Raw genomic sequence first — 114,263 nt, 5'->3', positions numbered from 1 at the left:
GAGCTGGAGAAGATCGACAAGAAGTCGTACGGCCGGCTGATGCAGATCATGGAGACGCTGGAGAACCACTACAAGGACCTCTGCGACATCGAGTTCACCATCGAGCGCGGCCACCTGTGGATGCTCCAGACCCGCGTCGGCAAGCGCACCGCCGGTGCCGCCTTCCGGATCGCGACCCAGCTCGTCGACCAGGGCCTCATCGACGAGGCCGAGGCCCTCCAGCGGGTCACGGGCGCCCAGCTCGCCCAGCTGATGTTCCCGCGCTTCGACGACGAGGCGAAGGTCGAGCAGGTCGGCCGGGGCATCGCCGCCTCGCCCGGCGCGGCCGTCGGCAAGGCCGTCTTCGACTCCTACACCGCCGTGAAGTGGTCCCGTTCCGGCGAGAAGGTCATCCTGATCCGCCGCGAGACCAACCCCGACGACCTCGACGGCATGATCGCCGCCGAGGGCATCCTGACCTCCCGCGGCGGCAAGACCTCCCACGCGGCCGTCGTCGCGCGCGGCATGGGCAAGACCTGTGTCTGCGGCGCCGAGGAGCTGGAGGTCGACACCAAGCGCCGCCGGATGACCGTCCCGGGCGGACACGTCGTCGAGGAGGGCGACCTGATCTCCATCGACGGCTCCTCGGGCAAGGTGTACCTCGGCGAGGTACCCGTCGTCCCGTCGCCGGTCGTGGAGTACTTCGAGGGCCGGATGCACGCGGGCGCCGACGACGCCGACGAACTCGTCGAGGCCGTGCACCGCATCATGGCGTTCGCGGACCGCAAGCGCCGGCTGCGCGTACGGGCCAACGCGGACAACGCCGAGGACGCGCTGCGCGCCCGCCGCTTCGGCGCCCAGGGCATCGGCCTGTGCCGTACCGAGCACATGTTCCTCGGCGACCGGCGCGAGCTGGTCGAGCGGCTGATCCTCGCCGACACCGAGACCGAGCGCGAGGAGTCCCTGAAGGAGCTGCTCCCGCTCCAGAAGCAGGACTTCGTGGAGCTCTTCGAGGCGATGGACGGCCTGCCCGTCACCATCCGCCTCCTCGACCCGCCGCTGCACGAGTTCCTCCCCGACATCACCGAACTGTCGGTCCGTGTGGCGCTCGCCGAGTCCCGCCAGGAGCCGCACGAGAACGAACTGCGGCTGCTCCAGGCCGTCCACCGGCTGCACGAGCAGAACCCGATGCTCGGTCTGCGCGGGGTCCGCCTGGGCCTGGTCATCCCCGGCCTGTTCACCATGCAGGTACGGGCCATCGCCGAGGCCGCGGCGGCGCGCAAGGCCGCGAAGGGCGACCCGCGCGCGGAGATCATGATCCCGCTCGTCGGCACGGTCCAGGAGCTGGAGATCGTCCGCGACGAGGCCGACCAGGTCGTCGCCGAGGTCGAGGCGGCGACCGGCACCGAGCTGAAGCTGGCCATCGGCACGATGATCGAGCTGCCGCGCGCCGCGCTGACCGCCGGGCAGATCGCCGAGGCGGCCGAGTTCTTCTCCTTCGGCACGAACGACCTCACCCAAACCGTGTGGGGCTTCAGCCGGGACGACGTGGAGGCCTCGTTCTTCACCGCGTACCTGGAGAAGGGCATCTTCGGGGTGTCGCCCTTCGAGACGATCGACCGGGACGGCGTCGGCTCGCTGGTCGAGCTGGCGGCGAAGGCGGGGCGCGCGACTCGTCCCGACCTGAAGCTCGGGGTCTGTGGTGAGCACGGGGGTGATCCGGAGTCCGTGCACTTCTTCCACGAGGTGGGGCTGGATTACGTGTCCTGTTCGCCGTTCCGGATTCCGGTGGCTCGGTTGGAGGCGGGGCGGGCTGCGTCCAGCTCTGCGGGGAGTGATCATCGGTAGCGGTGCGTTGTCGGGTGCGGGGTGCGTTGTGGCTTGTCGCGCCCACGCGGCGTAGCCGTACATCGGATACAGCCCCGCGCCCCTTGACGGCGTTGCACTGAGCGGCGTGTCCGGCTGAGCGGCGTGTCCGCATGAGCGGCGTGTCCAGCTCGCCGGCATGGCCTGTTGACTCCGGGATCGCCGTGCCCTGACCCTCGCCGATGCGGTCGGTTCCGGAAACGAGGAGGGCGGCACCCTGTGCGGGGTGCCGCCCTCTTCCCTGTGGGGTGGGGGGAGCACCGGGGTACGGTGGCGGTACCGAGCGCACTTCGTACGCCGTCAGCCGTTTCGGCGTCGCCCTCGGGGAACGGCAATGCCGGAGGCCATCGCGTCCGGTCGGAAATGAGCCGCCCCACATGAGCCTGTTGAGTCTCGGAGTCCTCGCCTCCTCCCGCAAGGAGAACGAGTTCCGCCTGCCGCTGCACCCCGCCCACCTCGCCCGGATCGCCCCGGACATACGGGAGAGAATCTTCCTCGAACAGGGCTACGGCCGACGGTTCGGCGTCGCCGACGACGCGCTGCGACCACTCGTGGCCGGGCTGCGCTCCCGCGAGCAGCTGCTCGCCGAGAGCGACATCCTGGTGCTGCCCAAGCCGACGCACGACGACATCGCCGAGATGCGCGAGGGCCAGGTGCTGTGGGGCTGGCCGCACTGTGTGCAGGACGAGAAGGCGACGCAGCTCGGCATCGACCGACGGCTGACCTTCATCGCCTGGGAAGCCATGAACCACTGGACGTCCACGGGCGCCTTCAGTGTCCATGTGTTCCACAAGAACAACGAACTCGCCGGCTACTGCTCGGTGTTGCACGCCCTCCAGCTCGGCGGCCTGACCGGCAGTTACGGGCGGCGCCTGCGCGCGGCGGTGATCAGCTTCGGCGCCACCGCACGTGGAGCGGTCACCGGCCTGGGCGCCATGGGGGTCTCCGACGTCACCGTGCTCACCCAGCGCGCCGCGGCGGCGGTGGCGTCACCGATGCCGTCGGTCGTGATGGGCCACTTCGAGGGCGAGGAGGACGATCCGTCGCGTCTGCGGGCCGTCACCGCCGCCGGTTCCGAGCCGCTGGCGGAGTATCTGGCCGGGTTCGACGTCATCGTCAACTGCGTGCTCCAGGACACCGACGCCCCGCTCATGTTCGTCACCGGCGAGGAACTGTCCCTGTTCCGGCCGGGCACCTTCTTCGTCGACGTCTCCTGCGACGAGGCCATGGGCTTCGCCTGGGCCCGCCCGACCACCTTCGGCGAGCCGATGCACGAGGTGGGCGACGGCTGCCACTACTACGGGGTGGACCACAGCCCGTCCCATCTGTGGAACTCCGCCACCTGGGAGATCAGCGAGGCGCTCCTGCCGTACCTGCGCAAGGTGATGCGCGGCCCCGCGGCGTGGGACGCCGACGTCACGGTCCGCAAGGCCATCGAGATCCGCGACGGCGTCGTACAGAACCCCAAGATCCTCTCGTTCCAGCACAGGTCGGGTGTCTACCCGCACCCGGCCGCGGTCCCGGCGGCTCCGCTGAGCCCGGCCGTCTAGTACGCCGGGGCGGGGCACGGGCGGCCCCTCCACCAGTTCGTGGGGGACCGCCCCGTAGCCTCACCGCATGATTCGTACCGCCGCCCCGGCCGACATCCCCGTCATCCACACGCTGATCCGTGAGCTGGCCGAGTACGAGAAGGTGCCGCAGGAGGCGAAGGCGACCCGGGAACAGCTCCACGAGGCCCTCTTCGGGGACCGGCCGGCCGCCTTCGCCCACCTCGCCACGGACGACACCACCGGCGAGCCGGTCGGCCTCGCGCTGTGGTTCCTCAACTTCTCCACCTGGCGCGGGGTCCACGGCATCTACCTGGAGGACCTCTACGTCCGCCCCACCGCGCGGGGCGCCGGCCACGGCAAGGCGCTGCTCACCGAACTCGCCCGCATCTGCGTCGAGCGCGGCTACGAGCGCCTGGAGTGGGCGGTCCTCAACTGGAACAAGCCGTCGATCGCCTTCTACGAGTCCCTCGGCGCCCGCCCGCAGGACGAGTGGACGGTGTACCGGCTGACCGACGGCGCCCTCACGGACCTCGGCACACGCTAGGCCGTCTCCGCGAAGTCCCGCCTGCCGGTAACCCGCCGGCCCCGGTCAGTCACGGCATGTACATGACTTATCTACTCTCCTCCTCTAGGGTCCGACACCGCACGACCCCGTCGCCGACCGGTGGCGGGGCCGGTCACGGCACCTCTTGGAGTGAGAGTGGAACGTCGTAACCTCCTGCGTGCGGCCGTTCTCGGCGGCTCGGTGGCCGCCCTGGGCGGCAGCCTGTGGCGCGGCGCCGCCTACGCGGCGCCGGCCCAGCCCGGTGCGGGCCCCTACGGGGCGCTCGGCTCACCGAACGCCAACGGGATCCGGCTGCCCAGCGGCTTCACCAGCCGGATCATCGCCCGTTCCGGCCAGACGGTCCCCGGCACCTCGTACACCTGGCACAACGCCCCCGACGGCGGCGCGTGTTACGTCGACGACGGGGGCGGCTGGATCTACGTGTCCAACTCGGAGATCAACCCCTCCGGCGGAGCGAGCGCGGTGAAGTTCTCCGCCGCCGGCACGGTGACGGCGGCCTACCGCATCCTCTCCGGCACCCGGACCAACTGCGCCGGTGGCAGGACCCCGTGGAACACCTGGCTGTCCTGCGAGGAGGTGTCGCTCGGGTACGTCTACGAGACCGACCCGTGGGGCGTGAACGCGGCCGTCCGGCGCGACGCGATGGGCCGGTTCAAGCACGAGGCCGCCGCCGCCGACCCGGTGCGCCAGGTCGTCTACCTCACCGAGGACGAGACCAACGGCCGCTTCTACCGCTTTGTGCCCACGACATGGGGCGACCTGTCCTCCGGCACCCTCCAGGTGATGGTCGCGGGCACCGCCACCTCCGGCTCTTTCACCTGGGCCAACATCCCCGACCCGGACGGCTCGCCGACCACGACCCGCACCCAGGTGTCGGGCTCGAAGTCCTTCAACGGCGGCGAGGGCTGCCACTACGCCGACAACACGGTCTGGTTCACCACCAAGGGCGACAACCGCGTCTGGCAGCTCAACCTGACCAACAACACCTACGAGCTTGCCTACGACGACTCCCTCGTCACCTCCGGCACGGCGCCCCTCACCGGCGTCGACAACATCACCGGATCCGCCTCCGGCGATCTCTTCGTCGCGGAGGACGGCGGCAACATGGAGATCTGCGTGATCACCCCGAACGACGTGATCGCGCCGTTCCTGCGGATCGACGGCCAGTCCGGATCGGAGATCACCGGACCGGCGTTCTCGCCCGACGGCCGCCGGCTGTACTTCTCCAGCCAGCGCGGGACCAGCGGCAGTTCCTCCGGCGGGATCACCTACGAGGTGACGGGACCCTTCCGCTCTTAGAGGCGGAGCCGAGGGGCGGGGGGACCCGGCGGAGCCGCGCCGACTGTCGAATTCCTGTCGAGTTCGCACAGTCGGTCGAGTTCACGGAAGCCATCGAGTTATATCGGCTTCAACGAGTCCCACCGTCCTTCACACCCCCCTCCACGGAGGCTCGACCCATGACGCGGAACCTGCCCCACCCGTCCCGCCGCACCGTCCTGGCCGGCAGCGCGCTGGCCGCCCTCGCGGCAACCACCGCCGCCGGCACGGCAGAAGCCGGCACCCGGCCCGGCTGGCCCACGGAGTTCCCCCTCCCCGACGGCTGGCTCCCCGAGGGCATCGCCATCGGCAGCAAGCCCTACGCCTACCTGGGCTCCCGGGCCAACGGCGCCGTCTACCGCACCGACCTGCGCACCGGCGAGGGCGGCGTCCTCTTCCTCGGCGCGACCGGCACGGCCTCCATCGGCCTGAAGCTGGACGACGACGGCCTGCTCCATCTCGCCGGAGGCGGGGGCGGCACGGCGAGACTGGTCGACTCGCGCACCGGCCGCCTGGTGAAGACGTACCAACTCACCACCGCCACCACGACGTTCATCAACGACGTCGTCCTGACCGGCGGCGGGGCGTGGTTCACCGACTCCCGCAACGCCGTTCTGCACCACGTCCCGCGCGGCCGCCGGGGCGAGGCGCGCGCCCTGCCGCTCACCGGCGACTGGGTCCAGCTCCCCGACGTCAACAACGCGAACGGCATCGTCACGACCCCGGACGGCAAGGGTCTGATCGTCGTCAAGAGCACACCCGGCGAGCTGTACCACGTCTCCACGCGGACCGGCGTCGCCACCCGGATCACCCTCGACGGCGCGGACTCCGTCGTCAACGGTGACGGACTCCTCCGGATCGGCAGCACGCTCTACGTCGTCCAGAACCGGCTCAATCTGATCAGTGTCTGGGACCTCGACCTCAAGCGCGGACGCGCCACACTCCGCCGCACCATCACGGACCCCCGCTTCGACGTCCCCACCACCGCGGCCCGCTTCGGCAACCGCCTGTACCTGGTCAACGCCCGTTTCACGAGCCCGCAGCTCCCGGACACCACCTTCAACGGAGTGGCCGTCCCGCTCTGACGGCCGCGCAACACCGGTCACTTCGACCCCACCGGGCACACGGAGAGCTACCTTCCGGTCACGTCACGTTCGTATCACAGGTCCTTCATACCGCCGCCACATCTTGGGTGGCCCCCTAGTTTCGGACACCTCGAATCCGGAACCCGGAAGGACTCTCCGTGAACCTGCTCCACAAGCGCTGCGCCATCGGCGTCGCCGCGCTGGCCCTGGCCGCCCTGCCGTCGACCGCCCTCGCCCACGACGGCGACCACCCGTTCGCCAACTGCACCGACGCCTACGCCAACGGCTACGCGAACATCGAGAAGGGCGACGAGCACTACGGGCCCGCGCTGGACCGCGACAAGGACGGCGTCGGCTGCGACGCGCCACCGGCGGACTTCAAACCGGCGGACGACGAGGCGTCCGCAGCGCCGGGCACCGACCTCGCGGAGACCGGCGGCAACGACAACACGCCATACCTCGCAGCCGGCGGCGCCCTGATCGTCCTGGCCGGAGGCGCCGCGATGCTCCTCGCCAACCGCCGAAACCACCCCACCGACTGACCCCGGCAACGACGTCGGGTACGCCTCCGGCGGGGCGCTGCACAACCCGGCGCGACGGGGTGCCGCCGCGCCCACCCGTGCCGCCCCAGCGGCACAACTGCCCGCGGCTACGCGGGGAGGGCTTCTGCTTTTAGGGGCGCGGGGAACTGCGCGACCAGCCCCCACCGGCCCGCGGCCGAACAGCGACCTCTTCAGGGGCGCGGGGAACTGCGCGAAAGCTCCCCACCGGGCCGCGGCCGGGCAACGGGCTTTTCAGGGGCGCGGGGAACTGCGCGGACGCCCCCACCGGGCCGTGCGTCGGCCGGTTACGTGGTTCGTACGGTGTACACCCGTACCGCCACCCCGGGCTCGTCCAGGCAACTGCCCGTTTCCAGGTCGAAGCGTTGTTTCAGGAGGGGGGACGCGACGAAGGGGCGCCCCTCATACGTGCCGGTCAGCCCGCGTGACAGCACCGCCGCCCCACCGAACGGATCCCGGTTGTCGATCCCGTACAGCCGACCGGACCGGTCGAGGAACAGGGCGACCTGCCGGCCGCCGGGCAGCAGCGCGGCCACCCCCCGCCCGGGCAGCAGCACACCGAGGTCGCAGACCGTGACCCAGTCCTCGGCCAGGCGGACCTGCACCTTCAGGTCGGTCGTCTCGGGGGCGATGGTCATCGCTGGGCGCTTCCTTCCAGGACGTCTTCGGCGGGCCGCAGGCCGATGGTCAGCAGCGGCAGGTCGGGCTTGATCTGGTCGCGTTCGGCGACGAAGCCGACGACCGGGTCGGGAGTGTCGGGCGCGTTCACGAAGGACACGAAACGGGCCAGCTTCTCGGGGTCGTTGATGGTCTCCGCCCACTCGTCCCGGTAGTGGGACACGTGGTCGGCCATCAACCGCTCCAGCTCCTCGCAGATCCCCAGCGAGTCCTCCACCACCACGTCCCGCACATGGTCGAGCCCGCCGGGAATCCGCTCCCGCCACGTCGATGTCCGCTCCAGCCGGTCCGCCGTACGGATGTAGAACATCAGGAACCGGTCGATCAGACGCACCAGTTCGGCGTCGGACAGATCCTGCGCGAGCAGGTCCGCGTGGCGCGGCGTGGCACCCCCGTTCCCGCCGACATAAAGGTTCCAGCCGCCGGACGTGGCGATCACCCCGAAGTCCTTCGACTGCGCCTCCGCGCACTCGCGCGCGCACCCCGAGACCGCCGACTTGAGCTTGTGCGGCGACCGCAGCCCCCGGTAGCGCAGCTCCAGGTCGATCGCCATCCGGACCGAGTCCTGGACGCCGTACCGGCACCAGGTCTGCCCGACGCAGGACTTCACGGTCCGCAGCGCCTTCCCGTACGCGTGCCCCGACTCGAATCCCGCGTCCACCAAGCGGGTCCAGATCAGCGGGAGTTGCTCCACCCGCGCACCGAACAGGTCGATCCGCTGGCCGCCGGTGATCTTTGTGTAGAGGCCGAAGTCGCGGGCGATCTCCCCGATCACGATGAGCTTCTCCGGGCTGATCTCACCGCCGGGGATCCGGGGCACCACGGAGTACGAGCCGTTGCGCTGGAGGTTGGCGAGGAAGTGGTCGTTGCTGTCCTGGAGCGCCGCCTGCTCGCCCTCCAGGACATACCCGCTCGCGCCGATCGTGGGCGCGAGGGACGCGATGATCGACCCCACCGCCGGCTTGCAGACCTCGCAGCCCTCACCGCCCCGGGCGCCCTCACGGCCGTAGCGGTCGAGCAGATCCCGGTGGGTGGTGACGCGCAGGGCGAGGACGATCTCGTACAGCTCCTCGCGGGTCTGGGCGAAGCAGCCGCACAGGCCCTTGTCGACCTCGACGCCGGACGCCTCCAGCTCGGCCGTCACCAGCTGGCCGAGCACCTTGACGCAACTGCCGCACGTCGTACCGGCCTTGGTGCACTTCTTCACTTCGGGCACGGTGGTGCACCGGTGCTCCGTGACCGCCCCCCGGATGGTGCCCTTGCGGACGTTGTTGCACGAGCAGATGATCGCGTCGTCCGGAAGCGCGGCCGGCCCGAGCTGGACGGACTCCCCGGCGCCGGCCGGCAGCACCAGCGACTCGGGCGAGACCGGCGGCACCGAACCGGTGAACGCCTTCAGCGTGCCGTACGCCTCCGCGTCACCGACCAGGATGCCGCCGAGGAGTGTGCCGTCGCTGCCGATGACGAGCTTCTTGTAAAGCCCCGAGCGGGAGTCGGAGTAGACGACGTCCAGGCAGTCGGGCGCCGTGCCGTGCGCGTCACCGAAGGAGGCGACGTCGACCCCCAGCAGCTTGAGCTTGGTGCTCAGGTCGGCGCCCACGAACGACGCCTCGTCCGCGGCGATCGTCGCCGCCACCGTCTCCGCCTGCTCGTACCCCGGCGCCACCAGCCCGTACACCCGGCCGTCCGCCGCCAGCGCGCACTCGCCGATCGCGAACACGTGCGGGTCGGCGACCGTACGGCACTGTTCGTCGACGCTGACGCCGCCGCGCTCGCCGACCGTCAGACCGCAGTCGCGGGCCAGCTGGTCGCGGGGTCGGACTCCGGCGCTGAACACCACCATGTCGACGGCGAGCTCACTGCCGTCGGAGAGTTTCATCCCGCTCACCGCACCCGCCGCGTCCGTGACGATCTCCTGGGTGCCCGTGCCCGTGTGGACGGTCAGGCCCATTCCCCTGATGGTCCGCAGCAGGGCCGCGCCACCACCGTCGTCCACCTGCACCGGCATCAGCCGCGGCGCGAACTCCACGATGTGCGTGGCCAGTCCGAGCCCCTTCAGCGCGCCGGCCGCCTCAAGTCCGAGCAGCCCGCCGCCCACCACCGCGCCGACCTTCGCCCGCCCGTTCGCGTACGCCTCGATGGCGAGCAGGTCGTCGATCGTGCGGTAGACGAAACAGCCCTCGGCGTCCTTGTTCGGCACCGGCGGGACGAACGGGTAGGAGCCGGTGGCGAGGACCAGCGTGTCGTACGCGAACACCGCCCCGGAACGGGCCGTCACCGTCCGGGCCGCGCGGTCGACGGTCTCCGCCGGGTCGCCGAGGTACAGCTCGATACCGTGCTTCTCGATGAACTCCTCGTCCGTCAGGGAGAGTTCGGTGGCGGACCGGCCCGAGAAGTACGACGTCAGCTGCACCCGGTCGTACGCGGGACGCGTCTCCTCGCAGAGCACGACCACCCGGTGGGTGGCGGTCAGGCCCCGCTCGGCGAGCGCTTCGAGGAACCGCTGGCCGACCATCCCGTGCCCGACGAGCACGATCGTGGGGATGGCCTCCGTGGCCTCCGTGGCCTGCGGGGTGGCGGTCATCAGGAGCCTCCGTCGTTGGTGAGCAGGTGGAGCAGCGGGCCGTCGTCGGGGAGCGGCTCCGCTCCCTCCCAGGCGCGGGCGAGCGCGCCGACGGTGCCGAGTTCGCCGACGAGGACCCCGCCGACCAGCCGGTCCTCGCGGACGACGACCTTGCGGTAGGTGCCGCGGGTGGCGTCGGCGAGCTGCACGACGTCGTCCCCGGGCCGGGGGTCCGGCTCGCCGAACGCGGCCAGGTCGAAGGGCGCCCCGCCGGCCAGGGTGAGGCGGGTCAGGGAGCGGGTGCCGGTGTAGCGGGCCGTCCGGTCGCCGGCGAGCTGCTCGGCGAGGGCGTCGGCCTGGTCGAGCGCCGGGGCCGCGAGTCCGTACAGGGTGCCGTTGTGCTGGGCGCAGTCGCCGATCGCCCGGACGCGCGGATCGGACGTACGGAGTTCGTCGTCGACGATGACCCCCTTGTGCACGGCGAGCCCGGCCTCCTTGGCGAGACCCACACGCGGCTGGACCCCGCAGGCCAGGACCACCAGATCGGCTTCGAGGGCGTAGCCGTCGGCCATCTCGACCGCCCGCACGGCGCCGCCCTCGACGCGCACGTCCCGCACCCGGCACTCGGTGTGCACCTCCACACCCAGGTCGGTCAGATGGCGCCGGACGAGCCCGGAGGCCGCCGGGTCCAGCTGGCGTTCCATGAGCCGCTCGGACTGCTGGGCGAGCACCACCTGCGCACCGCGCACGGCGAGCGCGCGGGCGGCGGACACCCCGAGCAGCCCGCCGCCGATGACGACCGCGCGTGTGCCCGGCCGCAGTGCCTTCGACAGGCCCAGGCAGTCGTCCATCGTGCGGAACGCGTGGACACCCTCCGGCAGTTCGTGGGCGGCGGTGAACAGACCGCGCAGCGGCGGCAGCACCGGGTTGGAGCCGGTGGCCAGGACCAGCGTGTCGTATGCGATCACCGAACCGTCCGCGCAGCCGACGGTCCGCCCGGCGCGGTCGATGCCGGTGACCCGGGCGCGGGTCAGCTCCCCGGCCGCCGGCAGGGCGATCACGTCCGGGTCGTACCGGCCGGCCAGCACCTCGGCGAGCAGCACCCGGTTGTACGGGCGGTGCTCCTCCTCGCCGATGAGCAGCGCGGGTGTGCCGAGCTCACCGAGCCGCCGGGCGAGCCGGACACCCGCCAGGCCGGCGCCGATCACCACCACACGCGTTTTCGAGGTCATGTACCGCAGCGTGCGGGGTGGGTGTTACCCGACCGCATCACGTCTGTTTCCCGTGGGGAACGCTGCCCTCAGCGGGGGCGCGGGCCGGCTGTGAGGGCCCCGCGCTAGGGTCGCGATCATGCCCGACATATCGCTGACCACCCTCGCCGTACTCTGTGTCGCCGCGCTCGCGGCGGGCTGGATCGACGCCGTGGTCGGCGGTGGCGGGCTCCTGCTGCTGCCCGCGCTGCTGCTGGGCCTGCCCGGCTCGACCCCGGCCGCGCACGCGCTCGGCACCAACAAGGCGGTCGCGATCGTCGGCACCACCGGGGCCGCCGTCACCTATGTCCGCAGGGCGCCCGTGGACGTGGGCACCGCCGTACGCATCGGGCTCGCCGCCCTCGCCGGATCGTCGGGCGGGGCGTTCTTCGCGGCCGGGATGAGTACGGAGGTGCTCAAGCCGGTGATCATGGTGGTGCTGCTGGCCGTGGGTGCCTTTGTGATCCTCAAGCCCGACTTCGGCTCCGCGCCGGCGCCGGGGCCGGTCACCCGGCGCCGGCGCCTCGCCGCGATCGGCCTGGCCGGCCTGGGAATCGGGTTCTACGACGGTCTGGTCGGCCCCGGCACCGGCACGTTCCTGGTGCTCGCGCTGACCGCCGTACTCCACCTCGACCTCGTGACCGCCTCCGCCACGGCGAAGATCGTCAACTGCTGCACCAACGCCGGGGCCCTCGCCACCTTCGCCTGGCAGGGCGCGGTGCTGTGGCAACTGGCGGCGCTCATGGCCGTGTTCAATCTCGCCGGGGGGATGCTGGGGGCGCACACCGCGCTGAAGAAGGGGAGCGGGTTCGTACGGGTCGTCCTCCTGACGGTGGTGTTCGCGTTGGTGGCGAACCTGGCCTACGAGCAGTGGATCGCCTAGGCGGTGGCGGTGGCGGTGGTGTCGGTGTCGGTGACCAGCAGCTCGACGACACCCGTCGTGTCCTCGTCGCCGTAGCCCTGCGCCATCCGGCGCTCCATCAAGTCGGCCAGCGGGACGACGAGTTCGGTGCTGACACCCTGTTCCTCGGCGGTGCGCAGCAGGGTGCGGTTGGCGGCCACCTGCATGGCGAGACTGGAGACCACACCGGTGCGGTAGTCGCTGCTCTCCAGCTGTTCGGCCACCTGGTGGATCCACGGGGCCATGGCCGTCAGCCAGTCGCTCAGCAGGGGCGCGAACTCCTTCGGTGCGATGTCCTCGCGCCGCACCAGCGCGAAGGCGTGCAGGACCCCGCCGAACATGCCGTCCATCGCGCTCAGCAGCGCCACGTCGTGCAGTGCGGCGAATCCCGCGTCCGCGCCGACGTACCGGGTCTGCGCCGGCACGGCGAGCGTCCCGCGGTGCTCGTCGAAGGACGCCGCCGAACCGCTGTAGAAGACGTACGCCCCGGAGTCGGGCGCTCCGATCATCGGCGGTACGGCCATGATCCCGGCGTCCAGGAAACGCGCGCCGCGCGCCTGCGCCCAGGCGGCACGCTCGCGGCCCTCGCGCGGGGTCCCGGTGGTGAGGTTGACCAGGTCGCGGCCGGTCAGGTCGGCGTCTTCCAGGGTGGTCCCGACGGAGGCGTCGTCCAGGAGGCAGGCGATCACGAGCCGGTTGGCGGCCACCGCCTCCGCGGCGCTCGCGGCGACGGTCGCGCCCTCGGCGGCGAGGGCCTCGGCGCGGGCGGGGGTGCGGTTCCAGACGGTGACGGGGTGGCCGGCGGCGAGCCAGGCGCGGGCGAGGGCGGTGCCCATCGCGCCGGCGCCGAGCAGGGAGAGGGGGGTCGGGGAGGTCGTGTTGTCGGTCATGCCGTCTAGGCTCGTGGCAGGGAACGTGCCTGCTCAAGTACGTACTTGGGAGTGCGCACTTACCCGCGGGAAAGCGTCCTGCTGGGGGGCGTGGCGACGGAAGGGGCCGACATGGCGAACGGACGGCGGCCGGGTGGGTACGTCTGCGGGGTCGACGCGGCGATGGACGTGATCGGCGGTAAGTGGAAGGTGCTCATCCTCTGGGAGTTGAGTGAACGGGCCCACCGGTTCGGCGAACTGCGCCGCGGACTGCCGGGCGTCACGGAGAAGGTGCTCGCCGCGCACCTGCGGGAGATGGTGGCGGACGGGATCGTGCACCGCGAGGAGTTCGACGAGGTGCCGCCGCGGGTGGAGTACTCGCTGACCCCGCGCGGCACGGCCCTCAACGAGGCGCTCGGCCCGCTGGGCCTGTGGGGCAAGGTGAACGTGCTGGAGACGGAGGCACCGGAGCCCGTGCAGGCATGACCTCCCGTCCGCCCGGGGCGTGTTGCGGGAGTCCCGCCGGGCCCGCCCCACGGGCGCCGGCGCCATTGGCGAAACAGCCGCTAGCGGCTCCCCGTCAGATGGGCGAAGACGACCACGTTGCCCTGGTAGCCCGTGGACCGGGAGTAGCCGCCGCCGCAGGTGATCACCCGTAGTTCGGGGCGGTTCGCGGCGCCGTACACCTTCTGGTCGGGGAAGTCGTCGGTGTCGTAGACCTCGACCGCGTCCACCGTGAACTCGGCGACGCCCCCGTCGCGCCGGTCCACCTCGATGCGGCTGCCGCGCTTCAGGGCGCCGAGCCGGTAGAACACGGCCGGGCCCTCGGTGTTGTCGACATGCCCGGCGACGACGGCGGTGCCGGTCTCGCCGGGGGTGGTGCCGGACTCGTACCAGCCGGCGAGGTTCCTGCGCTCGGGGGGCGGCACGTCCAGGCTGCCGCTCGGGGTGAGCCCGAGGCCCGTCAGCGGGGCGTTCACGCCGATCGAGGGGATCCGGACCCGGTCCGGAGGGGACGGCGGCAGCGCGGGGGCGGCGGGGCGTCCGGCGGCCGGCGCGAGCTGCGCCTCGGCGGCCGAGGGCTGCGGCGGCGGATGCGAGGCGTACGCGTCGGCCAGCAGCCAGACGCCCGTGCACAGGGCGACGGCGGTGACGCCGGCTATCGCGGTGTTGCCCACTCTGCGCATGGCGACCCTCTCCTCGGGCTCCTCAGGTTCGGCCCCATGCCCCCTCCGGGCCGCGAGGGGCGTCGGACCCGGAGGGGAGGGGACATGCGGTACCGGTGGACGGACAGCGGAGGGTGTCCGTCACATCCCGTCGCCTCTCGCCCGGCGATGCAGGAGCCAGGTACCGCCCGCGGCCGCGACGGCCAGTGCCGCCACACCTGCCGCGGTCTGTACGGGATCGGGGCCCAGTGCGCCGCCGACCCCCGTCTTGACACTTCCTCGCGGGTACACCGCGCCCTGGACCGGGGCCAGCGCGACCACCAGGTCGCCCGTGGTCTGCCGCCCGTCCTCGGCGCACTTCGCGACGATCTCGTACGTCCCCGGCTGTGCGCTCGGCGGCACCTCGAACCGGCCGCTCGCCCCGCCCTCCCCGCCCGGCGCCAGCGTGAACTGCCCGGCGCCGACGGCACTGGCGTCGCCCTCGGCCGTGCCGTCCACCCCGCACGCGGCGGTCTTCACGGTGACGTGCTCGCCGGGCGCCACCGTGGCCGGTGACACCTCCAGCGCGCCCGCCGCCGCTTCGAGCCGGGCCGCGGTCAGTCGCACCTCGCGCGCGGCGACCACCCCCGCCCCGGCGGCCGCGACCAGGCCGGTGCGGGTGTCGGATCCACGCTCTGCCGGGGCCGCCTGTGTCCCGAACGCGGGCGCGGCGAGAGCGCCCCCGGCGGTGACGGCGAGCGCCGTGGCAGCCAGCAGCCGGGCGGTACGTCGCATCGGTGCTCCTTCGAGCTCATCGACGGGGCGACGGCCCGCGGCACCCCCTGTGCCGTCGTGTCGGTCGTGCCCCTGCCCTTCCGAGGTAAGGGCCGACGGGCCGGGCCCGCTTGTCGGGGAAGCGCCGCTTATGCGGTGAACGGGTGCCCCCGAACCCCCTCCGGCGCCGGTCGGCGGCGCGTTTCAGCAGGTCACCGGGGAGGGCGTGCGGGCCGTGGAGAAAGAACCACAAGAACGCGCGGCTCAGGTGTGAACGGGTGACCGGGACCCGCCGTCCGGTCTGCCGACCGGCACTTGACCTCAAGTGAGCTTGAGGTAACACGCTGTTCCGTATGACAACCCAGAGCACCGCCCCGGCCTCCCCGACCGTCACCACCCAGGCACCCCTGAACGTCACCGTCGTCGTCGGCAGCAACCGCCACGGCCGCTTCGGACCCGTCGTCGCCGAATGGCTGCTCGACCTGATCCGGGCCCGCGAGGACCTGACCGCCGACGTGGTGGACGTCGCCGACATCGACCTCCCCACCAGCATGAACCGGACCGCGGAGGCGACCGCCGCCCTCGCGGACGTCTCACCCCGGCTGGCGTCGGCGGACGCATTCGTCGTCCTCACCCCCGAGTACAACCACTCGTTCCCGGCGGGCCTGAAGAACCTGATCGACTGGCACTTCACCGAGTGGCAGGCCAAGCCCGTCGCGCTGGTCTCGTACGGCGGCCTCGCCGGCGGTCTGCGCGCCGTCGAGCAGCTGCGCCAGGTCTTCGCCGAACTGCACGCCGTCACGATCCGCGACACCGTCTCCTTCCACAACGCCGGCGCGTCCTTCGACGACGCGGGCCGTCTGAAGGACCCGGACCTGCCGCGCGCGGCGACCAAGGCGATGCTCGACCAGCTGGTGTGGTGGGGGACGGCCCTGCGCGACGCCAAGGAGCGACGGCCCTACGGCGCATAGGGCACCCGGCACATCGCCCCCCGTCCCCCGTCCCCCGTCCCCCGTACCCGTCAACCGTCACCGCCCGGCAGCACCACGACCGCCATGGCTCCCCCCTCCTCCCCGGCGTTGCGCAGCGCGACGTGCGCGCCGATCACCTGGGCCTGACCGAACGCGATGGTCAGGCCCAGTCCGGTGCCCCGGCCGCGTTCGGCGGTGCCGGTGCGGAAACGCTGCGGGCCGTCGCGCAGCAGCCGCCGCGGAAAGCCGGGTCCGTGGTCGCGTACGACCACCGCACGGCCCTCGACCCGCACCTCGACCGGCCCTTCGCCGTGCCGCCAGGCGTTGCGGACCAGGTTGGTCAGGATCCGCTCAAGGCGACGGGCGTCGGTCCGCACCGGTGTGGTGCTGTCCCCGCCGGTCAACTCGACGTCGAGCCCGGCGCGTCGGACGATCCCGGCGACCAGTTCGCCCAACGGCAGAACGGCCGACTGGGGTTGCTCGACCGCCGCGTCGAGCCGGGCCACCTCCAGCAGGTCCTCGGTGAGGGTGCTCAGCGCGCCGACCCGGTCCCGCACCAGCTCGGCGGGGCGGCCGGGCGGCAGCAGCTCGGCCGCGGTGCGCAGCCCCGTCAGCGGTGTCCGCAGCTCATGGGCCACGTCGGCCGTGAACCGCTGCTCCGCCTCCAGACGCCGTTGCAGCGAGGCGGCCATCGTGTCGACGGCGACCGCGAGTTCGGCGACCTCGTCCCGTCCGCCGGGCGCCCCGATCCGGGCGTCCAGCTCACCCCCGCTGATCCGGCGCGCGATCGCGGCGGCGCTGCGCAGCCTGCGGCTGAGCCGGCTCGCCAGCGCCGCCCCGCCGAGCGCGGCAAGACCCACCACGGCCGCCCCCGAACACAGCAGCTGCCGGTCGAACTCGGCCATCTCACGGGCCTGTTCGGTCAGCGGCTCCCGCACGGACAGCACATGCCCGCCGACCGGCCGGGCCGCCCAGACACTCGGCCGCTCGGAGGAGAGGTCCAGATACGTGGTGCGCTGCCCGGCGAGCGCGGCCCGCCGCAGCGGCTCCGGCAGGTCCGGGGCGTCGAGACGGGCGGTCACTCCGTCCCCGTCGACCTGCCCGGTCAGCTCGTACACCTGGCGCACCCGGACCAGTTGGGCCAGCGCCTCCGCGCGGGCGCCCGCGGACACCTGCTCCAGGCGCGCCTGATGGACCAGCGCACCGATGGCCACGGCGACCAGCGCGCACCCGCAGGCGAGCAGCGCGGCGATCTTCCACCGCAGACCGAGCCCGCCGAGCCGCGTCCGCAGCCCGCGCGGCGCGGTCCGGGCGCGCGCCCGCACCCGCGCGAGCCACGAGACCGGCGCACGCGGCCCGTCGAGCGCCCGTGTCACGCCCCGCCACCCGCACCGTGTCCCGGCGACGGCGTCGGCCCCGAGTTCCCGTACTTCTTCTCGTCGCTGACGGTCGACAGCCGGACGCCGTCCCAGTGGTAGCGCACGGCCTGTTCGGCGCCGTCCGCGCCACGGCTGCGGAGCAGCAGGTCGGTGCCGAGCGTCTCGACGGCGAGCTGCCTGCCGCCGGTGACCAGGACGTCGTAGACCCGGCCGTCGTGTGCGGTGTAGACGCCGAGCACGGTCCGTCCGCCCTCGGTGTCGACGGCGACGATCAGCTCGGGGCGGCCGTCGCCGGTCAGGTCGAGGTAACGCGCGGGGCGCAGGCCGGGCAGGCCGGGCCCGGTGATCTCCGGCCGGTCGGCCAGCTGCCGCATCCGTGGGTCGGCGCGAAGCACGGCCCGTACGTCCAGTGTCCCCAGCCGGCCGTCCCGCACCTCGGGCAACCCGGTCAGCGCCTCGGGCGGTGTCCGTGCGGCGGAGGTGCCGGCGCCCGGGGGAGCGGTGGCCGATCCGGCCCAGGCCCGCCACACCGCTTCGGGGGTCGGCTGCACCGACACGTCCGGCGCGCGCTCCCCGGGCCCCAGCCCGTCCGTGCCGGCACACCCGGCGACCGTCCCCGCGCCGACGAGGACGGCACCGAGGACGGCGAGGGACCGGCGGGAGCGCTTCATGCCCCGAAGGTAGGCCGGACTTTGTAACGGAAATAGGGAGGACGAGTAACAGTAGGGCCGAACGCTCCGGTAAGCGGCAAGTGGGGACTTATGCCGGGACTAAAGTCCCGTACCGGCCGTTCGGTACGGCGCGGCCGTAGGGGGTCCGGTGCGGCTCAGCCCACCCCCACCGCGCTCCACGCCGCCGCCACCGCCGCCCGTTCCCGGCTGTCCGCCCCGTACAGGTCCTTGGCCGCGTTCAGCGTGGCCGTACGCGCGCCGGCGTAGTCCGTCGACGACGTCATGTGGACGGTCAGTGCCCGGTACCAGATGGCGCCCAGCTTGTCGCGGCCGATGCCGGTGACGGAACCGCCGTCGCAGGTCGGGGAGTTGTGCGCGACACCGTTGATGGTCTTCGCGCCGCTGCCCTCGGCGAGGAGATACGCGAAGTGGTTGCCGACGCCGGAGGAGTAGTGGACGTCGAGGCCGCCGGTGGCCGCGGACCAGCAGTCCGGCGAGGCGCCGTCCTTCGACGGCTTGTCCATGAACCGCAGGGCGGTGCGTCCGAAGCCGGACCGGACGACCTTCTCGCCCAGCAGCCAGTCGCCGCGGTCCGAGGCGTTGCCCGCGTGGAACTCGACGAGTGTGCCGAAGATGTCGGACGTCGCCTCGTTCAGCCCGCCGGACTCGCCCGAGTACGTCAGCGCGGCCGTCTTCGACGTCACCCCGTGGGACATCTCGTGCCCCGCCACGTCCAGCGAGACCAGCGGCCCCATCTGCGAGCCGTCGCCGTCGCCGTACGTCATGCAGAAGCAACTGTCGTCCCAGAACGCGTTGTTGTACCGCGTCCCGTAGTGCACCCGGTTGAACGACCCCTTGCCGTCGCCCGCGATCCCGTTGCGCCGGTGCTTCGCCTTGAAGTAGTCCCACGTCACGTCGGTGCCGTACTGCGCGTCCACCGCCGCCGACGCCCGGTCCGTGGTCTTCCCGTCGCCCCAGTGGTTGTCCGCGTCGGTGAGGAGGGTCGCGGGCGCGCGGACCAGACACAGGGTGCCGAGCAGACACAGGTCGACCTGGTTCCCGGCGTCACCCGTGTAAGTGCCCCCGCGCGTAGGGTCCTTGAGCTGGTACGAGGATCCGCTCGCCGTCGTCGTCAGCGCCACCTTGCCGCCGTACAGCGAACGGCCGTCCCCCGACGCCGACTCCAGCACGTCCCAGGCGTCGATCCGGCCGCCGGTCCGCGCGTCCGTCAGTACCGTGCGCGCCACCGGGTTCCCGCTCCCGTCCAGCGCCACCGCGTCGGTGCGCCACGCCAGCCTCGGCGCCCCGTGCAGCGCGTCGACGACCAGCCGCGGCTTGGCGGTCAGCCGGCGCAGCACCTCGCCGGGATGGGTGGCGCGCAGCGCGTTCGTCGCCCGGTCGGCGGCCTTCGGGCCGGAGATCAGCGGGGTGACGGTCGGGAGGCCGATCGTCGCGCGGGTCGCGCGGGTGGCGTCGCGGTACGTGCCGTCCGGGGCCAGATGGACCACGAAGTCGCCGCCCAGGACGGGGAGTTCGCGGTACGTGCGGTCGTAGCGGACGTGCTGGGTGCCGTCCGTGTCGACGATCACGTCCCGCACCTTCGTGCCCTGCTCCGACGTGAGGCCCAGCGCGGCGGCCTCCTCGACCAGGGCGGACGCGGCGTTCTCGACGGCCCCCGCCCGGGTCGGCCGCCGGTCGGCCGCGCCCGCGGTGGGGGAGACGACGGCGGCGACGAGTGCGGCGGCGGTGACGGCCACGGCGGCGGTGGCGAGCCGGTGGGAACCCCGGGCATGGCGTATCCGGTTCAATCGCTCTCCTCGGAAAGGCGCCCCGCGACGAGCGGTCGGCGAGCGGTCGGCACGCGGGCGGCGCTGATCGTGAAGATCGATTTAAGGGGCCATGACAGGCCGCTGGCCAGGGTGGATCCGTGCAGATGTGTGAGGAGAGAGAATCCTTTCTGTGAGCCTCCCGTTCTTCGTCTACGGCACCCTCCGCCCCGGCGAGCCCAACCACGACGCCTTCCTGCGCGGCCGCACCCGCTCCGAGGAACCCGCCCGCCTGACCGGCGCGATCCTCTACGACGGCCCCGGCTACCCGTACGCCGTCGCGGACCCAGGGGGCGTGGTGGCCGGCGAACTCGTCACACCACTGCCCGACCAGTACGACCAACTGCTCCTGGAGCTGGACGAGTTGGAGGAGTGCGTGCCGGGCGACCCGCGCAGCCTCTACGACCGTGTCCGGCGCGAGGTCGTCCGCGACCGCGATGGGACGCCGGTCCCGGCGTGGGTGTATCTCGCGGGGCCCGCCGTGGCGGCGGGGCTGCGCACCCGGGGGAAGCTGATCGAGGGCGGGGACTGGCGGGGGAGGGGCTGAGCGTGCGGGGGCGTCTCAGCGGCCCTCAGTGGCCCGGTGACAACCGGGGCTGTCCCTTCACGATCTCCACCCGCACGGCACACGCCTTGAACTCCGGCATCCGGGACGTCGGGTCCAGCGCCGGGTTGGTGAGCGTGTTGGCGCGCCCCTCGCCCGGCCAGTGGAACGGCATGAACACCGTGTCGGGACGGATGGCGGTCGTGATCCGGGCCGGCGCCACCGCCCGTCCCCGGCGCGACACCACCGCCAGCGGGTCGCCCTCCGCCGCGCCCAGCCGGGCCGCCAGCCGGGGGTGCAGCTCCACGAACGGGCCCGGCGCCGCGGAGTTCAGCTCGTCGACCCGGCGGGTCTGCGCGCCGGACTGGTACTGCGCCACCACCCGCCCCGTCGTCAGCAGCACCGGGTACTCGGCGTCCGGCTCCTCGGCGATCGCGCGGTGCGACACCGGCACGAACCGGGCGCGGCCGTCCGGGGTGGCGAAACGGTCGAGGAAGAGGCGGGGGGTGCCGGGGTGGACGCCGGGCTCGCCGTCCCTCTGACGGCCGCCGGCCTCGTCACCGTCGCCTCCCCTCACGCCTCCCGCGCTCCCGGGCCCTCCTGCGCTCCCGGGCCTTCCTGCGCTCCCGGGCCTTCCTGCGCTCCCGGGCCTTCCTGCGCTCCCGGGCCTTCCTGCGCTCCCGGGCCTTCCTGCGCTCCCGGGCCTTCCCGCGCCCCCGGGACCGTCCGCGCCCCCGGTTTCCTTCGCGCCCCAGGTCTCCTCCACACCCTCCGCCGGGCAGGGCCAGAACACCCCGTTCTCCGCGATCAGCCGCCGGTAGGTGATCCCGGAGTAGTCCGCCGCCCCGCCCGCGCTGGCCCGGCGCAGCTCCTCGAAGACCTCCTCGGGGTCGGTCGGGAACCCCTTCTCCACCCCCAGCCGGTCGGCGAGTCCGTGCATGACCTCCAGATCGCTGCGGACGTCCGGCGGCGGGGTGATCGCCTGCCGCCGCAGCAGCACCCTGCCCTCCAGATTGGTCGTGGTGCCGGTCTCCTCCGCCCACTGGGTGACCGGAAGGACGACGTCCGCGAGCGCGGCCGTCTCCGACAGCACCACGTCGCACACGGCGAGGAAGTCCAGGGACCTGATCCGCTCCTCCACATGGGCGGCGTGCGGCGCCGACACCACCGGGTTCGAGCCCATCAGCAGCAGCGCGCGGATGTCGGTGCCGAGCGCGTCCAGCAACTCGTAGGCGCTGCGCCCCGGACCGGGCAGGGAGTCCGGGTCCACCCCCCACACCTCGGCGACGTGCCGGCGCGCCGCCGGGTCGTCGAGCTTGCGGTAGCCGGGCAACTGGTCCGCCTTCTGGCCGTGTTCACGCCCGCCCTGTCCGTTGCCCTGCCCGGTGAGACACCCGTACCCGGAGAACGGCCGCCCCGCCCGGCCGGTCGCCAGGCACAGATTGATCCACGCGCCGACCGTGTCCGTGCCCTTGGACTGCTGCTCGGGGCCGCGCGCGGTGAGCACCATCGCCGACTCCGGCGCGCAGAACAGCCCTACGGCCTCCCGCAGTTCGGGCACGGACACACCGGTGATCCGCTCCACGTACTCCGGCCAGTGCGCCATCGCGGCGGCCCGCGCGTCCTCCCAGCCGCCGGTCCGCTCCCGGATGAACTCCTCGTCCGTCCGCCCCTCGGCGACGACGAGATGCAGCAGCCCCAGGGCGAGCGCGAGATCCGTGCCGGGCCGGGGCGCGAGATGCAGGTCGGCGAGCTCGGCGGTACGGGTCCGGCGCGGGTCGACGACGATCAGCGTGCCGCCGTTCTCCTTCAGCTCCGTGAGATAGCGCACCGCGGGCGGCATGGTCTCGGCGGGGTTCGACCCGACGAGGATCACGCACCCGCTCCTCGGGATGTCCTCCAGCGGGAACGGCAGCCCCCGGTCCAGACCGAACGCCCTGATCCCGGCCGCCGCCGCCGACGACATGCAGAACCGCCCGTTGTAGTCGATCTGCGAGGTGCCGAGCACCACCCGCGCGAACTTCCCCAGCGTGTAAGCCTTCTCGTTGGTCAGCCCGCCCCCGCCGAACACCCCCACCGCGTCCGCGCCGTGCGCCTCCCGCACCCCGGACAGCGCCCCGGCGATCCGGCCCAGAGCCGTCTCCCAGGACGCCGGCACCAGCGTGCCGCCCTCCCGGACCAGCGGCGAGGTCAGCCGCACCGCCGACGACAGCACGGCCGGAGCCGTCCGCCCCTTGCCGCACAGCGCGCCGCGGTTCACCGGGAAGCCGGTCCGCTCGGTCACCTCGACGCCCCCCTGCGGCAAGGGCGACAGGTTCATCCCGCACTGCAACGCGCAGTACGGACAGTGGGTGGGCGTCACGGTGCTGTCCATACCGTTCAGAGTGGGTCGGCCGTGTTACGTCCGGCTCGGCTCCCTGTTACGCGGCCGGGACGGCGACCTCCCCGTGCCCGGACCACCCGCGTGAGGTCACTCCGCGCTTGCCAGCGCCCGCTCCACACCCGGCTCCCGCGGCCCGAGGAACGTCGGATCCGGCCGGAACACGGCGTCCAGCGCCGCCTTGCCGGACGCGAGGATCTCCCGGACCCCGCCGTAGTACCAGGTCGCGTCGTGGCGGTCGTCGACACCGACGCCGTACGAGGTCACCCCCGCCGCGTCGCACAGCGCGACCGCCCGGCGTATGTGGAAGCCCTGGCTGATCAGCACCGCCTCGTCCACCCCGAAGATCTCCTTCGCGCGCACGCAGGAGTCCCAGGTGTCGAACCCGGCGTAGTCACTGACGATCTGCGCGTCCGGGACCCCGCTGCGGGTGAGGTAGCCGCGCATGGCGTCCGGCTCGTCGTACTCCTCCCGGCTGTTGTCGCCCGTGACCAGGACGACCTTGATCCGGCCCGCCCGGTACAGCTCGGCCGCCGCGTCCAGCCGGTGCGCCAGATACCGGGACGGCTCGCCGTCCCACCGCAGACCCGCGCCGAAGACCACCGCCACGTCCGTGCGCGGCACGTCCGCCGTGGTGTGCAGCCGCCCGCCCGTCGCGAGCCGCATCCAGGTCGCCGGCAGCAGTGCCAGCACACACCCGGCCACCAGCACCTGCACCAGCAGCCGCCTGCCTGCCGTGGTCCGCGGCAGCCGCGGTCGACGAAACCTCACTGGCCCCTCCTCCACCCTCACAAGGAAGAACGTGATCTACGCCGACCAGGGTTCCCGTTTCCCTCACACCCACAGCCCGCCGACCGTGAACCGTCGGCAAACACCCGTGACGGCGGGGCAACGGCCACGCAACGTCCACACGTCACGATCCCTCGTATGAACGCCCCTCCCGCCCTGGTCCTCGTGGCCCACGGCAGCCGCGACCCGCGCGCACTCGCCACGGTCCGGGCCCTCGCCGCCCGCGTCCGCGCCCTGCGCCCCACGGTCCCGGTCCACCTGGGCCACATCGAGCTCAACGATCCGCTGCTCCCGGACACCCTGGTGGCCCTCGGCGACCGCGAGGCGATCCTCGTCCCGCTCCTGCTGAGCCGCGGCTACCACGTGAAGCGGGACATCCCCGAGATGGCGGCCGCGTCCCCGGCCCGCACCACCATCGCGGCCCCCCTGGGCCCCCACCCCCTCCTCGCGAGAGCCCTCCACACCCGTCTGACGGAAGCCGGCTGGCCGCCCCGCCCGACGGTCCGGGACCGCCGGACGGCGGCGGTCGTCCTGGCGGCGGCGGGCTCCCGGGACCCGGACGCGACCCTGGACACGGGCCACACGGCCCGTCTTCTCGCCGACCGCCTGGGCGTCCCGGTCATGCCCGCCTTCGCCTCGGCGGCCCAGCCGACGGTCCCGGAAGCCGTCAACACCCTGCGGGCGCTCGGCCGCCACCACATCGCCGTGGCGTCCTACTTCACGGCCCCGGGCCGCTTCGCCACGGAAACCGCAAGGTCTGCCCCGGCGATCGCCGCGGCCCCCCTGGGCACCCACAGCGCCATGGCCGAGCTCGTCCTGCACCGCTACAACGAGGCAATCCTCACAACCCGACCGGCACTGACACCCCTCTAGAACCACGCATTCCACGCACCCCCCACCCATCATGTGCACGGGGAACTGCGCAACCCCCCCAACACTCCCGCACCCGCCCACAACACGAACCCCCCGACCAGGGGCGCGGGGAACTGCGCAAAAACCCACAACAAACCCGCACCCACCCCACAACACGAACCACCCCGACCAGGGGCGCGGGGAACTGCGCAAAAACCCACAACGCTCCCGCACCCGCCCCACAACACGAACCACCCCGATCAGGGGCGCGGGGAACTGCGCAAAAACCCACAACAAACCCGCACCCACCCACAACCACCCCCACCCCCCGCCCAAAACCCACCCCACTCCACTTACTGTCAATGACATGGAAGGCACCGCATACCCCGCATCAGCAACCGACCGCTGGGCCCCCGAGCCCGACAAACGCCCAGGACGCACGGCCTTCCAACGCGACCGCGCCCGCATCCTGCACAGCGCGGCCCTCAGAAGGCTGGCCGGCAAGACCCAGGTGGTGACCCCCGGCGGGACGTCACAGGCCTGGGACCCAAGCCCCCGCACCCGCCTCACCCACTCCCTCGAATGCGCCCAGGTGGGCCGCGAACTGGGCGCCGCCCTCGGCTGTGACCCGGACCTCGTGGAAGCCGCCTGTCTCTCCCACGACCTCGGTCACCCCCCGTTCGGCCACAACGGCGAACAGGCGCTCAACGAGTTCGCCGAGGACTGCGGCGGCTTCGAGGGCAACGCCCAGTCACTGCGCCTGCTCACCCGTATCGAACCCAAGCGGTTCACCGCGGACGGCTCCGTCGGCCTCAACCTCACCCGCGCCGCCTTGGACGCCGCCACCAAGTACCCGTGGCCCCGGGGCGCCCACCCCACCAACCCGGCGTCGGTGAAGTTCGGTGTCTACGAGGACGACCGCCCGGTGTTCGACTGGGTCCGCAAGGAGGCCCCCGACCACCGGATCTGCTTCGAGGCGCAGGTCATGGACTGGTCGGACGACGTGGCCTACTCGACCCACGACGTCGAGGACGGCCTGCACGCGGGCCACATCGACCCCAACTGCCTGCACGCCGAACCCGAACGGCGGGCCGTCTTCGAGGTCGCCGTCGGCCGCTACGTGCCCGCGGACACCGACCCCGCCGAACTCGCCGCCGCGCTCGACCGGCTCCTCGCGGAGGAGTGGTGGCCGCACGGCTACGACGGCTCGGCCGTCGCGCAGGCCCGCCTGAAGGACGCCACCAGCCAGCTCATCGGCCGCTTCTGCCTGGGCGCCGAGGCCGCCACCAGGGAGGCGTACGGCACCGGACGGCTCACCCGGTACGCGGCCGAACTGGTCGTACCGCGCGAGATCCGGATGGAGTGCGCGGTGCTCAAGGCGGTCGCCGACCGGTATGTCATGCAGCGCGACGAGCAGGCCCGGATCCGCGCCGACCAGCGGATCGTGGTCGCCGAACTCGCCGCCGCGCTCACCGCCCGCGCCCCGGAGGGCCTCGACCCCCAGTTCCGCGCGCTGTTCGACGAGGCACCCGACGACCGTGCCCGCAAGCGGGTGATCGTCGACCAGATCGCCTCACTGACCGACGCCTCGGCCCGCACCCTGCACGAACGCCTGAAACCGGCGGGGCCGAGGGGCACTCGAAGGTGACCCTCCGTGGCCTGATCGGGTCACCCCCTCTTCCCCCATCACGCTCCGTGCGGGACGCTCGCATGTGGCGGCACGTCAACGAGGAGGCAATCAAGTGGTCGACGCGGATCAGACATTCGTCATCGTCGGAGGCGGTCTCGCCGGCGCGAAGGCGGCCGAGGCGCTCCGGGCGGAGGGCTTCAACGGGCGGGTGATACTGATCTGCGACGAACGCGACCACCCGTACGAGCGCCCGTCCCTGTCGAAGGGCTATCTGCTCGGCAAGGAGGAACGCGACAGCGTCTTCGTCCACGAACCGGCCTGGTACGCGCAGAACGACATCGAGCTGCACCTCGGCCAGACCGTCGACAAGATCGACCGCGCCGCGAAGACCGTCCGCTTCGGCGACGACGGCACCCTCGTCCGCTACGACAAGCTCCTCATCGCCACCGGCTCCGAGCCGCGCCGCCTGGACATCCCCGGCACCGACCTCGCCGGCGTCCACCACCTGCGCCGCCTCGCCCACGCCGAACGGCTCAAGGGCGTCCTCTCGTCCCTGGGCCGCGACAACGGGCACATCGTGATCGCCGGTGGCGGCTGGATCGGCCTGGAGGTCGCGGCGGCGGCCCGTGAGTACGGCGCCGAGGTCACCGTCGTCGAGCCCGAGCCGACCCCGCTGTACGGGGTGCTGGGCCCCGAGCTGGGCGCGCTCTTCGGCGAACTGCACTCCTCGCACGGCGTGCGGTTCCACTTCGGCGCCCGGCTCACCGAGATCGTCGGCCAGGACGGCATGGTCCTCGCCGCCCGCACCGACGACGGCGAGGAGCACCCGGCGCACGACGTCCTCGCCGCGATCGGCGCGGCCCCCCGCACCGGCCTCGCCGAGGCGGCGGGCCTGGAGGTCGCCGACCGCGAGCACGGCGGCGGCATCGTCGTCGACGGACAACTGCGCACGTCCGACCCGGACATCTACGCCGCCGGTGACGTGGCCGCGTTCCCGCACGGTCCGTACGGCACGCGCGTGCGGGTGGAGCACTGGGCCAACGCCCTCAACGGCGGCCCGGCCGCCGCGCGGGCGATGCTCGGCAAGGACGTCACCTACGACCGCGTCCCGTACTTCTTCTCCGACCAGTACGACCTCGGTATGGAGTACAGCGGCTGGGCGCCGGCCGGCTCCTACGACCAGGTGGTGCTGCGCGGTGACGCGGCGAAGCGGGAGTTCATCGCGTTCTGGCTGAAGGACGGCCGGGTGCTCGCCGGGATGAACGTCAACGTGTGGGACGTCACCGAGACCGTCCAGAACCTGATCCGCTCCCGCGCGAAGGTCGACACGGACGCCCTCGCGGACCCGCACACCCCCCTGGAAAACCTCGTCCCTTGACTGTCGGTCCGCCGCCGTAGACTCTCCTCGTGGCTGGACGGATCAATGACGAGGACGTGAAGGCGGTACGGGACGCGGTCCCGATCGACGCCGTGGTGTCCGAGTACCTCCAGCTGCGCAGCGCGGGTGGCGGCAACCTCAAGGGGCTGTGCCCGTTCCACGACGAGAAGTCGCCGTCCTTCCAGGTCAGCCCGAGCAAGGGACTCTTCCACTGCTTCGGGTGCCAGGAGGGCGGCGACACCATCACGTTCGTGATGAAGATCGACCACCTCACGTTCTCGGAGTCGGTCGAGCGCCTCGCCGGCCAGGCCGGCATCACCCTGCGCTACGAGGAGGGCGGCTACAACCCCTCCCACCAGCGCGGCGAGCGCATCCGCCTGGTCGAGGCCCACAAGGTCGCCGCCGACTGGTACTCCGAGCAGCTGGCCGGCAGCGCCGAGGCCGAGACCGGCCGGGTCTTCCTCGCCGGCCGCGGTTTCGACCAGGCCGCCGCAGTGCACTTCGGCGTCGGCTACAGCCCCCAGGGCTGGGACCACCTCACCCGCTATCTGCGCGGCAAGGGCTTCACCGACAAGGAGCTGCTGCTGTCGGGGCTCTCGCAGGAGGGCCGTCGCGGCCCCATCGACCGCTTCCGCGGCCGGCTGATGTGGCCGATCCGCGACATCGGCGGCGACGTCGTCGGCTTCGGCGCCCGCAAGCTCTACGAGGCGGACAACGGCCCGAAGTACCTCAACACGCCCGACACGGCGATCTACAAGAAGTCCCAGGTCCTCTACGGCATCGACCTCGCCAAGAAGGACATCGCCAAGAGCTCCCACGCGGTCGTCGTCGAGGGCTACACCGACGTGATGGCCTGCCACCTGGCCGGCGTGACGACCGCGATCGCCACCTGCGGCACGGCGTTCGGCGGTGACCACATCAAGATCCTTCGCCGGCTGCTGATGGACAACGGCTCGGCCCGCGTGATCTTCACCTTCGACGGCGACGCGGCCGGCCAGAAGGCCGCGCTCCGGGCCTTCGAGGACGACCAGAAGTTCGCCGCCGAGACCTACATCGCGATCGCCCCCGACGGCATGGACCCCTGCGACCTGCGGCTCGCCAAGGGTGACGACGCCGTCGCCGACCTCGTCGAACCCCGCACCCCGCTCTTCGAGTTCGCCCTCCGCCAGATCGTCGGCCGCTACGACCTGGAGACCCCGGCAGGCCGCGCCGCCGCCCTCGACGAGGCCGCCCCCGTCGTCGCCCGCATCAAGAACAGCGGCGCCCAGCACGAGGTCGCCGTCCAGCTCGCCGGCATGCTCGGCATCCTGGACACCCAGTTCGTCGTCAAGCGGGTCGGCCAACTGGCCCGCTGGGCCCGCGACCGCGGCGGCAAGGGCCCCGCCCCCGCCCCCCGCCCGCAACAGCAGCAGTCCTACGGGCCCGGCGGCGCGCCCGCGCACTCCGGCCCCGCGCTCAACCTCCGCAACCCCGTCTTCGCCACCGAGCGCGAACTGCTGAAGCTCGCCCTCCAGCGCCCCGAACTCGTCGCGCCCGCCTTCGACGCGTACGGCCTCGACGAGTTCACCGCCCCGCCCTACGCGGCCGTACGCCAGGCCGTGATGGACGCGGGCGGCGCCGAATGGGGCGTCCAGGACCCGCAGGAGTATCTGGTCCGGGTCCGCGAGGCGGCCCCCGACGACGCCGTGCGCGCCATGGTCACCGAGCTCGCCGTCGAGGCGATCATGCGCAGGACGGTCGACGAGGTGTACGCGGGCGAGCAACTCGTGATGGTCCGCCGCCGGGCCGTGGACCGCCGGATCCAGGACGTCCAGGGCTCCCTGACCCGGGCGGGCGCCGGCGGCGACCCCGCCCAACTCGCCGCCGTACAGAACGAGTTGTGGGTGTTGCAGCAGTACGGTCAGGCGCTGCGTGAGCGTGGAGCGGCCGCGCTCTAGAGGCCGCGGGGCCCGGCAGAGTAACCGAGCGGTCACGGACCGGACGCAAAAAGTCATCGCACGCCCCTCGTGGCAGCGATGTGTCGTACCCCACACTGGGTTGCGGTGCCTGAGTCCTCGGAGCGCGGCCGATCCGTTCGCGACGGGTCCCACACCCCCGCGATTCCGCTCATCGCGTACGGGACGGACAGCGGCGAGGCCGCCGACTCCGCCCCCCAAGCAGCGCTGCCGTACGCCTCAGCAGCGATCATCCTGGAGGTCGCCCCCGTGCAGACCCAGACCCTCGTACAGAACGACAGCACCACGGACGGCGCTCAGCCGGACGCGGAGACCGGCGTCCTCGTGGGGGTGCCGCCGCAGGGCCAGGGCCGGGTCGCGGTCGGTCCCGAGACCGCCGAACCGCAGGACGCGCCCGAGCCGGAGACCGACGGCCCGCCCGCCGAGGCGCTGGAGACCGAGCCCGTCGATCCGCCCGTCGTCCGGCCGGACACCGGCGCGCCCTCCTCGGACCTGTTCCGCCAGTACCTGCGCGAGATCGGCCGCATTCCGCTGCTCACCGCCGCCGAGGAGGTCGAGCTGGCCCGCCGCGTCGAGGCCGGTCTGTTCGCCGAGGAGAAGCTGGGCAGCACACCCGACCTCGACAGCGAACTCGCGCTCGACCTCGACAAGTTGGTCGTGATGGGCCGGATGGCCAAGCGCCGGCTGATAGAGGCCAACCTGCGGCTCGTGGTGTCCGTCGCCAAACGGTACGTCGGCCGCGGCCTGACCATGCTGGACCTGGTCCAGGAGGGCAACCTGGGCCTGATCCGGGCGGTGGAGAAGTTCGACTACGCGCGCGGCTACAAGTTCTCGACGTACGCCACGTGGTGGATCCGCCAGGCGATGTCGCGTGCGCTGGCCGACCAGGCCCGCACGATCCGGGTCCCCGTGCACGTCGTGGAGCTGATCAACCGGGTCGTCCGGGTCCAGCGCCGGATGCTCCAGGAGCGGGGCTACGAGCCCACGCCCGAAGAGGTCGCCGCGCAGCTCGATCTCGCGCCCGAGCGGGTCGGCGAGGTGCTCCGCCTCGCCCAGGAACCGGTGTCGCTGCACGCGCCGGTGGGCGAGGAGGACGATGTCGCGCTCGGCGACCTGATCGAGGACGGGGACGCGGCGAGCCCGGTGGAGTCGGCGGCGTTCCTGCTCCTGCGGGAGCACCTGGAGGCGGTGCTGTCCACGCTGGGCGAGCGCGAACGCAAGGTCGTCCAGCTCCGGTACGGGTTGGCGGACGGGCGGCCGCGCACGCTGGAGGAGATAGGCCGCATCTTCGGCGTGACCCGCGAACGCATCCGCCAGATCGAGTCCAAGACCCTCAACAAACTGAGGGACCATGCCTTCGCCGACCAACTACGGGGGTATCTGGACTAGCCATTCGTCCGCGGCCCGGTGGGGGCTGGTCGCGCAGTTCCCCGCGCCCCTAAAAGCCTCTTCGCGTAGCCGCGGGCAGGCGTGCCGCAGGGCGGCACGGGTGGGCGCGGCGGCACCCCGTCGCGCCGGGCTGCGCAACGCCCCCACCCGCGCCCCCCGAGGCCGGGGTCTCAGTCGACCTCGGCCACCGCCTGCGCGAACTGGGCCTGGTACAGGCGCGCGTACGCACCGCCCGCGTCCAGCAGCTCCGCATGCGCCCCCTGCTCCACGATCGCCCCGTTCTCCATCACCAGAATCGTGTCGGCATCCCGGATCGTCGACAGCCGGTGCGCGATCACGAACGACGTCCGCCCGTGCGCCAGCTTCGCCATCGCCTTCTGGATCAACACCTCGGTCCGCGTGTCGACCGACGACGTCGCCTCGTCCAGCACCAGGATCACCGGATCCGACAGAAACGCCCGGGCGATCGTGATCAGCTGCTTCTCACCCGCACTGACCCCCGTCCCCTCGTCGTCGATCACGGTGTCGTACCCGTCCGGCAGCGTCCGCACGAACCGGTCCGCGTGCGCCGCCCGCGCCGCCTCCTCGATCTCCCCGCGCGTCACCTCGCGAGCGGCGCCGTACGCGATGTTCTCCGCGATCGTGCCGCCGAACAACCAGGTGTCCTGGAGCACCATGCCGATCCCGGAGCGCAGTTCGTCGCGGGACATCGACGCGATGTCGACACCGTCGAGCGTGATCCGCCCGCCGGACACGTCGTAGAACCGCATCAGCAGATTGACCAGCGTGGTCTTGCCCGCGCCGGTCGGCCCGACGATGGCGACGGTGTGCCCGGGTTCCACGGTCAGGGAGAGGTCGTCGATGAGCGGCTTCTCCGGGTCGTACCGGAACGACACGTGCTCCAGGGCGACCCGCCCGTGCAGCTCCTCCGGCCGTGCACCCGGCATCGGGTCCGCCGACTGCTCCTCGGCGTCGAGGAGTTCGAAGATCCGCTCGGCCGAGGCGACCCCGGACTGCACCAGGTTCGCCATGGACGCGACCTGCGTCAGCGGCATCGAGAACTGCCGCGAGTACTGGATGAACGCCTGCACGTCACCGATGGACAGGGAACCCGAGGCGACCCGCAGTCCGCCGACCACGGCGACCAGCACGTAGTTCAGGTTGGACACGAACATCATCAGCGGCTGCATGATCCCGCTGTTGAACTGCGCCCGGAACCCGGCCTCGTACAGCTCGTCGTTCTGTTCGGCGAACTGCTTCGCCGACTCCTCCTGGCGGCCGAACACCTTGACCAGCGTGTGCCCGGTGTACATCTCCTCGATGTGCGCGTTGAGCTTGCCGGTGGTGCGCCACTGCTGCACGAAGTGCGGCTGCGACCGCTTGCCGACCCGCGTCGCCACCAGGAACGACAGCGGCACGGTCACCAGCGCGACCAGAGCGAGCAGCCAGGAGACGTAGAACATCATCACGAGGACGCCGATGATGGTCAGCACCGAGTTGATCAGCTGGCCCATCGACTGCTGGAGCGTCTGCCCGATGTTGTCGATGTCGTTGGTCGCCCGCGACAGCACCTCGCCGCGCTGCCGCTTGTCGAAGTACGACAGCGGCAGCCGCGACATCTTCGTCTGCACGTCCTCGCGCATCCGGTACATCGTCCGGTTGACGGCCCGGTTCACCATCCGCGTCGCCACCGCCATCAGCAGCCCGGCGACGACGAACACGGCCAGCGCCAGCAGCAGGACATGCCCTACGGCGGTGAAGTCGATGCCCTCGCCGGGGGTGAAGTCGGTGCCGCCGAGCATGTCGGCCATCCGGCCGTCCCCGCGCTCACGGAGCGCGTCGAGCGCCTGCTCCTTCGACGTGCCCGCCGGCATCTGCCGGCCGATGATCCCCGCGAAGACCAGGTCGGTCGCGTCGCCCAGGATCTTGGGCCCGAGCACCGAAAGCCCGACGCTGACCACCACGCACAGCAGCAGCAGGGAGATCGTCAGCCGCTCGGGGCGGAAGTGCCCGACGAGCCGCTTGCCGGAGTTCTTGAAGTCCATCGAGCGGTTGTCGGGTCCGGTGCCCGCCATCATCCTGCCCATGGGCCCGGCCATCAGGCGGCCTCCGCTTCCGTGAGCTGGGAGAGCACGATCTCCCGGTAGGTCTCGTTGTCCGCCATCAGCTCGTGGTGCCGGCCGGAGCCGACCACCAGCCCCTCGTCGAGGACCACGATCCGGTCGGCGTCCCGGATGGTCGACACCCGCTGCGCGACGATCACCACGGTCGCGTCGGCGGTCTCCAGCGAGAGCGCGGCCCGCAGCGCGGCGTCGGTGGCGTAGTCGAGCGCGGAGAACGAGTCGTCGAAGAGATAGATCTCCGGGCGCTGCACCAGCGTGCGCGCGATCGCCAGCCGCTGCCGCTGACCACCGGAGACATTCGTCCCGCCCTGCGAGATCGGCGCGTCAAGGCCGCCCTCCAGACGCTCCACGAACTCCCTGGCCTGCGCCACCTCCAGCGCGTGCCACAGCTCGTCGTCCGTCGCGTCCGGATTGCCGTAGCGCAGATTGGTGGAGACCGTGCCGGCGAACAGATACGGCCGCTGCGGTACGAGGCTGACGGTCTTGGCGAGCAGTCGCGGCTCCAGCGTCCGTACGTCCGTGCCGTCGACGAGTACCTCGCCCTCGGTGGCGTCGAACAGCCGTGGCACCAGGCCCAGCAGGGTGGACTTGCCGCTGCCGGTCGAACCGATCACCGCGGTCGTCTCACCGGGCCGCGCGACCAGGTCGATGTGCTTGAGCACCGGCTCCTCGGCACCCGGGTAGCGGAAGCCCGCCCCGCGGATCTCCAGATGGCCGTGCCGGCGCAGCTCCCGCACCGGCGCGGTCGGCGGCACCACGCTCGACTCGGTGTCCAGGACCTCCTGGACCCGCTCGGCGCACACCTCCGCGCGCGGCACCATCATGAACATGAAGGTGGCCATCATCACGGACATCACGATCTGCATCAGATAGGCGAGGAACGCGGTCAGATCGCCGATCTGCATCCCGCCGCTGTCGATCCGGTGGGCGCCGAACCAGACCACCGCGACCGACGACAGGTTCACCACCGTCATCACGATCGGGAACATCAGCGCGAGCAGATTGCCCGAGCGCAGCGACATCTCCGTCAGATCGGTGTTCGCCCCGCGGAAGCGCTGCTCCTCGTACCCGTCGCGCACAAACGCGCGGATGACCCGGTTGCCGGTGATCTGCTCGCGCAGCACCCGGTTCACCGTGTCGAGCCGCACCTGCATGGACCGGAACAGCGGCCGCAGCGCCCGCACGATCACCGTCACGCTGATGCCGAGCACCGGCACCACGGCCACCAGCACCCCGGACAGCGGCACGTCCAGGCCGAGCGCCAGCACGATGCCGCCCACACACATGATCGGCGCCGACACCAGCAGCGTGAACGTCATCAGCGTGAGCATCTGGATCTGCTGGACGTCGTTGGTCGTCCGGGTGATCAGGGTGGGCGCGCCGAACTGGCCCACCTCACGCGCGGAGAACGACTGCACCTGGTCGAACACGGCGGCCCGTACGTCCCGGCCGACCGCCGACGCCGTACGGGCGCCGTAGTACACGGCCCCCGTGTTGCAGACGACCTGGGCCAGCGAGATGCCGATCATCAGCGCGCCGAAGGACAGGATGTAGCCCGTGTCACCGTTCACGACACCGTTGTCGATGATGTCCGCGTTCAGTGTGGGCAGGTAGAGGGTGGCGCAGGTCTGTAGAAGCTGGAGCAGCACCAGCACCGCGATGGGTTTCTTGTAGGGCCTGAGATAGGTCCGCAGCAGTCGTATGAGCACGCTGGTCTCTCGGAGTCGGCGGGAGGAGCGGATTCGTTGCCCCTGGCCCCTATCGTCGGGCACCACGGTGGTGTTACCTCAACCGATTAAGCCGTCAGCGCTGCTTCGTACGGCCTTACGGGTTCCCTTCCTACCGGCCTCTTACCTTCCGCACCGCGCGGTCACAGCCGGAAAGCGCCCGGATACGTCTGCTCGCGCACCGCCACGAACTGCTGGCGCACGGCCTGTCCGACCGCCAGGTCCTCGCCCGGCTCCAGCACCTGCGCGACCGGCCCCTGCCAGGCCGGCGGCGTGCGGGGATCGAGCATGCCCTGCGAGGCGCCGAGCGCCCAGGCCGCCTGCCGGGCGGCCCCGATCGCACCGTAGTCCGCGGGCTGCGGCACCACGACCTGCGCCCCGAACAGCGCGGGCGCCGCGGCCTGCACCGCGGGCAGCTCCGCCGCCGGACCCAGCAGGAACACCCGGCGTACGTCCACACCGCGCCCGCGCAGCACGTCCAGCGCGTCGGCGAGACCGCAGAGCATGCCCTCGAACGAGGCCCGCGCGAAGTGCTCCGCCTTCATCGACTCCCGGCGCAGACCCGTGAGCGTCCCGGCGGTGTGCGGCAGATGCGGGGTGCGCTCGCCCTCCAGATAGGGGAGCAGCACCAGCCCGTGCGCGCCCGGCGTCGACTTCATCGCCAGCTCGGAGAGGCTCTCCAGATCGGGCAGCCCCAGCAGTTCGGCCGCGCCGCGCAGGGTCCGTACGGCGTTGAGGGTGGTGACGACCGGCAGATGCATCCCCGTGGCGTCCGCGAGGGCGGTGATCATTCCGCTGGGGTCCTGCAAGGCCTCGGGGTGCACGGCCATCACGGAACCGGAGGCGCCGAGCGAGACGACGGCGTCACCGAGCCCGATGCCGAGCCCGAACGCGGCGGCCATGGTCTCGCCGGTCCCGGCCGAGATCAGCAGCCCCTCCGGTGTGGTGCCGGCGGCGTCCGACGGGCCGATCACCTCCGGCAGCATCACCTGGTGCCCGAGCGCCAGTTCCACCAGCTCGGGCCGGTACCCGCCGATCGCCGCCGACCAGTACCCGGTCCCGGAGGCCCCGCCCCGGTCGGTGGTACGGCGCACCGGGCGCCCGAGCAGCTGCCACACCAGCCAGTCGTGGGCCTGCATGAGGACGGCCGTGCGCTGGGCGTTCTCCGGCTCGGTGCGACTGAGCCAGCGCAGCTTGGTCACCGGCTGCGCGGCCTGCGGCACCGACCCGACGGCCTGCGCCCAGGCCTCCCGCCCGCCGAGCGCGTCGATCAGATCGGCGGCGGCGACCTGGGCGCGCTTGTCGCCGCCGACCATCGCGGGCCGCACCGTGTTGCCCTGCGCGTCGAGCGGCACCACCGCGTTCTGCTGCGCGGAGACGCCGATGGCCTGCACACCTTCCAGCAGGCCACCGCCCGCGGCCTCACCGAGGGACAGCAGCCACGCCTGTGGATCGACGTCACTGGGACGCGCGTTGCCCTCGCCCGTCTCGGCGTGCGGGTGCGCCGCATAGCCCTGCCGGAGCACGGCTCCGGTGTCCGCGTCGCAGACGACGATGCGAGTGAAATCGGGCGAGCTGTCCAACCCGGCGACTATCCCCATGGCTCAGATTTTGCCGCATCGGCGCGCTTGCTTCGGCCAAGGGCGGTTCGTGAGGAGCGCACCTACGTGTTACTCGTGCCCCAGTCGTCCTCCCCGGACGACCCCCCGGTGCGCTCGCGCAGGGAGCGGACCCGGTCGGCGACCGAGTCGGGCATCCGGTCGCCGACCTTGTCACTGACGACGTGGTACGCCTTGCCGGCGAACTCGCGGCCCTGCTGGGCGGCGGTCTCGGCGGTGTTGCGGACTGCCGGGTTCTGGGCGACCTGGCGGGCGGACTTCTTCAGCTGCTCGTAGCGCTCGCGTCCGGCCCTTGTGCCCAGTACGTAACCCACGGCGACTCCGGCGACGAACATGAGCCTGTAGCGCATGGCGGCCACCCTTCCTTGATGTGTACAGCGGTAGGTGTCGGGCCCGGGGGAACCGATTGGCGGAGCACCCCCCTGCTTGCGCTAATGTATGTGTCGCAGCGAGCGGGCGCCCCCTGGCGAATACCCAGGTGGGTACGTTCGATGCAACGAGGCATTCCCCTGTAGCTCAATTGGCAGAGCAGCCGGCTGTTAACCGGCAGGTTACTGGTTCGAGTCCAGTCGGGGGAGCTCGGTCCCCTGTAGCTCAATTGGCAGAGCAGCCGGCTGTTAACCGGCAGGTTACTGGTTCGAGTCCAGTCGGGGGAGCATGCAGAACGAGGACCCCACGCAGGGGTCCTTTTTCATGTCCGGCGGAACCGATCACAGCACGGCGGAGTCCTCAGCTCATGAACGCCGTGGGAAGCCGACCATCCGAAGCAGGAGATCGTATGAGCGGCTATGCTGCGGCAGACGGCGCGCACAAATGTGCGCGACACGCCGCTATGGGGCGGTAGCTCAGCCGGTTAGAGCAGCGGACTCATAATCCGTCGGCCGTGGGTTCGAGTCCCACCCGCCCCACCACCGCACGGATTTGCAGAATCGATCCGAACTGCGAGAAGCCCACAGGGCGGGGGCCGGGCGGCAGGACGGGGCCCGTGAATCGCCCACACCGCCGTCGGTAGTGGAAAGCTTGGCGGTCATGACGACCCTGAACTCCCGTGATCCGCTGGCCGTCTCGGTGACCGAGGCGATTCGTACGGGCGATCTGCCGGCGCTGAGCGCGCTGCTCGCCGAGCATCCGGAACTGGCGTCCACCGGCATCACCGAGTCCGAGGACCCGGACCGTGCGGGCACCCGCAGCCTGCTGCACATCGTCACCGACTGGCCCGGCCACTACCCGCGCGCCGCCCAGGTCGTCGCCACCCTGGTGGCGGCCGGCGCCGACCCCGGCGTCCGGTTCGTCGGCGCCCACGAAGAGACCCCGCTGCACTGGGCGGCCAGCAGCAACGACGTCCCGGCGATCGACGCGCTGCTCGCCGCCGGCGCCGACATCGAGGCACCCGGCGCCGTGCTCGGCGGCGGGACCCCGCTCGCCGACGCCTGTGGGTTCGGGCAGTGGCGGGCCGCCCGGCGGCTGGTCGAGCACGGGGCCCACGTCCTCCTCGACGACGCCGCCGCGCTCGGGCTCATGGACCGCGTCGAGGCCTTCCTGGCGGCCTCCACCCCGCCCTCCGCCGAGGAGATCGACCACGCCTTCTGGCACGCCTGCCACGGCGGGCAACTCGCCGTCGCCCGGCATCTCCACGGGCTCGGCGCCGACCTCGACCGGATCGGGTACGACTCCATGACCCCGCTGGACGTCGCGCGGGCGCAGGACGCCGACGCGGTGGTGGCGTGGCTCGTGGAGCAGGGCGCCAAGGCCTCGGCGAGACCCAAGGCGGAGGAGAAGACGGAGGCCGAGGCGGAGACGGACGGGGACGGGGACGGGGACCTCGAAGTCGAAGGGGACGCCGACGGGGACGTCGATGGGGACGGGGACTTCGACCTGGAAGCGGAAGCGGAAGCGGACGTGGACGGGCGTGGGGGCCGGGGCGGGGAGAGGGCGGAGTAAGGGGCTGCCCGCGGGGGTGGTGGTCGTGTCAGGGGCGGGGTCATCCGTGGGGAGTAGTCCGCTTTCGTCCCCTCCTGCTGAGGGGGCAGTGCGGAGGCATCCGTCGGCACGATGTGGCCGGGGGGTGTGGAGGAGAAGGCTGTGGGTATCGAACGGGGCGTGAGCCTCGTGCCGGAACCGCAGCTCAGGAGGGCGTCATGAATCGCCGGATCCTCGTCCGCCCCACCCGCCGGCCCACCGCGCCCCGCGAGGTGCCGATCGATCGCCGGACCCCGTCCGGGAAGTTGCTGCCCTACTGAGCCGCCTCACCGCGGGCCCGTACTGAGTCCCGTCAGAGCGGCGCCTGCCATGTCATCGTCGTGCCGGTGCCGCCCTGCTTCGTCTCTCCGTCGTCGTACACCGTCAGCCGTACCCCCGCCCGGCCGTCCGGCAGTGTCGCCGTCGCGTCGATCGTGATCTCGACGCGGGTGACGGACGGGCGGTGGGTCGCGGGCGCGAGGCCGCGGCGCAGGGCCGTGAGGAGGTGGGCCGCCGTCGGTTCGGGGACCCGGGAGTCGACGGCGCCCGTGAAGCGGGTCGAGGGCGGGAAACCGAGTACCGCCGCCGCGCCCGCGGCCTCCTTGAGGACCTTGCCGCGCAGGGTGGTGGGCGCCTCGGCGGGGGGCTGCTGGAGGGCGTAGATGGTGGTGCGGACCTCCTGGATCGTGGACTGGAGTTCGTCCACGGCCCGGCCCAGGGTGGAGTGGACGGTGTCCGCGGCCGTGCGGCGCTGGGTGGACTCCAGCATCATCGCCGTCGCGAACAGCCGCTGGACGACGAGGTCGTGCAGGTCGCGGGCGATACGGTCGCGGTCCTCGTAGACGGCGAGGCGTTCGCGGTGGTGCCGGGTGTCGGCCATGACCAGGGCCAGGGCCGCCTGGGAGGCGAACTGGGTCGCCAGGAGCTTCTCCACGTCCGTGTACGGGCGGTCGCCGCGCCGGCGCGGCAGCGCGAGCGTGCCGATCAGCCGGCCGTCGGACTGCAACGGCAGCATCATGCTGGGCCCGAAGCGGTGCCGTACATGGGTCGTCATACGGGGGTCGGTCGCCGAGTCGTCGATGAACACCGGTTCGCCGCCGAGGAGTTGTTCCAGGACCGCGCTGCCGGGCTCGATGGTGGTGCCGACGATGTCGCCCGGATCCTGGAAGGTGGACGCCGTGACGATCTCCATACCGCCCGCCTCGGTCGGCTGGAGGATCACGGCCGCGGCGGCGTCGGCGAGCAGCCGGGCGCGTTCGGCGACGGTCATCAGGGCGTCGTCGGCGGTGGTGCCGGTGAGCAGCGCGGTGGTGACGGCCGCGGAGCCCTCGATCCAGCGTTCGCGCTGCCGGGCTGCCTCGTAGAGCCGGGCGTTGCCGATCGCGATGCCGGCCTGGACCGCCAGCAGGCGCAGGAGCTGGGCGTCCTCGGTGGTGAAGTCGCCGCCGTGGGGCTTGCCGGTGAGGTGGAGCAGGCCGAAGAGGCGGCCGTCGACGTGGATGGGGACGTCGAGGGTGCCGGCCCCGGCGGGCGGTCCGGGCGGCAGGTCGGCGCGGATCTCGCGCAGTCCGTCGCGGCCGGGGTCCGTCATGGACAGGGCCGCACAGCGGGCGCCGGTGATCTCGGCGGCGCCGTCCACGATGTGCTGGAGGGTGGCGCCGAGGTCGAGGTCGGTGCCCACGTCGATGACCGCGTCGAGCAGGGGCGACGGCAGCCGCCTGCCGGACTCGTCCGGCATCAGGAGCCCAGCGGGTCCAGCTCCAGCGGCTGGATCTTGCCCTCCAGCATGGCGCCGAGGCCCTGCACCGCACACACGTCGGGCCGCTCGGCGATGTGCACCGGCATACCGGTGGCCTGCCGAAGCATCTGGTCCAGACCCGGCAGCAGCGCGGAGCCGCCGACCATCATGATGCCGCGGTCGGCGAGGTCGGCCACCAGGTCCGGCGGGCAGTCCCGCAGCACCTTGCCGATGCCGTCGAGCACGGCCGTGAGCGGTGTCTGGATCGCGTCGCGCACGGCGGCCGTGTCGACCTGGACGCTGCGGGCGAGGCCGGTGGCGACATCGCGGCCGTGGATCTCGGTGGAGGCCGGCCCCTGCGGGGTGAGACCGTTGCCGCGCAGGGCGATCTGGAGCGGTCGTACGGACTGGCTGGGCAGCATCAACTCGTGTTCGTGGCGCAGGTGCTGCACGATCGCGTGGTCCACGGCCTCGCCGCCGACCGGGATCCGTACGGCGGTGACGATCGCGCCGAGCGAGAGCACCGCGACCTGGGTGGCCGCCGCCCCGCAGACCAGCACCATCGTCGCCTCGGGCTGCTCGACGGGAAGTCCGCAGCCGACGGCGGCGGCGATCAGGGTGTCGACGAGTTCGACCCGGCGGGCGCCGAGGCCGACCAGCGTCTCGATGGCGGCCCGCTGGGCGAGCGGGTCGGCGTCGTGCGGGGTGCAGGCCGCAGCCCGCAGGAACGGCTTGCGGCGCAGGGTGCGGCGGACCTTGTCGCCGAGCAGATGGCGGAGCATCCGCTGGGCCATCTCGATGTCGACGACCGTGCCGCCGGAGACCGGCCGGACGACCCGGATGTAGTCGGGGGTGCGGCCCGTCATCTGCTCGGCGAACTCGCCGACCGCGATCAGCGCCCCGGTGCGGGTGTTCACGGCGGCGGCCGACGGCTGGTCGACGACGAGCCCGGCACCCTTGACGTACACCCGTGTCCGCGCCGCGCCGAGGTCGACGGCGAAATGGCAGCGGCGCAGCTGCTCCAGGCTGGCGGTCATGGCAGTTCCTCCCGAGGCACAGACCGAGGTGCCGCCCGACGGCGGGCCCTCACTCGCATCGTGCGGGGACGGGGACGGGACCGCCTTCGGTAGGGGGCCGGGCGGGGCGCCGCTGTACGGGTGATTTGTCGTAAAAGTTCGGCGTGGTCGTCAGTTGTCCGCTCGCGACGGCGAGCTGACGGTGTCTCGGGGCGCGAGCGCGGGTACTGAAGGGAAGGCGCCGCCTCCCTGGGACGGGGAGGCGGCGCCGCTGTCGGCTCTTCGGCCGGTGACCGTACGGCCCCTCGGCCGCGCCGGACGACTCCTCTGTCGCGCCGGACGGCTCTTCTGCCGTCAGACCAGCCAGCCGACGAAGTGGATGAGGCCGGCGAGGATGTCGGTGAGAAGGTTCATGATCGTGCTTTCTCCTTGCGTGACGCTTGGTGTGGGACCGCGCTCGGCCACGGTATGCATCCCGTCGCTCGCGCACCGTAAGTATCGTCAACCCCGGCAGCCCCGTGCGCCCTCAGGTGCGACGATCACCTGTTCCAGGGAACAACTGCTCGCCTGTTCGGTCCCGGACGACCCCCAGCTCCGCCAAGTCCTGTGGCCGGATGCGGAGTTGGTCGGCCGTGGCCTCCACCTCCTCCGGACCGCGCTTCAGGATCTGCGCGGCGAGCTCGGGGGCGATGACGGAGAAGTAACTGTCCGGCGTGGCATACGTGTTGCCGGGCGCGGCCAGCGCCAGCGCCCCGCCGGAGCCGCCCTCGCCGATCAGCAGGGTGGTCACCGGCGTCCGCGCGGCGGCCACCGCCACGAAGACGTCCGCGATCGCGGCCCCGACGCCCTGCCGTTCCGCCTCCGCGTCATTGGCGGCGCCCGGCGTGTCCACCAGGGTCAGCACCGGGATGCCGAGCCGGTCCGCGAGCCGGATCAGCCGGGCCGCCGTACGGTACCCGGCCGGACGGGTGGCCGTCCCCGTCTGGGCGGCGTACGCGACCGTACGCCCCGCGTGTTCGCCGAAGCCGCACAGCATGCCCTCGGGGTCGGTGCCGCCGCAGCGGTCGCCGCTGATCGGGGCGCGGTGGGCGAAGTAGGCGTCCAAGTAGCGCCCGGCGCGCGGGCGTTGGGGTGAGCGGGCGCGCAGGACCGCGTCCCAGCCGGTCGCGGGGAGGTCGGTGGCACCGAGGGGCGCGGGCGGGGGAGCGGACTCGGTGGACGGGGCGGTCAGCAGGCGCAGCCAGCGGCCGAGGGTCACCCGCAGTTCCTCCGGGGGTACGACGGCGTCCGCCGCGCCGGTCGCCACCTGCGCCTCGGCCGAGTAGGCCGCCGGGTCCGCGTCCGGTGGGCGCACCCGTGAGCCGGCGAAACCGACCTGGGCGCCGGGCAGCGCGAGGATCACGTCGGCGCCCGCGCCGAGGGTGGCCCAGCCGCCGCCGGTCGTCGGATCCCGCAGAACGGCGATCTGCGCCAGCCCGGCCTCCCGGTTCAGCGCCGACTGCCGTGCCACACGCTGGAGTTGGGTGAGCGCGACCATGCCCTCCTGCATCCGGCTGCCGCCCGTCGCGATCAACGGCACCACCGGCAGCCGGTGTTCGCGGGCGTGTGTGTACGCCGCCTCCAGCCGGTCGCCGGTGCGTTCGCCGAGCGAGCCGCCGAGGAAGCCGAACTCGAACGCGATCAGCACCGCGTGGGTGCCCTCGACCCGTCCGGTGCCGCACACCACCGACTCGTCCTCGCCGGTGCGTTCGGCGGCGCGGGCGCGCGAGGCGTCGTAGCCGTGCCAGGCGAGGGGGCCGTCGGGGGCGGGATCCCTTGTGGGGTGCGGGAGTTCGGCGAAGTCGTCGGTGACGAGGGCGAGGACCTCGCGGGCCGAGAGGCGGTCAGTCATGGCCGAGCGCCCGCTTCATGATCTTCCCCATGTCGTTGCGGGGCAGCGCGTCCAGATGCCGGACCACGCGGGGCCGCTTGTGCGGGGCGAGGCGGCGGGCCACATGGTCGGCCAGCTCCTCGTCGGCGGGCGGCGACTGGGGATCGGCCGGCACGATCCAGGCGACGATCCGCTCACCGAGGTCGTCGTCGGGCTCACCGGTGACGGCGGCCTCGCGGACCCCGGGATGTTCGAGCAGCGCGTTCTCGATCTCCCCCGCCCCGATCTTGTAGCCGCCGCTCTTGATCAGGTCCGTGGCCTTGCGGCCGACGATCCGGACATAGCCGTCGGGGTCGCGGACCGCCATGTCGCCGGTGCGGAAGAAGCCGTCGGCGGTGAAGGCGGCGGCGGTCGCGTCGGGCCGGTTGAGGTACTCGGTGAAGAGATTGGTGCCGCGCACCTGGATCTCGCCCACGGTCTCCCCGTCGTACGACGTGATCGGCGACCCGTCCTCCTCGACGAGCCGCAGCTCCACGTTGGGCAGCGGCACACCGACCGTGCCGGCGCGCGCCTCGCCGTCGGCGCGGACGCTGGTGTTCATCAGCGTCTCGGTCATGCCGTAGCGCTCGACGACCCGGCGGCCGGTCGCGGCGGTGATCCGCTCGTGGTCGTGCACGGGGAGCGCGGCCGAACCGGAGACCAGGAGCCGTGCGCCGCCCAGCGCCTTCGCCAGCTCGGGCTCGTCCGGGAGGGCCTCGGCGATGCGGTGGTACATCGTCGGCACGCCGAACAGCATCGTCGCGCCCGAGTTCAGCTCCCGCGCCACACCCTCCGTGTCGAACCGGCCGAGGTGCCGCACCGAGCCGCCGCGCCGGAGCGGGCCCAGGATGCCGAGCACCAGGCCGTGCACATGGAAGAGGGGAAGCCCGTGGACGAGTACGTCCGCGTCCGTCCACTGCCAGGCGTCGGCGAGCGCGTCCAGGGTGGTGGAGACGGCCCGGCGGGGGAGGACGGCGCCCTTGGGCGGGCCGGTGGTGCCGGAGGTGTAGACGACGAGGGCGGGCGCCTCGTCGTCGGCGTCGTCCGGGGCGGCCGGCCCCGTGGCGTGCACGTCGACGTCGATGCGGGGCAGGTCGGCGAGCGCGGCGGGGAGTTCGGAGCCGGGGGCGGTCAGTACGGCGTCGGGGGCGCTGTCGGACAGGATGTGCCCGAGCTCCTTGTCGCCCGACTTCGGGTTGAGCGGGACCGCGGCCACTCCGGCGACCAGGGCGCCGACGGTGGCCACGGCCGTCTCCAGCGTCGGGGTCGCCCAGACGGCGACGCGGCGGGTGTCACGGACCCGCGCGGCGACGGCCCCGGACGCGGCCGCGAGCTCGGCGTACGTCAGGGCGCGGTCGCCGAAGCGCACGGCGGGCTGCTCGGCCGGTCCCCCGGTGAGGGCCGGGAAGAGTGAGGACACGCGTTGTGCTCCTTGGTCGTTGGTCTTGCCGTGAGTGCGGGTGCCTTGGCTAGCCGAGGCCGGGGACGACCAGCACCAGCCATGCCAGTGCGGGGGCGGCCGCCACCACGATGCCTCCGTACATCATCAGCTGCCTGAAGAAACGTTCGCGGTCGACGTCCGGGGCGGCGGCCAGCACGAGGGCGCCGTTCGTCGAGAACGGGCTCACGTCGACGACCGTCGCCGACACCGCGAGGGCCGCGATCATGCCGACCGCGCCTATCTCGCCCTGGGCGAGGAAGGGCACCGCCAGGGGGATCAGGGCGCCCATGATGCCTACGGAGGAGGCGAACGCGGAGATCAGGGCGCCGATGTAGCAGAGCAGTACGGCGGCCAGGAGGGGGACGCCGATGCCGCCCACGCCCTCGCCGGCCCAGGTGATGGTGCCCATCTCGTCGAGGACGCCTACGTAGGTGAGGACGCCGCAGATGAGGAGGACTGTGGGCCAGGCGATCTCTGTTACCGCTGCGCGGGAGGTCTGGGGCCAGGCGGTGCTGAGGATCACTGCGAGGGTGATGGCTGTGAGGCCTGCGTCCAGATCGAAGACGAGTACGGCGACGACGAGGGTGAGCAGGGCGAGGAGGGTGGTTATCTGGGGTGGGGTGAGGGTGGGGGTGGTTGCTGTTGCTGTCTGGGCACCGGCTCGTTGTGGCTGGTCGCGCAGTTCCCCGCGCCCCTTCTCGGCGTTGCTGCTGACGGCGTCGAGCGGGCCCCTCTCCCTTTCGGCGTTGCTGTCGACGGCGTCGAGCAGGCCCCTCTCCCTTTCGGCGTTGCTGTCGACGGCGTCGAGCGGGCCCCTCTCCCTTTCGGCGTTGCCGGCGAGGGCGTCAGGGGGCACCGAACCCTGACCCGCCGTGCCCTCTCGTACCGAACCCCGGCGCCACAAGCTCAGGCCTCCGCATGCCACGAAGACCGTGCTTGCGATGATCAGGTTGGCGATGAGGGAGGCCAGGAACAGGGCCAGTTCGTTGCCGGGGAGGTTTTCTCTTTCGACGATTCCGTTGACGATCGTGCCGTAGATGCTGATCGGGGAGAAGCCGCCGGCCTGGGCGCCGTGGACGACCATCGCGCCCATCAGGAGCGGGCTGATGCCGTACGCGGCGGCGAAGCTGAGGGCGATCGGGGCGACGATCGCGACGGCGGCGGGGCTGACGGCACCGATCGCGGTCAGCGCGCCGGTGAGGGCGAACATCACCCACGGGATCAACGCCACGCGCCCGCGTACGAGTTGGACGGCGGCGTGCACGAGCCAGTCGGTGGTGCCGTTCGCGCGGGCGATCGCGAAGAGATAGGTCACGCCCACCAGGACGACGAAGAGATCGCCGGGGAAGCCGGCGAAGATGCCGTCGGCGTCGAGGTCGGCGACCAGGGTGCCGACTCCGAAGGCGGCGGCGAAGGCCAGTGCGCCCATGTTCACGGAGCGGGTGGTGGCGATGACGAACACCACCACGAGGACGAGGATCGAGATGAGCTCGGGGGACATACGGGCTCCCGCGGGACTGGACGAGTGGCTGAGCCAATCGGGGTGTTCGCCAGCGTGGGTGCGGGCGGGCGGGGACGTCAAGAGGGCATGCGGAAATTGGCTGAGCCACTCAACCAGTCCTGTAGCCCGGTGCTACCCTCCCCGCGAGAGGGGGACCCGTGACCGACGCCCTGCGCCCCATGACCAAACAGCGCCTGTACGAGCAGGTGCTGAACCGGTTGCGCCAGTACGTCACCGAGGGCGGCCTGCGGGCCGGTGACCGCCTTCCGCCCGAGCGGGACCTCGCCGCGCGGCTGGGGGTGAGCCGGGCATCCGTGAAGCAGGCGATCGTGGTGCTGGAGGTGCAGGGCCTGGTCGAGGCGCGGCACGGCGGTGGTACGTATCTGCTCCGGGACACCCTCGACGTGGAGCCGGTGGAGCAGCTGGTGGAGCGCCGCAGACGGCTCCCGGACGTGCTGGACGCGCGCGAGGCGCTGGAGACCAAACTCGCCGAACTGGCCGCCGAGCGCCGCACGGAGGACGACCTCACCGCGATGCGCTCGGCGCTCACGCACATGGCGCGGGAGATCGACGGCGGCGGTCACGGTGTCGAGGGCGACCGTCTGTTCCACGGGGCGGTGACGGCGGCGGCCCACAGCGCGCTGCTCGCGGAGTTCATGCGCTCGATCGCGGACCAGATCGCGGAGAGCCGCACCGAGTCGCTGCGCCAGCCCCACCGCCCCACCCGCTCCCTGGCCCAGCACCAGGCGATCCTGGACGCGATCGAGGCGGCGGAGCCCCGCCGTGCGGCCACGGCGATGCGCCGCCATGTGCGTACGGTGGCGAAGGTCCGCCTCCTGGACTGGGACCCGGACGACGGCCGGCCCGAGTAGGAGAGGACCGGCCTCAGTAGCGGACCGGCCGCGGCACGAGGACCGACCGTAATGGCCGACCGGCCCTAGCGCCGGAACGGTGCCGACATCGCCCGCAGCATGCTGTGTTCGCTGTCGTCGTCCGACAGTTCCCACATGAAGGTGCCCAGCAGCCCGCTCTGCTTGGCGTGCCGGGCCCGGATGCCGATCGACGTCGGGTCCTCGTAGCTCACGAACTTCCGCTCGGCGGCGTTGTACAGCCAGGGCGTCTGCGCGACCGGGTGCCAGTACCGCTGCCAGGCCGGGTCGGCGAGCAGCTCCGCGACCGCGCTCCGGCCGCTGACCCAGAAGGTCTCGTCGTACGCCTGGTAGAGCCCGTGGTTGTCGCCCTCCTCCTTGACGACGAAGCCGCGGCCGTAGAACGGGGTGCCCAGCACGAGGCGGTCGGCGGGGACGCCGTGCAGCCGGTAGTAGGCCACCGCTCCGGTCACGTTGTTCCAGACCTTGTCCGGTGCCGGCATGGGGTCGGCGGCGACCGGGCGCATCGGGGCGTTGAAGGTGGACACGGGCGAGAATCCGGTGCCCATGTCGTAGGTCATGATGTTGATGAAGTCGAGGATCCGGGCCAGCTTGCCGAGTTCGAAGCTCTTCGCCGGGTCGTAGGACCCGTCGGTCTGGAGCCGCCCGGCGGGCAGCGCGGCCGTCACCTCGTACCGCTTGCCGTGCCTCTCGCCCAGCTTGTCGATCGAGGTGCGGAACTCCTGTGTCAGCAGGGTCATGTTCCTGCGGTCCTCGGGCCGGTCGGTGATCTCCGTCGGGCCGCCGTAGACGGGGAACTCCCAGTCGAGGTCGACTCCGTCGAAGCTGCCCCGGTAGGTGGAGAAGAACAGGTCCAGGCACGAGTTCACGAGTGTCCGCCGGGCGGCCGGGGTGAGCGCGGCGTCGGAGAACCCGCCCGCGCCCCAGCCGCCGATGGAGATCAGGGTGCGCAGGCGCGGGTGCTCGCGCTTCAGCTTCGCCAGCTCCGCGAAGTCGTCCGCCGCGGACGGCTGAACCGTGCACTTCCCCTGCTCGATCGTCGAGAAGGCGTAGAAGAGATGGGTGATGCGGTCGGCGGGAATCCGCGAGACGGGGTACGCCTCGCTGTTCCAGCCCGCGTAGTACGCGCCGATCACCGGGTCCCGCCGCTCAAGCGAGGCGGCCGAGGCGCCGGAGGTGGCCGAGGTGGCCGAGGCGGTCGGGGTACCGGCCCCCAGCAGGCACGTCGCCGACACCAGACATGCCAGGAGCAGGGCGTGCACGCGGCGGAATCTTGACACTCGCTACCTCCAGGACGGTTGTCATGGGCACGGTAGCGGGTGGCCTCCCCGGCAGCGTCTCGATGCCGGGGAGGGCCGCCGTAAACGCTCGGAATCAGGCAACCCCCCGGCCGCTGCCGCCGGTGTCCGTCACGTCCGCCACCACGCAGGCGATGTTGTCCGGGCCGCCCGCCGCGTTGGCCTCGGCGATCAGGCTGTCGACCGCGTCCCGGGGCGTCTCCGTCGCGGCGAGGGCCGTACGGACGGCGGCGTCGGGGACGACCGCACTGAGGCCGTCGGAGCACAGCAGATAGCGGTCGCCGGGGTGGGCGTCATGCAGACGGAGGTCGGGGGTGGGGCGGGTGGTGCCGGTGAGGGCGTTGAGGAGCAGGGTGCGCTGCGGGTGGGCCGTGGCCTCCTCCGGGGTCAGCCGGCCCTCGTCGATCATCGACTGGACCACGGTGTGGTCGTGGGTGATACGGAACAGGCCGCCGTCGCGCAGCAGATACGCCCGCGAGTCGCCGATGTGGACGAGGGCCAGCTGCGAGCCCGTCCACAGCATCGCCGTGAGGGTGGTGCCCGCGTCCTCCTCGGCCGTCGCGTCCCGCACCGCCGCCGACGCGTCCTGGACGGCCGCCTCCAGGAGGTTCAGGACACTGCCCGCCGGGATCCGCGTCTCCTCCAGGTCGCGCAGGGTCTTCACGGCCGCCGTGCTCGCCCGGTCGCCGGTCGGGCCGTAGCCGTCCGCCACGGCCAGCAGACGGGTGCCGGCGTAGGCGGTGTCCTGGTTGGCGGGGCGAGTCCGGCCCCGGTCGCAGTGGGCGGCGTAACGCAGTTCGAGGGTCGTCATGGTGGGGTCCCTTCGCGGTTGGGCCGTCGTCAGGTGGTCCACCAGGAACTTGGCCAGATCGCGGCGCTCCGCCGTCTCCGCCTCCACCCGCGCCCAGTACGCCCGGACGGCACCGGCCGCCTCCGCCGCCGGCAGCGCGCACACCTCGCGGATGCGGGCCAGCGGCATGCCCAGCCGGCGCAGCCACGCCACCAGGCGGGCCCGCTCCAGCTGGGCATGTGCGTAGTAGCGGTAGCCCGTGTCCGGGTCCACGTGGGCCGGGCGCAGCAGGTCCAGTTCGTCGTACAGCCGCAGGGCCTTCGGTGAGAGGCGGGACGCCTTCGCGAACGCGCCGATCGTCAGCATGTGTGCCACCTGGAAACCTCCTCCGGTTCCGTCACCGATGCTGGGGCTTCACCGAAGGTGAAGGTCAAGCGGGGTTCTTCGGACGCGGGTCCGATTGTTAGCCTGCGCGTGTCCTGATCAGCCGCGGCCCTACGTGGATGGAGACGCCGTGTCCCGAGTCGCTCTCGTCACCTGCCGTCCCGGGCCACACATCAGTGCCGACCGGGATCTTCCGGTGCTGGTGGACGCGTTGCGGAAGGCCGGGGCCGACGCCGAAGCCGTCGTCTGGGACGATCCCGGCGTCGACTGGGCCGGCTTCGACCTCGCCCTGATCCGGTCCACCTGGGACTACAGCTGGCGGGCGGCGGAGTTCCTCGCCTGGGCCGAGCGGTGCGGCAAGCTGACCCGGCTCGCGAACCCGGCACCCGTGGTCCGCTGGAACAGCGACAAGCGGTATCTCGGCGACCTCGCCGCGGCCGGCGTACCCACCGTCCCCACCCGCTATCTCGCCCCCGGCGACCCGGCCGACCTCCCCGACGACCACGAGTACGTCGTCAAGCCCACCTCGGGCGCCGGCGCCCGGTTCGCCGCCCGCTACACCCCCGCCGAGCGCGACACCGCCGTACGCCAGCTGGAGCGGATGCACGCCGAGGGGTTCACGGCGATGGTCCAGCCGTATGTCACCAGCATCGACGCCACCGGTGAGCGGGCCCTGCTGTTCGTCGGCGGGGAGTTGCTGCACGCCAGCCGGAAGGGGGCCGTCCTCGCGCCGGGCACCCCCTACGACGCCCGCAAGGTCGCGCATCCGGGCATCGAGCCCTGGCGGCCCACCGACGCCGAACTCGCCGTCGCCGAGCGCGCGTTGGCCGCCGTACCGGACGCGCCCGAGCTGCTCTACGCCCGCGTCGACCTCGTGGACGGGGACGAGGGGGATGGCGGGGGCGACGGCGGCGCAGGGCGGCCGCGGGTGATGGAGCTGGAGCTGGTCGAGCCGAACCTCTTCCTCTCCCTGCATCCCGGGTCCATGACGCGGCTGGTGGACGCGGTGATCGAGGCCGCCCGCACGCCGGGACTCACCCCACCACCGCCATCCGCTGCAACAGACCCCAGGTGAACTCGGCCACCACCTCCCGGCGCACCCCCTGTGCGTCCGGTGCCGTGAACGACAGGCCCCAGCGGGTGGGGGCCGAGCCCTCCAGCGGACGGGCCGGCGCGAAGGCGCGGGCGGCCTCGTCGACCGTGCACGACCAGGGCGTCAGGTCCTCCAGGCTGTGCAGGGCGGGCGGCTCGGCGCCCGGGGCGCGGACCAGCCACTCGTTCCACACGGCGCCGTTCGGGGCGAGCAGGATCTCGAAGCGCAGGGACGGCCAGAGCGGCACCGGCCACTGCCGGGCCTCGCAGTCCAGGTCGCCGATCCGGCGGGCGGTCGTCGACTCGGGCGGCCCGAGGACCGAGCGGTACCGGGACGCGGCCGAGCGGGAGCGCGGTGAGCGGACCATCGCCTGCCAGCGTTTGTTCGCCTCACGCATCTCGGCGAGCGAGACGCCCAGTTCGTACCGGGCCGCCTCCACCAGGTCCGGGTTGTGGTCCGCCATCCGGCGCAGCAGCACCAGCTGGAAGTGGAGTGGGGTGAAACGGCCCGGCGCGGGCCGGTCAGCGGCGGGTGTGGAATCCGAGGACATGCAGTCCATCGTCGCGCACCCGGTGCCCGCCCGGACGGCGGCCGTCCGGCAGGAACAGCACCGAGTTGACGTACCGCGGCCGGTGCCGGAACGGCAGCACCCGGCGCAGCAGCCCCTCGTTCACCACATGGGCCGTGCCCTCCTGATGGGTCTCCAGCGGGAACGACGAGAGCGGGACCCAGCGGTCCGCCGGCAGCACCCAGCCCTCGTAGCCGAGCAGCCGCAGATACGTCACCACCGGACTCACCGGCTGGATCCGGGTCTCCAGCTCCACGAAGAGCGACGGCCGGTCCCGGGCCAGCAGTGCCGTCGCGCCGCGCAGCACCGCCAGCTCACTGCCGTCCACGTCGATCTTGACGAACCCGACCTCCTTCAGGCCCAGATCGTCGAGGGCGACACAGCGCACCGGCACCGCACGGCCGTGGATGTCCCGCCGGACCAGGGACGACACCCCGCGCTGGCCGCCGTCGTCGGCGGGCAGCCACAGCCGGGCCGTGCCGGGCCGGTCCGCGGCGGCGGCCTGGATGACCCGGACGTTCGGCGGGGTCGTGTCCGCGAGCAGCCGCGCCAGATACGGCACCGGCTCCACGGTCACCACCCGCCGTACCCGCCCGCTCAGCCGCTGGGTCCACGGGCCGTACCAGCCGCCGACGTCGACGGCCGTCACACATCCCGGCGGCAGCAGATCGCCGATCCGGGCCAGCTCCGGCTCGAAGCGCGGATACACGGCACGGGCGGCCGCCGCCACCAGCCGGTCGGGCAGCCGGGCGGCGAGCCGGGCGGCCAGCGTCGGGGGCGCGGTCACGGGGACATCCGTTTCAGCAGCTCCTCGTGTTCCTCGTCGGGGACCTGCTCCCCGGAGGACGGCAGCAACTGCGGAATGCCGTCCACGATCGGGTAACGCCGGTGCAGCCGCGGGTTGTACAGGGCCTCGGCCGAGGTGACCGACTCGTCCGCGAGCAGCAGATGCAGCGGCCCCTTGTCGAGTGGGCAGGCGAGAATCCTCAGCAGCGGGTCTTCTGGCTTCATGGGGGTGTCAACTCCTTGGCGCCCATGGGGGGTTGGGGTGCGGTGTCGTGCTTGGGCATGGTCAGCAGCACGGTCACCGCGAGACACGTGCCGGCGATCCGCAGGGCCAGCCGCAGCGGATCGGACGGCAGCGCCTCGCCGAACGCGAGCGTGCCGAGCACCGCCGTGTACAGGCTCGTCACCGTCGTGCACACCGGCACGATCAGCGAGGCCCGGCAGCGCTGAAGCGCCGCCTGCGACATGACCAGGCCGAACGCGCCGGTGAACAGCAGCAGATACGGGTACGGGGAGCGCAGCACGTCGACGATCGCGCCCCCGAGGCCGCTCGCCGTGAGATAGCCGGAGACACCCTTGATGGCGAGCGAGCTGACCCCGTAGAGCAGCCCGACGGCCACGCCGTACTCGACGCCCGTGGTCGGCAGCCGGTGGCGGTGGCCGGCGTTGCGCTCGGCGGACCGGTACAGCCAGACGCCGGCCGCGAGGGACGGCACACACACCAGCAGCACCAGCGGGTACGGGGCCCCGCGGCTCACCGTGTCGCCGGTCTCGTCCAGCGACAGCACGACCATCAGCAGCGCGAGCAGGATCGCCGCCAGCGCGTACCGCTCCCGGCCGCTGGTCTCCTCGCCGAGCAGCCGCGACGACAGCAGCACCAGCAGCACCAGGCCGGAGACGAAGATGCCCTGCGCCGCCGCGATCGGCAGCGTCCGGTACACCAGCAGCTGGGCGCCGAAACCGGCCGCCAGCGCCACCGAGCCCGCGATCCACAGCGGACTGCTCACGACCAGCCGCAGCAGCCGGGCCGGGCGGCGGACGCTGACCTCCGGGAGCGTCCCCAGCGCCCGCTTCTCCAGCACGAACCCGGTGCTGTACAGGACGTTCGCCAGCAGAGCCGCGGCCACTCCCCACCACATGGCGCGGCCCCTCAGTTCCGGCGTGCGTGCAACAGCAGAATGGAGGCGAGGGAGGGCCGGGCACACGCCACCCGGTCCAGCGGACGCAGCGGCCGCGGCACGCCGTGGAAGGGCGCCCCCGCCAGCCGTACGACGTCGAAGCCGGACGCCGCGACGAACTCCCGCAGCGCGCGGGCCGTGTAGAGCCGCAGATGACCCACCACCTCCGTGCCGGGCCGGCCGTGGATCCCGCGCAGACTGACCTCCGAGAACACGGGCTGCACACCGGCGAGGAGCAGGGCGCGGTTGTACCAGGCGGCCAGGTTCGGGGTGGAGAGCATGAGATGGCCGCCGGGCCGCAGCACCCGGCGGATCTCGTCCAGCGCGGCGTCCGGGTCGACCAGATGCTCGATCACCTCGCTGAACAGCACGGCGTCGGCGGCACCGGTGCGCAACGGCAGCCCGCCGCCGGTGAGTTCACCGCGGATCGCGTACGGCATCCGGGTGCGGGCCCTGACGAGCGCGTCCTGGGACCAGTCGACGCCGACGATCCGGTGGCCCCGCAGCAGGGGTGCGGCGGTGGCCGCCGCGGTGCCGTCGCCGCAGCCGATGTCGACGATCGTCTGCTGCTCGGTGCCGGTGAGGGCGTGCGCGAGCATGCGGGCCTGGCGGAGCGAGCGGGGGGTGCCGGAGGCGACGGGGACGGCGGGGTTCTCGTAGAAGTCGCGGAGTTCGGCGGGTGGTGTGTGCGCGGTGGTGGTGCCGGTTGCTGTCATGGGCCGGCCTCCGTCGTGTGCAGATGGTGCTCGAAGAGGTCCCGCAGCCGGGCGCCGTCGTCGTCGCTCAGCAGGGCGCGGGACCAGCGCAGGGCCAGATGGAGCCGGCCCGCGGTGGACGCCGTGGTGACCGTGAGGCCACGCGGCATACGGGCGGGCGCGGAGAACCAGACCGCGTGCGCGCGGCCCGCCTCCGCGCCGAAGTCGAGGGGGTACGGGATCCGCCCGATGTTGCTCAGGAGGGTCGTCGACGTCCAGGGCGCGGCGGCCCTGCGCAGGCCGCGGGTGAGCGCGGCGCGCCAGGCGACCGGGACGACCGGGGCGGTGAGGAGGGTGGCGCCGTGGCCCAGTTGGGGGCGGGGGAGGGACTTGAGGGCGCGCGTACGGGTTGCCGTGCGGCGCAGCAGGTCCGGCAGGTCGGGGTCCGTCAACTCCTGCGGAGAGAAGGGGACTTCGACCAGGCGGGTGCCGTTGCCGATCGGCATGCTCAGGTCTCGCGGGCGGTCGTCCACCGGCATCGTGATGCGCAGGGGGCGGGGAGGGGCGCCGTGTTCGCGGTTCCAGTGGGCGAGGGTGAGGGCCGTGGTGACCATGAGCTGGTCGTTGACCGTGTACGGGGAGCCCTTGGGGCGGTGGGGGAGGGGGAGTTCGGCCACGAGCATGCCGTTGCCGTTGCCCGGGGTGGGGGTGCCGGGGGCGACTCTCGCGGGGCGGGACCAGTTGGAAGGGGTTTCGGGGGTGGGGGTGGGGGTGTCCGGGGCCGGGCGGGTGGGGGGTGCGGTGGGGGCGTTGTCGGTTCCGCCGTACAGCTCCGCCGCCGTTGCCAGGATTCTCAGGCAGGCGGGGCCGTCGAGGGCGGTGTGGTTGATGGTGAGGAACAGGACCGTTCCCTGTGGTGCGGGGGTGGGGGGCGCATCCCGGCGCTGGTCGGGTGCCGCTGCGCCCACCCGTGCCGCCCCAGCGGCACGACTGCCCGCAGCTGCGTCTGCGTCTGCGGTTACGGCTGCGGCTGTGGGTACGGCGTGGAGTCTTATGGGGGGTGACAGTGACAGGGGTGGGGCCTCTGCCAGTGCGCTGGTTCTCGCGTCCCGCAGTGTGTTCGGGCCGTCTTCCCCGAACGTCACCACCTCCACGTCCGGCTGGTCCGTCAGTTCCCACTCGTAGCGGCGGCGGTACCAGCGGCCCGCCGCCTCCCGCACGAGGATGCGGGGGTGGCGGTTCAGGGCCTCCGTGAAGGCCTTGCGCAGGCGGGGCGGGTCCAGCGGGCCCGGGAGGTGGACCTCGATGTGGACCGTCTCCGGTTCCTCCTCCTGGAGGCAGTGGCGGGCGATCTCGTCCACCACCGGGAAGGGCACGGTCGTCATGGGCGCTCCTTCCCGGGCGCGCGGGCCGTGACGGTCGGGCCCGACACCGGTGGCAGTTGCGCCGTCGGTGCCTCGTCGGCGTCGCCGGTCCGCACCCGCACGCTCACCAGTGCCGCGAACAGGCCGATCAGGGCCAGGAGTTGGGCCACCGGCCCGAACGCGCCGTCGCCGTCGGCGACCGGCCCGCCCGCGCCCGTCGCCGCCACGATGCCCGCGACCGCCAGGGACCCGAACGCGATCGGTACGAGGAACTCGTGCCGCCGGTGCGCCAGCAGGGCCAGCACCGGGACCAGCAGGGCGAACCAGCCCGCGACGACCACACCGACCAGCGTCAGCGCCACCGCGCCGAGCCAGAAGCCGGGCAGCGGCGGTACCGGCTGTGCCTGGTCCGGGTTGGGCTCGCGCCGGCGCCACACCACGAGGCCCACCAGGACCGCGAGCCCCGCCCCGCTGCCGATCAGCCCGGCCTCGTACGTCGAGGAGGGCTCGTAGGACAGCTTGACCGTGCCGCCCTCGCCCGCCGGGATCAGCCAGCCCTGCTGCCAGCCGTCGAGACGGACCGGGGTGAGTTCACGGCCGTTCAGCGTGGCCTTCCAGCCGTCGTTGAAGTTCTCGTACGTCGAGACGTACGAGGCGGCGCCGGAGCCGACGGAGAGTTCGCGCTGGTCGCCCAGCCAGTCCCGGATCTCCAGGTCGCGGTTGGTGGCGACGGGGGGATCGACCGTGCCGCGGGTGAGGGTGACGTCGGTGAGGACCAGCGGACCGGCGTCGCCCGCCTCGACGCGGTGGTTGCCGGCCGACAGGTCCACACGGTTGTCGTCGATGCCGCACAGGGTGAGGTCCACCCGGCGGCGCTCGGTGAGGTCCCGCACCAGGCCCTGCGCGCTCGTCTCGAACAGGTCGCCGTCCACCGCCACGTCCGGGCCGGAGCCGCACGGCAGCGAGAAGGTGCGGTCGGCGTCCGGCTGCGGGGTGCGGTAGCTGTCCAGTGCCGGGATGTAGGCCTCGGTCAGGCCGACGGGAAGTTGCAGGTCCTCGTCGACGAGCGGGTTGTAGAGGGTGACCGGCGCGGTCTGGGTGATGGTGATGTCCAGACGGTCCGTGGTGATCGCCGGGAAGCGGGCCCAGCCGTTCTCGTCGACGGCCGCGACCGCCGCGCCGTCCGGCGAGCTGATGCTGACCTCGGTGGGCCGGGTGGTGAGACCGCCGGCGCCGGGCAGCACCAGCTCGGTCACGGGCTGCTTGCCGTCCCAGCTCAGATGGATGGTCGGGTTGTCGCCGGCGATCCACGCGGTGGTCAGATCGCCGTCCGTGAGGTTGCGGGCGGACAGGCCGACGCCGAGCTTCGCGGTGGTGTCGGCGGTGGCGGTGATCCGGTTCTGCTGGTCGGGCGCGATCTCGTAGAGCAGCCGGTCGAGTTCCTCGCCGGGCACCGCGACCGCGCTCGCCTTGACCTCGTAGGACCCGTCCGTGCCCGTCGAGAAGGAGCGGTGCAGGCCCGCCTCCGCACCCGTCGGGGACATACCGGCCGGGTCGGCGGACCGGTGCAGGGAGACGATCTCGTTCGCCGCGTCACTGTCCGCCGAGTCCTCCGGCAGGTTCAGCATGCGGGTCACCGTGACGTCCGGCAGATCGATCTCGGAGAAGCCGGTGCCGAGCAGCCCCGGCCGGCGCTCCACCGAGTCGAGGATCGTCAGCCGCATCCAACTCGTCGCGCCCTCGGGCGCCTTGACCCGCTGGGTGGCACCGTTCGGCTGGAGGAAACTGGTCACCGAACCGCGCTCGGTCTCCACCCGCACCCGCGTCGGCGCCGACCGCACACTCTCCTGCGGCAGCGGTGTCACCCGGAACGACGACGGCATGTCGTACTCGTCCGTGAAGCCGATCCGCAGCCACTCGCCGTCCGGCGTTTCCGCCGAGCCCTCCGTCCACGCGGTGTCCGGGTTGCCGTCGAACGCGTTGACCGGGTCGAACTGCGGCAGATGGAAGAACCAGCTGCCGTACGAGGACGCCGTCACCGACTCCGCGCCGCGCAGCTCGGCCACCGTCTGATGCTCGATGCCGTCCGTCGGCAGGATCTGGTGCGGCTCGTCGCCCGCGTCCTGACTGGCGTCCGGCGCGTTGCGTTCGTCGCGGGTGTACGTGTACGACGTGTTGGCGTTGACCAGGCCGAACCGGGTGTCTGCGCGCCGCAGCCCGTCACCGCTGACCTGCAACGACGGTGAGCCGAGGCCGGGATGGTTGTCGCCGGTGAGCACACTGGACCGGCCGCGCAGGTCGGTCGCGAGCGGCAGCAGCGCCTCGGGCCCGCCGGAGACCACGGCCGCGTCGGCGGCCGGTGTCACGGTGGCCTGACCGGGCCGCGGCACGTTCTCGTCGGTGGGCCGGTAGATCTCCACGGCCCGCTGCCGCGGGTACAGGCCCTCGACCGCGAGCGGGGTGTCCTCGGCTATCTTCCCGCCGGTCATGAGGGGGCCGAGGCCCGTCACCCGCTCGTAGCCGGACTGTTCGAGGGAGCGCTTGACGGTGGTGGTCGGGGTGTAGCCGACCTGGTCCGGGTCGAGGTCGTTGCGGACCACGACGTAGAAGACACCGGCGCGGCTCAGATAGTCCGCGAGGCCCGGCACCTCCACACCCGTCTGGAGCGCCTGCTCGACCGCGTCCATCGCGCGCCGGTTGCCGGCCGTGCCGAACGGCACGTAGTCGCGTTGCGCCCAGCGCGACTCGGCGAGCACGTCGAGCGGCTGGTCGATGGTCGAGCCCCACGTGTACACGCCGTGCGCGGTCGCCGGGACGACGAGGGCACGCGAGTCCGGCGAGTACTCCTCCAGCCAGTCGGCCGTGGACTGCCAGTACTTGGGGACCTCCTGGAACGAACCCGGGTTCAGGATCGACCCGTTGAGGTACGGCCACAGCAGCCCCGGCAGCACCAGCACCGCCGCGATCAGCGGCGCGAACCGGCGGCCCCGCACCTGGCGCGCCCCGCGTGGCTCGGCCGCCACGGACACCAGATGCGCGAGCCCCAGCACGAGGGCGAGCGCCACGCCGGTCTGGAACTTGTAGATGTTGCGGAACGGCGCGAGCCAGCCGTCCAGCCAGTCCTGCACCAGACCGTGGAAGGGCCCGCCGAACGTGCCGCCGTACCCGGCGAGCAGCACCAGCGCGCACACCAGCACGGTCAGCACCAGCCAGCGCCGCTCCGGCATGTCCCGGCGCGCGAGCCCGGCGAGGCCGAGGCCCGCCGCGAGCGCCGAGCAGACGATCACCACGACCGCCGAGGCCACCGCCCAGCCGGCCGGCAGCCACGCCTCGCCGAAGTGCAGATACGCCACCCAGTTGCCGCCGCCGCGCAGCGCCTCGGTCGCCGCCATCGTCTCGGTCGTGGTCTGCGAACTCTCCACGTACGGAAGGAAGTTCTCGCCGTACACACCGAGCAGCAGCAGCGGGATCCACCACCAGGCGGTCGCCACGATCATGCCGGGCAGCCACCAGGCGATCAGCTTGCGCTGCCGCGGCCCCGGCGGACGGGACAGCAGATAGAGCCCGACCGGCAGCAGCGAGGCGAGTGTGGAGGCCGCGTTGACACCGCCCATGAACGGCACGATCAGCGCCGAGCGCAGTGCCGCGACCCGCGCGCTGTACCGCTCGTCGGCCAGCGGCAGCAGCACCCACGGCAGGACCGCGCCGGGCAGCGCGGCGGCCGAGGTGGAGCCGACGACGACCGTGAACACCGGCCACAGCGCGTAGGTCACCGCGCCCAGCAGCCGGGACGTGCTGTTGCCGATGCTGAGGCGTTCGGCCAGGCGCAGCGCGCCCCAGAAGGCGGCCGAGACCACGAGCGACAGCCAGAGCCGCTCGGCCAGCCAGACCGGCAGATTCACCGCCTGGGCCAGCCAGTGGAACGGCAGCATCGGCCACAGATAGCCGACGTACTGGTCCTGGATCCCGCCGAACCCGGCCCGGTCGTGCCACAACTGCCCCAGGTCGGCGATGAACTGACCCGGGTCGACGGTCACGCCGAGCTTGGTGTCGAAGGTCTGCCGGCCCGGTTGGACCGCCACGAACAACACGAGCACCACGGCCCAGAACCCCAGCAGCCAGCGCCGCGACCGCGGGCCCTCAGGGGGACCCGCGGAGGTCGCGGTGGTGGGGATGGCCGCCGGAGGAGGGGCCTGGACCGTGGTCGTCATTAGGGACACCGCCGGAGGATGAGGAGGAGATTCCAGGTCGCGAACTCACGGAGGCCGGGGATCTTGACGATCGTCTCCGTGAGGAAGGGCCAGTAGCGGGAGCGCGCCGCGACGACCGAGACGTCGTCGCGGGCCCGCACCTGCCGCAGGGTGGTGCCGATGTGCACGGCGAACAGGTTCTCGCCGAGGGTGTGTTTCGCAGGTTTTCCGGTACGGCGCTCGTGGCGGGCGCGGGCCCGCTCGGCGCCGAGGTAGTGCCAGGGCGCCCACTCGTGACCGCCCCAAGGAGAGAGCCAGTTGGTGAACGACACATAGATCAGCCCGCCGGGCCGGGTCACCCGGGCCAGCTCGCTGAGAAACGTCTGGGGATCGGCCACGTGCTCCAGCACGTTGGACGTGAAGGTGACGTCGGCGACGCCGTCGGCGAGCGGCAGCAGATACCCGTCGGCGACGACGGTCCCCTCGACGGGCTTCGCCCCCAACTCCCGTACGTCGGGCTCGAAGAGATAGGCGTCGGCCCCCCGCCGCCGGAACTCCTCGGTGAAGTGCCCACTCCCCCCACCGACATCAACAACAACCCGCCCGGCGACGGACCCGTCATAGGCCTCGACCTGATCGGCGGCGTCCCGGGCGAGCAGCGAGTAACAGCCGTCGGGATCATCCTGCTCACGAAGAAACGCCCGGAACAGAGCAAGGGAGCGAGCGAAGGAGGGGTCCTTGGGGCGAGTGGGAGACGGCTCGTTGGAACCTGCGCGCGGCGTATCGCCGTGGAAGGGGCGCGGGGAACTGCGCGACAAGCCACGACGCACCCGCACTCGGGATCCACCCTCAGCGCCCCGGCGCATAACCCCGCGCTCCCAGCCGATACGCCTCACCCGCAACCGCCCGAAACCGTCGAACAGTCCCCTCCCACCGAAACCCCGCCGCATGCTCCCGCGCCGCCTTCCCCATCAGCTCCCGCCGCCGCCCGGCCAGGGCAAGCGCACACCAGGCAGCCGCGAACGACGACTCCCCCCGCGCCAGAATCCCCGTCTCTCCGTCGACGACGGAATCCCGCAGCCCGGGTACGTCGAAGGCGATCGTCGGCGTCTCACGGGCCGCGGCCTCGGTGACGACCAGACCCCAGCCCTCCACCGCCGACGGATGCAGCAGCAGCCACGACGCGCACAGCAGCCGGTGCTTCTCCGCCTCGGAGACATGGCCGGTGAAGACGACGTCCGGCCCGGCGAGCCGCTCAAGGCGTTCGCGTTCGGGCCCGTCGCCCATGATGAGCAGCTTGCCGCCGGTGACCGGCCGCACCCGCTCCCAGAGCCGCAGCAGCAGATCGATCCGCTTGTACTCGACGAGCCGGCCCACCGCCACGAACAGCGGTTCCGGCGAGCGTTCGGTCCGCGGTCCCGGTTCCTCCACCCCGTTGTGCACCACCCGGATCCGGTCGCGTTCCACCCCGAGCCCGCGCAGCGCCTGCGCGGTGGACGGCGAGACCGCGACCATCAGGCTCTGCTGCCGCGCCCCCGTCAGCGCCCACTGTTCGAGCCGGCGGCCGATCCGCGCGGCGGGCGCCAGCGGCCCGCCGAAACGCATCCGCCACAGATCGCTGTGGACATGGTTGACCAGGCACAAGGTGGGCCCGCGGTGCCACAGTGGCGCGAGGTAGGGCATGCCGTTGCACACCTCGACCAGCAGGTCGGTCTCCCCGATCTGCCGGGCGAAGGTGGTACGGGCGCGCAGATAGTGGCCGTAGGCGCCGCCCGCCGAGACCACGCGGTAGTCCCGGAACGCGGCGGGGCCGCCGCACAGCAGGGTCACCTGGTGCCCCATGCGGGTCAGCCCGTCGGCGAGCCGGTCGACCAGCAGCTCGGAGCCGCCGGCGGCCGGATTGCCGAGGTCACGATGGGCGAGGAAAACGATTCGGCGCGGAACCGGGACAGGCGCCGGGGGGTGCTGCGGCCGGGGGAGCGCGGCGCGCAGCGAGGACGGCACGTGCTGGGGCATCGGTGCTCCAACTCGTCTCAGGGTGCGGAACTCGATGTGGGGGGAAGGGCAGACAGCGATGGCACTGTTCTCCGGAGGAGGTACGCCTCGTGGGGGAGGGTGTACGCCCTGGTGATCGGTTGTGGACGGACTGTGCGGGGTGGGGGTGGACAGTTTTCGCCCACGCGTTCGTCACGGCTACTCACCGGAGTGACAATTTTGCTGCCTCTTGGGGCTGACGTCACGTCACTTCATGAGCGTTGTGAGGTACTGCCCCTTGACGACATCAGCACACGCATCAACACTTGCCCAAACAAGCAGGGGTGGGGACGACCTCCAGAACAGAGAGGCTGACCCTGCGATGTCCAGATTGCTCGCCGCGACGCTGACCGTCGTGGCCGCCGCCGCGCTGGCCGTCGGCGCCGCCTTCGGCGTTGTCGCGCTGCTCGAAGCCACGCCCGACCAACCGAACACCCCGCTCATCACGTACGAGCAAGCCGGTCAGGGGAGTTGAGCCGTGTCCTCGCGCCCGGCCCCGACCCTCACCTCGCACTCCGCCTGGCACGACGTACCGCGCTTCCAGGTGCGCAGGTTCGCCTCGATCGCCATGGCCGAGGCCAACGACCTCGCCGAGGAGATCCTCCAGGAGATCCGCCGAGAGTACCCCCAACTGCCCGTCGTCATGGACGAGAACGGCGAGCCGATGGCCCTGGTCGGCATCCGCCGTGCCATCGAGGTCTTCGTCCAGCACCTGGAGAAGTCCGAGGGCCGCCCCACCGTACCGCCCGGACTCTTCCACGACTTCGGCCGCGGCGAGGGTCTCAACGGCCGCAGCCTGGACTCACTTCAGGCCATCTACCGGATGGGCGTACGGCTCGCCTGGCGCCGCTTCGCCGACATCGGCCAGCGCGTCGAGATCCCGCCACCGGCGATGTACGAACTCGTCGACGCGGGATACGTCTACCTCGACGGCCTCGTCGACCAGTCCGTACGCGGCTACGCCGAGGCCGCCGCCCGCCAGGCCGGCGAACGGCTGCGCCTCCAGCGCCGCCTGATGGAACTGCTGCTCGCCGAACGGCACCGCGGCGACCCGGTCGACGCGCTGACCGAGCGGGCCGCGCGGGTCGGCTGGACCCTCCCGTCGAAGGTCGCCGTCGGGGTGCTGCTGCGCCCGGCGCGCGAGGCGGTCGCGCCGGCCGTCACCCAGGGTGTGCTGCTCGACATGGAGTACGAGCAGCCGCGGATGGTGGTGCCCGAGCCGGACGCCGCCGGCCGTCCCGAACTGCTGCAACGCGCCCTCACCGGCTGGTCGGGCGCGATCGGGCCGCCGGTGCCGCTGCCCGACGCGGCGAAGTCGCTGCGCTGGGCCGAGGCCGCCGTACGTCTGATGGAACGGGGCCTGCTGCCGCCCGGTGAGGTGCTGTTCTGCACCGAGCACACCGAGGCGCTGGTCCTGCTCCAGCCCGAGGAACTCATCGACGACCTCGCCCTGCGCTGCCTCGCCCCGCTCGCCCACTGCGGCCCCACCCACGGCCGCCGCCTCGCCGAGACCCTGCTGGCCTGGCTGGAGACCCGCGGCGGCGCACCCGAGGTGGCGGCCCGGCTCGGCGTCCACCCGCAGACGGTCCGCTACCGCCTGCGGCAGATCCGCGAACTCTGGGGCGACGAGATCGACGACCCCGACCGCCGCTTCGAACTGGAACTGGTGCTGCGCGCACAGCGGTTGCGCGGCCGGGTGGGGGAGGCGGCGGTACGCGGCTGAGGGGCGTCCGGCGCGTCCCCGGCGGGGCCGGTCGCCGGCCCCGGGCGGGCCGTTGCCGCTGAAAGACACGGTGAGTAGCCTGTGTTCGCAGTTCCGACCGTGTGTTGAAATCTCGAACAAGGGAGGGGCCGGACGTGGGACGCCTCGTACCTGCCGTGACGCGGGCTCTCGACATCCTGGAGCTCTTCCTCGACGGGGACGGCACCCTCTCCGCCCCCGACATCGTGCGCAGGCTCCAGCTGCCGCGCACCACCGTGCACGAACTGGTCACCACCCTCGCCGCCCGCTCCTACCTCGTCCCGGTGCCGGGCGAGCCCGGCCGCTACCGGCTCGGTGTCCGGCCGTACCAGCTCGGCAGCCGCTACGCCGAGCAGCTCGACCTCGCCGCCGAGGGGCAGCAGGTCGCCCGGTCCGTCGCCGAGACCTGCGACGAGACCGTGCACGTGGCGATCCTGGAGGGCACCGACGTCATCTACATCGCCAAGGTCGACTCCACCCACGCCGTACGGATGGTCTCGGCGGCGGGCCGGCGGCTCCCCGCGCACTGCACGTCCGTGGGGAAGATGCTGCTCGCCTCGCTCCCGGAGGACGAGCTGCTCGCCCGGATCCCCGACGGCACCGGGCTGACCGCGATGACGCCGAACAGCATCACCGACCCGGCGGCCCTGCGGGAGGCGCTCGCGGAGATCCGCGCCGGCGGTGTCGCGGTCGAGAGCCGGGAGTCGAACCCGGACGTCTCCTGCGTCGCCGCGCCGGTGCGCGACCGGGCCGGACAGGTCGTCGCCGCGCTCTCCATCTCCGTACCGATGATCCGCTGGAGCGACGAGCGCCGGACCGAGCTGGGACAACTCGCCGCGAAGGGCGCCGCCGAGCTGTCGGGGCGGCTCGGTCACCGGGGTGTGCGGTGACGCGGTCCGCGGCGTTCGAGGTGGCGGTCCGGGCGCGGGCCACGCTCGGTGAGGGGCCGACGTGGGACGCGGACGCGGGGCTGCTGTACTGGGTCGACATCCTGGGCTCCCGGATCCACACGTACGACCCGTCCTCGGGCCGCCGTACGGTCCGTACGACGGACCAGCACGTCGGTGCGGTCGTACCCTGGGCGGGGGGCGGCCTCGTCCTCAACCTCCGTGACGGGGTGGCCGTACTGACCCCCGACAACACCCTCGACTGGCTGCACCACGAACCCGTCCCGGGCCGCCGGGCCAACGACGCGGCGGTGGGGCCCGACGGGTCACTGTGGGCGGGCACGATGCGCTACGACGAGGCGCCGGGTGGGGGCACGCTGACGCGGATCACGGCGGACGGGACGGTGGAGGCGGTCCTTCACGACGTCGCCGTCAGCAACGGCACGGGCTGGAGTCCCGACGGCCGTCTTGTGTACTACGTCGACTCCCCGACCCGCCGGATCGACGTCTTCGACCATGACGGGGGCCGGGTCACCGGCCGGCGGCCCTTCGCGCACATCGACACGGGCTTTCCGGACGGGCTGGCGGTCGACGCGGAGGGGTGCGTGTGGGTCGCCCTGTGGGACGGGGGCGCGGTACGGCGTTACACGCCGGGAGGCGTGCTGGACCGCGAGCTGCCGCTGCCGGTCCCCAGACCCACGTCCTGCGCGTTCGGAGGCCCGTCCCTCCGGGACCTCTACATCACAACGGCGAGAACGCGAGAGCCGCTGTCGGGCTCGGTACTGGTGATCGGCGGAGCGGGCGAGGGCTTGCGCCAGCCGCCGTTCGGTGCGCGATGATCCGCCCCTCAAAACCTCCCGGCCGAGCCGCGGGCAGTCGTGCCGCTGGGGCGGCACGGGTGGGCGCGGCGGCACCCCGTCGCGCCGGGCTGCGCAACCCCCGCCTGAAGCTCAACCCCTCGCGCCCGCGCCCCTGAAGCTCAGCCCCCCGCGACCCCCGTGCGGTCCAGTCCCCGGAGGATGTTCCGTTCCGCGGAGGTGAGTGGCGGGCCCGTCAAAGGCCGGAGTGGGGACCCGGCGATCGCCGCGAGCACCGCACCCGGTCGCAACAACCGCCCCGGCCCCGCAGTCATACTCGTCACGTCCCACAGCGCGGACGCGGCAGCGTACGACCCCGTAGCCGCCCCCGTCAGCCGCCGCGAATACCCCGTGGTCAACCGCTCCGCCACACTCGGCCGCCCACTGCGCGTCCCCGGGTACCAGACGTCCTGACTGACCGCGACGGTCCACGCCGCCTCCACCGAGCGGGCGACCCCCCGCTGCACCCGCCGCGCGACACCGGACCCGTCCGGCCCTCCGCGCCGTACCTCGTCCGCGAGGACCTGCGCCTCGAACGCGGCCACCGACATGCCCTGCCCGTACGCCGGGTTGAACGTGGCGAGCGCGTCGCCGAGGACGACAAAGCCGTCGGGCCACTGCCGGGCCTTCTCCACATGCCGCCGTACGTTGCTCGTACTGCGCCCGATCCGCACCTCGGTCAGGGGCTCGGCCCCGGAGATCAGCCGGCCCACGATCGGGTCGGGCAGATCGAGGGTGTATCGGAGGAAGGCGTCCGGGTCGGCCGGCGGCTCACCACCGCGGGTGCCGGCGAGGCTGACCATCCAGCGGTCCCCCTCGATCGGCAGCACCATCCCGCTGCGGCCGGGCCGCGACGCGTACGGGTCGGCCTGGAGCACCGTCAGCGGGAACCTTTCGGCACCGGGCGGCATCCGGTAGATCCGGGTGGCGTTGACCAGACCGGCGTCGACGGTCTTCTCCTCGATGCCGGAGATCCCCAGCGAATCCAGCCACTTGAGGACCCGCGACCCCCGCCCGCTCGCGTCGACGACGAAGTCCGCGTCGAGGTCGGTGTCCACACCGTCCGCGGTGACCCGGACGCCGCGCACCCGCCGGTCGTTCCCCAGCAGCCCGACCACCTGGCCCGTGCGGATCTCCACCCCGGTGTTGTCGAGGACTGCCTGACGTACGGTCCAGTCGAGCAGCGCGCGGGTGCAGGTGATCATCTGCGGACCCTCGTGCCGCCAGCGCCGGAACCAGCCGTCGGGGGTGAGGGCGAGCATGTCCCGGCCCAGGGATATCTCGTGGGCGCCCGCGGCCAGCAGGTCCTTGCGCAGCCGGGCGCCCGGCACGAGTTCCTCCATGGCGGCCATGCCCCCGGCCATCAGCAGATGGGCATGGCGTCCCTGCGGCAGTCCCCTGCGGTGCTCCGGCCCCTCGGGCAACTCGTCGCGCTCCAGCACCAGTACCTCGTCCACCGCGTCGGTCAACGCCGCCGCGGCCAGCAGACCGGCCAGCCCGGCACCGATGACGACAGCTCTACGCGACATGGGACTCCTTCGAATCAGCCATGGTTCAAGCCATGAGAGGCCCTCACCGTACCCTCGCGCGAGACGTCGACGACGGGCGAGCGTCCCACTGCCTGGGCCAGCTCCACCAGCCCGCTGGTGTCGGAGACCTCGGTGGCGTAGAGGCGGTACGTGCTCGGCCGGTCGAAGGGGTGCTCCCGGGCGGCGGCCCGGTGCGCGGCGTCGTCGACCATGGCCGCCTCCGCGATCACCCGGGCCTCGTGCGCGGAGCGGCTGATGTGCACGGCGGCGTCCCGGGCCTGCGCGCGCACCTTGTCGTCGAAGTAGGGGGCGAGGGCCAGCAGCGCGTCGTGGATGCTCACTTCACGCCAGTGCAGCCGCTCGCGGGGCGACTGCCACCAGCCGCTGGGCGGCTTCGGCGCGGTGGAGAAGCCCCGCACCCGGGACCAGAGCGGGCCGAGCCTGCGGTAGTCGCCCAGACATCGCCAGTGGGCGGTGACCGGCGGCAGCAGCCGCGGCAGCACAAAGCCCGCCGACAGCGGCAGCGCGGCGAGCGCGGCCATCGGCGGGGCCACCGCCGTGGACAGGAAGTCCAGGTCGCCGCCCGCCCAACGCGCCACGACGGCCGTGTACTTGGTCAGCTGGAAACCCAGCAGGTCCAGCGCCCCGCCCACCATGATCAGCCGCAGCCCGGTCCTGAGCAGCCCGTCGACCTCGCGCATCCACTTCAGGCACAGCACACACATCGCCACGGTCGCGACGGTGTGCCCGAGGAGGTAGAGCAGGGTCATCTCACGCATGAACGCCGTGTTCGCGTAGTAGGTGTCGATGTCGGTGAGCCGCTCGGTGTGCGAGTCGGCCAGCACGAACAGCACCACGATGGCGACGATCAGCGCCCCGTAGGCGGTGACACAGCCCACGACCATCCGCCGGATCCGCTCCGGGGGGCCGCCCCGCCAGTGGATCAGCAGGATGAGCAGGGAGCAGCTGTACGCGGAGAGCAGCCCGTAGGTCAGCGGGGCGCCGAAGTTGGTGACACCGGTGAGCTCGTTCACGGCGGCGAGGGTCAGCGGCGCCGAGCAGACGAACACACACGCGCTGAGCATGATCGCCACGGAGGTGGGGACGGTCAGCGGGTTCCGTACGGTGGTGCGCGGCCGGCGGAACAGGACCGCGGCGGCGACGGCCAGCAGCCCGGCCGCGACGTACACGACGAGACTCATGCGCTGCCCCTCGTCGCCGCCCGGCTGCTGAGGCGGGCGGCCGTGACGAGCGGGGAGCCGGTCAGGGCGGCGGCGATGAGCACCAGGGTGGCCGGTCCCGGCATCTCGCCCGGCGGCCGGTCCCCGGTGTCCGCCGGCGGCAGGTCGCTGTCGCGTTCCTCGCGCACGGCCGCCGCGACGACCGCGGCCCACGCGGTGGCCTCGGCCAGCTCGGGGGAGCCCGTGGCTCGCAGTTCGGCGTCGTGGGTGCGGTCGTACAGCACCCGGTCGAAGTAGGCGTCCAGGTGGCTGAGCGCGTTGTGGATGCTGGTCTGGCGCCACATCAGCCGGGTGGTGGGGGAGGCCCAGCGGGGCCGGGCCAGCCGCAGTGACCGGCGGGTGAGGACGTCGTCGAGTTCGCGCTCCAGCGGGGCGAGCCGGCTGTACGTCCGCCACGCCGTCAGCCAGCGGGTCAGCGCGGGCCCGGCCAGCGGCATCAGCACACCCGCGGACGTGGCGAACGCGCCGAGGCCGGCGGCCGCCAGCGAGACGTTGGTGTCGAGTACGGTCCAGTCGCGCCCGAACCAGCGGGCCACCACGGCACAGAGCTTGGCCAGGCTGTAGCCCGACCCGCACAGCGTGCCCATGCCCAGGGTGATCAGTCCGGCGCGCAGCCAGCCGTGCACCTGGCGGGCCCAGCGCAGCGCCGACACGCTGGTGACGAAACTGGCGGTGAGGTGTCCGACCAGGTACAGCACGATCATCTGGGCGATGTACGGCGTCCGCGCGTAGTAGGTGTCGAGGTCGGTGCGGCGCTCCACCGGGGCGTCGCCCAGGGCGAACGTCACCGCGATGCCGAGCACCACGAACGCGTACGCGATGATCCAGCGGCGGGAGATCCGGTGCACCCGCGGCCCGCCGCGCCAGCACACCACGAGCACCTGGGAGGCGGCGCTGTACGCGGTGATGGCGGCGTACGTCATGGGCGCGGCCAGGTTGGGGACGCCGCTGATCTCGTTGACGGCGCCGACCGTGGGCGGGGCGCCGAGGAGGAAGCAGAGGCCGGACAGGCCGAGCACCGCGCAGATCGCGCGCAGATAGGGGTCGTGCGGGTGGCGGATCAGGTCCGGGGCCTTGACCGCCAGGCCGAGCCAGAGCATTCCGCAGCTGATGTAGTTGACCAGGCCGCTCATCTGCGGTTCCCGCGGTAGTTGAGCGCGGCGCCGATCCGGCCGGCCAGTCCGTCCGGGTCGTCACCGGTGTCGCCGGCGGGTGCGGGCGGCGCCGGGGGCGTCTCCAGCAGGGTGCGCAGCCGCTGCCCCATCAGCATGCCGAACCGGTCGGCCTCCTGTTCGTCGGCGAGGCAGAAGTCGGTACGCAGCGCGGCGGGGGCGTCACCGGTGGCGGTGGAGTGCGGTTCACGGCTCATGTGCCACACCTCGTGGCAGAAGATGACGATCTGGTGCCATACGGCGGCCCGCTGGTCGACCACGATGTGGTCCTGCGACTCGCGGTTCAGCCAGAGCCCGCTGGCGGTGTGCGGCGGGAAGACCTCCCGGTGCAGCACGACCTCGCGTCCCCGCCACTCACTGACGGCCGCGACGAGCGCCGCGAACAGGGCCTCGGGGTCGGCCCGGTCGGGGACTCGCAGGGAGGCGATGAGGGCGTCGGCGAGCCGGCGCATCTCCTTCTTCGTACGCACGTGTCTTCCCCGGGGTCGTGTGGTCGTTCGGCGTCTCAACAGCGGTGGGGTCACTCATGGACGGGCACGCTCCGTACGGGGGCGGCGGTTCTGGTGGCGGCGTGGGCCCGTAACGCCGCGAGGAGGTCGGGGCGGCGCAGTGCGCGGGACACGGCGCCGATCTCCAGGAGCAGGTCCGTCGTGTCCCGCTCGCCGTACCCGGCGGCCTCGGGGAAGCGCCGCCGTCGCTCCACGGCGTCCTGGATCGTCACGGCACGGGCCAGCGCCTTCGCGCTCGCGGGTTCGTGGCCGAGGTCGCGGGCCGCCTCGTACGAGCGCCGCCAGCGGTCCTCGTCGAAGTGCCGGGCCAGCGGCAGCAGGGCGTCGCGGATGAACGTCTCGCGGCGGATCAGCCGCAGCTCGGGTGTGCCGCGCAGGTCCAGCGGTACGCCGGAGCCGTGCACGGACCGCATCAGCAGGTACAGCGGGCGCAGTTCGCGGTGGGCGAGCCGGACCCGCCGGCGGCCGTGCAGATACTGGCCGCTGTGCGGCAGGATGAAGCCGACCGCGATCAGGATGGCGGAGACACAGGCGATCGGCGGGGCCACGCCGGTGTTCAGCCAGTCCAGGTCGTGACCGCTCCAGCGGGCCGCGACGGCGGTGAACTTGGACGCGTCGAACGCGAGGTTCAGCGCGTATCCGGCACCGAGTGAGGTCAGCCCCCAGCGCAGCCAGGCGTCGAGGCCGTCGGTCCGGATCCAGTTCCAGATCAGCTTGGACGTGATCAGTACGGCGACACAGTGCGCGGTGAGGTAGAGCAGGGTCATCTCGCGCATGAACGGCGTGTTGGCGTAGTAGGTGTCCAGGTCGCGCACCCGCTCCACGGGGGCGTCGGCGAGCGCGAACAGCACCCACAGGGCGACGATCACCCCGGAGTAGACGCTGATCACCCAGCGCCGCGCGCGCCGGGTCGGGGCCGACCGGTCGGCAAGACCGTTGCGCCAGGCGATGATCAGCAGCAGACAGGCCCCGCAGAACGCGGTGAGCAGCGAGTACACCCACGGCGCCGAGATGTTGGGGACGCCGGTGACGCGGTTGACCCAGGCAATGGTGGCGGGGGCGACGAACACGAAGACCGCGCAGGCGAGCAGCAGCAGACCGCCGACGGCACGCAGCAGCGGGTCCTTCCAGAGCCGGATGATCGTCGGCGCCTTGATGGCCAGCGCGGCCAGGAGGACGGCGGTCGGGACCCAGGTGAAGGAGCCGTACAGGTCGCCGACGAAGGCGGCGGGATCCAGCGCGAGCGCGCCCGCGATGCTCATCGGACCCCCTTCTCACTGCCGTTCGGCAGCTTGTCCGAGGTTACGCGGGTGGAAGTGTCCGCGTCACGCGTCCGACGAGCGTTGGCCGACCGCCCACGATCGGGTCGGCTGGAAAGTGCCGCTGTCGCGGACATGATCGGACAGTTCCGGAACATGATCCGAAAGTTCTGGCACGAGATCACACTGCTGGGGAGGGGTGCCGGGTGCGCGGGGCGCCCCGGATCAGCCGGTCCGGGCCCGCAGATGGGCCCGTTCCCCCTGCTGTCCGAACAGCACCAGCAGCTCCACGGTCCGCTCGTCGGCGGACCCGAGCCAGTGCGGCACCAGGGTGTCGAACTCGGCCGCCTCGCCCGCCGTGAGGACGAGGCTCTGCTCGCCGAGGAGCAGGCGCAGGCGGCCGGCGAGGACGTAGACCCATTCGAAGCCCTCGTGGGTCTTCAGGTCGGGCTCGACGCCGGGCCGCGGCGGGATCAGCAGTTTGTGCGCCGAGATACCGCCGGGCCGGCTCAGCGGTACGTGGGTCATGCCGTGCCGGGTGACCGGCTTGAAGTGGATCCGCGGATCGCCGGTGCGGGGCGCGCCGACGAGTTCGTCGAGCGGGACGCGGTGCACCTCGGCGAGCGGCAGCAGCAGTTCCAGCGTCGGTCTGCGGCTGCCGCCCTCCAGGCGGGACAGGGTGCTCTCGCTGATGCCGGTCCGCGAGGCGAGCTCGGCGAGCGTCAGACCGCGCCGGTGCCGCAGGGTGCGGAGCCGGGGCCCGACCCCGTCGAGCACGTCCTTCTTCTCGTCGCTCACACCCGCCAGCTTGCACAAACGGCACTCGCTCCGGCAAACGGCGGGCGCGGTCGACGGGCGGCCTCAGCGCTCGATACGGATCTGGGCGGGCGGATAGGGGTACGAGGAGGTGGTGCCGACGGCCCAGTAGCCGTCGGCCGTTCCGGGCACCCGGACCAGGGAGCTGGTCAGGACGGGGGTCGAGGACAGCGGCCCCCGCTCACTGACCCAGGCCGTACCGTCCCGGCGCAGGTAGTGCGCCCGGGTCTGGTCCCAGAAGTCCCAGCCCGCGATGCGGTCGGGCCCGCCCTGGTCGTCGGCGGTGATCGCGGTGAGCATGCCGGGGCTGAAGGGCGCGGTGACGTACTGCCAGGACGTGCCGTCCCCGTGCATGAGCGTGACGCCCGGGGGTTTGCCCGGGGGGCCGCCGACACCGTAGGCGTGGCCGACGAGCCAGATGTCCTGGTCGGTGACGGCCAGCAGATCGTTGATGCTCGCCCGGATCCCGCCGGGGGCGGGCAGCTCGGTCCACTGGACGCCGTCCCACCGTCCGACGTACTCGGCGGCGAAGACCCAGACGTTCCCGCCGGGCCCGACGCGGACGCCGGACTCGCTCAGGGACACCGTGCTGGGCGGCGCGGGGATCCACCGCCAGCCGCTCTGGTTGCCGCTGCCGTCGCCGTACAACAGCACGGATCCGTCACTGCCGCGGCCGGAGAGCCAGATGCCGCCGGTGGAGTCGGCGGCGATACCGGTGAGCCGGGTGCTGGTCTGACCGCGGCCGGGGAAGTCGATCTCCTGCCAGGTGGTGCCGTCCCAGCGGAGCAGACGGTCGCCGCCCGAGGTGCCGACGGCGTACGCGACCCCGGCGGAGGTGACGGCCACGGAGTGCAGGAACCCGCCGGCGAACGGCAGATGGCCGAGGTCGACCCGGTTCCAGGAGCCCCCGTCCCACACGAGGCCGAGCGGCACTCCCCTTGTACTCCCGTTCCGCCCTTCCTCCCCCACGGCCCAGGCGAGGTCGGCCCCGGCGGCCGCGACGCCGATCAGCTGGGCGGCGGGGGTGCCGTCGGGCGCGGGCACGGCCTGCCAGTCGCGGGCCGGGCCGGCGGGCTTCGGCGCCACCGTGCCGGGCGGCTCGCCCTCGTCCGGCCCGGCCGCCGCCGCGCTTCCGCCCGCGGCCCCCAGCCCGATGCCGGCCCCGACTCCGACGACCCCTCCGATGAACGAACGTCTTCGCATGACGGACCCCTCCCTGTGTTCCCTCTACGGCGACAGGACGATCGCGTGCCGCGGTCCAGCCTGCCGAAGAGGACGACGCGGAGGGACGGACCATTCCGGCCAGTCACGGGCCGGGGCGGGTCTGGCCCCACAATGGACCCATGAGGATCTCGGCAAGGGCGGACTACGCGGTGCGGGCGGTACTGGAGCTCGCCGTTCGGGCGGGCGGCGACGACCCGGTGAAGGCGGAGGCGATCGCCGCCGAGCAGGACATCCCGCACAAGTTCCTGGAGGGCATCCTCGGCGACCTGCGGCGCGGCGGCATCGTGGAGAGCCGGCGCGGTGGTGGCGGCGGCTACCGGCTCGCGCGCGACCCCGCGAAGATCACGCTGGCGGACGTGATCCGCACGGTGGACGGCCCGATCGTCTCGGTCCGCGGCGAACGCCCCACGGGCCTCACCTACACCGGCACCGCCGAACCCCTCCTCCCGGTCTGGATCGCCCTGCGCGCCAACGTCCGCAAGATCCTCGAAGGCGTGACGATGGCGGACATCGCGGGCGACGAACTGCCGGAGGAGGTACGGGGGTTGGCGGCGGACCCGGCGTCTTGGGTGAACCCGTGAACCCGTGAACCGGTGGACCGGTGGACCCGTGAACCGGTCAACTCCTCCGCCCCCTGAACTCCTCCGCCCCCTGAACTCCTCCGCCCCCTGAACTCCTCCGCCCCCTGAGCTCCTCCGCCCCCCTGAACCCGTCGTCCGCTAGCGCGCGGCCTCGTGGTCGACCGTCACCACGATCTTGCCCACGTGGCCCGAGGCCTCCATGTAGCGGTGTGCCTCCGCGATCTCGGTGAGGTCGAAGGTGCGGTCCACGACCGGGGTGAAGGCGCCCGTGGCGAGGCCCGAGTTGACGAACGCGACCGCGCGGCGGAGGCGTTCGGGGTTCAGGGTGATCTCGAAGAGGGTGTACGTGCTGGTGCTCAGTGCCGGGTACGAGGCCGCGTTGGGGAGCGGGGTCGTGCGGCGGTCCAGGGTGCCGTAGACGACCAGGTGCCCGCCCGGTGCCACGGCCAGGGCGATGGTCTCGACGCCGGGGCCCGCGACCGGGTCGAAGGCCAGGCGGACGCCCTCGCCGCCGGTGATCTCCTTGACGCGGGCCGGCAGGTCCTCGTCGTCGGTGACGATGACGTGCGCCGCGCCGGCGTCCAGCAGGCGCTGCTTCTTGTCGGCGGTCCGGGTGGTGGCGATCGGGATCGCGCCGATGCGCAGGGCGATCTGGATCGCGGCCTGTCCGACGCTGCTGGAGGCCGCGGTGAGGAGGACGTGGTCGCCGGGCTGCACGTGGCCGGACTCGGCGAGGGGGCCGTAGGCGGTGACGTACGCCATCCACACGGCCGCCGCCGACACCGGGTCGACGTCCGCGGGGCGGGGAACGACCGCGGCGGCCGGTACGACGACGTGGTCGCCGTAGGTGCCGTACCGGCTCTGGAGGAACGCGGGGACGACGGCGACCGGGTCGCCCTCGGTGAGGCCGTCGACGCCCTCGCCGACCGCGTCTACGACGCCCGCGGCCTCGTAGCCGAGGGTGGAGGGGAAGGTCGGGTGGTCGAAGTAGCTGCCCTCGCGGAACATGATCTCGGCCCGGTTCAGGCCGATCGCGTCGACGCGGATCCGTACCTCGCCGGCCTGTGGGGCGATGGCCTCCACCTCGCGGAGGGTCAGGACCTCGGGGCCGCCGAACTGGTCGAACTGCACAAGCCTTGCCATCGCGGAACCGTCCTCAGGGCAGGGGGGACGCACCGAATCGGCTCGGTGCCGCGGCCCACACTGCCCCAAGGTTTGATGAGTGTCAAACTTTGACGCGTGTCGAAGTATCGGCGGCCACCACCGACGCCAGCAGGCCGGGGAACCGCCCCTCCATCTCCTCCGCCCGCAGGGCGTTCAGCTTCATCGTGCCGACGTAGTACTGCCGGACCAGACCGGCCTCGCGGAGCACGTTGAAGTGATGGGTCAGCGTCGACGTCGACACCGCCGCCTCGAAGGTCCCGCAGCTCTTGTCCTCGTCGGCGGCGGCCATCTGGCACACCACGGAAAGCCGCACCGGATCCGCCAGCGCCTCCAGCACCTGCTGAAGCGACACCTCCGCCGGCTCGGGATGCTCGATGATCCGAGCGACGGCACGGGGGCGGGCCACGGCGACTCCTCTGGACGGCGGGGGCACGATCAGTGCCATAGTACGACGACCGTCGAAGAGTGGAACCGACGAGCAGCGCCTCTGAGTGTCGGACTCGGGCCGACGCGCCGGGACTGCACGCCGTTGTACGTCCGCTCCGGATCCACGAGGACCACCTCTCCCCGGCTTTCCGCCGCTCGCAGTTCTGGTGTGAACCGGTGCCGCTGTAGCAGGCCGGCCGGGCGTAGCTGGTGTCGACTCCTCGGGCGGCGAGGAGGGCCAGCACCCGTGGAGGGTTCCGCGTGCCAGGAGACCCACTCGCGGCACAGGCGACGGACACGGTTCGCCCCGTCCGGGGACCGCGGGCAGTGGTCCTGATCGTGCGGCCGGGGTCAGTTCCAGCCGGTGACCTTGAAGTTCTTGTTGACGAAGATGTGGTGTGGCCAGTTGACGCTGATGTTGTGGACCTCGTACTCGCCGTTGGCGAGTTCCACGACACGGTCGTTGACGCCGCCGGGGACGACCGACTGGGCGGCCTTGACCGCCTTGTCGGCGGCCGTGCCGTTGATGATCGTGCCCTCGCCCTCCGTGTAGTCCGGGATCGTGCCCACCGACTTGTCGGGGGACGGTGTGCCCTTCTGGAAGGCGATCACGCCCGCCTTCTCCGCCGCCGCCGCGCCGCCGTCGCCCTTGGGCTGGACCGTGACCTGCGTCGCCTCGATGGTGGCGCTGTCGACCGTGCCCAGGACCAGGACACTCTCGCCCTTCTTCACCGCCTTCTCGGTGGCGTGCGCGGTGCCCTTCTCGTACTTCGTCGCCGAGGTCTCGGTCACCGTCACCGTCACGCCGGTCGCGGTCGTGAAGGTGAATCCGGACGCCGACGTCGTCGCGACGATCCCCGTCGCCCCGCCCGCCGACGGGTCCGCGACCGCGCCGCCGCCCTCGGGCGCGCTCGGCGACGGGGCCGGTGTGTCGGCGGCCGGGAGGGCCGCAGCCGCCGTAGACATGCCGGTGAAACCGGCCACCGCGCACGTCAGCCCGGCGGCCAGCAGCAGGCCGGCCCTCTTACTCGTCAGCAGCCGACGGGCCTGCGGGGTGTGGTCGTTCATGGTGGAACTCCTCACGTTCGGGACAACGCGAAGAGCGTGGCGCCTGCACCTACGAGAACCCTGTGCCGCGCCTGAAGATCTCCTGACAAGGCGCCCGGCCCAGGGATTCTCACGTCGTGCACAGAAACGGCGTCTAGCGTCCGGCTCATTCCCACCGTTCCGATGGGAAACGCCGGCGAACAAGGAGCCGTGGAACCTCATGCGCACACTGATCCTGCTCGCCCTCGCGGGCCTCGGTGCCCAGCTCGTGGACGGCAGCCTCGGCATGGCCTACGGGGTCACCTCCACCACACTGCTGCTCGCTCTCGGCACCAACCCGGCCGCCGCCTCCGCCACCGTGCACCTCGCCGAGATCGGCACCACGCTGATGTCCGGCGCCTCCCACTGGCGGTTCGGGAACGTCGACTGGAGGGTCGTTGCGCGGATCGGCGTCCCGGGCGCGATCGGCGCCTTCCTCGGCGCGACCGTGCTGTCCCGTCTCTCCACCGAGGTCGCCGAGCCGGTGATGTCGCTCATCCTGCTGGGGCTGGGCGCGTATGTCCTCGTTCGGTTCACCGTCCGGGGGCTGCCCAAGCGACGGCTGGGCGCACCCCTGCGCCGCCGCTTCCTCACCCCGCTCGGCCTCGTCGCCGGCTTCCTCGACGCGACCGGCGGGGGCGGCTGGGGCCCGGTCGGTACGCCCGCCCTGCTCGCCTCCGGCCGCATGGAGCCGCGCAAGGTGATCGGTTCCGTCGACACCAGCGAGTTCCTCGTCGCGGTCGCCGCCAGCCTCGGCTTTCTCTTCTCCCTGGGCTCGCAGGGGCTCGACTTCGCCTGGGTCGCCGCCTTCCTCCTCGGCGGTGTGATCGCCGCCCCGCTCGCCGCCTGGCTGGTCCGCCTCCTCCCGCCCCGCGTCCTCGGCTCGGCGGTCGGCGGCATCATCGTCGCCACCAACGTCCGCACCCTCGTCAACAGTGACTGGACGGATCTGCCGGGCACGGCAAGCACACTCGTGTACGTCGTCGTCTACGTGCTGTGGGCCGCCGCGCTCACCTACTCGGTCCGGGCGCATCTGCGGGAGCGGGACGGGGAGTTGACGGACGTACCGCCGGAGGGCGAGCCGGTCGGCGCGGCCACGCGGTGAACACGCCCAGCGCCACGTGCAGGGCCGCCGCCACAACCGCCGCCGCGCGCAGCCCCGTCACAAAGGCCGCCTTCGCGTCGGCGGCCACCGCCGGTGCCAGGCCCGGGAGTTGGAGCGTCTCGTCGAGGGTGGCGGCCGCGTCCGGGCCCTGGACGCGGAAGACCAGGGCGGCCAGCGAGCCGAGCAGCGCGATACCGAGGGCGTTGCCGATCTCGTTGCTGGTCTCGGCGATCGCCGCCGCGGCCCCGGCACGCTCCGCGGGCACCGCCGCCACGGCCGTGTCGGCGACGACGCTGAACGAGATCCCGTAGCCGACGCCCGCGACGACCGTCGACGCGACGTACCAGCCCACTCCGCCCCCGACCCCCACCGGCAGCAGCAGAAGCAGACCCGCCGCCACCAGGAAGTGGCAGGTCACAAGCGCCGCCCGGGTGCCGGTACGGGCCGCCAGCACCGGCGTCACCACACATGTCACCGTCAGGACCACGGCGCCCGGGAGCGCCACGACCGCCGCCTCCATGACCGTCAGCCCCAGCACGGACTGGAGATGGACACCCCCCAGATACGCCGTCGCCGACCACGCCGCCAACGGCAGCAGACCCGTCACGACCGCCACCGCGAACAACCGGTCCCGGAACAACCGGACGTCGATCAGCGGCTGCTCCAGGCGGAGTTGGCGCCGCACGAACCATGTCAGTACGGCGATCCCGGCCACCCCCGCCGCCGACACCACCGCCGTCGGACCCTCCGCCGCCGTGTGCTTGACCGCGTACACGGTCAGCAGGATGCCGCCCGCGGACAGCACCAGACTCAGTACGTCGACACGGCCCGTCCGCGCGCCGCCCGGCACCTTGCGCACCTCCCGCAGCAGCAGCGGGGCCAGCGCGAGGAACAGCACCACCACCGGGATGTTGATCAGAAACACCGAGCCCCACCAGAAGCCGCTCAGCAACTGCCCGCCGACCGCCGGTCCGATCGCGAAACCGGCCGCGAAGGTCGCCGCGAAGATCCCGATCGCCCGCGCCCGCGTCCGCGCGTCGGTGAACAGCTCACTCAGCACCGCCAGCGCGGACGGCAGCAGCGTCGCACCGGCCACGCCCATCAGCGCACGGAAGGCGATCAGCGCCTCGGGCCCGGACGCGAACGCCGCGCCCGCCGACCCGATCCCGAACACCGCCGCGCCCGTCATCAGCAGCCGCAGCCGCCCGTACCGGTCGCCGATGGTGCCGAACGCGACGAGCAGGGAGCCGACGGCGAATCCGTAGACGTCGAGGATCCACAGCGCCTGGTCGGCGCTCGGGGACAGGGCCTCGGTGATCCTCGGCATCGCCAGGAACAGCACCGAGCCGTCCATCGCCACCAGCAGCACCGGGCCGAGCACCACCAGCAGGCCGAGCCAGGCCCGTGCGCCGGGGGCGTCTGAAACACGCTGATCAGTCATGCCCCGACGGTCCGGCCCCGCCGTCCGGACAACCAGCCCCGTGCCATGGGTACACCTCGCAGGGGTACCCGGGCGGGCGGCGTGGTCGCCTACGCTCGACGGCAGGGAGGTCGACACCATGGAGGCCAACGGCACGCGGATCCACGGCAGGGAGGCCACAGGCATGCGGCCCGGCGACATTGGGCCCGATGGCATGGGGCCGGACGGTATGGGGCGGGAGAGCCTCGGGGCGTACCTCAAGAACAGGCGCGACCGCGTCGGCCCGGACGACGTGGGACTGCGCACCTACGGCACCACCCGCCGCGTCCCCGGTCTGCGCCGCGAGGAGCTGGCCCAGCTCGCCGGAGTGAGCGTCGGCTACTACATCCGGCTGGAGCAGGACCAGGCGGGCACGGCGTCCCGGCAGGTGCTCGACGCCCTCGCCGGCGTACTGCGGCTCGACCCCGCCGAGACCTCCCACCTGCACAACCTCGCCCACCGCCCCGCCGCCCCCCGACTCGTCCGGCCCCGCCCCGAACGCCCCCACCCGCGCGTCCTCGCCCTTCTGTCGTCCCTCGGCGAGACCATGCCGGCCCTGCTCCTCGGCCGCCGCGGCGACGTACTGGCCTGGAACCGCACCGGACACGCCCTCTTCGCGGCCCACGTCGACTTCGACGCACCCCACGACCTCGCGCACCGGCCCTCCATCCCCCGGATGTTCTTCCTCGACCCCCTCACCCGCGACCTGCACGCCAACTGGGCCGAACTCGCCCGGATCCACACCGCCTACCTACGGCTCACCGCGGGCCGCCACCCCGGCGACGCCCGCCTCGCCGAACTGATCGGCGAACTCGCCATGCGCGACGCCGACTTCGCCACCCTCTGGGCCCAGGGCGACGTCGCGGACTGCACGGTCGGCACGATGCGGCTGCGGCATCCGACCGTCGGCGCCCTCGAAGTCGACTACCAGGTGTGGGTCCAGCCCGACAGCCCCGACCACCGGCTGGAGGTCTACACCCCCAACGACGCCAACTCGGCAGCGGCGCTTGGGGAGTTGGCCGGATACCGACCTGGCCGCGACGCACCGGTCACCCTACGATGCGACCGCCCCCGACCTTCACAGGGTGTTCACAACTGACCCACAAGTCGGGAGTGGTGCGGGTTCGTCATCGGCATGAGCTTTGACATGTTCATGACTAAACCAACACCGCATGGTGCCACCCCCCGAACTCCGAAGCACAGACAGGAGAACCATGGCTGCTGGGCTGCTTCTCAGCGGCGCGATCGGCGCGCTGCTCGCCTCCGCCGTACCCGCGCACAACCCGTCCGGCGGGTTCGAAGACCCGCCCCCGGACAAGATCATCATCAAGGTCGCCACGGTCAACGGCTCCGGCTGCCCCCAGGGCACCACGGCCGTCGCCGTCTCCCCGGACAACACCGCCTTCACCGTCACCTACAGCGCGTACCTCGCCCAGGCCGGCGGATCCTCCAACCCCACGGACTTCCGCAAGAACTGCCAGCTCAACCTGGTCGTCCACGTCCCCGGCGGCTTCACGTACGCCATCGCCAGCGCCGACTACCGCGGGTTCGCCGCCTTGGAGTCCGGCGCCAAGGGCACCCAGCGGGCCTCGTACTACTTCCAGGGCTCACCCGACACCCAACAACGCACCCACCCCTTCAACGGCCCCTACGACGACAACTGGCAGGCCACCGACGAGACCGACTGGGCGCAACTGGTCTGGGCGCCCTGCGGAGTCCAGCGCAACTTCAACATCAACACCGAGCTGCGGGTGACCGCGGGCACGGACCGCACGAAGACCAGCTTCATGACGATGGACTCGACCGACGGTGACATCAGCACCGTGTACCACCTGGCGTGGAAGGAGTGCCCGGAGAAGTGACGTCCCGTGCGGCCGGGTGCGGGTGCGGGTGCCCGCGCCCGGCCGCACACCGTCAACGCGAGATGTGCGTGAGGAAGTCCGCCCAGGGGGCGGGGGAGAGGGTGAGACGGGCGCCCTCTTGGTTCTTGGAGTCACGGATGTGGATGAGTTCGGGGCAGGTGGCCACCTCTACGCAGTCGCCATCGCCGCCACTGCTGTAGCTGGACTTGTGCCAGGAGAGAGCGACTTCGACGCAGTCGTCACCGGAGCCGCCGCTGTAACTGCTCTTGAACCAGGCCAGTTCGCTGGTGCTCATAATTCTCCTCGCATCCGCTGCAACAGGCTCTTGGAGTCTTTGAGAGTGAGGGCCTGTGAGCGCATCCTGGCATACCGCATCTGCAACATGGTGACCACCTTTGGGTCACCGATGAGCTGGCCGCTTTCCTGCCCCTCGCAGTAGCAGAACCGCTGGTTCTCCGGCGTTTCCAGCAGCCGCATTGGGCCATCAAGTCCCGCGTGCGTCTCCTGTTCGGTCACCATGACTTGGATCTCGACATTCCGCATCTCGCCGATCTCCAGCACGTGGTCGATGAGTTCGCGCGTGACATTCAGGCCACCCGTTCGGCGCCGGAAAAGGTGCTCTTCCAGGATGAACCCGAAGGCCGTGTTCGGACGCTCCCGCAGCAGCCGCTGACGCTCCCGGCGGGCCGCCCACTGCGCCTCCACCTGCTCGTCGTCCAGCGGCGGGAGTTGGTTCCGGAACAGCGCCAGCGCATACGCCTCCGTCTGCAACAGCCCCGGGATCAACCGGCATTCGTACGTGTACAACGTGATCGCGACGGCCTCCAGCCGGGCCCACTGCCTGAACCACGCCGCAAGCCCCGGCTGTCGGGCCAGATGTCGTACGGCGTTCCGTAACGCCCCGGTGTTGCCGAGGACCTCCTCCGCCCGCTCGACGAACGTCGGGTCCGGCATCCGGCGGCCCAACTCGACCGAGGCGACCGTGTGTTTGGAGAATTGGACGCGCCGCCCGAACTCCTCCCGGCTCAGCCCGGCGTGTTCTCGCAGTGCCTGGTGCACCGCGCCGAATGTCCGCATACTGTCCGAGGACTCCGGCTCACCGCCGGTTCCCGTTCCCGCTCCCGCCGCCGTACCCGCCATGCCGTCGCTCACCGTCGGCCACCTCCCGCGCACCAGCCCCGCTGCACACCATCGCGGTCAATCGTCACGGGAAGTCACCGGTACTGTCCAGAAGGTGAGCGCGTACGCAGGGTCTGCGTACGCGCTGTTGCCCTGGTGAAGTGCCCTGCGGGACCGCCACATTGGGCACATGTCCGCTTCTTTTCCTCCCCAGCAGCTGGTCACCGTACGTATGTTCACGCAGCGTCTGAGCGCGACGCCGCGGGGCGCCAGACTGGCCCGGCATCTCACGCTGGGTCACCTGGAGATGTGGGGCGTCCCGCACGACTCGGAAGTGTCGGAGAAAGTGGCCTTGGTGGTGGCCGAGTTGGCTGCGAACGCCGTGACGCACGGCCGGGTGCCGGGCCGCGCCTTCGAGCTTCGCGTGTGGTGGATGGCGGGGAGTGTGCGGATCGAGGTGACGGACACCCGGAGCGGGTCGCGCCCGCCGGGGCCGGGGGAGGTACGGCCACCGGATCCGCTGGCCGAGTCGGGCCGGGGGCTGGCGATGGTGGACGCGGTCGCGGACCGCTGGGAGGTGGTGGACCGGGAGCCGCCGGGCAAGACGGTACGGGCGGAGATCGACGTACCGGGCTGGCTGCGGCTGACGAAGGCCGCCGCTCCGGTGCCACGGGCCACCCCATAGGCTCGGCGACCGTGAACAGACGTAAGCAGAAGAAGCTGTCGAGGGCGCTGGTGGGCGCGGCGATGATGGGCGACGGCGGCAGGGTGACCGCACTCCTGGGCGCGGGTGCGGACGCGGACACGGCCGACCCCGACGGCACGACTCCGCTGTACGCCGCGTCCGTTCACGGCGCCGCCGACGTCGTACGTCTGCTGCTGGCGGCGGGGGCCGACCCGAACCGGGAGAGCGGCCACGGCGCGGAGGGCACGCCGTTGTGCGCGGCGGCGTGCTGGGGCCACGAGGCGGCCGTACGGGAACTCCTGGCGTCCGGAGCCGACCCGGCCCTCCGGGAGGACCACGGCATGGGGAAGTCACCGCTGGAGTGGGCGAGAACGGGCCCCTACCCGGGCACGATCGAGGCTCTCTCCGCGGCGGACATCAGTCCTGCTCGACGCCCAGGGTGAGCGAACCGGCGTACCCCTCACCGGGGTTGGCGCCCAGGGCGGTGAGGGTGAGCAGGCCGGAGGCGGCGCCGCCGTTGTCGTAGAAGGAGTCCTCGGCCAGCGGGGTGCGGCGGACGGTGTTCGCGCGGTACTCCGTGAGGGCGGCGACCTCCGCGGTGGTCTTCTCGTCGAAGAAGAGCTGGCCGGTGTGGAGTTCCTGACCGCCCTCGAAGGAGCCGTCGTCGGTCGGCTCGACGTCCGTGTACACCTTGACGTGGATGTGCACGCAGCGGTCGCCGTACCAGCCGGGGTAGATCGTCCTGAACTCGGCGACACCGGCGGAGTCCGTACGCAGGGCGCCTCGCAGGAACCGGCCATTGTCGGGCTCCTCGTGGCCGTTCGCGCCGACGAACCCGGAGTACTCGCCGAGGGCGTCCGCGTGCCAGAGCTCGACCATGGCTTTGGGCAGGGGGGTGCAGGTGTCCGCGTCGACGACGGTGAGGGTGAGGTCGAGGGGGATGCCGGGTTTGTTCTCGGTGAGGTCTGGGCGGACGAGTGTGCCGTCGAGGTGGTAGGGGCCCTCGGTCGCTTCGCGGGTGAGTGTGCAGGCTGTTGGGGCGGCCGTGTTGGTCCCCTGCGGGGTGCGGGTCCCCTGCGGGGTGGCGGTCGACGGGGTCGGTGCCGCGAGGTCGTCGGAGTCCGACACGCATCCGGCCATGGCCAGGCCGGCGGCGGTGCCGGTGGCGATCAGTACGGTGCGGCGTCCTAGGGGGGACGTACCCGGGGTGTCTGCCATGGCTACCGCACAATAATGGAACGAACTGTCGGAAACCTGTCGCCGTCGGCTGGGTGCGGGGCGGTGGGGGGCGTTTGCGCAGTTCCCCGCGCCCCTGGGGCCTCCGGCCTGTTGTACGGGTGCGAGTCCGTGGGGGCTGGTCGCGCAGTTCCCCGCGCCCCTGGGGGGTGATGGCTGTTGTGTGGGTGCGGGTTTGTGGGGGCTGGTCGCGCAGTTCCTCGCGCCCCTAAGAGCCTTGCAGCTTGCGCCTGTTGTAAACGTGGCGCCGTCGCGGGGCCGCCCACTCGCCGCCGCTGCGGCCTTCCACTCGCCGTAGCCGCGGGCAGTCGTGCCGCTGGGGCGGCACGGGTGGGCGCGGCGGCAGCCCGTCGCGCCGGGCTGCGCAAACGTCCCCACCCGCACCCCCGCGCGCCGGGCTACCGAACGCCCTCACGCGCACCCCCGTACCCCCGTACGCCGGACCCGTAGCTACCCCGCGTTCGGCCAGCCCGCTGCGTTTGGCCAGCCTGTTGCCGGGGCCGGGGTCAGGCCGTTGGTGCCGCGGACCTGGGCCGCGGTGAGGCCGCCGCGGGCCGGGACGCCGGGCGGGGTCGGGCCGGTCGGCATCGGCGCCGGTTGGGGGGCGGGGGCAGCCATCGGTTGCGGGGCCGCCTGAGCAGCCGCCGGCACCGGCACTGGCACCTGCTGAGGGATTTGTTGGGGGATCTGCTGGGGGAACTGTTGCGGCACGGGCTGCTGCATCGGCTGCGGCATCGGCGGCGCCACCATCGGCTGCGCCGCCGCCACCATCGGCTGAGGCGCAGCCATCGGCTGAGGCTGCTGCGGAGCCATCGGCTGAGCCACGTACCCCATCGCCTGCGCCGCGAGCCCCGCCACCCCCGCCCCGTTCGTCGCGCTGACCAGCCGGTCCACCGCCGCCGTACCCGAGCTGTAGCTGGTCCCGTTGCCCAGCTCGGGCACAGCGGCTCCCCTCCTGGTCCCGTAGAGCACCTGTTCCAGGCCGGACACCAGGCGACGCACGTCCACCTGGGGGCGCACCACGAGCCGCAGGAAGCGGCTGGACGAACCGATCTTGTTGCCGCACTCGCGGACCAGGATCCGGTGCTCGGTGAGCAGCCGGTCACGGACCACGGTGCCCTCCGCGCCCACGGGCAGGCGGACGAAGAGGAAGTTGCCCTGCGAGGGGTAGACGGTGAGGCCGGGGAGCTGGGCGAGCTGGCCGGCCATGTCGAGGCGGTCCCGGCGGACCTGCTGGAGGCTCTGCGCGTACTCCGGGCCGTGCTCCTTCAGCATGAACACCACGTACTCGGCGAACGCGTTGAGGTTCCACTTCGGCAGCATCGAGCGGACCTTGCCCGCGAGCGCCGGGTTGGCGACCATGTAGCCGAACCGGATGCCGTGCAGGCCGAAGTTCTTGCCGAGGCTGCGCAGCACGATGACGTTGGGGCGGATCATCGCCTCGTGGACCACGCTCGGCTCGGCCTCCGCGTCCGCGAACTCCAGGAACGACTCGTCGATCACGACCAGGTCCCGGTCCGCCATCGCGTCCATGAACTGCACGATGGCGTGCTTGTGCAGGAACCCGCCGTCGGGGTTGTTGGGGTTGCAGAGCACGGCGACGCGCGTGCCCCGCGCCCGTATGAACTCCGCGTACTGCGCGAGGTCCAGGGCGAATCCGCTGGACTCCTGGAGCGGGAACATGTCGACCCGCTTGCCGGTCTCCATCGGCTGGTCGGTCCAGCGGCCGAACGTGGGGACGGGGATGGCGAGGGACTCCCGGACCAGCAGGTGGTCGATCCAGGTGATCAGTTCGGTGGAACCGTTGCCCATCGCCACACACTGCGGCGGAAGCTGGAGCAGGCTGCACAGCTCTGCGGTGATGGTGTCGGCGCCGCTCGGGTAGTACGTGATGATGTCGCGCAACCGCGCCGCCATGTCGTCGAACATGGCCGGCGTGGGGAAGTACGGGTTGCACGGAATACAGAAGTCGATCGGGCCGGCTCCCTCGCCGCCCTCGCGTGTCAGTGCCGCCATCGACGGGCTGTGCGCCGCCGTGCTGCGGAACAGCGAGGTGACGTTCTCGGCCATGGAACCTCCGTATGAGGCGGGCCCGGTGGGGACGTCCGGGCCCGTCTGATCTGGGTGGCCCGCGCGGGGGAGCGCGGGCCACCCCTACATACGAGGTTCGGCGGGAGGCCGTTCAACTCATGTGAGAGAAGTGTGACGTTCACGCCCCGTCACCGGTCTGGTCGCGGGGGACTGTGCGCTCAACAGCAAAGCTGTCCGATACATCGGATCTCTGGGCGCGAGATCATTCTACCGTCTCATCAACTCGCACTGATCCACGCCCAGTTGAAGCCTTATTCTTTTTGTCAATCGAGTTGACTTAAGACCTTGACGGGTCAAAACGTCCAATGTTAACTGCGCATGACAAGGCGGCCGACGGTCCGCCGGGCCACCGGCTGCTCACACCCCGTCCCCGAAGAGGGTGATCATGGTGCAGAGAGTTCTGCGGTCCTTACCGCTGCTGGCGCTCCTTGCGGGGCTGCTGGCCGGTGGTGGGGCCGCCTCCCCCGCTTCCGCCGCGCCGACCGACGCCGCGTTCGACCAGTCCGCCGGTGCGCTCAACGTCGACCGCGCCGCCTACATGGCCAAGCATGACATCGTCTACAACCGGCCCAACACCAACCCCCTGCACGGACTGACCGTGGGCAACGGCCGTACCGGCGCGATGGCCTGGCACCAGAACGGCCTGACCATGCAGACGTCCGGCGTCGACCTCTCCGAGCAGTCGGCGTACGCCGCCGGGCTGGTGAACCTCCAGACCACCCCCGCGATGGACTCCGGCTACACCGACTACCAGCAGCGGCTCTCGCTGCACGACGGCACACTCGTCACCAGGTACGACAACAACCGCACGGTCACCGTGATGGGCGCGCCCAACTCGGAGGTCATGGGCATCCACGTCGACGACACCCGCGGCGGGGTCTCCAACGTCTCCTTCACGATGAGCATGTGGGACCCGGCGACCGTCACCAACATCGCGGACGTGCCCGACCTGAACACCTGGAAGACGATCTCCACCTTCGCCGACGCGGGCGTGGCCGGACTGAGCCGCGGCCAGGCCGACCCGCACGGCTTCGGCTACACCCTGGCCGCCACCGTCGAGGGCGCGAGCTACACCACCCAGGTCGTCGACTCGCGCACGGTCCGCGTGACGATCACCCCCACCTCCAGCTACACCATCTGGTTCACCGCCGCGAGCCGGATCAACGCGCCGAACCGGGACTCGGTCGCCCAGGCCCGCAGCCAGCTGAGCACGGTCAAGTCCACCGGCTACCCGACGACCCTGACGAACTACAAAAACTGGTGGCACACCTTCTGGGCCCGGTCGTTCGTGCAGTACTCCGGCCTGTCCGGGGACGCCGACTACCTGGAGAACGTCTACTACCTGTCCACCTACATGATCGCGGCGGGCGGCTTCGGCAACTATCCGTCGCACTTCATCAACGGTGTCTTCCGCGCCACCGAGGACAGATCGAAATGGAGCAACGGCTACTGGTACTGGAACCAGAGAGACGTCTATCTCTCGTTCCTGGCCTCCAACCACAGTGAGCTGATCGACCGTCACAACAACCTGTACCACCGCAACTACGCGAGCCTGAAGTCGTACACCCAGACCAGATACGGCGTGGACGGCCTCTGGGTCCCGGAGACCATGGGCTGGGACGGCAACGCGCGCGGCACGATCAACAGCGACTACACCAAGAACACGCTGTCCACGGCCTACGAGGCCGCCTACAGCATGTACATGCGCTACCGGTACACCAACGACCTCGACTACCTGCGCAACGTGGCCTATCCGTTTATGCGCGAGACCGCGAAGTTCTACTCGGCGACGCTGACCCGCGACCCCGCCACCGGCAGATACCACATGGCCAACTCCAACGCGCACGAGACGTACTGGAACGTCCGGGACGCCATCACCGACCTCGCCGCGGTCCGCTCCATCTTCCCGCTCACCATCCAGGTCAGTGAGCAACTCGGCCTCGACGCCGGACTGCGCGGCACCTGGCAGACCGTCCTGAACAACGTCACGCCCTACGTCGTGCAGAACGGCGCCTACCAGCCGCACCAGCCGCCCATCTCGCAGACCCGCAACAACGAGAACGTCTCCGCCGAGCTGATCTGGCCCTACGACCTGACCGGCATCGGCTTCCCCGACCACCAGACCGCCGTCAACACCTGGAACCAGCGGCCCTTCCCCTACGGCAACGTCTGGGCCAACGACGCCGTCCAGGCCGCCCGCCTCGGCCTGGGCAACGAGGCCTACCAGGGCATGAAGACCATGCTCCAGAAGTACCAGAACTACCCCAACGGCATGACCAACAACACCAACGGCGTCTTCGAGTACCTCGGCGTCCACCTGACCGCGCTCAACGAGTCGCTGCTCCAGAGCTACAACGACAAGATCCGGGTCTTCCCGGCCGCGCCGACCGACTCGTCCTTCGCCGGCAAGTTCACGCTGATGGCCAAGGACGGCTTCCAGGTCAGCTCGGAACGGGAGGCCGGCGAAACCAAGTACGTCGGCCTCAAGAGCCTGCACGGCAAGCAGGCCAGGGTCGTCAACCCCTGGAGCGGACAGCAGACACAGGTCCGCCGCGTCTCGGACGGCGCGATCGTCACCAGCGGCACGGGAGCCGAACTCACCTTCGCCACCGCCGCGAACACCGTCTACGTGGTCGAGCGCACCGCCAAACCGCTCAGCTCCTACGCCTCGACCCGGCTGACCGGCACCGCCAACCAGGGCCAGAAGTCCCTCAGCGGCACCGCCTCCACCCTCGGCACACCCAGGGCGTCACTCCCGTCCGGCACCATCGCCCTGCGCGCCCAGGCCAACAACCAGTACGTCAGCGCCGCGGGCGCCGGCGCGCAACCGCTGATCGCCAACGCCACGGCCGTAGGCACCTGGGAGCGGTTCGAACGGGTCGACCTCGGCAGCGGGAACATCGCCCTGAAGTCGGGGATCAACGGCAAGTTCGTCAGCGCGGAGAACGCGGGCGCCGCGCCGCTGATCGCCAACCGGGACGCGGTCGGCCCCTGGGAGACCTTCCAGGTGGTGCAGAACCCGGACGGCACGATCAGTCTCCGGGCGCAGGCGAACGGCAGATACGTCTGCGCCGAGGGCGGCGGCGCACAGCCACTGATCGCGAACCGGGACGCGATCGGCCCGTGGGAGAAGTTCCACGTGGTCACGTAGTGACGCGCCGGGCCCCCTCGCCGACGGAACCGGCGAGGGGGCCCGGTGTGCCTCACACGTCGAACGAGTGGACCGTCGACGTGCGGTACGTCCGCCCCGGCCGCAGCACGGTCGACGGGAACGCCGGCTGGTTCGGCGAGTCCGGGAAGTGCTGGGTCTCCAGGCACAGCCCGTCGCCCTGCCGGTACACCGAACCACCGCTGCCGGTGAGTGTGCCGTCGAGGAAGTTGCCGGAGTAGAACTGAAGACCCGGCTCGTTGGTCGCGATCCGCAGCGTCCGCCCCGACGACGGGTCCCGCAGGGTCGCGATGTGCTCGGGCCGGGACGTGATCCCCTTGTCCAGCACCCAGTTGTGGTCCAGGCCCTGCCCGTACAGCACCTGCTGATGCGGTACGCGGATGTCCTCACCGACACTCTTGGCGCGCCGGAAGTCGAACGGGGTCCCGGCGACCCGGGCCAGCTCCCCGGTCGGTATCAGCCCCGCGTCGACCGGTGTGAACCGCGAGGCCTCGATGGCCAGTTGATGGTCGTAGACGGTGCCGCTCGACTCGCCCGCGAGGTTCCAGTACACGTGACTGGTGAGGTTCACGACCGTCGCCCGGTCGGTGGTCGCCTCGTAGTCGATCCGCCAGTCCCCGTGCCGGGTGAGGGTGTACGTCACCTTCGTCCGCAGCGTCCCCGGGAACCCCATCTCGCCGTCGGCGCTCGTGTACCGCAGATACAGCCCGACATCGGTGCCCTTCACAAACGGCTCGACGTCCCACACCCGCTTGTCGAACCCCTGGGCCCCGCCGTGCAGCGTGTTCTCCCCGTCATTGACGGACAGTTGGTACGTCCTCCCGTCGAGTGTGAACCGCCCCTTGTCGAGCCGGTTCCCATAACGCCCGACGAGCGCCCCGAAATACGGACTGGAGGAAACGTAGTCCGCGAGGTTGTCGAACCCGAGCGACACGTTGGCGTACCGCCCCCGCCGGTCCGAGATTTCGAGCGCCTGGACAATCCCCCCGTAGGAAAGCACCTTGAGCCGGGTCCCACCGTTGGCAAGGGACCAGCGGTGAACCTTTGTCCCATCGGTGAGACTGCCGAACAGTTCTTTCACGGGCCTGCTGCCACCGGCGGCATGCGCGGTGCCCCCAGCGCCGGCGGCAATCCCCGCAGCAGTGGCCCCGGCGATGACGGTACGTCTGTTCAGTTCCATGTACGACTCCAATCGGGGGGAGTTGAACGGACCTGTTTTTCAGGGGCGCGGGGAACTGCGCGACGAGCCACAACGGACCCGCAGTCACCCGACAACCCGCTACGACCCGACCTTGCGCTTGTTCCACACGTCAAACCCCACGGCAGCCAACAGCACAAGCCCCTTGATCACCTGCTGCCAGTCCGTGCCGATACCGACGAGATTCATCCCGTTGTTCAGCACACCCAGCACAAGCCCGCCGATAATCGCGCCGAGCACCGTGCCCACACCCCCGCTCATCGACGCCCCGCCGATGAACGAGGCGGCGATCGCCTCCAGTTCGAAGTTGAGCCCGGCCTTGGGGGAGGCCGCGTTGAAGCGGGCGGCGAAGACCAGCCCCGCTAGGGCCGCGAGCATGCCCATGTTGAGGAAGACCAGGAAGGTGACCTTCTTGTCCTTCACACCCGACAGCTTGGCCGCCGGAAGGTTCCCGCCGATCGCGTAGATGTGCCGCCCGACGATCGCGTTGCGCATGACGTAGCCGAAGCCGACGAGCAGCGCGCCGAGGATCAGCAGCACGATCGGCGCGCCCTTGTAGCTGGCGAGCAGCAGCGTGAGCACCAGGATCGCCGCGCCGAGCGCGACCAGCTTCAGCAGGAACAGGTTGCGCGGCAGCACCTCCAGCGAGAACTCCTGCTGGCGCTTGCGGTCACGGAACTCCTGGAACACGATGAACGCGATCAGCGCGAACCCGAGCAGCAGGGTGAGGTTGTGGTAGTTCGTGTTCGGGCCGACCTCCGGCAGGAACCCGTTGGCGACCTTCTGCAACCCCTCCGGGAACGGGCCGAGGGTCTGCCCCTCCAGGAAGATCTCGGTGAGCCCACGGAAGATCAGCATGCCCGCGAGCGTCACGATGAACGACGGTATGCCGCCGTACGCGATGAAGAAGCCCTGGGCCGCGCCCGCGACCGCGCCCATGGCCAGGCACAGGATCACCGCGACCGGCCACGGCAGGTCGTTGCGGACCATGAACACGGCCGCCATCGAGCCGATGAACGCCGTCAACGAGCCGACGGACAGGTCGATGTGGCCCGCGATGATGACCAGCATCATGCCGATCGCGAGGATCAGGATGTAGCTGTTCTGGAGCACCAGGTTGGAGACGTTGCGCGGCAGCAGCAGATCGCCGTCGGTCCACACGGCGAACAGCGCCACGATCAGACCGAGCGCGAACAGCATGCCGTACTGGCGCATGTTGCGGCGCATGCCGTCCAGGAGCAGCCGGAGCAGACCGTTGCCGCTCCCCGCCCCGCTGCCGCCCGGCTGTGCGGGAGCCGGGCTCTTGGCGGTCACATCCGTGCTCATCGGGACACCTCTTTGTCCTTCGTCATCTGACGCATCAGCGCCTCCTGCGAGGCCTCGGCGCGGGAGAACTCGCCGGTGAGCCGGCCGCCGGCCATGGTGTAGACGCGGTCGCACATACCGAGCAGCTCCGGCAGCTCGGAGGAGATGAAGACCACCGCCTTGCCCTGGGCGGCCAGTTGGTCGATGACCGTGTAGATCTCGTACTTGGCGCCGACGTCGATCCCGCGCGTCGGTTCGTCCAGGAGCAGCACGTCCGGACCCGCGAAGATCCACTTGCTGAGGACGACCTTCTGCTGGTTGCCGCCGGACAACTTGCCCACCGGCTCGAAGACGGTCGGCGCCTTGATGTTCATGGACTTGCGGAACCCCTCGGCGACCTGCCGTTCCTCGTGTTCGTCGACCACACCATGGCGCGCGACCTTGCCGAGCGCGGTCAGCGAGATGTTCCGGTTGATGGTGTCGATGAGGTTGAGCCCGTAGTGCTTGCGGTCCTCGGTGACGTACGCGATGCCGTGTCTCACCGCCTCCGCGACGGTCTTCGTACGGATCTCCCGGCCGTCCTTGAGGACCGAACCGCCCGCGTACCGGCCGTAGGTGCGGCCGAAGACGCTCATCGCCAGCTCGGTGCGGCCCGCGCCCATCAGCCCGGCGATGCCGACGATCTCGCCGCGCCGCACGGACAGCGACACGTCGTCGACGACCTTGCGCTGCTGGTCGATCGGATGGTGCACGGTCCAGTTGCGGATCTCCAGCGCGGGCGCGGAGCCCGCCTCCGGCTCGTGCGGGGTGCGGTCCGGGAAGCGGTGCTCCAGGTCGCGGCCGACCATCCCGCTGATGATCCGGTCCTCGGTGGTCTCCGGGGCCTTCACGTCGAGCGTCTCGATGGTGCGCCCGTCGCGCAGGATCGTCACCGAGTCGGCGACTCTGCGGATCTCGTTCAGCTTGTGCGAGATCACGATCGAGGTGATGCCCTGGTTCTTCAACTCCAGGATGAGATCGAGGAGTTTGCCGCTGTCCTCGTCGTTCAGGGCGGCCGTCGGCTCGTCCAGGATGAGCAGCTTCACCTTCTTGGACAGCGCCTTGGCGATCTCCACGAGCTGCTGCTTGCCGACGCCGATGTCGGCGACCCGGGTGTCGGGGTGGTCACCGAGCCCGACCCGCCGCAGCAGCTCGGTGGCGTGCTTGAGGGTCCGGGTCCAGCTGATGATCCCCCGCTTGGCGTGCTCGTTGCCGAGGAAGATGTTCTCCGCCATCGACATGTACGGCACCAGCGCCAGCTCCTGGTGGATGATCACGATGCCGCGCTGCTCGCTCGCCCGGATGTCCCTGAACCGGCACGGCTCGCCCTCGAAGAGGATGTCGCCCTCATAGCTGCCGTGCGGATGGACACCGGAGAGCACCTTCATCAGGGTCGACTTCCCGGCGCCGTTCTCCCCGCAGATGGCGTGGACCTCGCCCTGGCGGACCGTCAGGGTGACGTCGGAGAGGGCTTTGACGCCGGGAAAGGTCTTGATGATCGAGCGCATTTCCAGGACGGGTCCCGCCATGGTCGTGCCTTCCAATCTCTGGACGCCGGCGGTTACTTGAGGTCGCTTTCCTTGAGGTAGCCGGAGTCGACCACGGTCGCCTGGTAGTTCTCCTTGTCGACGCTCACCGGCTCCAGGAGGTAGGAGGGCACGACCTTGGCGCCGTTGTCGTACGTCTTGGTGTCGTTGACCTCGGGCTTCTTGTCACTCAGCACGGCGTCGACCATGTTCGAGGCCACCTTGGCGAGTTCGCGGGTGTCCTTGTAGACGGTCATCGACTGCTCGTCCGCGATGATCGACTTGACCGAGGCGACCTCGGCGTCCTGGCCGGTGACGATCGGCAGCGGCTTGCTCGCGGAGCCGTAGTCGTCCGACTTCAGCGCGGACAGGATGCCGATCGAGATGCCGTCGTAGGGGGAGAGCACGGCGTCGACCCGCTCGGACTTGTAGGCCGAGGTCAGGATGTCGTCCATCCGCTTCTGGGCGGTGCCGCCGTCCCAGCGCAGGGTGGTGACCTGGTTCAGCGCGGTCTGCTTCGAGCGGACGACGAGCTGCTTCTTGTCGATGTACGGCTGGAGGACGTTCATCGCGCCCTGGAAGAAGTAGCGGGTGTTGTTGTCGTCGTTGGAGCCGGCGAACAGCTCGATGTTGAACGGGCCCTTCTCGCCGCCGCTCAGCCCGAGCTTGTCGAGGATGTAGTTGCCCTGGAGCTCGCCGACCTTCTCGTTGTCGAACGAGGCGTAGTAGTCGACGTTCTCGGTGCCGAGGATCAGCCGGTCGTAGGAGATCACCGGGATGTCGGCGTCCTTGGCCTGCTGGAGCACGTTGCCCAGTGACTTGTTGTCGATGGCCGCGACGATCAGGGCGTCCACGCCCTGGGTGATCAGGTTCTCGATCTGCGAGACCTGCTGGTCCGGGTCGTCCTCACCGAAGACCAGCCTGGTCTCGTACCCCTTGCCCTCCAGGTCCTTGACGACGTTGTCGCCGTCGGCGATCCAGCGCTCGGAGGACTTGGTGGGCATCGCGATACCGATGGTGGCGCCCTCGGTACCGCCCTTGTCCTCCTCGCTGCCGCCCTCACTGCTCTGCCCGCAGGCGGTCAGCGTCAGGGCGAGGGATGCGGCTGCGGCTATGGCGGAAACTGCGGCTCGGCGATTGCGCATGGTCATCTTCCTCGATGTCTCAGCACGGTTGGGGGGATGTGCGGTGTGCGGCAACGCTGGGCGGGCCCGCGAGGGCCGGACGGACAGGTGTGTGGGATTCTGTTTGGCTACGTCGTGTTGTGTGAAGAGGGCGCGTTCGAAACTTTATGAATATGTGTCGAAGCGCTTCAGTTGGCCGGGCAGGCGTGAGCCCAGCGGGGCCATGTCCCTGTCGGCGCCGTGCCGGGCCAGCAGATCCAGGGCCAGCCGGCCCCGCCGGACCCGCTCCTTGGCGGTCGCCAGGGTCAACTCCCGCAGGTGGTGGCCGTACGGATAGATACCGGGGGCCTTGGACAGGCCGAACTTGAGATACAGCGGGGCGCCGCGCCGGATCAGCTCGGCCACCTCGTACATCCGGACATAGCCGCCGAGATCGTCGGGGGCCTCGATGTACATGTCCATCGGCGCGGCCGACACCCGCCGGATCTCGGTGAGATGAGCGAGCGTCAGATCGCTGGGCACGTTGACCGAGTCGGCGCCGAGTCCCTCGAACACCGCGAACGAGGCCGGGTTGACCGGTCCGATCAGTGCGGACACCTTGAGGGTGGTGCCGGCCGGGAGGATGCCCGCCTTCCGGGCCCGGTGCAGGGTCCAGAGCACGCCCTCGTCGGCCACCAGCAGGCAGCGCACGCCCAACTCCGTTGCCCGCAGGGCGTCTTCGACGCATCCGGCGACGGCGTCGTGGCCGCGGGCGCGGGCTCCGCCGCCGCGCGAGTCGGTGCGTACCGAGGCGCCGGTGTCCCAGGTGCCGCGCGGGCCCGTGAACAGACAGAGTTCTATGTCCCGTTCGGCCGTCGCCTCGACCATCTCGGTGATCTCGGCGTCCGTGAGCATCCAGATGCCGCTGCCCTGGCTGATCCGATGGATCGGCACGTCCAGGCGTGAGGACTCCTTGAGTACGACGCCGAGTGCCTCGGGGCCCTCGCAGGACGGGATCTCGGTGCGCCAGCGGCCGCCGTCGGGGAACGTGTGCGGGGAGGTGTCGGCGGGGGTGGGTTCGGGGCCGGCCAGCCCCAGCGCACCTAGCGCCTGGGCGGCGGGCCGACGGGGGGTGGCGGGGTCTGTCACGGGTTGTCCTTCGGGGTCGGGAGTGCGCGATCGGAGGGGACGGCCGGGGGCGAATGGCGGCTGCGGGGCCGTTGTGGGTGGTTGCGCAGTTCCCCGCGCCCCTGTGTGGGGTTGTTGAGGTCGGGGGTGGGTGCGGGTCTGTTGTGGCTTGTCGCGCAGTTCCCCGCGCCCCTGTGTGGGGTTGCTGGGGTTGGGGGGTGGGTGCGGGTTCGGCGTGGCTTGTCGCGCAGTTCCTCGCGCCCCTTCGCGGCGTTGCCGATCCGGTTGGGTGGTGTGTGGCTATGGGTGGAGTAGGGCCTTGCCGGTGCCTGCCAGGGCGATTGCCTGGTCGAACTTCGTCAGGGGGAGTTCGTGGGTGATCAGGGGGGTTGGGTCGAGGAGGCCGGACGCGAACATTCGGACCGCGTGGGCCCAGGCGGCGGGCGGGGCACCGAAGACGGTGTGCACCTCCAGCTGCCGTACCACCAGGTCCGTCGGGTCGAGCCCGAGCGCGCCCGGCGCCGGGATCCCGGTCAGTACCAGCCGCCCGCCCCTGCGGAGCAGCGCGGCCGCGTCCCGCGCGGCGCCGGCGGACCCGGCGGCCTCGACGACGATGTCGAACGTACCCGTGCCCAGCCCGTCGCTCGTGCGGAAGTCCGTCGCGCCGGACGAACGGGCCAGGGCCGCCCGTTCGGCGTGGGTGCCGACGGCCAGGAGCTGCGCCGGGGACGTGGCCCGCAGGAACTGGACGGCGAGGATGCCGAGGGTGCCGGTGCCGAGTACGGCGACGCGCTCGCCGGGCCGGGCGTCCGCCTTGAGGGCCGCCGCCGCGACACACGCGGCCGGTTCCAGCAGCGCGGCGGCCGTGAGGTCGGCGGTGTCCGGCAGGGTGTGCAGCAGCCGGGCCGGCAGGGTCAGCGTCGGGGCCATGGCGCCCGGCAGGGTGAACCCGGTCTCCTCGTACCCGGCGGTGCACAGCGTGGTCTCACCGGCGTGGCAGCGTTCGCAGACCTGGCAGTTGCGGAAGCCCTCCCCGACGACCTTGCGGCCGACGAGGGACGCGGGGACGCCGGGGCCGGCCTCCGCGACCGTCCCGGACCACTCATGGCCCGGCGTGAGCGGGTAACGGACGTACCCCTCGGGCCGGTTGCCCTGGTACAGCTCGCGGTCGCTGCCGCAGAGACCGACCGCGTGCACCCGCACGAGCGCCTCGCCGGGACCGGGCGGGCGGGGGGTGTGCGGGACCAGCCGGTGGACGCCGGGCGCCTCGACGACGACGGCCGCGCTCACCTCGCGCTCCCCTTCGGCCGGCGCTGCTCCCAGCCCTCGGCCCACAGGTCGAACCGGGCCTGCTGCTGCGGGAACCCGGCGGCGGCGTCGATGTCCAGCTCGACCCCGAGGCCGGGGGCGTCGGAGCGGTGGAAGTACCCGTCGACCACCTGCGGGGCCCCCTTCACCACACTCTTGATCTCCGCGTCCGCGAAGTCGTTGAAGTGCTCCAGGATCTTGAAGTTCGGGGTGCTGAAGCCGACTTGGAGCGAGGCCGCCGTCAGTACGGAGCCGCCGACGTTGTGCGGGGCGATCAGCATGTAGTGGGTCTCGGCGGTGGCGGCGAGCTTCCGGGTCTCCCAGATGCCGCCGATGTGGCCCACGTCGGGCTGGATGACGTCGACGGCCTGGCTCTCGAACAGCTCGCGGAACTCGATCCGGTCGTGGATCCGCTCACCCGTGGCGATCGGGAGGTCCACCTTCGCGGCGACCTTCTCCAGTGCCTTGAGGTTCTCCGGCGGCACCGGCTCCTCCAGCCAGGCGGGCCGGAAAGGGGCGAGTTCGTGCGCGAGCCGTACCGCGGTGGAGGGGGAGAAGCGTCCGTGCATCTCCAGCATCAGCTCGGCGTCCGGTCCGATGGCGTCCCGTACGGCCTCGATGAGCGAGACGGAGTACCGGGTCTGCGCGTGGTCGAGTTCGTAGTGCCCGGTGCCGAACGGGTCGATCTTGAGGGCCTGGTAGCCGCGGTCGATGACCTGCCGGGCGGCCTTGTAGTAGGCCTCCGGGGTCCGCTCGGTGGTGTACCAGCCGTTGGCGTACGCCTTGATCCGGTCGGTGACCCGGCCGCCGAGCAGCTGCCAGACCGGGACGCCGAGGGCCTTGCCCTTGATGTCCCAACAGGCCATCTCCACCACGGCGATGCCGGACATCACGATCTCCCCGGCGCGGCCGTAGTCGCCGTACTTCATCCGCCGTACGAGATCCTCGGTGGCGAACGGGTCGGAACCGACGATGTGGTTGGTCTCGGCCTCCTCCAGATATCCGGTCAGCGCGTCGGTGCGGCCCAGCATGCGGGTCTCGCCGACTCCGGTGATCCCCTCGTCGGTGTGCACCTGGACGTAGGTGAGGTTGCGCCACGGCGTCCCGACGACGTAGGTGCTGATTCCGGTGATACGCACGGCAGTTGCCCCCGATACAAGGGTGTTCGATATATCGACCGACGTTCGAAATGCTGGCGTGACAGTACGATCGGGGTCGTGGACGCGTCAATGGGTCACGTCAATGACGCTGTCCGTGACGGTGAAACCCCGCCACGCCGGAACGAGCCGTTCCCCACAGAATCTTCACAGTTGAGGCTATGAACGTTGTCGAGCCGGAACTTAATCTTCCCGCGTCATGGACTACTGCCACCCGTGCCGACGGCACCTCAACGGCGCCCTTGCGTGCCCGGGGTGCGGCACCCCCGCCGAACAGCTCCGCTCCTACGCGGAGGAGACGGTCGTACACACCGTTGTGCACACCGACGTCCGTACCGACGTGGTGACAGTGGTGCGCTCGGAGCCGCGCGACGCGCCCGCGGACACCGACGACGCCTACGACGACGATGCCTACGACGATGACGACGGCCCCGGTGGTGAGGACGACGGGAACGGCCGCTCCGGCCGGGGGAGTTCCCGGCGCCGCGGCCGGTCGTCCGGCGCGAGCCGCCGCGACCGCAAGGCGGCGGCCCACCGGCGGCGGCGGCGCACCGTCCTGTTCGTCGGCGCGGGTTTCCTGCTGGCCGCAGGCGGGCTGAGCCTCGCCGAACTCGGCATCGACGGACCCGGTTCGGCGCCGAAACCGGCCGTCGCGGGCGACGAGTCGCCCGAGGGCGGCAAGGCGGACGAGGCGACGGAGACGGGGACCCCGACGGGCGCGGGCGCCCCGGGCGCGTCCCCGTCCGACGACGCGTCGCCGTCGGGATCGCCGTCCGGTTCACCGTCGGAGTCCCCGGACGAGTCGGACGCGGCGACCCCCACGGAGACCGCGGGGACCTCACCGGCGGGCGACACGGTCCCGGTCGACAACCCCTCGACACCCACCGAGGAGTCCCCGGCGAAGCCCACGGACGACCCGACCACCAAGCCCCCGCAGGACGACGACCCCACCCCGGACCCCACCCCGTCAGAAACCTGCGACCGCTTCCTGTGGTGGTGCAGCTAGCCCCCGGCCCGGTCGCGAGCCCTCCGCCGGGCGGGAGCCCCTTGCCGGGTGCCGGCCTCACCGCACCGGGCGCCGCCACGTGCCGGGGGCCGGCCACGCACTCGGCCAGGCCCTGCGTCGGGCGCTAGCCTCGTATCGGGCCGGTCATCGCCGGGCGGGGGCGGGTGGTTCCGTCGGACGTCGCCTCTTTCACCCACATCTCCAGACGGTCCGCGAAGTCCGATGCCTGTTCCGCCCAGTCGAGTTCGGCCAGGGCTGCCGCGCGGCCGTGGGCGGCGCTGGTCAGGCGGAGCCGTTCGTCGGTGCGCAGCCGCCAGATCGCCGCGGCGGTCGCCGCCGGGTTCTCGTACGGGACGAGGAGCCCGCAGCGGTGCCGGGCCACCAGGCCCGCGGCCAGCGGGGTCGGCGTGGTCACCACGGGCACCCCGTGGGCCATGTACTCGACGACCTTGGTGGGCCGTGAGTGACGGTAGTTGGGCTGGTCGTGCAGCAGGGAGAGCCCGGCCAGGGCGCCCCGGATCAGCTCCAGGGCACGGTCGTTGGGCTGGTAGCCGTGCCAGCGCAGCACCCCCGCCCGGTCCGCCTCGGCGAGCACACCCTTCACTTCCGGATCGGCCGCCCCGATCACCTCGACCCGTACGTCCGGGCCGACAAGGCGGGCCGTCTCGATCAGGTCCAGCGCGCCGCGCGCCCGTGACAGATGCCCCAGGTAGACGACCCGGTCGGTGCCGGGCGCCGGCGGCGGATCGGCGGGCACCGCGGGGAAGTTGGGGACCACGGGGTGCGCCCGGCGAAACCGCTCCTGGTACGCGTGCTCGGCCAGCAGCAGCCGTACATGGCGCTCTGCCAGATGTTCCGCGGCCCGCACCACCACCTTCAGCGGTGGCCGCAGCAGCGCGGGCACCCAGCGTTTCATCACCAGCGCCGCCGCCGTGTCCTCGTGCACGTCCCAGACCGCCACCGGGGCCCGGCCGTCCCGCCGCCACCGGCGCAGTGTGCCGGGCAGCGCGAGCAGCAGCTCCGGGTCGTGCAGCAGCACCACGTCCGCCTCGGCCCCGTGCCCGGCGAGCAGGGCGCGCGCCGCCCGAAGCGCCGTACGGCGGTCCCGTCCGCACGCGCGCGGGAGGTCGATGCCGACGACGTCCGGATGCGGTACCACCCCGCGCGCCGCGAACGGGGCCGCGTACAGGATCCGGTGGCCGCGCTCGCGCAGGGCGGCGATCTGGCGGTGCAGTATGCGCGCGTCCTCGGGATGGTGGACGACCGTGACCACGAGTATCCGCATCAGAGCAGTACCTTTCGGCTCCGCGTCCGGGCAGGGCCGGCTACAGCACCTCGACCCCGGGCCGGAAGATCCGCCCCCGGGTGTCGAAGAGCAGCCGGGCCGTGTCGGCGAGGGCGGGCAGGTCGTAGGAGGAGTGGTCCTGGAGCAGGATCGTCAGGTCGTGGTCGGCCGCCGCGGCCAGCGGGTCGTCGACGCGGGGGACCGGCACGTCGTCGACGGACCACCCCGGCACATGCGGGTCGTGGAAGTGGACCTCCGCCTCCCGCTCGCGCAGCAGCCGCGCCACGGGCAGCGCCGGGGTCTCCCGGCGGTCGGCGATGTCCGGCTTGTAGGTGATGCCGAGCAGCAGCACCCGCGAGCCGTGCAGCGGGCGCCCCGCAGGCCTCGCAGCTGCTGACCCGGCTCGACGAGGACGACCCCTGCGACCTGCTGGTCCTTCGCGGGCGCAGACTTGTCGCCCGGGTCGTCGCCGACGGTCACTTCGAGGGCCGGATCTGGGCCTACCTCACCGACATCCCGCAGTCCGCCGCGGAGATGACCGAGGAGGCCCGCGCGGAACTCGCCCGCATCGCCGAGGCCTCGCAGCGACTGCTGTGCCAGACCGAGGAGTTGCGCTGCCTCCTGGAGACCTGGGTGCCCGAGGCGTGCGGCAAGTGTGTGCTCAGCCCGCCCGCCGTGCCCGAACCCGGCTTCCCGGTGCCGGACCACGAGCGCCCGCACGAGCCCTTCCGGCTCGTGTACACCGGCAAGTTCGCGCCCCTGTGGAACACCCTGCCCATGACCCGGCTCCCGGCCCTGCTCGCCGAACGCGGGGTCCGCGCCGAACTGCACACCGTCGGCGACAAGATCCACGACGACACCGGCCACCCCGGCTTCCGGGCCGCGATGGCTCGCGCGCTCACCGGCACCCCGGGCGTCGAACACCACGGCGGACAGCCCCGCGAGGAGGCCATGCGGATCGCCGCCGACTGCGACCTCGGCCTCGGCTGGCGCGACTGCGCGCTCGACGCCAGCCTCGAACTCTCCACCAAGGTCCTGGAGTTCGGCGCCCTCGGCCTGCCCGTCGTGCTCAACCGGACCCCCGCCCACGAGGCGCTCCTAGGCGCCGACTACCCGCTCTACGTACCCGGCCGCGCCACCCTGGACGACGCCGTGAAGGCCGTGGTCCGGGCCGCGCGCGAGCCGGAGAGCCGGCGCCTGGCCGCGGACCGCTGCCGGGCCGCGGCGGCCCGCCACACACTCGGCGCGGCGGCCGACCGCTGGCGCGGCCTGCTCGACCGGGCCTTCCCGTCGGCACCGCCCGCCGTGACGGCCCGGCCCCGGCCGCTGCGGGTCGGCGTCGCGGGCCACGACCTGAAGTTCCTCACCCGGCTCCTCGACCACTTCCGCGCGGTGCCCGGACTCGACGTACGGGTCGACGCCTGGCCCGCGCTCACCCGGCACGATCCGGCGGCCAGCCGTGAACTCGCCGACTGGGCCGACGTGGTGGTCGTCGAGTGGTGCGGTCCGGCCGCCGTCTGGTTCAGCCGCCACAAGCGCCCCGGCAGCCGGCTGATCATCCGGCTGCACCGCTTCGAACTCGACGCCGGCTGGCCGAAGCAGGTCGACATCGACGCCGTGGACCAGGTGATCTGCGTCAGCACCTACTACGCCCGCCGCACCCTGGAGACCACCGGCTGGCCCGAGTCCAAGGTCACCGTCGTGCCCAACTGGGTCGACACCGACCAGCTCGACCGCCCCAAGGCGCCCGGCGCCCGCTTCCGCCTCGGCATGATCGGCATCGCCCCCAGCCGCAAACGCCTCGACCTCGGCCTGGACGTCCTGGAGGCGCTGCGCGCCCACGACCGGCGCTGGCATCTCGCGGTCAAGTCCAAACCGCCCTGGGAGTACTGGTGGATCTGGAACAAGCCCGAGGAACGCGCCCACTACGACGACGTCCTGCGCCGTATGCAGACCTCGCCGCTGCTCGAAGGGGCGGTGGTCTTCGACGAGTTCGGGTCGGACGTGGCGAGCTGGCTGCGGCGGGTCGGCCACGTCCTGTCCACCAGTGACGACGAGAGCTTCCACCTCGCCCCGGCCGAGGGCATGGCCTCCGCGGCCGTACCCGCCCTGCTGCCTTGGCCCGGCGCGGACGAGATCTACGACCGGCGCTGGATCCACCCGGACCCGCCGGCCATGGCGGACGCCCTCGCCGCGCTCGACGAGGAGGGCTGGCGGGACGCCGGTCGGGTGGCCCGGACCCAGGTGCGCGAGAGCTTCTCGCTGGAGCGGGTGGCCAAGGAGTGGACGGAACTGCTGGTGCCCCGGTGACAGGTCACAAGGACTCGGTCATACAGTCCCGCGCCCCTGAGGAGGCGGCTGCGCCGCCTGTCTCGGGGGCTCCTCCGGCAGCATCCGCCGCAGCAGGTTCCGTAGGGCGAGGCGCTCCTCCTCGCTCAAGCCCGCCAAGGGCTCCCTGGCGAAGCGGAGGGATTCCCGGAGGCTGCGGGCCACGCGTACGCCCTCGTCCGTCGCCGCGGCGAGTTTCACCCGGCGGTCGGCCGGGTCCGGGCGGCGTTCGGCCAAGCCACGGGATTCGAGGCGGTCGACTATGCCGGTGACGTTGGACGGCTCGCACTTGAGCTTGTGGGCGAGCTTGCGCATGGGCAGCGGCTCCAGCGAGAGCAGGCTCAGCAGCTTCGCCTGGGCGCCGGTCAGCGCGTGCTCGGCGGCCGCCTCCTCGTACTCCTCGTGGTAGAGGGCCACGACCGAGCCGATCAGGTCGACGACCTCCATGGTCAGTTCATCCGGGCGGCGTGTGGTGGGTGGTGTGGCCATGCTCTCCAGGGTACCCGGTTACTTGACAACATGAAATATTCAAGAGCATTGTTGTTTCAGGTGCTGAAGTATTCGCAAGGAATCGCAAGGAAAGGTCGCCCCACATGTCCGACACCCCCGCACTTCCGACCGTCAACCGCGAGTGGCACCTGGTCAGCCGCCCCGTCGGCTGGCCCAAGCCCGAGGACTTCGCCCTGGTCGAGACGGAGCTGCCGACACCCGGCGAGGGCCAGGTGCTGGTCCGCAACGCGTACGTCTCCGTCGACCCGTACATGCGCGGCCGGATGAGCGCCGCCAAGTCCTACGCCGACCCCTACGAGCTGGGCAAGCCCATGATCGGCGGCGCGGTCGGCGAGGTCGTCGCCTCCAACGCCGAGGGCCTCGCCGTCGGCGACCACGTGCTGCACTTCCTGGGCTGGCGCGAGTTCTCCCTGGTCAACGCCAAGACCGCCGTCAAGGTCGACCCGTCCGCCGCGCCCCTCTCCAGCTACCTCGGCGTCCTCGGCATGACCGGCCTCACCGCCTACGCCGGGCTGCTGCGCACCGCCTCCTTCAAGGAGGGCGACGCCGTCTTCGTGTCCGGCGCCGCCGGGGCCGTCGGCAGCCAGGTCGGCCAGATCGCCAGGCTCAAGGGCGCCTCCCGGGTCATCGGCTCGGCCGGCTCCGACGAGAAGGTCAAGCTGCTGGTGGAGGAGTACGGCTTCGACGCCGCCTTCAACTACAAGAACGGCCCGGTCGGTGCCCAGCTGCGCGAGGCCGCGCCGGACGGCGTCGACGTCTACTTCGACAACGTCGGCGGCGAGCACCTGGAGGCCGCCATCGGCTCGCTGAACCTGAACGGCCGGATCGCGATCTGCGGCGCGATCTCCGTCTACAACAACACCGAGGCCGCCCCCGGCCCGAAGAACCTCGCCCGGCTGATCCAGACCCGCGGCCGTATCGAGGGCTTCCTGGTCGGCGACCACTACGACCTCCAGCCGCAGTTCGTCCAGGAGGTCGGCCCCTGGGTCGCCTCGGGCGCGCTCAAGTACCGCGAGACGGTCGTCGAGGGCATCGAGAACAACCTGGAGGCGTTCCTCGGGGTCCTGCGCGGCGACAACACCGGAAAGATGATCGTCAAGCTGTGAGCGGCGTCCGCCGTTCACCGGCGGTGCCCTTCTGCTGATTTCCGGTATGCGGTAACTTCTTTCCGAAACCGTCCGGGATCGTGGGCGCGAGTCCCGGGCGGACCGAGGAGGAAGAGCACCCCATGCCCATCCAGCAGTCCGACGTCCTGTACACCGCCGTCGCCACCGCCGAGAACGGCCGCGACGGACGGGTCGCCACCGACGACGGCAAGCTCGACGTCGTCGTCAACCCGCCCAAGGAGATGGGCGGCAGCGGCGCCGGCACCAACCCCGAGCAGCTGTTCGCCGCCGGCTACAGCGCCTGCTTCCAGGGCGCGCTCGCCGTGGTGGCCCGCCAGGAGAAGGCCGACATCACCGGCTCGACCGTCACCGCGAAGGTCGGCATCGGCAAGAACGACGACGGTTTCGGCATCATCGTGGAACTCTCCGCGAGCATCCCGAACGTCGACGCGGAGACCGCCAAGGCCCTCCTGGAGAAGGCGCACCAGGTCTGCCCGTACTCGAAGGCGACCCGCGGCAACATCACCGTGACGCTGGTCTGACACCACTCGTTGCGTACGACGGAGGCCGCACCCCTGGACGTGGGGTGCGGCCTTCGCCGTACTTCCGCGGGTGCCGGGCGCCCCTCACCCCGCGAGGACCGCGCTGTGCACCGCCCGCACGAACCGCTCGTTCTCCGGTGCCGCGGCACCCGGGAAGGCGAACCGGCGGCGTGTGTACCCGTAGGCCAGTCCGCTGCGCGGGTCCGCGAAGGCCTGCGAGCCGGCCGCGCCGCTGTGCCCGAAGGCCCCGGCGCCCAGATACGGGTACCAGGTCTCCGACGTGGCCTGGAAGCCGACCCCGTACGCCTTGTGCGCACGGACGACCAGGTCGTGGCCCACGGAGTGGATCTGCCCGAACTCCGCCGCCGTGTCCTCCTTCAGCAGCGGCGCCTTGCCGTCCACCTCGCTGATCGCCGCCGCGTACATCCCGGCGAGCCCGCGGGCGCAGGCCACACCGCCGTAGGAGGCCGGACCCCTGGCGCGCACCCGCCGTTCGTTCGGCAGCGCCCCCAGATCGGACGGCTCCGCCGCATGGGCGTTGAACGCGATGGCCTCCAGGTTGTGCGGCCCGTCCTGCCGCGCGTCCAGCAGCGCCTGCTGGGTCGGCGTCGGCGCCATCGGCTGCACACCGCGGAAGCGCGCGTCCTGGGACTGCGGCAGACCCAGATGGAAGTCCAGTCCGTACGGCGCCCTGATCCGCTCCTCGAACACCTCCTGGAGCGTGTGGCCGGTGGCCCGGCGCACCACCTCGCCGCTCAACGCGCCGATGACCAGGGCGTGGTAACCGAAGGCCGCGCCCGGGCGCCAGAACGGGCGCTGGTCCGCGAGCCGTTCGGCCATCAGCCGGTCGTCGGCGATCTCGTCGGGGGTGAAGCCGCCGTCCGTGCCGACCACACCCACCCGGTGCGCGAGCAGATCGCGCAGGGTGACCGCACCCTTGCCCTCCGCCGCGAACTCCGGCCAGTAATAGGTGACCTTGCGGTCCAGTTCCAGCGTGCCGTCCTGCACGAGCAGTGCGGCCACCAGATGCGCGGCGCCCTTCGAGGACGAGAACACGGCGTACAGGGAGGTGGCGTCGGCGTCCGGGCCGGCCCACAGGTCGACGACCCGCCGGCCGTGCGCGTAGGCGCACAACTGGCCCTCGTAGTCCGGCCGTTCCGATGCCACGAACGCCGCGAACTCGTCCCGCACCCGCTCGAAGCCGTCGGCGACGGTGCCATGGATCTCTTGAGTCATCCGTTCTCCTCAATTTCGGCCGCTGCCGGCGTCTGCCATGGTGATCAATGCCCGGCCCCGCTGTACGAACTCCCCTTTCCCGCCCACTTGAGATCCCGGGCCCGCGCGATCGGCGCGCAGCCGTGCCTTCCCAGACCGGTACGGCGGCGCGTACCCGTTCGACTCAACCGCAACGACAGGGCGTTGGCGGCACGACCTCCCGCCGGTACCCCGGATGGCGCATACCGGACCACCCTCAGCGGGGGAGTTGCCGCCGGCAGCCGCCACCGGCACCCGCGAACCGCCCCGATAGGCTGCGCCCATGCACGATCTCGGGGCGGGCTTCGGCTATCTCATCAAGGGTCAGCGCTGGATGACCCGGCACGGCAGGGCGTACGGCTTCGGCCTGCTCCCGGGCCTGGTCACGCTGGTTCTCTACGCGGCGGCGCTGGTCGGACTCGCGCTGTGGGGCGAGGACTTCGTCACCTGGGCGACCCCGTTCGCCGACGACTGGTCGAGCCCCTGGGCGGGCCTGTTCCGCGGCTTCCTCACGGCCGTACTGTTCGCGCTCGGCCTGCTGCTGGCCGTCCTCACCTTCACCGCGGTCACGCTCCTGGTCGGCCAGCCCTTCTACGAGAACCTCTCCGAGCAGGTCGACCGTGACGTCTCCCCGGACGGCACGGCGCCCGAATCGGGTCTGCCGCTCTGGCGCGAGCTGTGGATCTCCGCCCGCGACAGCCTGCGCGTCCTGGTCCGGGCCGCCGTGTGGGGTGTGCTGCTCTTCGGCCTCGGTTTCCTGCCGTTCGTCGGCCAGACCGTCGTACCGGTGATCGGCTTCTTCGTCACCGGCTTCTTCCTCACCGAGGAACTCACCTCGGTCGCCCTTCAGCGCCGGGGTGTGGTCCTGCGCGACCGCCTCGCCATGCTCCGCCTGCGCAAGCGCCTGGTCTGGGGCTTCGGTGCCCCACTGGCCCTGTCCTTCGTGATCCCCTTCGTGGCGGTCTTCCTGATGCCGGGAGCGGTGGCGGGAGCGACGCTGATGGCAAGGGACCTGCTGGGCGAGCCGATTGAAGAAGGGGAGCGGAAAGCCGGCCCGTCCGGCGCTTGAGGACGAGGCCGTCCAGGCCGAAGGGGGGCCTGGGGGCGCAGCCCCCAGACACACGCCGACGTCAGCGCAGACCCGCGTCCAGGGCAACGCCCAGGATCCCGCGGACCTGCGCGATGATGTCCAACCGATTCCGCACGAACTCCGGATCCGTGACCTCGGTGGTGTTCCCCACGCCGAACTGAAGCACCGGTGTGTGCACATGCCCACCCGGCAGCGTCCCGCCCAGCCCCAGCCGGTCCCGCAGCAGCGTCGCCCGGTAGGCGATCTCGTTGGACAGGTAGTCGCCGCCGCCCCCGGCCCGCGCGGCGGAACCCGGCGTCGGCCCGTCGGGGCGCACCACCGGCTGGGTGGCACCCGCCGGGATCTCCGTCACCGACGTGTTGTCGAGCACGGGGAAGCGCCCGGTGTCCGCCGCCACGATGTCCGCGTACGGCAGGGTCGTCGACGTCCACTGCGGCTGCGAGGCGGGGTCGGCGACCGGGACCAGTTCCGCCGTACCGGTGTTGTCGTTGTCGCCGAACCCGCCCCGCCAGGCCCCGTTGGTGCGCTCGACGTCGAACCGGCCCACCCGGCCCTGGCTGACGGTGGTGAACAGGTCGACCTTCGGCAGATACGGCCGCAGCGTCCGCTCCACCGTCCCGGCGGTGAAGTCCGCCCAGCGCACCGGGAACATCGCCGTCTCCACGCGCGCGGGACCGTCGGCGGTCCGGATCACCGTGCCGTCGAGGGCGAGCGCGGTCGCGCCGGACGGGTTGGAGATCCGGATGTCCCGGTCCAGCGTGAACGGGTCGAAGCCGGTGACCAGCACCCGCTTGGCCTTCTTCGACTTCTGGTAGTCGATGTCGGTCTGGCCGCGCGAGTTGCGCTCCAGCAGATCGAGCAGCGCGGCCCGTTGCCTGTCACCGAGCCCGAACTCCGGCTCCCAGCCGCGCACTTCCCGGGTCATCCCGAGCCGCGCCCAGTACAGCGGCCGGTCGTCGTCCCGGCTCAAGTCCCCGCCGGCCGGCCCGCGCCCCTGCGCCCGGTCCACGGCCCGCTCCCACAGCCCGGACCCTTCGCGTACGACGATCCGCGCGGCCTGAGTGTAGGAGTGCGCCCGCTCCAGCTTCCGTGCGAAACCGGGGGCCACGGAGTCGAATCCGGACCGCTTCAGTATCTCCTGCGGCGCGGCCCGGTCCAGGCGCTGTTCCTCGACCGTCGGCCCGGCGGCACCTGCCTGAGCGGCACCGGCGGGGGCGGCACCTGCGGGGGCGGCGGCGGTCGCCGGGGCGGCGAGGGAGGCGGAGGTGAGCAGCGTGAGGGCGAGGACGCCGACGCGAACACGTAGGGAACTCAAGGGACTTCGGGTCCTTCCGTCGCAGTGGGGTGCGCGGGCACCGGAGGGCCGCAGTATCGCGTGACCCCGGGGGTTTCTCAATCGACCGTCGCGGTTTGGAGACCCCCGTCGTGGTCGAGGAAGGAGGGGAGGCCTGCCCGGACTCGACGAGGAGGCACCCGATGGCGGCGACGACCCCGGGAAACCGGCACACTCCGGCCGACAAGGCCCGTGAGACGGCCGTGGAGGCGGCCCTCGGCAGACTCGACCTCGACGCGAAGACCCGGCTGCTCGCCGGGCAGGACAACTGGACCCTGCCCGCACTGCCGGAGATCGGACTGCGGTCCCTGGTGATGTCCGACGGCCCGATCGGTGTGCGCGGGGTGCGCTGGACCGTCGACGACCCCTCCGTCGCCCTGCCCTCCCCGACCGCCCTCGCCGCCACCTGGGACCCGGACCTCGCACACCGCGCCGGCACCCTCCTCGCCCAGGAGGCCCGCCGCAAGGGCGTCCACGTGCTGCTCGCCCCCACGGTCAACCTGCACCGGTCCCCGCTCGGCGGCCGGCACTTCGAGGCCTACAGCGAGGACCCGTACCTCACCGGCCGGATCGGCACCGGATACGTCCGGGGCGTCCAGTCCGGCGGTGTCGGCACCACCGTCAAGCACTTCGTCGCCAACGACGCCGAGACCGAACGCTTCACGGTGAACAACCTCGTCGGCGAACGCGCCCTGCGCGAGCTGTATCTGGCCCCCTTCGAGGCGATCGTCGAGAACGCCCACCCCTGGGGGATCATGACCGCCTACAACGCGGTCAACGGCCCGACCATGACCGAGCACACCCACCTCGTCAAGGACGTCCTGCGCGGCGAATGGGGCTTCGACGGCTGCAACGTCTCCGACTGGATGGCCGCCCGCTCCACCACCGGCGCCCTGGCCGGCGGCCTCGACATCGCCATGCCCGGCCCCCGGACCGTCTACGGGGAGCACCTCGCCCGCGCCGTGCGCGAGGGAGCCGTACCGGAGGCCGAGGTCGACGACGCCGTACGCAACGTGCTGCGGCTCGCCGCCCGCGTCGGCGCCCTCGACGGCGCCGAACCCGCCGTCACCGGACTCCCCGGGCCCGTCGACGGCCCGGCCCTCGCCCGTGAGATCGCCCGCCGCTCCTTCGTCCTCGTCCGCAACGAGAACCACACCCTCCCGCTGCGGCCCGGCACCACCGTCGCGCTGCTCGGCGCCGCCGCCCGCGACGCCCGGATCCTCGGCGGCGGCTCCGCCACCGTCTTCCCGGCCCGTGTCGTCTCCCCGCTCGACGGACTCACCGAGGCCCTCGGCTCCCTCACCTACGCGGTCGGCGCCGACCCCGCCACCGAACTCGCCGTCGCCGACCAGGGCTTCACCCTGCGCGCGGTCTGCCGTGACGCCGACGGCGAGATCATCGGCACCGGCAGCGCCCCCAACGGCCACCTCCAGTGGATGGGCGCCGACCTGCCCGACGGTGTCACCCACGACCGGCTGCACACCGTCGAACTGACCGGCACCTTCACCCCGCGCGAGAGCGGCCCGCACACCTTCGGCATCAAGGGCGCCGGCGCCTTCACCCTCACCGTCGACGGCACCACGTACTTCGACGGCGTCCAGCGCCCCGACAAGACCGGGCCCTTCGCGGCGTTCTTCGGCGCCCCCCTGCCCCAGGCCCGGCCCGAACTCACCGCCGGCGAACCCGTCGACGTCCGCCTCACCCATGTCGTCGCGCTCCCCGACAACGCCCCGATGCGGGTCATCACCTTCGCCCTCGCCCACCAGGAGCCGCAGCGCGACCCGGACGAGCTGATCGCCGAGGCCGCCGAGGCCGCCCGCGCCGCCGACACCGCCGTCGTGGTGGTCGCCACCACCAACCGTGTCGAGTCCGAGGGCTTCGACCGCACCGACCTCGCCCTGCCGGGCCGCCAGGACGACCTGGTCCGGGCGGTCGCCGCCGCCAACCCGAACACCGTCGTGGTGGTCAACGCCGGCTCCCCGGTCGAACTGCCGTGGCGCGACGACGTGGCCGCCGTCCTGCTGACCTGGTTCCCCGGCCAGGAGGGCGGCGCGGCCCTCGCCGACGTCCTCACCGGCGCCCACGAACCCGGCGGTCGGCTGCCCACCACCTGGGGCGCCCTGCGTGACGCCCCGGTCACCCGGGTCACCCCGGACAACGGCGAACTCGCCTACACCGAGGGCGTCTTCATCGGCTACCGCGCCTGGGAGCGGCACGGCCGCACCCCGGTCTACCCGTTCGGCCACGGCCTCGGCTACACCACCTGGGAGTACGAGTCCATCACCGTCGACGACACCACGGTGACCGTCCGCGTCCGCAACACCGGCGAGCGCGCCGGCCGCGAGACCGTCCAGATCTACGCGGCCCCCGCCGAGCCCGGCCCGGAGCGCCCCGCGCGGTGGCTGGCCGGCTTCGCGACCGTCGGGGCGGCACCGGGGGAGAGCGCCGAAGCCGTCGTCACCCTGGAGCGCCGCACCTTCGAGGTCTGGGACGAGTCGGCCAACTCCTGGTCGTTTGTGAAGGGTTCGTACGAGATCCAGGCCGGGCGTTCGATCGCCGACCGCGCGGTCACCACGGCGGCTACCTTCTGAGCGAGGACGAGTCGTCCGGCAGAGCGGCGACGCCGTCCGCGTGAGCAGCCCCGGCCCGGGCCCTGACATCCGGGCCGGGGCTCACACGTCCTCAGCGGGTGGCGAAGCCGTACACCGTCTCCGAGCGGAAGACCTCGCCGGGCCGCAGCACGGTGTCCGGGAACTCCGGCCGGTTCGGCGAGTCCGGGAAGTGCTGGGTCTCCAGGGCGATGCCGTCACCGGGCGCGAACGGCTCGTCCAGATGGTCCGCCGTGTACAGCTGGAGCCCCGGCTCGGTCGTCGACACGGTCAGCGTCCGCCCGGACGCGGGGTCGCGCAGCTCCGCCACCTCCACGGGGCCGGCCGTCACCCCCTTGTCGAGGACGAAGTTGTGGTCGTACCCCGAACCCACCTTCCGTGCCGTCCGGAAGTCGAAGCGGCCGTCCGCCACCGGCGCGACCCCCGTTGGGATCAGGTCCGCGTCGACCGGCGTGTACCGCGAGGCGTCGATCCGCAGCTCGTGCCCGCCCGCACTGCCGGACCCGGCCAGGTTGAAGTAGCTGTGCTGCGTCAGGTTCACCGGCGTCGGCGCGTCGGTCACCGCCTCGTAGCCGACCCGCAGCGCCCCGTCGGGACCGAGGCGGTAGGTCACCGTGACCTCCAGACGGCCCGGGAAGCCCTCCTCGCCGTGCGGACTCACCCGGCTGAGCCGCAGCCCGTCCTCGACCGGCTCGACGTCCCACACGCGCTTGTCGAAGCCCCGCTCGCCGCCGTGCAGCGAGTTGTGCCCGCTGTTGCGGGCGAGCGCGTACGTCGCCCCGTCCAGCGGGAAGCGGCCGCCCGCGATCCGGTTGGCGTACCGCCCCACCAGCGCCCCGAAGTACGGCCCCGGATGCGCGAGATAGCCGTCCAGATCCCCGAACCCCAGCACCACGCCCACGGGGCGCCCGGCGCCGTCCGGGACCTCCAGGGACTGCACGATCCCGCCGTACGACAGCACCCGCACCCGTACGTCCGCGCGCTCCAGCGTCCAGCGGTGCACACGGGTCCCGTCGGAAAGTGTGCCGAAGTGTTCGCTCATGAGCGAAACCCTAGGCGGTGACCGTCTTGTATGCGATCTCGGCCAGCCGCGCCTGGCCGTTCTTGCTCGGATGGAACCAGTCCCAGTGGCTCAACTGCTCGGTGCCGAACCGGTACTCGTACACCGCGCCGTCGTCGAAGCGGCACCGCTGGTCCTTCGCGCAGACCTCGCGCAGCACCGCGTTGTACTCCTCCACCCGGTTCTGCACCGTCTCGCGCCGCTCGGTCGCCGCCGCGTCCAGCGCGTCCGCGTCCTGGAGCATCGACGGACAGATCCCCAGCTTCCACACCTGCTTGCCCAGCGGGTTCGTCCGGCCCTCGGACCACAGCCGCTTCAGGTTCGGCACACTCGCCACGAACAACTGGGCCTTGGGCACGGCCCGACGCAGCGTGGCCATCGCGTCCTCGAAGTCCGACCGGAACTCGGCCGTCGGCGTCATCGCCGCCACCGACTCCCGGCACGCGTCGTTGGCCCCCGCCATCACCGCGACCAGCTCCGGCTTCCGGGTCGCCGCACGCGCCATCTGGCCCGGCAGATCCGCCATCCGCGCCCCGGTCGCCGCGTAGTTCCACGCGTGCGAGGCCGCCCGCGAGCTGCCCAGCAGCCGTACGGCGAGACTGTCCACCTCCGGGCTGGTCCCGGTCGCCCAGGACACCTCAGGACAGTCCGCCAGGACCGTACAGGCGTCAAAACCACGGGTGATGGAGTCGCCGACCGCCGCCACCGACGCCGGACTGCGGTCCCACACCGGTGTCGGCTTCGGCGAGGGTTTCGCCTTCTGCGCCTTCGTCCCCGACGGGGCCGGGGAGTCGCCGCCGACCACATCGCAGCCGGTGACCCCCAGCACCCCGGCCGTCAGCACGGCAAGAACGGCCCGTGAACGCCGTCGCCGCAAACGCTGGCCCATCCCCACAAAGCCCTCCGTCGCCCGGTTCCCGCCCCCCCCACCACATAACAACGCGCGAGAGTTCCCGGCGCCCGTTGTGGAACGCCGGGCGGCCGTACAGGCGTCCTGCCGGGTGAATGGCGGATGTTTCACGGCACCTGGACCGACGGTACGTCACACTCCTCGCGCCCCCGCACGGTAGCCTCGCCATCAACGTGGGCTGCCCTGCCGCCGCCGCTCAGCCCGTCGCGCAAGATGTCCAGCTCTGCCCGGAGGTCCCGGTGACGACACGTGGAGTTCTGTACGTGCATTCCGCTCCGCGCGCGCTGTGCCCGCACGTCGAGTGGGCCGTTGCCGGTGTGCTCGGCATCCGCGTGAGCCTCGACTGGATCCGGCAGCCCGCCGCGCCCGGCACCTGGCGCTCCGAGTTCTCCTGGCAGGCCGAACCCGGCACCGCCTCCAAACTCGCCTCCGCGCTGCGCGGCTGGCAGATGCTGCGCTTCGAGGTCACCGCGGAACCGTGCGCCACGGCCGAGGGCGAGCGCTACAGCTGCACCCCCGACCTCGGCATCTTCCACGCCGTCACCGGCATCCACGGCGACATCCTGATCCCCGAGGACCGCCTGCGCGCCGCCCTGCTCCGCAGCCGCCGCGGCGAGACGGACCTGGAGTCCGACATCGCCAAACTCCTCGGCAAGCCCTGGGACGACGAACTCGAACCCTTCCGCTACGCGGGAGAGGGAGCCCCGGTCCGCTGGCTCCACCAGGTGGTGTAGGCACGGCCACTTCTCGGCACCGGCTGCGAGGCTTCTTGGGAGCGCGGGGAACTGCGCGTCTTTTCGGTGGCGCGACCAAGGGCCCGATTCAGGCGGCGCCGGCTGCAAGCTCTCAGGGGCGCGGGGAACTGCGCGACAAGCCACGACGCACCCGCACGCGACACCCCACCCCCGCCCAAACGGCGACGGCCCGGACCCCCCTCAAGGGAACCCGGGCCACAAAAGCCGACGGCAAGTCACACGGTACGGAAGGCCAACACCACGTTGTGCCCACCAAACCCGAACGAGTCATTGAGCGCGGCGATCCGCCCCTCGACAGGCAACTTCCGAGCCTCCCCCCGAACCACGTCGGCCGCAGCCTCCGCCTCGGGATCAAGGTTGTCGACGTTGATCGTCGGCGGCGCCACCCGGTGATAAAGAGCAAGCACCGTCGCGACGGTCTCCACCCCACCCGCACCACCGAGCAGATGCCCGGTCATCGACTTCGTCGCCGACACGGCGAAGTGGTCCGCCTCGTCGCCGAACACCTTCCGCAACGCCTTCAGCTCGGCCACGTCCCCGGCCGGCGTGGACGTCGCGTGCGCGTTGACGTGCATGATCTCCGCCGGATCCAGATCCGTCCGCTCCAGCAGGTTCTGGAGGGCGTGGGCGATCCCGCGTCCCTCCGGCTCCGGCTGCACGATGTCGTGCGCGTCGGCGGAGATGCCCTGCCCGACCGCCTCCGCGTACACGCGGGCACCACGCCGCTCGGCGTGCTCGGCGGACTCCAGGACGATCACGCCGGCGCCCTCGCCGAGGACGAAGCCGTCCCGGGCGGTGTCGTAGGGACGCGAGGCGCCCTGCGGGTCGTCGTTGTTCTTGGACATCGCCATCATGTTGCCGAACGCGGCGATGGGCAGCGGATGGATCGCCGCCTCCGTACCACCGGCGACAACGACGTCGGCGCGGCCGGTGCGGATCATCTCGATGGCGTAGCCGATGGCCTCGGCGCCCGAGGCGCACGCGGAGACCGGCGTGTGCACGCCCGCGCGGGCGCCCACGGCCAGTCCGACGTTCGCCGAGGGGCTGTTCGGCATCAGCATGGGGACGGTGTGCGGGGAGACACGGCGTACGCCCTTCTCCTTGAGCACGTCGTACTGGTCGAGCAGGGTCGTCACGCCACCGATGCCGGAGGCGATCACCGCGCCGAGCCGGTCGGGGTCGACGGACTCGTCCTCGCCCGCCTTCGCCGTGAAGCCGGCGTCGGCCCAGGCCTCCCGGGCCGCGATCAGCGCGAACTGCGCCGAGCGGTCGAGGCGGCGGGCCTGCGGCCGCGGAATGCTCTCGGACGGTTCGACGGCGACGG

The 114,263-nt window shown here is 71.8% G+C and carries 97 protein-coding genes and 3 tRNA genes (2 of these 100 cut by a window edge); 39 read left to right on the top strand and 61 right to left on the bottom strand.

Annotated elements, in window-relative coordinates:
• From ppdK to ACIQAC_RS03900, 6 genes are all read left to right on the top strand, one after another.
• On the top strand, positions 1-1,827 hold the 3' portion of the coding sequence (gene ppdK, locus ACIQAC_RS03925) for a pyruvate, phosphate dikinase (protein WP_402186681.1). The gene continues 888 nt to the left of window position 1, outside the view; the window shows 1,827 of its 2,715 coding nt (coding positions 889-2,715); its start codon lies off the left edge, out of view; the stop codon is at positions 1,825-1,827.
• Between the two features lie 395 nt (positions 1,828-2,222).
• Complete coding sequence (locus ACIQAC_RS03920) at positions 2,223-3,395, top strand: N(5)-(carboxyethyl)ornithine synthase (protein WP_402186679.1); 1,173 nt, start codon at positions 2,223-2,225, stop codon at positions 3,393-3,395.
• 67 nt (positions 3,396-3,462) lie between these two features.
• Positions 3,463-3,939 carry a GNAT family N-acetyltransferase gene (locus tag ACIQAC_RS03915; RefSeq protein WP_402186677.1) on the top strand — a complete coding sequence of 159 codons (477 nt, stop codon included), beginning with the start codon at positions 3,463-3,465 and terminating at the stop codon, positions 3,937-3,939.
• Between the two features lie 156 nt (positions 3,940-4,095).
• Positions 4,096-5,259: an alkaline phosphatase PhoX gene (locus tag ACIQAC_RS03910; RefSeq protein WP_402186675.1), complete on the top strand. Its 1,164-nt coding sequence runs from the start codon at positions 4,096-4,098 to the stop codon at positions 5,257-5,259.
• A 158-nt stretch (positions 5,260-5,417) separates the two neighbouring features.
• Positions 5,418-6,362, top strand: coding sequence for a superoxide dismutase (locus ACIQAC_RS03905; RefSeq protein ID WP_402186673.1), 945 nt, complete (start codon positions 5,418-5,420; stop codon positions 6,360-6,362).
• A gap of 158 nt (positions 6,363-6,520) precedes the next feature.
• Positions 6,521-6,904 (top strand): LAETG motif-containing sortase-dependent surface protein, encoded by a 384-nt coding sequence (locus tag ACIQAC_RS03900; protein WP_402186671.1) that lies wholly within the window; start codon positions 6,521-6,523, stop codon positions 6,902-6,904.
• 305 nt (positions 6,905-7,209) lie between these two features.
• Here the strand turns inward: ACIQAC_RS03900 and nirD are convergent, their stop codons facing one another.
• Genes nirD through ACIQAC_RS03885 form a run of 3 tightly spaced genes read right to left on the bottom strand, consistent with a single transcriptional unit; the run spans position 7,210 to position 11,395 of the window.
• Positions 7,210-7,560 carry a nitrite reductase small subunit NirD gene (gene nirD / locus ACIQAC_RS03895; RefSeq protein ID WP_402186669.1) on the bottom strand — a complete coding sequence of 117 codons (351 nt, stop codon included), beginning with the start codon at positions 7,558-7,560 and terminating at the stop codon, positions 7,210-7,212.
• Positions 7,557-10,184: a nitrite reductase large subunit NirB gene (gene nirB, locus ACIQAC_RS03890; protein ID WP_402186667.1), complete on the bottom strand. Its 2,628-nt coding sequence runs from the start codon at positions 10,182-10,184 to the stop codon at positions 7,557-7,559. Before nirB ends, nirD begins: the two co-directional genes overlap by 4 nt.
• Positions 10,184-11,395, bottom strand: coding sequence for an NAD(P)/FAD-dependent oxidoreductase (locus ACIQAC_RS03885; RefSeq protein ID WP_402186665.1), 1,212 nt, complete (start codon positions 11,393-11,395; stop codon positions 10,184-10,186). Before ACIQAC_RS03885 ends, nirB begins: the two co-directional genes overlap by 1 nt.
• A gap of 118 nt (positions 11,396-11,513) precedes the next feature.
• Here ACIQAC_RS03885 and ACIQAC_RS03880 point away from each other — a divergent pair, with 118 nt between their 5' ends.
• Entirely contained in the window at positions 11,514-12,296 is a 783-nt protein-coding gene (locus tag ACIQAC_RS03880; protein ID WP_402186663.1) for a sulfite exporter TauE/SafE family protein, read from the top strand.
• Here ACIQAC_RS03880 and ACIQAC_RS03875 read toward each other — a convergent pair.
• A complete protein-coding gene (locus tag ACIQAC_RS03875) occupies positions 12,293-13,204 on the bottom strand; it encodes an NAD(P)-dependent oxidoreductase (protein WP_402186661.1) in 912 nt (303 codons plus the stop codon). The two genes, ACIQAC_RS03880 and ACIQAC_RS03875, sit on opposite strands and share 4 nt — an antisense overlap.
• A 111-nt stretch (positions 13,205-13,315) precedes the next feature.
• Here ACIQAC_RS03875 and ACIQAC_RS03870 point away from each other — a divergent pair, with 111 nt between their 5' ends.
• Positions 13,316-13,669, top strand: a complete 354-nt coding sequence (locus ACIQAC_RS03870) for a winged helix-turn-helix transcriptional regulator (protein ID WP_402186659.1) — start codon at positions 13,316-13,318, stop codon at positions 13,667-13,669.
• An 80-nt stretch (positions 13,670-13,749) separates the two neighbouring features.
• Here ACIQAC_RS03870 and ACIQAC_RS03865 read toward each other — a convergent pair whose 3' ends face one another.
• Positions 13,750-14,370: a class F sortase gene (locus ACIQAC_RS03865; protein WP_402186657.1), complete on the bottom strand. Its 621-nt coding sequence runs from the start codon at positions 14,368-14,370 to the stop codon at positions 13,750-13,752.
• Between the two features lie 120 nt (positions 14,371-14,490).
• Positions 14,491-15,123 carry a hypothetical protein gene (locus tag ACIQAC_RS03860; protein ID WP_402186655.1) on the bottom strand — a complete coding sequence of 211 codons (633 nt, stop codon included), beginning with the start codon at positions 15,121-15,123 and terminating at the stop codon, positions 14,491-14,493.
• 332 nt (positions 15,124-15,455) lie between these two features.
• Between ACIQAC_RS03860 and ACIQAC_RS03855 the strand changes: the two genes are divergently transcribed.
• Positions 15,456-16,073, top strand: a complete 618-nt coding sequence (locus ACIQAC_RS03855) for an NADPH-dependent FMN reductase (RefSeq protein WP_402186653.1) — start codon at positions 15,456-15,458, stop codon at positions 16,071-16,073.
• A 50-nt stretch (positions 16,074-16,123) separates the two neighbouring features.
• Here the strand turns inward: ACIQAC_RS03855 and ACIQAC_RS03850 are convergent, their stop codons facing one another.
• From ACIQAC_RS03850 to ACIQAC_RS03840, 3 genes are all read right to left on the bottom strand, one after another.
• On the bottom strand, positions 16,124-17,449 hold the full coding sequence (locus tag ACIQAC_RS03850) for an ATP-binding protein (protein ID WP_402186651.1): 1,326 nt from the start codon (positions 17,447-17,449) through the stop codon (positions 16,124-16,126).
• The gene (locus ACIQAC_RS03845) at positions 17,446-18,123 is read right to left on the bottom strand and encodes a hypothetical protein (protein ID WP_402186649.1); all 678 of its coding nucleotides are present in this window, start codon (positions 18,121-18,123) and stop codon (positions 17,446-17,448) included. Before ACIQAC_RS03845 ends, ACIQAC_RS03850 begins: the two co-directional genes overlap by 4 nt.
• A 155-nt stretch (positions 18,124-18,278) precedes the next feature.
• Positions 18,279-19,931: a M4 family metallopeptidase gene (locus ACIQAC_RS03840; protein WP_402186647.1), complete on the bottom strand. Its 1,653-nt coding sequence runs from the start codon at positions 19,929-19,931 to the stop codon at positions 18,279-18,281.
• Positions 19,932-20,082: 151 nt separating this feature from the next.
• On the opposite strand from ACIQAC_RS03840, the gene ACIQAC_RS03835 reads away from it, so the two are divergent.
• Complete coding sequence (locus ACIQAC_RS03835) at positions 20,083-20,496, top strand: gamma-glutamylcyclotransferase family protein (RefSeq protein WP_402186645.1); 414 nt, start codon at positions 20,083-20,085, stop codon at positions 20,494-20,496.
• Between the two features lie 25 nt (positions 20,497-20,521).
• Here the strand turns inward: ACIQAC_RS03835 and ACIQAC_RS03830 are convergent, their stop codons facing one another.
• Entirely contained in the window at positions 20,522-22,867 is a 2,346-nt protein-coding gene (locus ACIQAC_RS03830; protein ID WP_402186643.1) for a molybdopterin-dependent oxidoreductase, read from the bottom strand.
• A 96-nt stretch (positions 22,868-22,963) separates the two neighbouring features.
• A complete protein-coding gene (locus ACIQAC_RS03825; RefSeq protein WP_402186641.1) occupies positions 22,964-23,644 on the bottom strand; it encodes a vancomycin high temperature exclusion protein in 681 nt (226 codons plus the stop codon).
• Positions 23,645-23,800: 156 nt separating this feature from the next.
• Here ACIQAC_RS03825 and ACIQAC_RS03820 point away from each other — a divergent pair, with 156 nt between their 5' ends.
• The 5 genes from ACIQAC_RS03820 to ACIQAC_RS03800 all read left to right on the top strand — a co-directional run bounded on the left by ACIQAC_RS03820 (position 23,801) and on the right by ACIQAC_RS03800 (position 30,866).
• On the top strand, positions 23,801-24,535 hold the full coding sequence (locus tag ACIQAC_RS03820) for a sirohydrochlorin chelatase (RefSeq protein ID WP_402186639.1): 735 nt from the start codon (positions 23,801-23,803) through the stop codon (positions 24,533-24,535).
• A gap of 346 nt (positions 24,536-24,881) precedes the next feature.
• On the top strand, positions 24,882-26,162 hold the full coding sequence (locus ACIQAC_RS03815) for a deoxyguanosinetriphosphate triphosphohydrolase (protein ID WP_402186637.1): 1,281 nt from the start codon (positions 24,882-24,884) through the stop codon (positions 26,160-26,162).
• Between the two features lie 94 nt (positions 26,163-26,256).
• Positions 26,257-27,522 (top strand): NAD(P)/FAD-dependent oxidoreductase, encoded by a 1,266-nt coding sequence (locus tag ACIQAC_RS03810; RefSeq protein WP_402186635.1) that lies wholly within the window; start codon positions 26,257-26,259, stop codon positions 27,520-27,522.
• Positions 27,523-27,551: 29 nt separating this feature from the next.
• Positions 27,552-29,459: a DNA primase gene (gene dnaG, locus ACIQAC_RS03805; RefSeq protein WP_402186633.1), complete on the top strand. Its 1,908-nt coding sequence runs from the start codon at positions 27,552-27,554 to the stop codon at positions 29,457-29,459.
• Positions 29,460-29,564: 105 nt separating this feature from the next.
• Positions 29,565-30,866, top strand: coding sequence for an RNA polymerase sigma factor (locus tag ACIQAC_RS03800; RefSeq protein WP_402186631.1), 1,302 nt, complete (start codon positions 29,565-29,567; stop codon positions 30,864-30,866).
• Positions 30,867-31,036: 170 nt separating this feature from the next.
• On the opposite strand, the gene ACIQAC_RS03795 is transcribed toward ACIQAC_RS03800, so the two are convergent.
• From ACIQAC_RS03795 to ACIQAC_RS03780, 4 genes are all read right to left on the bottom strand, one after another.
• Complete coding sequence (locus ACIQAC_RS03795; protein WP_402186629.1) at positions 31,037-32,965, bottom strand: ABC transporter ATP-binding protein; 1,929 nt, start codon at positions 32,963-32,965, stop codon at positions 31,037-31,039.
• On the bottom strand, positions 32,965-34,698 hold the full coding sequence (locus ACIQAC_RS03790) for an ABC transporter ATP-binding protein (RefSeq protein WP_402186627.1): 1,734 nt from the start codon (positions 34,696-34,698) through the stop codon (positions 32,965-32,967). Before ACIQAC_RS03790 ends, ACIQAC_RS03795 begins: the two co-directional genes overlap by 1 nt.
• A gap of 161 nt (positions 34,699-34,859) precedes the next feature.
• Positions 34,860-36,317, bottom strand: coding sequence for an FGGY family carbohydrate kinase (locus ACIQAC_RS03785; RefSeq protein WP_402186625.1), 1,458 nt, complete (start codon positions 36,315-36,317; stop codon positions 34,860-34,862).
• A 62-nt stretch (positions 36,318-36,379) separates the two neighbouring features.
• On the bottom strand, positions 36,380-36,685 hold the full coding sequence (locus tag ACIQAC_RS03780; RefSeq protein ID WP_402186623.1) for a YtxH domain-containing protein: 306 nt from the start codon (positions 36,683-36,685) through the stop codon (positions 36,380-36,382).
• A gap of 155 nt (positions 36,686-36,840) precedes the next feature.
• Here ACIQAC_RS03780 and ACIQAC_RS03775 point away from each other — a divergent pair.
• The 4 genes from ACIQAC_RS03775 to ACIQAC_RS03760 all read left to right on the top strand — a co-directional run bounded on the left by ACIQAC_RS03775 (position 36,841) and on the right by ACIQAC_RS03760 (position 38,276).
• A tRNA-Asn gene (locus ACIQAC_RS03775) sits at positions 36,841-36,913 on the top strand.
• Positions 36,914-36,918: 5 nt separating this feature from the next.
• Positions 36,919-36,991, top strand: a tRNA-Asn gene (locus ACIQAC_RS03770).
• Between the two features lie 178 nt (positions 36,992-37,169).
• Positions 37,170-37,246, top strand: a tRNA-Ile gene (locus ACIQAC_RS03765).
• Between the two features lie 118 nt (positions 37,247-37,364).
• Positions 37,365-38,276 (top strand): ankyrin repeat domain-containing protein, encoded by a 912-nt coding sequence (locus ACIQAC_RS03760; RefSeq protein ID WP_402186621.1) that lies wholly within the window; start codon positions 37,365-37,367, stop codon positions 38,274-38,276.
• A 331-nt stretch (positions 38,277-38,607) separates the two neighbouring features.
• Here the strand turns inward: ACIQAC_RS03760 and ACIQAC_RS03755 are convergent, their stop codons facing one another.
• From ACIQAC_RS03755 to ACIQAC_RS03735, 5 genes are all read right to left on the bottom strand, one after another.
• Positions 38,608-40,032, bottom strand: coding sequence for a GAF domain-containing sensor histidine kinase (locus tag ACIQAC_RS03755; protein WP_402186619.1), 1,425 nt, complete (start codon positions 40,030-40,032; stop codon positions 38,608-38,610).
• Positions 40,032-41,069, bottom strand: a complete 1,038-nt coding sequence (locus tag ACIQAC_RS03750; RefSeq protein ID WP_402186617.1) for a rod shape-determining protein — start codon at positions 41,067-41,069, stop codon at positions 40,032-40,034. The genes ACIQAC_RS03755 and ACIQAC_RS03750 overlap by 1 nt, the downstream gene beginning before the upstream one ends.
• A gap of 505 nt (positions 41,070-41,574) precedes the next feature.
• Positions 41,575-42,939, bottom strand: coding sequence for a carboxyl transferase domain-containing protein (locus tag ACIQAC_RS03745; protein ID WP_402186615.1), 1,365 nt, complete (start codon positions 42,937-42,939; stop codon positions 41,575-41,577).
• Positions 42,932-44,377 (bottom strand): acyl-CoA synthetase, encoded by a 1,446-nt coding sequence (locus ACIQAC_RS03740; protein WP_402186613.1) that lies wholly within the window; start codon positions 44,375-44,377, stop codon positions 42,932-42,934. The genes ACIQAC_RS03745 and ACIQAC_RS03740 overlap by 8 nt, the downstream gene beginning before the upstream one ends.
• A gap of 49 nt (positions 44,378-44,426) precedes the next feature.
• Positions 44,427-45,899: an SLC13 family permease gene (locus ACIQAC_RS03735; protein WP_402186611.1), complete on the bottom strand. Its 1,473-nt coding sequence runs from the start codon at positions 45,897-45,899 to the stop codon at positions 44,427-44,429.
• A 158-nt stretch (positions 45,900-46,057) separates the two neighbouring features.
• On the opposite strand from ACIQAC_RS03735, the gene ACIQAC_RS03730 reads away from it, so the two are divergent.
• Positions 46,058-46,771: a FadR/GntR family transcriptional regulator gene (locus tag ACIQAC_RS03730; RefSeq protein ID WP_402186610.1), complete on the top strand. Its 714-nt coding sequence runs from the start codon at positions 46,058-46,060 to the stop codon at positions 46,769-46,771.
• Positions 46,772-46,836: 65 nt separating this feature from the next.
• On the opposite strand, the gene ACIQAC_RS03725 is transcribed toward ACIQAC_RS03730, so the two are convergent.
• The gene (locus ACIQAC_RS03725) at positions 46,837-48,051 is read right to left on the bottom strand and encodes a glycoside hydrolase family 18 protein (protein WP_402186608.1); all 1,215 of its coding nucleotides are present in this window, start codon (positions 48,049-48,051) and stop codon (positions 46,837-46,839) included.
• Between the two features lie 112 nt (positions 48,052-48,163).
• Entirely contained in the window at positions 48,164-49,243 is a 1,080-nt protein-coding gene (locus ACIQAC_RS03720) for a MerR family transcriptional regulator (RefSeq protein WP_402186963.1), read from the bottom strand.
• Positions 49,244-49,391: 148 nt separating this feature from the next.
• Here ACIQAC_RS03720 and ACIQAC_RS03715 point away from each other — a divergent pair, with 148 nt between their 5' ends.
• Positions 49,392-50,336, top strand: coding sequence for a RimK family alpha-L-glutamate ligase (locus tag ACIQAC_RS03715; RefSeq protein ID WP_402186606.1), 945 nt, complete (start codon positions 49,392-49,394; stop codon positions 50,334-50,336).
• On the opposite strand, the gene ACIQAC_RS03710 is transcribed toward ACIQAC_RS03715, so the two are convergent.
• From ACIQAC_RS03710 to ACIQAC_RS03670, 9 genes are read right to left on the bottom strand one after another with little or no spacing between them, the layout of a single operon-like run.
• Positions 50,296-50,904, bottom strand: coding sequence for a hypothetical protein (locus ACIQAC_RS03710; RefSeq protein WP_402186604.1), 609 nt, complete (start codon positions 50,902-50,904; stop codon positions 50,296-50,298). The genes ACIQAC_RS03715 and ACIQAC_RS03710 overlap by 41 nt on opposite strands.
• A complete protein-coding gene (locus tag ACIQAC_RS03705) occupies positions 50,876-51,709 on the bottom strand; it encodes an FkbM family methyltransferase (protein ID WP_402186602.1) in 834 nt (277 codons plus the stop codon). Before ACIQAC_RS03705 ends, ACIQAC_RS03710 begins: the two co-directional genes overlap by 29 nt.
• On the bottom strand, positions 51,706-51,933 hold the full coding sequence (locus ACIQAC_RS03700; RefSeq protein WP_402186600.1) for a Trm112 family protein: 228 nt from the start codon (positions 51,931-51,933) through the stop codon (positions 51,706-51,708). The genes ACIQAC_RS03705 and ACIQAC_RS03700 overlap by 4 nt, the downstream gene beginning before the upstream one ends.
• On the bottom strand, positions 51,930-52,835 hold the full coding sequence (locus tag ACIQAC_RS03695; RefSeq protein WP_402186962.1) for a hypothetical protein: 906 nt from the start codon (positions 52,833-52,835) through the stop codon (positions 51,930-51,932). The genes ACIQAC_RS03700 and ACIQAC_RS03695 overlap by 4 nt, the downstream gene beginning before the upstream one ends.
• Positions 52,836-52,858: 23 nt before the next feature.
• The gene (locus ACIQAC_RS03690) at positions 52,859-53,602 is read right to left on the bottom strand and encodes a methyltransferase domain-containing protein (RefSeq protein WP_402186599.1); all 744 of its coding nucleotides are present in this window, start codon (positions 53,600-53,602) and stop codon (positions 52,859-52,861) included.
• Complete coding sequence (locus ACIQAC_RS03685) at positions 53,599-54,966, bottom strand: condensation protein (protein WP_402186598.1); 1,368 nt, start codon at positions 54,964-54,966, stop codon at positions 53,599-53,601. Before ACIQAC_RS03685 ends, ACIQAC_RS03690 begins: the two co-directional genes overlap by 4 nt.
• On the bottom strand, positions 54,963-59,156 hold the full coding sequence (locus ACIQAC_RS03680) for an alpha-(1->3)-arabinofuranosyltransferase family protein (protein WP_402186596.1): 4,194 nt from the start codon (positions 59,154-59,156) through the stop codon (positions 54,963-54,965). The genes ACIQAC_RS03685 and ACIQAC_RS03680 overlap by 4 nt, the downstream gene beginning before the upstream one ends.
• Positions 59,156-60,001, bottom strand: coding sequence for a class I SAM-dependent methyltransferase (locus tag ACIQAC_RS03675; protein WP_402186595.1), 846 nt, complete (start codon positions 59,999-60,001; stop codon positions 59,156-59,158). The genes ACIQAC_RS03680 and ACIQAC_RS03675 overlap by 1 nt, the downstream gene beginning before the upstream one ends.
• Positions 59,985-61,151: a glycosyltransferase family 4 protein gene (locus ACIQAC_RS03670; protein ID WP_402186593.1), complete on the bottom strand. Its 1,167-nt coding sequence runs from the start codon at positions 61,149-61,151 to the stop codon at positions 59,985-59,987. The genes ACIQAC_RS03675 and ACIQAC_RS03670 overlap by 17 nt, the downstream gene beginning before the upstream one ends.
• 340 nt (positions 61,152-61,491) lie before the next feature.
• On the opposite strand from ACIQAC_RS03670, the gene ACIQAC_RS03665 reads away from it, so the two are divergent.
• The 4 genes from ACIQAC_RS03665 (at position 61,492) to ACIQAC_RS03650 (ending at position 64,636) form a co-directional block, all read left to right on the top strand.
• Positions 61,492-61,644 (top strand): hypothetical protein, encoded by a 153-nt coding sequence (locus ACIQAC_RS03665; RefSeq protein ID WP_402186591.1) that lies wholly within the window; start codon positions 61,492-61,494, stop codon positions 61,642-61,644.
• Between the two features lie 3 nt (positions 61,645-61,647).
• Entirely contained in the window at positions 61,648-62,892 is a 1,245-nt protein-coding gene (locus ACIQAC_RS03660) for a helix-turn-helix domain-containing protein (protein ID WP_402186589.1), read from the top strand.
• Positions 62,893-63,026: 134 nt separating this feature from the next.
• Positions 63,027-63,800, top strand: a complete 774-nt coding sequence (locus tag ACIQAC_RS03655) for an IclR family transcriptional regulator (protein ID WP_402186587.1) — start codon at positions 63,027-63,029, stop codon at positions 63,798-63,800.
• Positions 63,797-64,636: an SMP-30/gluconolactonase/LRE family protein gene (locus tag ACIQAC_RS03650; RefSeq protein ID WP_402186585.1), complete on the top strand. Its 840-nt coding sequence runs from the start codon at positions 63,797-63,799 to the stop codon at positions 64,634-64,636. The genes ACIQAC_RS03655 and ACIQAC_RS03650 overlap by 4 nt, the downstream gene beginning before the upstream one ends.
• 140 nt (positions 64,637-64,776) lie before the next feature.
• On the opposite strand, the gene ACIQAC_RS03645 is transcribed toward ACIQAC_RS03650, so the two are convergent.
• The 7 genes from ACIQAC_RS03645 to ACIQAC_RS03615 form a co-directional block, all read right to left on the bottom strand.
• A complete protein-coding gene (locus ACIQAC_RS03645; RefSeq protein ID WP_402186583.1) occupies positions 64,777-66,183 on the bottom strand; it encodes an NAD(P)/FAD-dependent oxidoreductase in 1,407 nt (468 codons plus the stop codon).
• 14 nt (positions 66,184-66,197) lie between these two features.
• Complete coding sequence (locus ACIQAC_RS03640) at positions 66,198-67,385, bottom strand: MAB_1171c family putative transporter (RefSeq protein ID WP_402186581.1); 1,188 nt, start codon at positions 67,383-67,385, stop codon at positions 66,198-66,200.
• A complete protein-coding gene (locus ACIQAC_RS03635; RefSeq protein WP_402186579.1) occupies positions 67,382-68,557 on the bottom strand; it encodes an MAB_1171c family putative transporter in 1,176 nt (391 codons plus the stop codon). The genes ACIQAC_RS03640 and ACIQAC_RS03635 overlap by 4 nt, the downstream gene beginning before the upstream one ends.
• Entirely contained in the window at positions 68,554-69,066 is a 513-nt protein-coding gene (locus ACIQAC_RS03630) for a toxin (protein WP_402186577.1), read from the bottom strand. The genes ACIQAC_RS03635 and ACIQAC_RS03630 overlap by 4 nt, the downstream gene beginning before the upstream one ends.
• A gap of 50 nt (positions 69,067-69,116) precedes the next feature.
• Positions 69,117-70,367 (bottom strand): MAB_1171c family putative transporter, encoded by a 1,251-nt coding sequence (locus tag ACIQAC_RS03625; RefSeq protein ID WP_402186575.1) that lies wholly within the window; start codon positions 70,365-70,367, stop codon positions 69,117-69,119.
• Positions 70,368-70,589: 222 nt separating this feature from the next.
• A complete protein-coding gene (locus ACIQAC_RS03620; protein WP_402186574.1) occupies positions 70,590-71,162 on the bottom strand; it encodes a helix-turn-helix domain-containing protein in 573 nt (190 codons plus the stop codon).
• Between the two features lie 63 nt (positions 71,163-71,225).
• Complete coding sequence (locus ACIQAC_RS03615) at positions 71,226-72,383, bottom strand: hypothetical protein (protein ID WP_402186572.1); 1,158 nt, start codon at positions 72,381-72,383, stop codon at positions 71,226-71,228.
• A 140-nt stretch (positions 72,384-72,523) separates the two neighbouring features.
• Here ACIQAC_RS03615 and ACIQAC_RS03610 point away from each other — a divergent pair, with 140 nt between their 5' ends.
• Complete coding sequence (locus ACIQAC_RS03610; protein ID WP_402186570.1) at positions 72,524-72,985, top strand: RrF2 family transcriptional regulator; 462 nt, start codon at positions 72,524-72,526, stop codon at positions 72,983-72,985.
• A 138-nt stretch (positions 72,986-73,123) separates the two neighbouring features.
• Here the strand turns inward: ACIQAC_RS03610 and ACIQAC_RS03605 are convergent, their stop codons facing one another.
• The 3 genes from ACIQAC_RS03605 to ACIQAC_RS03595 all read right to left on the bottom strand — a co-directional run bounded on the left by ACIQAC_RS03605 (position 73,124) and on the right by ACIQAC_RS03595 (position 75,643).
• A complete protein-coding gene (locus tag ACIQAC_RS03605) occupies positions 73,124-74,128 on the bottom strand; it encodes a zinc-dependent alcohol dehydrogenase family protein (RefSeq protein ID WP_402186568.1) in 1,005 nt (334 codons plus the stop codon).
• Between the two features lie 82 nt (positions 74,129-74,210).
• Positions 74,211-74,555: an ArsR/SmtB family transcription factor gene (locus tag ACIQAC_RS03600; protein WP_402186566.1), complete on the bottom strand. Its 345-nt coding sequence runs from the start codon at positions 74,553-74,555 to the stop codon at positions 74,211-74,213.
• A gap of 371 nt (positions 74,556-74,926) precedes the next feature.
• Positions 74,927-75,643 (bottom strand): hypothetical protein, encoded by a 717-nt coding sequence (locus ACIQAC_RS03595; RefSeq protein WP_402186564.1) that lies wholly within the window; start codon positions 75,641-75,643, stop codon positions 74,927-74,929.
• 199 nt (positions 75,644-75,842) lie between these two features.
• On the opposite strand from ACIQAC_RS03595, the gene ACIQAC_RS03590 reads away from it, so the two are divergent.
• The gene (locus ACIQAC_RS03590) at positions 75,843-76,766 is read left to right on the top strand and encodes a sulfite exporter TauE/SafE family protein (protein ID WP_402186562.1); all 924 of its coding nucleotides are present in this window, start codon (positions 75,843-75,845) and stop codon (positions 76,764-76,766) included.
• Here the strand turns inward: ACIQAC_RS03590 and ACIQAC_RS03585 are convergent.
• Entirely contained in the window at positions 76,672-78,207 is a 1,536-nt protein-coding gene (locus ACIQAC_RS03585) for an MFS transporter (protein ID WP_402186560.1), read from the bottom strand. The genes ACIQAC_RS03590 and ACIQAC_RS03585 overlap by 95 nt on opposite strands.
• Positions 78,208-78,415: 208 nt before the next feature.
• Between ACIQAC_RS03585 and ACIQAC_RS03580 the strand changes: the two genes are divergently transcribed.
• Together ACIQAC_RS03580 and ACIQAC_RS03575 are read left to right on the top strand one after the other, a co-directional pair.
• Positions 78,416-79,324: a helix-turn-helix domain-containing protein gene (locus tag ACIQAC_RS03580; protein ID WP_402186960.1), complete on the top strand. Its 909-nt coding sequence runs from the start codon at positions 78,416-78,418 to the stop codon at positions 79,322-79,324.
• A 115-nt stretch (positions 79,325-79,439) separates the two neighbouring features.
• Positions 79,440-80,087 (top strand): DUF4360 domain-containing protein, encoded by a 648-nt coding sequence (locus ACIQAC_RS03575; RefSeq protein ID WP_402186558.1) that lies wholly within the window; start codon positions 79,440-79,442, stop codon positions 80,085-80,087.
• A 52-nt stretch (positions 80,088-80,139) separates the two neighbouring features.
• Here the strand turns inward: ACIQAC_RS03575 and ACIQAC_RS03570 are convergent, their stop codons facing one another.
• Positions 80,140-80,382, bottom strand: coding sequence for a DUF397 domain-containing protein (locus ACIQAC_RS03570; protein ID WP_402186556.1), 243 nt, complete (start codon positions 80,380-80,382; stop codon positions 80,140-80,142).
• Complete coding sequence (locus tag ACIQAC_RS03565; RefSeq protein ID WP_402186958.1) at positions 80,379-81,227, bottom strand: helix-turn-helix domain-containing protein; 849 nt, start codon at positions 81,225-81,227, stop codon at positions 80,379-80,381. The genes ACIQAC_RS03570 and ACIQAC_RS03565 overlap by 4 nt, the downstream gene beginning before the upstream one ends.
• 169 nt (positions 81,228-81,396) lie before the next feature.
• On the opposite strand from ACIQAC_RS03565, the gene ACIQAC_RS03560 reads away from it, so the two are divergent.
• Together ACIQAC_RS03560 and ACIQAC_RS03555 are read left to right on the top strand one after the other, a co-directional pair.
• The gene (locus ACIQAC_RS03560) at positions 81,397-81,891 is read left to right on the top strand and encodes an ATP-binding protein (RefSeq protein ID WP_402186554.1); all 495 of its coding nucleotides are present in this window, start codon (positions 81,397-81,399) and stop codon (positions 81,889-81,891) included.
• 11 nt (positions 81,892-81,902) lie between these two features.
• Positions 81,903-82,334: an ankyrin repeat domain-containing protein gene (locus tag ACIQAC_RS03555; protein ID WP_402186552.1), complete on the top strand. Its 432-nt coding sequence runs from the start codon at positions 81,903-81,905 to the stop codon at positions 82,332-82,334.
• Here ACIQAC_RS03555 and ACIQAC_RS03550 read toward each other — a convergent pair.
• Complete coding sequence (locus tag ACIQAC_RS03550) at positions 82,309-83,109, bottom strand: intradiol ring-cleavage dioxygenase (protein WP_402186550.1); 801 nt, start codon at positions 83,107-83,109, stop codon at positions 82,309-82,311. The two genes, ACIQAC_RS03555 and ACIQAC_RS03550, sit on opposite strands and share 26 nt — an antisense overlap.
• A gap of 468 nt (positions 83,110-83,577) precedes the next feature.
• Positions 83,578-85,197, bottom strand: a complete 1,620-nt coding sequence (locus tag ACIQAC_RS03545) for a pyridoxal phosphate-dependent aminotransferase (protein WP_402186548.1) — start codon at positions 85,195-85,197, stop codon at positions 83,578-83,580.
• A gap of 406 nt (positions 85,198-85,603) precedes the next feature.
• Here ACIQAC_RS03545 and ACIQAC_RS03540 point away from each other — a divergent pair, with 406 nt between their 5' ends.
• Positions 85,604-88,369 (top strand): glycosyl hydrolase family 95 catalytic domain-containing protein, encoded by a 2,766-nt coding sequence (locus ACIQAC_RS03540; RefSeq protein WP_402186546.1) that lies wholly within the window; start codon positions 85,604-85,606, stop codon positions 88,367-88,369.
• A 52-nt stretch (positions 88,370-88,421) separates the two neighbouring features.
• Here the strand turns inward: ACIQAC_RS03540 and ACIQAC_RS03535 are convergent, their stop codons facing one another.
• The 7 genes from ACIQAC_RS03535 to ACIQAC_RS03505 all read right to left on the bottom strand — a co-directional run bounded on the left by ACIQAC_RS03535 (position 88,422) and on the right by ACIQAC_RS03505 (position 97,133).
• The gene (locus ACIQAC_RS03535) at positions 88,422-89,567 is read right to left on the bottom strand and encodes an aldose epimerase family protein (protein ID WP_402186544.1); all 1,146 of its coding nucleotides are present in this window, start codon (positions 89,565-89,567) and stop codon (positions 88,422-88,424) included.
• A 99-nt stretch (positions 89,568-89,666) separates the two neighbouring features.
• Positions 89,667-90,911, bottom strand: coding sequence for a multiple monosaccharide ABC transporter permease (gene mmsB / locus ACIQAC_RS03530; RefSeq protein WP_402186542.1), 1,245 nt, complete (start codon positions 90,909-90,911; stop codon positions 89,667-89,669).
• The gene (gene mmsA / locus ACIQAC_RS03525) at positions 90,908-92,458 is read right to left on the bottom strand and encodes a multiple monosaccharide ABC transporter ATP-binding protein (protein ID WP_402186540.1); all 1,551 of its coding nucleotides are present in this window, start codon (positions 92,456-92,458) and stop codon (positions 90,908-90,910) included. The genes mmsB and mmsA overlap by 4 nt, the downstream gene beginning before the upstream one ends.
• Before the next feature lie 32 nt (positions 92,459-92,490).
• Entirely contained in the window at positions 92,491-93,600 is a 1,110-nt protein-coding gene (gene chvE, locus ACIQAC_RS03520) for a multiple monosaccharide ABC transporter substrate-binding protein (protein ID WP_402186538.1), read from the bottom strand.
• A 144-nt stretch (positions 93,601-93,744) separates the two neighbouring features.
• The gene (locus ACIQAC_RS03515; RefSeq protein ID WP_402186536.1) at positions 93,745-94,707 is read right to left on the bottom strand and encodes a hypothetical protein; all 963 of its coding nucleotides are present in this window, start codon (positions 94,705-94,707) and stop codon (positions 93,745-93,747) included.
• Between the two features lie 279 nt (positions 94,708-94,986).
• Positions 94,987-95,976: a zinc-binding dehydrogenase gene (locus tag ACIQAC_RS03510; protein WP_402186534.1), complete on the bottom strand. Its 990-nt coding sequence runs from the start codon at positions 95,974-95,976 to the stop codon at positions 94,987-94,989.
• On the bottom strand, positions 95,973-97,133 hold the full coding sequence (locus tag ACIQAC_RS03505) for a mandelate racemase/muconate lactonizing enzyme family protein (RefSeq protein WP_402186532.1): 1,161 nt from the start codon (positions 97,131-97,133) through the stop codon (positions 95,973-95,975). The genes ACIQAC_RS03510 and ACIQAC_RS03505 overlap by 4 nt, the downstream gene beginning before the upstream one ends.
• 217 nt (positions 97,134-97,350) lie before the next feature.
• Between ACIQAC_RS03505 and ACIQAC_RS03500 the strand changes: the two genes are divergently transcribed.
• Positions 97,351-98,157, top strand: a complete 807-nt coding sequence (locus ACIQAC_RS03500; RefSeq protein ID WP_402186531.1) for a hypothetical protein — start codon at positions 97,351-97,353, stop codon at positions 98,155-98,157.
• 124 nt (positions 98,158-98,281) lie between these two features.
• Here the strand turns inward: ACIQAC_RS03500 and ACIQAC_RS03495 are convergent, their stop codons facing one another.
• Both ACIQAC_RS03495 and ACIQAC_RS03490 read right to left on the bottom strand, forming a co-directional pair.
• Entirely contained in the window at positions 98,282-99,442 is a 1,161-nt protein-coding gene (locus tag ACIQAC_RS03495) for a glycosyltransferase family 4 protein (RefSeq protein WP_402186529.1), read from the bottom strand.
• Between the two features lie 40 nt (positions 99,443-99,482).
• Entirely contained in the window at positions 99,483-99,794 is a 312-nt protein-coding gene (locus tag ACIQAC_RS03490) for a UDP binding domain-containing protein (protein WP_402186527.1), read from the bottom strand.
• Positions 99,795-99,976: 182 nt separating this feature from the next.
• Here ACIQAC_RS03490 and ACIQAC_RS03485 point away from each other — a divergent pair, with 182 nt between their 5' ends.
• Positions 99,977-101,752: a glycosyltransferase gene (locus ACIQAC_RS03485; protein ID WP_402186525.1), complete on the top strand. Its 1,776-nt coding sequence runs from the start codon at positions 99,977-99,979 to the stop codon at positions 101,750-101,752.
• A gap of 18 nt (positions 101,753-101,770) precedes the next feature.
• Here the strand turns inward: ACIQAC_RS03485 and ACIQAC_RS03480 are convergent, their stop codons facing one another.
• Positions 101,771-102,259: a MarR family winged helix-turn-helix transcriptional regulator gene (locus tag ACIQAC_RS03480; protein WP_402186523.1), complete on the bottom strand. Its 489-nt coding sequence runs from the start codon at positions 102,257-102,259 to the stop codon at positions 101,771-101,773.
• 104 nt (positions 102,260-102,363) lie between these two features.
• Between ACIQAC_RS03480 and ACIQAC_RS03475 the strand changes: the two genes are divergently transcribed.
• Positions 102,364-103,386, top strand: coding sequence for an NADP-dependent oxidoreductase (locus ACIQAC_RS03475; protein WP_402186521.1), 1,023 nt, complete (start codon positions 102,364-102,366; stop codon positions 103,384-103,386).
• 122 nt (positions 103,387-103,508) lie between these two features.
• Positions 103,509-103,928, top strand: coding sequence for an organic hydroperoxide resistance protein (locus ACIQAC_RS03470; RefSeq protein ID WP_402186519.1), 420 nt, complete (start codon positions 103,509-103,511; stop codon positions 103,926-103,928).
• 84 nt (positions 103,929-104,012) lie between these two features.
• On the opposite strand, the gene ACIQAC_RS03465 is transcribed toward ACIQAC_RS03470, so the two are convergent.
• Positions 104,013-105,164, bottom strand: a complete 1,152-nt coding sequence (locus tag ACIQAC_RS03465) for a serine hydrolase domain-containing protein (protein ID WP_402186517.1) — start codon at positions 105,162-105,164, stop codon at positions 104,013-104,015.
• A 301-nt stretch (positions 105,165-105,465) separates the two neighbouring features.
• Between ACIQAC_RS03465 and ACIQAC_RS03460 the strand changes: the two genes are divergently transcribed.
• A complete protein-coding gene (locus ACIQAC_RS03460; protein WP_402186515.1) occupies positions 105,466-106,251 on the top strand; it encodes an EI24 domain-containing protein in 786 nt (261 codons plus the stop codon).
• Positions 106,252-106,312: 61 nt separating this feature from the next.
• Here the strand turns inward: ACIQAC_RS03460 and ACIQAC_RS03455 are convergent, their stop codons facing one another.
• Positions 106,313-107,587, bottom strand: a complete 1,275-nt coding sequence (locus tag ACIQAC_RS03455; RefSeq protein WP_402186513.1) for a pyroglutamyl peptidase — start codon at positions 107,585-107,587, stop codon at positions 106,313-106,315.
• A 161-nt stretch (positions 107,588-107,748) separates the two neighbouring features.
• On the opposite strand from ACIQAC_RS03455, the gene ACIQAC_RS03450 reads away from it, so the two are divergent.
• On the top strand, positions 107,749-110,196 hold the full coding sequence (locus ACIQAC_RS03450) for a beta-glucosidase H (RefSeq protein WP_402186511.1): 2,448 nt from the start codon (positions 107,749-107,751) through the stop codon (positions 110,194-110,196).
• A gap of 91 nt (positions 110,197-110,287) precedes the next feature.
• On the opposite strand, the gene ACIQAC_RS03445 is transcribed toward ACIQAC_RS03450, so the two are convergent.
• Positions 110,288-111,256 (bottom strand): aldose epimerase family protein, encoded by a 969-nt coding sequence (locus tag ACIQAC_RS03445; protein WP_402186509.1) that lies wholly within the window; start codon positions 111,254-111,256, stop codon positions 110,288-110,290.
• A gap of 10 nt (positions 111,257-111,266) precedes the next feature.
• On the bottom strand, positions 111,267-112,163 hold the full coding sequence (locus tag ACIQAC_RS03440; RefSeq protein ID WP_402186507.1) for an SGNH/GDSL hydrolase family protein: 897 nt from the start codon (positions 112,161-112,163) through the stop codon (positions 111,267-111,269).
• A gap of 260 nt (positions 112,164-112,423) precedes the next feature.
• Here ACIQAC_RS03440 and ACIQAC_RS03435 point away from each other — a divergent pair, with 260 nt between their 5' ends.
• Positions 112,424-112,918, top strand: coding sequence for a DUF3145 domain-containing protein (locus tag ACIQAC_RS03435; protein ID WP_402186506.1), 495 nt, complete (start codon positions 112,424-112,426; stop codon positions 112,916-112,918).
• A 236-nt stretch (positions 112,919-113,154) separates the two neighbouring features.
• Here the strand turns inward: ACIQAC_RS03435 and fabF are convergent, their stop codons facing one another.
• Positions 113,155-114,263 carry the 3' portion of a beta-ketoacyl-ACP synthase II gene (gene fabF / locus ACIQAC_RS03430; RefSeq protein ID WP_402186505.1) on the bottom strand. It continues 163 nt past the right edge of the window, so 1,109 of the gene's 1,272 nt are visible here — the last part of the coding sequence; its start codon lies off the right edge, out of view — the gene reads right to left on this strand; it ends in the stop codon at positions 113,155-113,157.

It is taken from the genome of Streptomyces sp. NPDC088387 (genome assembly GCF_044753385.1).
Lineage (GTDB): Bacteria > Actinomycetota > Actinomycetes > Streptomycetales > Streptomycetaceae > Streptomyces.
The sequence above is the reverse complement of the archived record's forward strand: the minus strand, read 5'-3'. Positions and strand labels throughout refer to the sequence as shown.

Excerpts from the sequence above, each read along its gene's own strand:
- ACIQAC_RS03570 (WP_402186556.1), bottom strand. The coding sequence starts at position 80,382 with ATGAGCACCAGCGAACTGGCCTGGTTCAAGAGCAGTTACAGCGGCGGC.
- ACIQAC_RS03575 (WP_402186558.1), top strand. The coding sequence starts at position 79,440 with ATGGCTGCTGGGCTGCTTCTCAGCGGCGCGATCGGCGCGCTGCTCGCC.
- ACIQAC_RS03610 (WP_402186570.1), top strand. The coding sequence starts at position 72,524 with ATGAGGATCTCGGCAAGGGCGGACTACGCGGTGCGGGCGGTACTGGAG.
- ACIQAC_RS03675 (WP_402186595.1), bottom strand. The coding sequence starts at position 60,001 with ATGCGCCGGGGCGCTGAGGGTGGATCCCGAGTGCGGGTGCGTCGTGGC.
- ACIQAC_RS03485 (WP_402186525.1), top strand. The coding sequence starts at position 99,977 with ATGACCGAGGAGGCCCGCGCGGAACTCGCCCGCATCGCCGAGGCCTCG.
- ACIQAC_RS03540 (WP_402186546.1), top strand. The coding sequence starts at position 85,604 with ATGGTGCAGAGAGTTCTGCGGTCCTTACCGCTGCTGGCGCTCCTTGCG.
- ACIQAC_RS03875 (WP_402186661.1), bottom strand. The coding sequence starts at position 13,204 with ATGACCGACAACACGACCTCCCCGACCCCCCTCTCCCTGCTCGGCGCC.
- ACIQAC_RS03685 (WP_402186598.1), bottom strand. The coding sequence starts at position 54,966 with ATGACGACCGTGCCCTTCCCGGTGGTGGACGAGATCGCCCGCCACTGC.
- ACIQAC_RS03870 (WP_402186659.1), top strand. The coding sequence starts at position 13,316 with ATGGCGAACGGACGGCGGCCGGGTGGGTACGTCTGCGGGGTCGACGCG.
- ACIQAC_RS03560 (WP_402186554.1), top strand. The coding sequence starts at position 81,397 with ATGTCCGCTTCTTTTCCTCCCCAGCAGCTGGTCACCGTACGTATGTTC.
- ACIQAC_RS03820 (WP_402186639.1), top strand. The coding sequence starts at position 23,801 with ATGAACGCCCCTCCCGCCCTGGTCCTCGTGGCCCACGGCAGCCGCGAC.
- ACIQAC_RS03920 (WP_402186679.1), top strand. The coding sequence starts at position 2,223 with ATGAGCCTGTTGAGTCTCGGAGTCCTCGCCTCCTCCCGCAAGGAGAAC.
- ACIQAC_RS03480 (WP_402186523.1), bottom strand. The coding sequence starts at position 102,259 with ATGGCCACACCACCCACCACACGCCGCCCGGATGAACTGACCATGGAG.
- ACIQAC_RS03760 (WP_402186621.1), top strand. The coding sequence starts at position 37,365 with ATGACGACCCTGAACTCCCGTGATCCGCTGGCCGTCTCGGTGACCGAG.
- ACIQAC_RS03500 (WP_402186531.1), top strand. The coding sequence starts at position 97,351 with ATGGACTACTGCCACCCGTGCCGACGGCACCTCAACGGCGCCCTTGCG.
- ACIQAC_RS03915 (WP_402186677.1), top strand. The coding sequence starts at position 3,463 with ATGATTCGTACCGCCGCCCCGGCCGACATCCCCGTCATCCACACGCTG.
- mmsA (WP_402186540.1), bottom strand. The coding sequence starts at position 92,458 with ATGGCGGGACCCGTCCTGGAAATGCGCTCGATCATCAAGACCTTTCCC.
- ACIQAC_RS03495 (WP_402186529.1), bottom strand. The coding sequence starts at position 99,442 with ATGCGGATACTCGTGGTCACGGTCGTCCACCATCCCGAGGACGCGCGC.
- ACIQAC_RS03470 (WP_402186519.1), top strand. The coding sequence starts at position 103,509 with ATGCCCATCCAGCAGTCCGACGTCCTGTACACCGCCGTCGCCACCGCC.
- ACIQAC_RS03865 (WP_402186657.1), bottom strand. The coding sequence starts at position 14,370 with ATGCGCAGAGTGGGCAACACCGCGATAGCCGGCGTCACCGCCGTCGCC.
- mmsB (WP_402186542.1), bottom strand. The coding sequence starts at position 90,911 with ATGAGCACGGATGTGACCGCCAAGAGCCCGGCTCCCGCACAGCCGGGC.
- ACIQAC_RS03565 (WP_402186958.1), bottom strand. The coding sequence starts at position 81,227 with ATGGCGGGTACGGCGGCGGGAGCGGGAACGGGAACCGGCGGTGAGCCG.
- ACIQAC_RS03635 (WP_402186579.1), bottom strand. The coding sequence starts at position 68,557 with ATGAGCGGCCTGGTCAACTACATCAGCTGCGGAATGCTCTGGCTCGGC.
- ACIQAC_RS03795 (WP_402186629.1), bottom strand. The coding sequence starts at position 32,965 with ATGGCCGGGCCCATGGGCAGGATGATGGCGGGCACCGGACCCGACAAC.
- ACIQAC_RS03625 (WP_402186575.1), bottom strand. The coding sequence starts at position 70,367 with ATGAGCATCGCGGGCGCGCTCGCGCTGGATCCCGCCGCCTTCGTCGGC.
- chvE (WP_402186538.1), bottom strand. The coding sequence starts at position 93,600 with ATGCGCAATCGCCGAGCCGCAGTTTCCGCCATAGCCGCAGCCGCATCC.
- ACIQAC_RS03475 (WP_402186521.1), top strand. The coding sequence starts at position 102,364 with ATGTCCGACACCCCCGCACTTCCGACCGTCAACCGCGAGTGGCACCTG.
- ACIQAC_RS03615 (WP_402186572.1), bottom strand. The coding sequence starts at position 72,383 with ATGCGAAGACGTTCGTTCATCGGAGGGGTCGTCGGAGTCGGGGCCGGC.
- ACIQAC_RS03580 (WP_402186960.1), top strand. The coding sequence starts at position 78,416 with ATGGGGCGGGAGAGCCTCGGGGCGTACCTCAAGAACAGGCGCGACCGC.
- ACIQAC_RS03535 (WP_402186544.1), bottom strand. The coding sequence starts at position 89,567 with ATGGAACTGAACAGACGTACCGTCATCGCCGGGGCCACTGCTGCGGGG.
- ACIQAC_RS03780 (WP_402186623.1), bottom strand. The coding sequence starts at position 36,685 with ATGCGCTACAGGCTCATGTTCGTCGCCGGAGTCGCCGTGGGTTACGTA.
- ACIQAC_RS03460 (WP_402186515.1), top strand. The coding sequence starts at position 105,466 with ATGCACGATCTCGGGGCGGGCTTCGGCTATCTCATCAAGGGTCAGCGC.
- ACIQAC_RS03440 (WP_402186507.1), bottom strand. The coding sequence starts at position 112,163 with ATGGGCCAGCGTTTGCGGCGACGGCGTTCACGGGCCGTTCTTGCCGTG.
- nirB (WP_402186667.1), bottom strand. The coding sequence starts at position 10,184 with ATGACCGCCACCCCGCAGGCCACGGAGGCCACGGAGGCCATCCCCACG.
- nirD (WP_402186669.1), bottom strand. The coding sequence starts at position 7,560 with ATGACCATCGCCCCCGAGACGACCGACCTGAAGGTGCAGGTCCGCCTG.
- ACIQAC_RS03590 (WP_402186562.1), top strand. The coding sequence starts at position 75,843 with ATGCGCACACTGATCCTGCTCGCCCTCGCGGGCCTCGGTGCCCAGCTC.
- ACIQAC_RS03670 (WP_402186593.1), bottom strand. The coding sequence starts at position 61,151 with ATGCCCCAGCACGTGCCGTCCTCGCTGCGCGCCGCGCTCCCCCGGCCG.
- ACIQAC_RS03885 (WP_402186665.1), bottom strand. The coding sequence starts at position 11,395 with ATGACCTCGAAAACGCGTGTGGTGGTGATCGGCGCCGGCCTGGCGGGT.
- ACIQAC_RS03845 (WP_402186649.1), bottom strand. The coding sequence starts at position 18,123 with ATGAAGCGCTCCCGCCGGTCCCTCGCCGTCCTCGGTGCCGTCCTCGTC.
- ACIQAC_RS03445 (WP_402186509.1), bottom strand. The coding sequence starts at position 111,256 with ATGAGCGAACACTTCGGCACACTTTCCGACGGGACCCGTGTGCACCGC.
- ACIQAC_RS03860 (WP_402186655.1), bottom strand. The coding sequence starts at position 15,123 with ATGCGACGTACCGCCCGGCTGCTGGCTGCCACGGCGCTCGCCGTCACC.
- ACIQAC_RS03700 (WP_402186600.1), bottom strand. The coding sequence starts at position 51,933 with ATGAAGCCAGAAGACCCGCTGCTGAGGATTCTCGCCTGCCCACTCGAC.
- ACIQAC_RS03830 (WP_402186643.1), bottom strand. The coding sequence starts at position 22,867 with ATGGACAGCACCGTGACGCCCACCCACTGTCCGTACTGCGCGTTGCAG.
- ACIQAC_RS03545 (WP_402186548.1), bottom strand. The coding sequence starts at position 85,197 with ATGGCCGAGAACGTCACCTCGCTGTTCCGCAGCACGGCGGCGCACAGC.
- ACIQAC_RS03605 (WP_402186568.1), bottom strand. The coding sequence starts at position 74,128 with ATGGCAAGGCTTGTGCAGTTCGACCAGTTCGGCGGCCCCGAGGTCCTG.
- ACIQAC_RS03785 (WP_402186625.1), bottom strand. The coding sequence starts at position 36,317 with ATGGGGATAGTCGCCGGGTTGGACAGCTCGCCCGATTTCACTCGCATC.
- ACIQAC_RS03855 (WP_402186653.1), top strand. The coding sequence starts at position 15,456 with ATGACAACCCAGAGCACCGCCCCGGCCTCCCCGACCGTCACCACCCAG.
- ACIQAC_RS03640 (WP_402186581.1), bottom strand. The coding sequence starts at position 67,385 with ATGAGTCTCGTCGTGTACGTCGCGGCCGGGCTGCTGGCCGTCGCCGCC.
- ACIQAC_RS03750 (WP_402186617.1), bottom strand. The coding sequence starts at position 41,069 with ATGACCGCCAGCCTGGAGCAGCTGCGCCGCTGCCATTTCGCCGTCGAC.
- ACIQAC_RS03645 (WP_402186583.1), bottom strand. The coding sequence starts at position 66,183 with ATGTCGCGTAGAGCTGTCGTCATCGGTGCCGGGCTGGCCGGTCTGCTG.
- ACIQAC_RS03880 (WP_402186663.1), top strand. The coding sequence starts at position 11,514 with ATGCCCGACATATCGCTGACCACCCTCGCCGTACTCTGTGTCGCCGCG.
- ACIQAC_RS03450 (WP_402186511.1), top strand. The coding sequence starts at position 107,749 with ATGGCGGCGACGACCCCGGGAAACCGGCACACTCCGGCCGACAAGGCC.
- ACIQAC_RS03690 (WP_402186599.1), bottom strand. The coding sequence starts at position 53,602 with ATGACAGCAACCGGCACCACCACCGCGCACACACCACCCGCCGAACTC.
- ACIQAC_RS03735 (WP_402186611.1), bottom strand. The coding sequence starts at position 45,899 with ATGTCCCCCGAGCTCATCTCGATCCTCGTCCTCGTGGTGGTGTTCGTC.
- ACIQAC_RS03720 (WP_402186963.1), bottom strand. The coding sequence starts at position 49,243 with ATGCTGACGATCGGCGCGTTCGCGAAGGCGTCCCGCCTCTCACCGAAG.
- ACIQAC_RS03550 (WP_402186550.1), bottom strand. The coding sequence starts at position 83,109 with ATGGCAGACACCCCGGGTACGTCCCCCCTAGGACGCCGCACCGTACTG.
- ACIQAC_RS03680 (WP_402186596.1), bottom strand. The coding sequence starts at position 59,156 with ATGACGACCACGGTCCAGGCCCCTCCTCCGGCGGCCATCCCCACCACC.
- ACIQAC_RS03465 (WP_402186517.1), bottom strand. The coding sequence starts at position 105,164 with ATGACTCAAGAGATCCATGGCACCGTCGCCGACGGCTTCGAGCGGGTG.
- ACIQAC_RS03815 (WP_402186637.1), top strand. The coding sequence starts at position 24,882 with ATGGAAGGCACCGCATACCCCGCATCAGCAACCGACCGCTGGGCCCCC.
- ACIQAC_RS03595 (WP_402186564.1), bottom strand. The coding sequence starts at position 75,643 with ATGAACGACCACACCCCGCAGGCCCGTCGGCTGCTGACGAGTAAGAGG.
- ACIQAC_RS03905 (WP_402186673.1), top strand. The coding sequence starts at position 5,418 with ATGACGCGGAACCTGCCCCACCCGTCCCGCCGCACCGTCCTGGCCGGC.
- ACIQAC_RS03755 (WP_402186619.1), bottom strand. The coding sequence starts at position 40,032 with ATGCCGGACGAGTCCGGCAGGCGGCTGCCGTCGCCCCTGCTCGACGCG.
- ACIQAC_RS03665 (WP_402186591.1), top strand. The coding sequence starts at position 61,492 with ATGTCCAGATTGCTCGCCGCGACGCTGACCGTCGTGGCCGCCGCCGCG.
- ACIQAC_RS03710 (WP_402186604.1), bottom strand. The coding sequence starts at position 50,904 with ATGTCCTCGGATTCCACACCCGCCGCTGACCGGCCCGCGCCGGGCCGT.
- ACIQAC_RS03745 (WP_402186615.1), bottom strand. The coding sequence starts at position 42,939 with ATGACTGACCGCCTCTCGGCCCGCGAGGTCCTCGCCCTCGTCACCGAC.
- ACIQAC_RS03585 (WP_402186560.1), bottom strand. The coding sequence starts at position 78,207 with ATGACTGATCAGCGTGTTTCAGACGCCCCCGGCGCACGGGCCTGGCTC.